Raw genomic sequence first — 109,964 nt, forward strand, 5'->3', positions numbered from 1 at the left:
TTTTTTCTGCCACATTTCGGCGACCATCCTGCCGTGTTCTGATCCCGTGTCGGGGGCGCGCCGGCGATCTGTGAACGCAAGACCTGAAACAGAAAGTGACAGATCAGATGGCCCTTCCGTTTTCCAACGCCCTTTTCAACCGCGACGATGAATTCGTCTTCGAGCCGCCGGATTCCGATCATCGCGGCCCCGCGCTTTTGCGCACCGATCTCTGGAGCGCGGCCAAGCCCGACAAGACCGATGGCGGGGGCGGCGGCGGCGGCAAGCCCGATTCCGGCGGTGGCGGCGGTGGCGGCGGCGGCAAGCCCGACAAGGGCGGCGGCGACACCACCCCCACCGATCCCGGCGTTCTGACCGAATACACCAGCGGCGGCGACGCGGCCACGACCTACAACGTCGAGATCATCTTCTCGGGCACCTGGACCACCGCCCTGCAGGACGCCTTTATCGCGTCGGCCGATTTCATCTCGGGGCTGATCCTGGGGGATGTCACCGACGTGATCGGCGGCGGCAGCCGGATCGACGACATCTCGATCGACGCCTCGCTGATCGACATCGACGGCAGCGGCGGCGTGCTGGGCCGCGCGGGTCCGACCGCTGTGCGCGGCGGCAGCTATCTGCCGGCCACCGCCATCATGGAGTTCGACGTCGCCGACGCCGAAACCTACGACGGCCGGGGGCTCTGGGACGACATCATCCTGCACGAGATGCTGCACTCGCTGGGGTTCGGCACCATGTGGAGCTATATGGGGCTGGCCACGGGCAGCGTCGCGGGCGGTGATCTGCGCTTTACCGGCGACCTCGCGAACGATTTCTATCGGACCGAATTCACCGACATCTACAATGCCGACGGCGGGCGCGACGCGGGTATCCCGATCGAAACCGACGGCGGCAGCGGCACCGCGGGCGGCCACTGGGACGAGCTGCTCTTCGTCGGCGAGATCATGACCGGCTACATCAACGGCTCCAACTACCTGTCGACCATGTCCGTCGCCGCGCTCGAGGACATGGGCTATGACACCGTGCTGGACGATCCGCGCGACGGCTCGGACCTCTCTGGCCCGATGCCCGACGATTCCTACTTTTTCGGCTAGGCCGTCCTTCCTATGCAGCCAGACGGCCGTTCCCTTAACCGGGAGCGGCCGTTTCGCGTTTCGCCCCGGATGACTGGTGGGATACCACCGTTGGAGACAGGGCGATCTTGGTGATAAGCTTCACCTATTACGTGTATTGCGGTTGGGGGCAAAGATGGCCGTCACGCGACGCATCTTGATTTTGAACGCCGCCGCCGGGGCGATTTTGCCCCTTACATTCCTGCGCGCGATGACGGATGGTTCGACCATGGCCGATTTCGAGTTTCAATTCACCGAAGGCTTTACCGGTCAGACCGTCACCCTTGTCGTCGATGCGGAACCGCGCGCCGAATTTCTGGCGCGTACCAAGCTGATGACCGGGCTCGCGAACATCATGCCCCTGTCATTGCCCGACGGAAAGGAGGTGACCCTTCGGGTCGCTGATGCCTCAAGGCCCGAGACCAAGCCCGTATCCGTGACCGTGACGGTCGACGCAACCACGCCATTCTACGTCATCGCCTGGCAGGACGGCGCGCTCGATGTGACATCGACCGCCCGGCGGCCGGGGTATCTCTGACGCAGTCGCCGGCCAGGCCGGCCGCGGATTTTAAAGACCAAACCTTTTCGAATCAGGAGACTTGTCATGGCGAGAACGCCCAAATCCGGCGTGTCCGGACCCCAAACCGAAGACCAGAACCCCGCAGCCACGCTGCCCGACGAAGAGCATCCCGACTATGTTCCGGGCCAGATGGAGGAGGGGGCCGATCCCTCGGGTTTCGATGCCAATCAGCTGACACCCGTGCCCGGCGGCCCGATCCCGGGCCCGATTCCGGGGCCCATACCCGGGCCGATCCCGCGCCCGTTTCCGCAGCCTGCGCCGGTGCCGCTCCCGCGGCCGCTGCCCGTGCCGTGGCCGCCGTTCCCGCGTTTCTGCGCGCCGGTCAGCGGGCGCTACAGCTATCAGCCGCGTCTGCGCCCGGTGCCTCTGCCGCAGCCTCAGCCGATTCCGCAGCCGATCCCGGTGCCGCAGCCCGGCCCCATCGTGCCGCGCCGTCCCACGATCCCGCCGCTGGTGCCCGGGCCTGTGCTGCCGATCAACCTGCTGAATATCACGGTACGCGTCGACGTGGACCGCTTCACGCCGCAGAACCGCATCTCGATCGAGCTGTCGCGGCTCTTCCCGCGCCAGACCGCGCATGTGATCGCCGAGGTCACCTCGGACCGGTGCATCGGCAGCAACAACCGCGAGGTGACCGCCAACATCGTCTATCGTGACGGCGATCCCGGTGCGATCCCTGGCACCACGGTGACCTTCCGCGCCCGTGCGGTGCGCAGCTTCCGCTATAACGAATATACGCTGGAGCTGTCGGGCGGCGGCACCACCCCGCGGACCTACGATCTGACGTTCCAGTCCACCCGGTTCGACAACGTCGAGTTCGAGGTCGACCGCGTGGCCAACGCCGGCACCATCGTGACGGCCTACGACACCGGTTCGCATCCCAACCGTCCCGCCAGCCTGCCGTCCGAGACGCTCTCGCTGGCGACGATCTATGAGCGCGCCGGGTTCGACGTGACCATGTCGCCCAACACCACGGTGATCCCCACCTCGGGGGCCAATGCCAACGGCACCTGGTCCGACACCGAGATGCACAACGCCATGGTCACCTACTGGTCGCGCTTCGCCGACCGGCCGCAATGGGCGATGTGGGTGCTCTATGCCGCGCGCCACGATCAGGGGCGGTCGCTGGGCGGCGTGATGTTCGACGACATCGGCGCGAACCACCGGCAGGGCACGGCGATCTTCACCGACAGCTTCATTCAGGACGCGCCTCCGGGCGATGCCAACGCGCAGGCCTGGCGCAACCGGATGCAGTTCTGGACGGCGGTGCACGAGATGGGCCACGGCTTCAACCTCGCGCATGCCTGGCAGAAGGCGCTGGGTGCGCCGCAGGCCCCCGGCGATCCCTGGATCCCGCTGGCCAACGAGCCCGAGTCGCGGTCGTTCATGAACTATCCGTTCCGCGTCGCGGGTGGCGAAAACACGTTCTTCAGCGACTTCCGCTTCCGGTTCTCGGATGACGAACTGGTGTTCATGCGCCATGCGCCGCGCCGCTTCGTGCAGATGGGCAATTCGGACTGGTTTGTGAACCACGGCTTCGAGGCCCCGAACGCGCTGATGCAGACCGGCAACTGGGCGCTGCAGATTCGGCCCAACCGCGGCACCAACGCCTATCGCTTCCTCGAACCGGTGACGATGGAGCTCAAGCTGACCAACACCGGCCCCCAGCCGGTGATGCAGGATCCCGACCTGCTGGAGGACGGCCGCCACGTGACGGTGTTCATCCAGCGCGAAGGCGGGCCGACCCGGCAGTGGCAGCCCATGATCACGCGCTGTCATGAGCCTCACGCCGAAAAGATCGACCCGGGCGAGTCGATGTACGGCGCGCATATGGTGTCCAACGCCACCAGCGGCTGGATGGTCGACGAGCCGGGCTTCTACAAGCTGCAGGCGGCCATCGACATGGGCGGCGAGATCGTGGTCAGCAACGTGCTGCGGCTTTACGTGGCGCCGCCCCAGAGCGGCGAAGAGGCAATGGTCGCGCCCGACTACTTCACCGAGGACGTGGCCCGCGTGCTGACCTTCGGCGGCGCGCCGACGCTGGACAAGGCCGAAGACACCCTGCGCCACATGGTCGAAGCGGTGCCCGGGCATCCGGCGGCGGCAATGGCCGAGCTTGCGCTGACGACGCCCGATCTGCGCGACTTCAAGGTGCTCGAGGCCGGGGCCGACCGCGCCAGCCTCGGGATCGCGACGCGCGACAAGAAGGTCAGCCAGGCGGCCAAGGCCCAAACCGAGGTGCTTCTCAAGGAACCGGCGACGGTGGCCGACACCATGGGGCACATCCCCTATTTCGGTCAGCTGCGCGCTCTGGCCGAGGCGCTCGAGGAGGCGGGCGCAGAGGATCAGGCCGTCGACGTGATGGAAAAATCCATCGAGGTGATGAAGCTGCGCGGCGTCCTGGGGTCGGTGATCGACAACGCCGAACGCCGCCTCAAGCGCCGCAAGTAAGGTTCGGATGAGCCCTTGGAACGGCCCGGTGCGGTGGCATCGGGCCGTTTTGTGTGGGAGCCTATGATGAGGAAGAGCCGCAACCAGTGCCTGCCCGTGGGATGGCGCTGTAACGTCCGGTCTGCGCGCTTTATCCCCACCCAGTCATTGCTCCGAACGAGCGGCGCGCTCACGTCACCAAAGCGCCAGCCCGCCGGGACGGGCAGGCGCTGGTCGCGGCGGCCTTCGGCCTTGATTCCGCGACTTGGGGCGCCGACCCTAGGGCGGCCCTGACTTCCTAAACTTGAAATTTCCCGCGCGCTCAGCGCACCACGATTTCATCTGCGCGGATCAGGCCCAGCACGTCGCGGACCTGCTGGTCGACCAGATCGAGATCGAGATACTCGTCCGACAGGCGGCGGGTGAGGTTTTCCATCCGCGCGACCTCGGCCTCGAGCGTGGCCAGTTCCTGCGCCAGTTCATGGCCTTCGAGCTGGATCTCGGCGCGGCGGAAGAGGCCGAAATCGCCCTGCACGGCGGCAAAGGCGAAATAGGCGCCAAGGCTGGTCGCCACGGCGAAGAAGACAAGGGCCCCAAGGGCCGGTCTGTTGCGACGAGTGGTCATGCTGCGCCTCTGTTCCGCGCCTCTTGCCCGGGCGCGTGACGGAATCATGACACAGTTGCGCGGGCCTGTGAATCCCTCACATTCACCCGATTCGCAAAAAAGCCGCGCGGGCTGGCCGGCGTGGCAAATCTGCAAAGGCTTCGGGGTTTTATCCCAGCGCCGCGACGCCGGGCAGGGTCTTGCCCTCCATCCATTCCAGAAAGGCGCCGCCGGCGGTCGAGATATAGGTAAAGGCCTCGGCCGCGTCTGCCTTGTTGAGCGCCGCCACCGTGTCGCCGCCGCCCGCCACCGACACCAGCTTGCCCGAGCGCGACAGGCCCGCCGCATAGGCCGCCGCCGCGTTGGTGGCCGCATCGAACGGCGCGATCTCGAAAGCGCCCAGCGGGCCGTTCCAGATCAGCGTCTTGGCGCGGTCGAAGGTCTGGCAGATATGCGCGACGCTGTCGGGCCCGGCGTCGAGGATCATCGCATCGGCGGGGCAGTCTTCGGCCTTGACGACCTTGCTGTCCGCCCCTTCCTTGAATTCCCAGGCCACAACGACGTCGCGCGGCAGCAGGATCTCGCAACCGCCTCTGGCGGCCTTCTCGGCGATGTCTTTCGCGGTGCCGGTCATGTCGTGTTCGCAAAGCGACTTGCCCACGTCGATCCCCTGCGCGGCAAGGAACGTGTTGGCCATTCCGCCGCCGATCACCAGGATGTCGACCTTTTCGACGAGGTTCGACAGCAATTCCAGCTTGGTCGACACCTTGGCCCCGCCCACCACGGCAACCACCGGCCGCTCGGGCGCGCCGAGCGCCTTTTCCAGCGCGCTGAGTTCCGCCTGCATCAACCGGCCCGCGCAGGAAGGGAGAAGATGCGCCAGCGCTTCGGTCGAGGCATGGGCGCGGTGCGCCGCCGAGAAAGCGTCGTTGCAATAGACATCGCCCAGGCGCGCCATTGCGGCGGCCAGTTCGGGGGCGTTCTTTTCCTCGCCCGCGTGAAAACGGGTGTTCTCGAGCAGCAGCACCTGGCCGGGCTGCAGGGCGTCCGCCGCCGCCTCGGCCGCGGGACCGATGCAATCGGCGGCAAAGACCACCGGCGCGCCCAGATGCTGCTCAAGCGCGGGGATCAGCGGCTGCAGGCTCATGTCGTCGACGCGCTGGCCCTTGGGGCGGCCGAAATGCGCCAGCAGCACGGGCTTGCCGCCCGCCGCCAGAATGTCGCGCACCGTGGGCGCGATGCGTTCGATCCGCGTGGCGTCGGTGACGCGGCCCGCCTCGACGGGCACATTGATGTCGACGCGCGTCAGCACGCGCTTGTCCTTGAGATCCATATCGTCGAGCGTCTTCCAGGCCATGGCGTCCTCCGTCGGTTGGGTTGCGCGTGGTTTCGCGCGTCACGGGCGCGGCGTCAATGCGGCTCTCTTGGCAATCGCGCGGGGCTTCGTTACCTAAAGCGCAAGACTTAACGCATGGGAGCGCCACATGGCCGATATCAAAGACCCCGAAAACACCATCCTGATGGAGCTGAAAGGCGGCACCGTCACCATCGAGCTTTTGCCCGACGTGGCCCCCAAACATGCCGAGCGCATGAAAGAGCTGGCCCGCGCGGGGGAATACGACAACGTCGCGTTCCACCGCGTGATCGACGGCTTCATGGCCCAGACCGGCGACGTGCAGCACGGCGACATGGAAGACGGCTTTGACCTGCGGAGAGCCGGGACCGGCGGATCCGATCTGCCCGACCTGCCGGCGGAGTTTTCCAAACTGCCGCACGATCGCGGAACTTTGGGGGCGGCGCGGTCGCAGAACCCCAACAGCGCCAATTCGCAGTTCTTCATCAACTTCAAGGACAACCACTTTCTCAACGGGCAGTACACGGTCTACGGCCGGGTGATCTCGGGGATGGAGCATGTGGACGCGATCACCCGCGGCGAGCCGCCCGCGACCCCCGACCGGATGATCAGCGTGAAGGTGGCGGCGGATGCGTAAGCTGGCTCTTGTCCTGTCGCTGATGGCGAGCCCGGCGCTGGCCACCGGCCTGCAGATCGAAATCGCGGGCGAGGGGGCCAATGGCACCGTCACCGTGGATCTCTTCGAGGATGTGGCGCCCAATCATGTGGCGCAGATCGCCGCGCTGGCCGCCGAGGGCGCCTATGACGGGGTGGTTTTCCACCGCGTGATCGACGGCTTCATGGCACAGACCGGCGACGTCGAGTTCGGCAAGTTGGGCGGCGACATGCGCATGGCCGGGCGGGGCGGGTCGGACCGGCCTGATCTGAAGGCGGAGTTTTCGGACATCAATTACGATCGCGGGGTCGTGGGCATGGCGCGCAGCCAGAGCCCGGACAGCGCCAATTCGCAGTTCTTCATCATGTTCGCGCCGGGCCCGTTCCTGAACGGGCAATACACCGTCGTGGGCGAGGTGACGGGTGGGATGGAGGTGGTCGACGCCATCAAGCGCGGCACCGGCCCCAACGGCGCGGTGATCGGCGCGCCGGACGTGATGCAATCGGTGACGGTGACCGACTGATCTTTTCGCCTTTTGGCGATCCTGCGGTGCGGCCCCTTTTGGGGGCCGCGCTTTTTTGTTGGGGATCGGCTGCGCAGAGCGCAGCCGATCCGTCGGGGGCGCTGCCCCCGCCGTGCCTGTGGCACGTCTCCCCCGGAGTATTTTTGCCAAGAAGAAGCATGGGTGTATCGCGCCAGGTCACAAGCGCGTGTGAGGGGTGGCGCGTGTCGGGGTGCCTGGAGCAAGCTGGTGGTGCGTGTATGGGGAGGTGCGGCGATGCGGATGCTGGCGGTATGGGTTGTGGTTCTGGCCGGCCTGGGGCAGGCGGTCTGGGCCAGCCCGGAATTCTGGCGGCACGAATGGCCGCGGACCGATTTCGAAACGACCAGCGTGGAGAATTGGGTCGAGATCCTGTCGGGCGGGCCGCCGAAGGACGGCATCCCGGCGCTCGACGATCCGGTGTTTCTGAGCGTGGCGGAGGAAGAGCGGATCGAAGGGACCGAGCCTGTGATCGCGGTCGAGATCGCGGGGGCAGAGCCGCGCGCCTATCCGTTGCGCTATCTGACGTGGCACGAGATCGTCAACGACAGCGTGGGCGGGGTGCCCGTGGCGGTCACGTTTTGCCCGCTGTGCAATTCGGCACTGACCTTCGACCGGCGTGTCGGGGGGCGGGTACTGAGTTTCGGCGTGTCGGGCAAGCTGCGCCATTCGGACATGGTGATGTACGACCGCGAGACCCAGAGCTGGTGGCAACAGGCGCTGGGGGAGGCCATCGTCGGCGAACTGACGGGGATGCGGCTCGATCAGGTGCCCAGCTGGATGGAGAGCTTCGCTGAATTTCGGGCGCGCAATCCACAAGGGCTGGTCATGGACGAGCCGGGGTATCCGCGCGATTACGGGCGCAATCCTTATGTGGGCTACGACAGTTCGAAACGGCCGTTTCTTTATTCTGGCGATCCGCCGCCCCATGGGGTGCCGGCGCTGATGCGCGTGGTGCGGGTTGGCGACCGGGCCTGGCCGATGGACCGGTTGGCGCGCGAGGGGGAGATCCGCGAGGCGGGTGTGACGATCAGCTGGCGGCCCGGGCAGGCCTCGGCGCTGGATACCGGGCGGATCGCGGAGGGGCGTGACGTGGGATCGGTGCGGGTGCGCGACGCGCAGGGGCGCGATGTGCCGCACGACGTCATGTTCGCCTTTGCCTTCCACGCGTTCTGGCCTCAAGGGAAGTGGATGCTGGGGCGGTAGGCCGTTTTCTTGCAAAGAAAACGATACGAAGTCTTGCGAAGACTTCGGTCCGGAATTTTCTGAAAATTCCGGCTCGGCCCCGTCCCGTGCACTCAGTCGGCCAAGCGCACCAGCGCATGGCGCTTCTTGCCGGCGCTTAGCTTGATCGGCGCGGCCAGCGCGCCCCGGTCGATCATCAGGCCTGCGTCGGTCAGCGGCGCATCGTCGATCTTTGCCCCATGTTCGGCGATCAGACGCTTGGCCTCCTTGCCGGATTTCGCCAGCCCCGCGCGCACGATCAGCTGCACCACGGAAATCCCGTCGCCGAGCTCTGCCGCGCCGATTTCCAGCGTCGGCAGATCGTCGCCCACGCCGCCCTTCTCGAACACCTCGCGCGCCGTCGCCGCGGCGGCCGCCGCGGCCTCCGCCCCGTGGCAGAGCGTGGTGACCTCATTGGCCAGAACGATCTTGGCCTCGTTGATCTCGGCCCCTTTCAGCGCGCCCAGCCGCTCGCACTCCTCCACCGGCAGCTCGGTGTAGAGCTTGAGGAACCGGCCAACATCCGCATCCGTGGTGTTGCGCCAGAACTGCCAGAACTCGTAGGGCGAACGCATGTCTGCGTTCAGCCACACCGCACCGTCCGCCGACTTGCCCATCTTTTTGCCGTCCGAGGTCGTCAGTAGCGGCGAGGTCAGGCCGTAAATCTCATGGTCGAGCACCCGGCGCGTCAGGTCGATCCCGTTGACGATATTGCCCCACTGGTCCGACCCGCCCATCTGCAAGAGACAGCCGTAACGCCGGTTCAGCTCGAGGAAGTCGTAGGCCTGCAGGATCATGTAGTTGAATTCCAGGAACGACAGCGACTGCTCGCGGTCGAGCCGCGATTTCACGCTCTCGAAGCTCAGCATCCGGTTGACGCTGAAATGCCTCCCGATGTCGCGCAGGAAATCCAGATAGTTCAGATCGTCCAGCCATTCGGCATTGTTCAGCATCAGCGCGGCATTTTGCGGCCCGACCGCTTCGCTGCTCGAGGGCATGGGCCCCTCATCATAGGCGATGTATTTGGCAAAGACCTGCTGAATCCCGGCGATATTGCCGTCGATCTCTTCCGGCGTCAGCAGCGGGCGCTCGTCGGCGCGAAAGCTCGGGTCGCCCACCTTGGTGGTGCCGCCGCCCATGAGCGTGATCGGCTTGCCGCCGGTCTTCTGCAGCCACCGCAGCATCATGATCTGGATGAGGCTGCCCACGTGCAGCGACTTGGCCGTGGCGTCGAAACCGATATAGCCCGGCACGACCCCCTTGCTCAGCGCCTCGTCGAGGCCCTGATAATCGGTGCAATCGGCCAGAAAGCCGCGCTCGATCATGACGCGCATGAAGTCCGATTTGGGATGGTAGGTCATGGGGCCACCTCGTATTACTGACGGCGGCAGCTATAAGACCGGGACGGGCGAAGTTGAAGGGCAAGTTGGGGCAAAAGCACAAGGCGCCGGTCTGGGCGCCTGTCTGGGCGCTGGGGGCGATGTCGGGCACATCGCTCGACGGGGTCGACGCGGCGATGGTGCTGACCGATGGGCGGACGATCGAGGCGTTCGGCGACAGCGCCTACCGCCCCTATACCGAGGACGAACGCGCTTCGCTGAAGGCGGTGCTGGGGCGCTGGCCCGACGACGATCTGGGGCGCGCGCCGCAGGTGTTGCATGACGCCCATGTCGAGGTGCTGTCGGGGCTCGAGGGCTCGGAGGTGATCGGCTTTCACGGCCAGACGCTGGCGCATGATCCGGGCGGGCGCGGCACCCACCAGATGGGCGACGGCGACGCCTTGGCCGAGGCGCTGGGTCGCGACGTGGTCTGGGATTTCCGCAGCGCCGATGTCGAGCTGGGCGGGCAGGGCGCGCCGCTGGCGCCGTTCTTTCACTTTGCCTGCGCAGGGTGGATCGGGGCCGAGGCGCCGCTGGCGTTCCTCAACCTGGGCGGCGTGGGCAACCTGACCTGGATCGATCCGCGCCGCGCGGCGCCCGAGGACGAGGGCGCGCTGTTGGCCTTCGACACCGGCCCCGCCAACGCGCCGATCAACGATCTGGTGGCCGAGCGCCGCGGTTGGTCCTTCGACCGCGACGGCGCTTTGGCCGCGGAGGGCACGGTGGTGGACGGCGCGCTCGAGCTTTTCCTGGATGAGGCCTATTTCCTGAAAATTCCGCCCAAGTCCCTGGACCGGAACGATTTCTCTCTTATGCTCGATCTGGTGCGCGAGCTTTCCGATGCCGATGCGGCCGCCACCATGACGGCCATGGCCGCGGCTGCCGTGATGCGCGGGATGGAGCATTGCCCGGCCCCGCCCGACCGGGTGCTGGTCACCGGCGGAGGGCGGCGCAACCCGGTGATGATGCAGATGCTGGCCGCCGGGCTCGACTGCCCGGTCGCGCCGGTCGAGGATGTGGGGCTCGACGGCGACATGCTCGAGGCGCAGGCTTTTGGCTATCTTGCCGTCCGGGTGCTGCGCGGTCTGCCGACCTCGGCCCCAGGCACCACGGGCGTTGCCGCGCCAGTGGGGGGCGGGCGGATCAGCCGGGTTTAAGAGCAGCTCCTCAAGCCCTTGCGGCCTTTCCTCGCGAGGACGCCCGCAAGGGCGGATGAGCGGCTCCGCCTGACCGGCCTCAGCCTTAGGTCTATCTTCATAATCGTTAATAAATCAATAGGTTAAACGTCATGCTTCCTGTCCCAATGTTTCGCGCGCGAAACACTGGGACAGCATTGGTGACCTATGTGATGATCTCGAATTTCACCACATCCACCATGCCGCGATCGGTGATCTTGAGCGCCGGAATCACCGGCAAGGCCAGAAAGGCCAACTGCAGGAACGGCTCTTCCAGCGTGACCCCCAACGATCTCGCCGCCGCGCGCAGCGCCTCCAGCCGGTCGCGCACGACCTCGAACGGCTCAAGGCTCATCAGCCCCGCCACCGGCAGCGCCAGCTCCGCCAGAACGCGGCCTCCCTCGGCCACGACGAACCCGCCTTCGATTTCGCCCAGCCGGTTCGCGGCGACCGCCATGTCGGCATAGTCCATGCCCACGCAGGCGATGTTGTGATGGTCGTGGCAGACGGTCGAGGCGATCGCCCCCTTGGTCATCCCGAACCCGCGCACGAAACCGCAGGCGATGTTGCCGTTCAGCCCGTGCCGCTCGACCACCGCGATCCGCGCCAGGTCGCGCGCGGGGTCAGGGGGCTTGTCGCCATCTGCGATGGCGATCCGTTCGTGCAGGTGATCGGTCAGGATCTGCCCTTCGCGGATGCCGATCACGTCGGTGTCCTCGCGGTTGGCGGTGGCGCGGAAGCTGGCCGCCGTCACCTTCGGCGCATGGACCGAATCGCGGCCCACAGGTTCCACCGATCCCCGCGCTGCAAAGGCTGCGTCGTTCACCCTAGTTCCGGCCGCGAACACCATCTGCGCGTCGCAAGCCTCGAGCGATCCCAGCGCCACGATATCCGCCCGCTTGCCCGGCGCGATCATGCCGCGATCCTTCAGCCCAAAGGCTTCCGCCGCCGACAGCGTCGCCGCGCGGTAGGCGGCGAGCGGCGGGGTGCCCAGCGAAATCAGCCGCCGGATCATGTAATCCAGATGCCCGTATTCGCCGATATCCAGCGGATTGCGGTCGTCGGTGCACAGGCACATATACGGCGCCGTGCGTTCGGTCAGCAGCGGTTGCAGCGCGTCCAGATCCTTTGAGACCGAGCCTTCGCGGATCAGAACCCGCATCCCCTTGCGCAGCTTCTCCAGCGCCTCTTCGGGGTTGGTCGCCTCGTGTTCGGTGCGAATGCCGGCGGCGATATAGCCGTTCAGATCCTTGCCCGACAGCAGCGGACAATGCCCGTCGATATGCCCGCCCTGAAACAGCTCCAGTTTGCGCAGAACATCAGGATCGCGATGTATCACACCGGGATAATTCATGAATTCCGCCAGGCCTATGCCCGAAGGATGACCCATAAGCCCGGCGATATCCTCGGCGCTCAGCTCGGCCCCGGCGGTCTCCATATGTGTCGACGGCACGCAAGAGGACAGCTGCACGCGGATGTCGATCAGCGTGTGTTCCGAGGCCTGCTGGAAATAGCGCACCCCGGCCGCTCCGATCACGTTGGCGATTTCATGCGGGTCGCAGATCGCTGTCGTCACCCCGCGCGGGGCGACGCAGCGGTCGAACTCGAACGGCGTGACCAGCGAGGATTCGATGTGCAGATGTGTGTCGATGAATCCGGGGACGAGGATTAAGCCAGAGACATCAACAACTTCCGTGCCATCGTAAACGTCGCAGATGCCGACGATAGTATCGCCGCAAATGGCGACGTCGCCCTCCAGCATCTCACCGGTGATCAGGTCGAAAATCCGCCCGCCGCGCAGCACCAGATCGGCCGGCGCGTCCCCCCGGCCTTGTGCGATGCGCGCCGACAGCTCTGCCATGTCAGCCGCCGGTATGGCTCATGTGACGTGAAACACGCCCGTCAACCGATTGACGGGAATAGTCAAAATCGTGTCCCTTGGGCTTCAGCGCGATGGCGGCGCGAATGGCTTCTTCCAGCGGTGCATCGGTGCCCGGATGGTTGCGCAAAGCGGCGCGCAGATCGGCGTTATCCTCTTGCCCGAGGCACATGAAGAGCTCGCCGGTGCAGGTCAGCCGCACCCGGTTGCAGCTTTCGCAGAAATTATGCGTGAGCGGCGTGATGAAGCCGATCTTCTGGCCCGTCTCCTCGATCCGCACATAGCGCGCGGGGCCGCCGGTGCGTTCGGGCAGGTCGGTCAGCGTATAGTTTTCGGCCAGCCGCGCCCGCAGATCCGACAGTTTCCAGTATTGCCCCAGCCGATCCTCATTGCCGATGTCGCCCATGGGCATGACCTCGATCCAGGTCAGGTCCATGTCGCGCTCGGCGCACCATTCGGTCATGCGGAACAGCTCGTCCTCGTTGAAACCCTTGAGCGCGACCGCGTTGATCTTGACCCGCAGCCCGGCGGCCTGCGCCGCGTCGATGCCGCGCAGCACCTGCGGCAGGCGGCCCCAGCGGGTGATGTCGGCGAATTTCTGCTCGTCCAGCGTGTCCATCGAGATGTTCACCCGCCGCACGCCCGCGCCATAAAGATCGCCCGCGAATTTCTCCAGCTGCGAACCGTTGGTCGTCAGCGTCAGCTCTTTCAGCGTGCCCGCATCAAGATGGCGCGTCATTGCGTTGAAAAAGCTCAGGATATTGCGCCTGACCAAAGGCTCGCCGCCGGTGATGCGCAGCTTTTCCACGCCCAGCCGAATAAAGGTCGAACACATCCGGTCGAGCTCTTCCAGCGTCAGAAGCTCTTTCTTCGGCAGAAAGGTCATGTTCTCGGACATGCAATACACGCAGCGGAAATCGCAGCGGTCCGTGACGGAGACACGCAGGTACGAGATCGGGCGCAGGAACGGGTCGATAAGCGGCTGGGTCATGAGAATGAACGTAATCTCGCGCGTGGGCGGTGGCAAGTGCGCGCGGGCCATTGCAGGGGCAAGACCAAGGTCTTAGGCTTTGGCCCATGCGCCTGCTGATCGCCCTTCTTCCCGCCCTTTTCCTTGCCGCCTGCGGCGAGGGGTTTCTGAAATCCATCTTGTCGCCGCCGACGGGGGCCGAAGGCCAGACCCGGCCCGAGGCGCGGCCCGACGGCATGGCCGCGCGTCGCCCGCCCGAGACCGCGCGCACCGTTGAGGAGTTCGACACCACCACCGCCGCCGAACGGGCCGAGGCGGCGGCCGTGCCGGTCCCCGCGGGCGAGCGCCGCCTAGGGGTGACCGTGGCCTCGCTGGGCGATGTGACGGCGCCGGGGTTCTGGCTTGAGACGCCTTTGGTGACCGAGCCGGCGAAGGGGCGAATCGTTTATCAGGGCAAGTCGGCGCAGGTCGATCTGATCCCGATCCAAGGGGCGACGACGGCGGGCAGCCGGATATCTCTGGCAGCGATGCGGCTGATCGGTGCGCCGCTGACGGATCTGCCGGAAATCGAGGTTTTCGCGGGCGGCTGACGGGTTCTTCGCAATTTCATGAAATTGCGAAGAAGGCTAGTCGCTTACCTCTTCAGATTCGCGCCGATGCCTGTCGGCCGCCCGTCGAGCGAGGTGGCGTTGCGTGTCTCCCAATAGGTCTCGATCCCCTTGGGGCCCTTGTCCTCTGTCCACTTACGCAGCGTGTCGCGTTCGCCCGCATAGTCGAAAAACGGGATCGAATAGCCGCAAGAGGTCTGCACCATCTCGACCTTCATGTCGTAGATCTGCCGCGCGCCCAGCGGGTCGCCAAACAGCGCCACCAGTTCCGACCAGTCGGGGCTGTCGCGGTGATGGGTCTGCGCGGTGCCGTAAAGCCGCAGGATCTCAGGGCGTTTCGTGAACGAGGCCCACATCAGCGTCATGCGCGGATCCTCGGCCAGGTGGCTGGCGGTCTCGTTGCCCGAGCCGGTCAGGTTCAGCCAGATCACCCGGTTCGGCCCCAGCACGCGCAGGCTGTCCATGCCCTTGGGTGAGACGTTGACGCGACCCGTGGGCGCGGCGGTGCCGGTGAAAAAGAGGTGCTGGTCCTCGATAAAGGTGCGATGCGCGTCCGAGATGCTGTCGAATTGCTTGCCCATCATTCCACCGTCACGGATTTTGCCAGGTTGCGCGGCTGGTCCACATCCGTGCCCTTGGCGACGGCGGTGTGGTAGGCCAGCAATTGCGCAGGCAGAGCGTAAAGGATCGGGGTCAGCAGGTCGTCGACCTCGGGCAGGATGATGGTCTGCCAGACCTCGCCGCCGGCCGCCGAGGCCCCCGCGGCGTCGGTGATCAGCAGCACTTTGCCGCCGCGGGCCATGACCTCTTGCATGTTCGACACGGTCTTGTCGAAGAGCGCGTCGCGGGGGGCCATGACGACCACCGGCACGGTCTTGTCGATCAGTGCGATGGGGCCGTGCTTGAGCTCTCCCGATGCATAAGCTTCGGCGTGTATATAGCTGATTTCCTTTAGTTTCAGCGCGCCTTCGAGCGCCAGGGGATACATCAGCCCGCGCCCCAGAAAGAGCACGTCGCGCGCCTCGGCGATGCGGCGGGCGGCCTTGCGGATGATCTTGTCGCGTTCCAGCGCCACGTTCAGCACACCCGGCAGCCCGCGCAACGCGCCAAGGGTCTGCGACAGCGCGGCGTCGCTCAGCCGCCCGCGTTCATGCGCGGCCTGCAAAGCCAGCAAAAGCAAGACGTTGAGCTGACATGTGAAGGCTTTGGTCGAGGCGACGCCGATCTCGACCCCGGCATGGATCGGCAGCGCGATGTCGCTTTCCCGCGCGATCGAGCTTTCGGGAACGTTGACCACAGACAAGATACGGTCGGCCTTGCCCTTGCAGTAGCGCAGCGCGGCGAGGGTGTCGGCGGTTTCGCCCGACTGGCTGACAAAAATCGCGGTGGTGCCGGGGGTGATGGGCGGCTCGCGGTAGCGGAATTCCGAGGCGACATCGACCTCGACGGGCAGCCCGGCGATTTGCTCGAACCAGTATTTCGCGGTCAGGCAGGCGTAACAGGCGGTGCCGCAGGCGACCATGGTCAGGCGCTCGGTTCCGGTGAAATCGAGCCCCTCGGGCAGCGCGATTCCGTCGCCGTCGAGATAGCTCGTCAACGCATCGGCCAGCACCGTGGGTTGTTCGGCAATTTCCTTTGCCATGAAGTGCTTATAGCCCGATTTGTCGATCCGCGCGGCGTCCATCCGGACGGTTTTGACGGGGCGCGAAACGGGGGTCCCGGTGGCATCCACGATCTCGGCCCCTGCGCGGGTGACGACGGCGCGGTCGCCCTCTTCGAGATAGGTGATGCGGTCGGTCAGCGGCGCCAGCGCGATGGCGTCCGAGCCCACGAACATCTCGCCGTCGCCATGCCCGATGGCCAGCGGCGAGCCCTTGCGCGCGGCGATCAGCAGATCCTCTTCGCCGTCGAAGAGAAAGACGAGGGCAAAGGCCCCCTCGAGCCGCGCGAGCGTCTTGTCGGCGGCCGCGACCGGCGAGAGGCCCTGCGCCATGTGATGCTGGATCAGAAGCGCCACGGTTTCGGTATCGGTTTCGGTGACGGGCGTCAGGCCAGAGGTCTCAACTTCGGCCCGCAACTCTTTGTAATTCTCGATGATTCCATTGTGCACCACGGCCACCGGACCAGCCTGATGCGGGTGCGCGTTGTTGGTGGTCGGCGCGCCGTGGGTGGCCCAGCGGGTGTGGCCGATGCCGGATTTGCCGGGCAGCGGGTCGTGCACCAGAAGATCGCTGAGATTGACCAGCTTGCCCACCGCGCGGCGGCGGTCGAGCCGGCCCTGGTTCACAGTGGCGATGCCCGCGCTGTCATAGCCGCGATATTCCAGCCGCTTGAGCGCCTCGACCAGGATGGGCGCGGCCTCGTGATTGCCCAGAACGCCAACGATTCCGCACATTTAGCGGCCCTCCTGCTGTTTTGCCTTCTTGGCGCGCAGAAACTGCATGAGCTTGCGCGCGCGGCCCGGTTTGTTGCTCTGCTGGACGCGGCCAATGGCCAGGTCGCCCTCGGGGACGTCCTGGGTGACGATGGTGCCGGTGGCGGTCATGGCGGCGTCGCCGACGCTGACCGGGGCCACAAGCATGGTGTTCGACCCGATGAAGACATCCGCGCCGATTGTGGTGCGGTGCTTCATCACGCCGTCGTAATTGCAGGTGATGGTGCCCGCGCCGATGTTGGTGCGGGAGCCCACCTCGGCGTCGCCGATATAGGTCAGGTGATTGACCTTGGCGCCCTCGTCGATGAGCGCGTTCTTGATTTCCACGAAATTGCCGATGTGCACGTCCTCGGCCAGCTCGGCCCCGGGGCGCAGGCGCGCGAAGGGGCCGACGGTGGCGCCGCGGCTGACATGGCAGCCCTCGAGATGGCTGAAGGCGCGGATGCGCGCGCCGGATTCGACGGTGACACCGGGGGCGAAGACGACGTTGGGCTCGATCTCGGCGTCGCGGCCGACGATGGTGTCCCAGGACAGATAGACCGTGTCTGGGGCGTGCAGGGTGACGCCCTCGGCCATCAGCGCGGCGCGGGCGTTCTGCTGGAAAAGCGCCTCGGCCCGGGCCAGTTCGGCGCGGGAATTGACGCCGAGCGTCTCGGCCTCGTCGCAGCGCACGGCGGTGGCGGTCAGCCCGCGCGCCTGGGCCAGCGCGACGATGTCGGTGAGGTAGTATTCGCCCGACGCATTGTCGTTGCCAACCGCGTCGATCAGACTGAATAGGGTTTGTGCATCCGCCGCCAGAACACCAGAATTACAGAGGGTTATGGCACGCTCCTCATCCGTGGCGTCCTTGTATTCGACGATCCTTTCCAACTGGTCGCCCGAGGTCACCAGCCGCCCATAGCGGCCCGGATCGGCGGCGTCAAAGCCCAGCACGACCACATCCGCGCGGGCACGCGCGATGGCCATTTCCTCAAGCGTGTCCTGCGTCAGGAAGGGCGTGTCGCCGTAAAGCACCAGCGCGTCGCCGTCGAAATCCGCCAGCGCGACGCGGGCCTGCGCGACCGCGTGGGCGGTGCCCAGCTGTTCGGTTTGCAGCACGACCTCGATCTCGTCGTCGTAATCGTGGGCGGCGGCGGTCACCGCCTCCGCGCCGTGACCGGCCACGACGACCACGCGTTCGGGGCCAAGCGTCTGTCCCGCGCGCACGGCGTGGATCAGCATGGGCGCGCCGGCGATGGGGTGCAGGACCTTGGGCAGGTCGGACTCCATCCGGGTGCCCTTGCCGGCGGCCAGGAGAATCAGGGCGATGCTCATCGGGTTTCTCTTTGTCTTTTGCCTCGGCCCGTTCTATCGCTCTGAGGCCGCCGTGCAAGGCGCGGCGTTTCACTTATGCTTTCGGGTTGTGACAGAGGGGCGGAATGCGCTGCGTGATATTCGATCTGGACGGGACGCTGGCGGACACCAGCGGCGATCTGATCGCTGCCGCGAATGCGTGTTTCCGCGACATGGGGCTGGGTGACGTGCTGGACCCGGCGACCGATGCCGCGACCGCGCTTAAGGGCGGGCGGGCGATGCTGACGCTGGGGCTGGAGCGCACGGGGCAATATTCCGCCGATACTGTGGACCGCTGGTATCGCCCGCTGCTTGAGGCTTACGGCGGCGCGATCGACGCGCACACAGTGATGTACCCCGGATCGGTCGAGGCGGTCGAGGCGCTGCGGCAGGGCGGCTATGCGGTGGGCGTGTGCACCAACAAGCCCGAGGCGCTGGCGCAAAAGCTGCTGGTGTCGCTGGGGGTGCGCGATCTTTTCGGGGCGCTGATCGGCGCGGATACGCTGCCGGTGCGCAAGCCCGACCCCGCGCCCTATCAGGCGGCGGTGACGCAATCGGGCGGGGTGGTCGGGACAAGCTGCCTGATCGGCGACACGGTAACCGACCGCAAGACGGCCCAAGCGGCCGGGGTGCCCTGCGTGCTGGTCGATTTCGGCCCCGGCGGGGCCGAAGTGGCGGCGCTGGAACCCGAGGCCGTCATCGGCCATTTCGACGAGCTGGGCGGCGTGGTGCGGCGGCTGATCGGGTGAGGGCTTCACCCGGCTTAGAGCCGCGATGGGCGCCTGCCCGTGGGGTGGCGCTGCTACCTCTGATCTAAGCGCTTTATCCCTGCCAAGTCATTGCTCCGAACGAGCGGCGTGCGCAGGTCAGCCAAAGCGCCAGCCCGCCGGGACGGGCAGGCGCTGGTCGCGGCGGCCTGCGGCCTTGACTCCGCGACTCTGGCGGCGGTGAACCTTGGCGTTAAACACTCACTCCCAGCAGATGCCCCGTGAGCGCGCGCAGCGGTGTGTCGGCAAGCGTCTCGACCGCGTCGAAGATGGCGGCGCTGCGGGGCTCTCCCAGAACCGGGGTGGCGAGGGCGCGGTATTTGGCGTGCAGATCCTGCGGCCGGGGCGGCGTGTCGGCAGACCAGCGCGGCTCGGTCCAGTCGCTGGTCACCTCGCGCCCGTCCGTCAGCGTCAGCGTCACGCGCGCCAGCCGCTTGCCCGGAAAGAGGGCGTTGGCCTCTGCGTCCTCGAACATCGAGGTCGCGGCGGAAAGGCGCAGGATCTCGGGGTCGTGCAGGGCCGCGCCGTCGATGTCTGCGGGCGTGATGTCGCCTCGCGCCAGCGCCACGGCGCAGGGGAATGAGGTGGAATATTGCGCCTCTTCGGTGGTGTCGGGGCGCGCGCTGGCCAGACGCGTGGCCTCGTGGAAGGTGTCGATGCGCAGGGCGGTGACGTCCTCAGGCCGCAGTTGGTGGCGGGCGCGCAGGGCCAGCACGGCCTCGACCGGGCCCTGGGCCCAGCGGCAGACGGGCCAGGGTTTGAAATACTGCTCGGCAATGCGCCAGTCGTGGCCCAGATCGGCCCAGAACTCGGGCGCTGCCTCGACCGTGATCGCGGGCGCACCGGTAAAGCCGCGCGCGGCCAGCTGCGCGGCCGACACCCCGGCCATCGCGCCCCAGCCCGAGCCGTCCTTGACCATGGTGGGATGGTCGATGCAGCGCATCATCTGGCTGCGCGGCCCGTGATATTCGGCGATGCCGAGCGCGTGGCGGGTCTGATCGGGCGAGAGGCCCATCAGCCGCGCGGCCCCGGCGGCGGCGGTCACCGCGCCCCAGCTGCCCGAGGTGTGGTAATCGGGGCAGGTGGCGTGCTGGGCGGTGGCCGCCCGCGCGCCGAATTCGTAGCCCATCGCGAGCGCGGTCAGGAACGCCTTGCCCGAGATGCCCCGCGCATGGCCGATCAGCAGAAGCGGCGGGATCAGCGGGCAACCGATATGGCCCTTGGCGGGGTTATAGCCGTCGTGGCCGTCGAGGCTGTCGATGGTCATGGCGGCGGCCAGCGCCGCGCCGGGCAGGCTGGCGCTGCGGGCGTCGAAAAGCATTGGCGTGTCGCCGGGCCAGTCCTCGGCGGCGTGGTCGTGGACAATGCCGCTGAGCCGGGTGCCAAGGCCCCCCGCCGCGACGCCCAGCAGGTCGAGCAGGCAGAGCCGCGTCTGGCGCTGCACCTGCGGTGGCAGGTCTTCCCATGTCAGGGCGTGGATGAAGGCGAGAGGATCGGTCATGCCATGAGCGTAAGTCGCCGTGGCAGGCCGGGACGGCCGGATCCCGACATGCGCCTGTCGCGAATGGCGATTGACGCCCGCGCGGGCGCGTCCCATCAAGGGCCTATGACAGAGACATTCACCGGAAGCTTCACCCAGCAGGAGCCGATCCCCGACGACGGCATCGCCGCCGCGCTTGAGGTGCTGCGCCATGGGCGGCTGCACCGCTACAACACCGCGCCCGGAGAGCTGAGCGAGACCGCGCTGCTGGAGCAGGAATTCGCCGCGCAGACCGGGGCGAAATACTGCCTTGCGGTGGCCTCGGGCGGCTATGCCATGGCGACGGCGCTGCGCGCTGTGGGCATCGGGCCGGGCGACAAGGTGCTGACCAATGCCTTCACGCTGGCCCCGGTGCCCGGGTCCATCGCCAGCGTTGGCGCGGTGCCGGTGTATGTTGGCGTGACCGAAGGGCTGACCATCGATCTGGACGATCTGGCGGCCAAGGCCGGGCAGGCGCGGGTGCTGCTGCTGAGCCACATGCGCGGGCATCTGTGCGACATGGAGCGGCTGATGGCGATCTGCGACGCCGCGGGCGTAACGGTGATCGAGGATTGCGCGCATACCATGGGGGCTGCGTGGAACGGCGTGCCCTCGGGACGGTTCGGGGCGGCGGGCTGCTATTCCTGCCAGACCTACAAGCATGTGAATTCCGGCGAAGGTGGCCTGCTGGTTACCGATGACGAAGAGCTGGCGGCGCGGGCGGTGATCCTGTCGGGGTCGTATATGCTTTATGAGCGGCACCTTGCCGCGCCGGGGCCGGAGGTGTTCGAACGGGTGAAATACGTCACCCCCAATATCTCGGGGCGGATGGACAATCTGCGCGCGGCGATCCTGCGGCCGCAGCTGCGTGCGCTGGATGCGCAGGTGGCGCGCTGGAACGAACGCTACGCGGCGCTGGAGGAAGGGCTGCGCAACTTGCCGGGCCTGACGGTGGTGGACCGGCCGCCCGAGGAGCGTTTCGTCGGCTCGTCGATTCAGTTCCTGCTTCTGGACTGGGCGGGCGAGACCGTGGCCGAGGTGGTGCGCCGCACGGCGGCGCGCGGGGTCGAGATGAAGTGGTTCGGCGCGGCCGAGCCCGTGGGCTTCACCTCGCGCTACGATTCGTGGCGCTATGCGCCGCACGCGTCCATGCCCGCCACCGACCGGATCCTCGCCGGGCTGGTCGACCTGCGCATCCCGCTGACTTTTTCGGTCGAGGATTGCCGGCTGATCGCGCGGATCATCCGCGACGAGGTCTCTGCGGTCTATGGTGGCGCGGCCTAGCGCGGGCCGCGCCCTGGATTTGTCTTTTGGTCGAACCGTTTACGCACCGCCGAGGGTTTGCTCCCGGCGGCGCGTCGTGTTGTGCGGGTCTTCGGTGGAGCTCCCGTCGCGGGGGCCGGGACTGTGGATCGCCAAGCTTGACCGGTGGGCGGCAAGGCTCTAGATTTGAACAAGTGTTCAATAAGGCGGCGGGGAGGCCCTGGAATGTTTAACGCGGTGATGCAGTTCGATCTGGGCGAGGACGTCAACGCGCTGCACGAGATGGTGCATCGCTGGGCGCAGGAGCGGGTCAAACCGATGGCGGCCGAGATCGACCGGAGCAACGACTTTCCGCCCGCGCTCTGGTCCGAGATGGGCGAGCTGGGTCTGCTGGGCATCACCGTGCCCGAGGCATACGGCGGCGCCGACATGGGATACCTCGCCCATGTGATCGCGGTGGAAGAGATCGCGCGGGCCAGCGCCTCGGTCTCGCTGTCTTACGGCGCGCATTCCAACCTCTGCGTCAACCAGATCAAGCTGAACGGCAACGACGCGCAGAAAGAGAAATACCTTCCGCCGCTGGTCACGGGCGAACACGTGGGCGCGCTGGCCATGTCCGAGGCGGGGGCCGGGTCGGATGTGGTGTCGATGAAACTGCGCGCGGAAAAGCGCAACGACCGTTTCGTGCTGAACGGCAACAAGTACTGGATCACCAACGGCCCGGACGCCGAGACTCTGGTGGTCTATGCCAAGACCGATCCCGAGGCCGGGTCGAAGGGGATCACCGCCTTTTTGATCGAGAGGTCGATGAAGGGCTTCTCGACCAGCCCGCATTTCGACAAGCTTGGGATGCGCGGATCGAACACCGGCGAGCTGATCTTCGACGATGTCGAAGTGCCGTTCGAGAACGTGCTAGGCGAGGAAGGCCGCGGCGTGGCCGTGCTGATGTCGGGGCTGGATTTCGAGCGTGTGGTGCTGGCGGGCATCGGCACCGGCATCATGGCGGCCTGTCTCGACGAGATCATGCCCTACCTCAGTGAACGCAAGCAATTCGGCAAGCCCATCGGCAGCTTCCAGCTGATGCAGGGCAAGATCGCCGACATGTATACCGCGATGAACTCGGCCCGTGCCTATATCTACGAGGTGGCCAAGGCCTGCGACCGGGGCGACGTGACCCGGCAGGACGCGGCGGCCTGTTGTCTTTACGCCTCGGAGGCCGCGATGACCCAGGCGCATCAGGCGGTGCAGGCCATGGGCGGCGCGGGCTTCCTGAACGACGCCCCGGTGGCGCGGCTCTTCCGCGACGCCAAGCTGATGGAGATCGGCGCGGGCACATCCGAGATCCGGCGGATGCTGGTGGGGCGCGAGATGATGGCGGCGATGGGGTGAGACGGTGGCGGCATGAGCGGGACCCGGCAACAGGGCGCGGGGCGGTGGATCTGGTTCGCGCCTGTGGCGCTGATCACGCTCTTGGGCGCGGTGCTGGCGTTCCGTCTGGGCTGGATCCGCGCGCATCTGACCGAGACCGACGTGATCGAGGCCTATGCCGCGCGCTACCTCGACAGGGCGGGCGCGGGGGCGCGCGCGTCGGATTGCGTCGCCTATCCGGCGCAGGGGCAGGGGCTGTGGCTGATCGTGGCCTGCACCGACCCGTCGGGCGCGGGCTGGCGCTATGGGGTCAACCGCTTCGGCGGGCTGAAGAGCGTGGTGGAGCCGGGGGCGGAGAAGACAGAGTGATGGAGGAAGCCCGATGACACGCCTTGCCGCCCTGATCATGGTGCTGGCTTTGCCCGCGATGGCCCAGGAGATGACCTTTAGCTTTACCGCGACCGAGGAGTGCCTCGCCTCGGAGGGCACGTTCGGGGAATGCGTCGGAGCGTCGGCGGATGCGTGTATGCAGAGCAACGCGGGCGGCTATACCACCGTCGGCATGGGCTATTGCTTGGAACAGGAATGGCAGGCCTGGGACGGCCTTTTGAACCTGCATTATGGCGAGGTGCGCGCGGCGGCCCGCGCGGTCGATGCCGAGATGCGCGAGCTGGGGTCGAGCGCGCCGTCGCAGGCCGATGCCCTGCGCGACATGCAGCGCGCCTGGATCGCCTTCCGCGACGCCAAGTGCGATTATGAACGCAGCCTCTGGGGCGGCGGCACCGGTGGCGGCCCCGCGACCCTGTCCTGCCTGATGCAAGAGACCGCGCGGCAGGCGCTGTATCTCGAGGCGCAGCGGAACTGATGTTGCGGCGGGCGGAGACATATGACGCGCTTCGCGAGGGCTTTGCCTGGGATCTGCCCGGGCGGCTGAACATGGCGCACCAGGTCTGCGACCGCTGGATGGTGTCCGACCCGGATCGGCTGGCGATCATCGACATGACCGGCGAGGCGCGGCGGGACGTGAGCTTTGGCGCGCTCTGGGCGCTGTCGCGGCGGGTGGAATCGGCGCTGGTGGCGCGCGGGGTGATGGCGGGCGACCGGGTGGGCGTGCTGCTGAGCCAGTCGCCGCTCTGCGCCGCGGCGCATATCGCGGCCTGGCGGCTGGGGGCGATATCGGTGCCGCTCTTTAAACTGTTCCGCGAGGACGCGCTGCGGTCGCGTCTGGGCGACAGCGGCGCGGGCGTGGTGGTGACCGATGACGAGGGCGTGGCGATGCTGGCGCCGTTCGGCGTCAAGGCGCTGACCGAGGCGGATCTGGAGGGGGACGGCTTTGCCTCGTCGGCCGGAACCGACACCGGGCCGGAGACGCCCGCCGTTTTGATCTACACCAGCGGCACGACCGGCACGCCCAAGGGCGCGTTGCACGGGCACCGGGTGTTGACCGGGCATCTGCCGGGCGTCGAGATGAGCCACGATTTCCTGGGCCAGCCGGGCGACGTGCTCTGGACGCCCGCCGACTGGGCCTGGATCGGCGGGCTCTTCGATGTGCTGATGCCGGGGCTGGCGCTGGGGGTGCCGGTGGTGGCAGCGCGGATGGCGCGGTTCGATGTGGCGGATTGCGTGAACTTGTGCCGTGAAGCCGCTGTGCGCAATGTGTTTTTCCCGCCCACTGCCCTGAGGATGCTGAAGGCGGCCGATGCCCGGATCGAGGGGCTGCGCAGCGTCGCCAGCGGAGGAGAGCCGCTGGGCGCGGAGATGCTGGCCTGGGGCCGCGAGGCATTCGGTGTGACGATCAACGAATTCTACGGCCAGACCGAGTGCAACATGGTGGCCTCGTCGAGCGGGGCCCTCTTCAGCCCGTTGCCGGGCTTTATCGGGAAAGCTGTGCCCGGCTTCGACGTGGCGGTGATCGACGAGGCGGGCAACGTGACCCAGGGCGAGGGCGATATCGCGGTGCGGCGGGGCGCGGCCTCGATGATGCTGGAATACTGGCGGCGGCCCGAGGCCACCGCCGAGAAGTTCCGTGGCGACTGGCTGGTGACCGGGGATCGCGGCGTGATCGAGGATGGCTTCATCCGGTTCGTGGGGCGCGAGGACGACGTGATCACCAGCGCGGGTTACCGCATCGGCCCGGCGGAGATCGAGGATTGCCTGTTGACGCATCCGGGTGTGGCCACGGTGGGCGTGGTGGGCAAGCCCGACAAGCTGCGCACCGAGATCGTCAAGGCCTATGTCGTCTGCAAGCCCGGTGTCGCGGTGACCGGGGCCGAGCTGCAGGACTGGGTCAAGGACCGGCTGGCAAGTTATTCGTACCCAAGGGAAATCGCCTTTCTGGACGCGCTGCCGATGACCGTCACCGGCAAGGTGATCCGCAAGGAGCTGAAGGCCCGCGCGGCGGCGGAGGCGGGGACATGAGCCGCGACGCGCCCACCGATCCCCGCACCCTGCCGCGCGACGCGGTGCGCCGCGCGCTTGATGCGCAGCGCGCCTATGAGAGGCGGCGGCAGACGCTGCTCGGGAAGGGCGCGGAGCGGCTGACCGAGCCAGTCGGCGGGCTCTTTGCACGCGCGGTGCCGCCGGCGCTGGTGCGCATGGGGCTGCGGGCGGCGGACCGGGCGGCGGGGCTGACGCTGCCGGCCGAGATCACGTCGCACGATATCAATGACCCGGATGCCTGCGAGGCCGCCGCGCGGCGGGTGCAGGCCTGGGCGGTGGGCACGAACGCCGCAACGGGCGGCGCGGCGGGCTGGTTCGGCGCGGCGGGCCTGACCGCCGACATTCCCGCCACCATCGCACTGGCCGCGCGCAACGTGCGCGCCACAGGCGCGGCCTGGGGCTTTGCCGCCGACAGCGAGGCGGAGCGGGCGTTTCGGCTGATGGTGCTCGAATTGGCCTCGACCCATGCCGAGAAGACCCGGCGCGAGACGCTGGGCGCGCTGGACGGCATGGCGCGGGTGCTGGAGACCCCGGCGGGCCGCATGATGGTCGACAAGGGCGGGGAATGGGTCACCGAAAAGGTGATCGAGCGGGTGCTGCGGCAGATGGGGGTGTCGCTGGGGTCGCGCAAGGCGGCGCAGGTGGTGCCGGTGATCGGCGGCGCAGTGGCCGCGGTGGTCAATGCCAGCTTTCAGACCGATGTCAGCCGGGCGGCGCGCTATTCCTATCGCCTGCGCTGGCTCATGAGCCGCAACCTGCTGCCCGCGCCCGAACCCGCGGCCACGACCGATACGGAGGCGGGGGCATGAAGGCGGCGATCCTTGCCCTCTTCGTTGCCGTACCGGCGCAGGCGCAGGCGCCGCTGCCGGAATTCGCCACCTGCCTCGATATCGAGAACGCGCGATTTGAACGCGCGCTCCGGCGCGACGTTGCGGCGGGCGTTGCGGCGTTCGAGGCGGGCGACGTGACGGGGGCGGAATATTGCGGCACCGTCGGCATCGTGCGCTGCGATCGCTCCGCCGCGCCATACGACTGCCAGCACGCGCTGGCGGCGGAGCAGGATGCGCTGGCCAACGCGGTGCGCGCGCTCTTGCCCGCGCCCGAGGGCGATCCACTTTACCAGGCGCTCTGGGCGCTGGCGCGGGACGTCTCGGCCGGGCCGGATTGCGCGGGTCAGAACGAGGCCTTTACCGCGTGGTGTGCCGCGCGCGAGGCCAACCGGCGGCTGATGTCGGTGGTGCTGGCGTGGCAGAGCGCGCGCTATTTGGGCCGGGTTCCGCCCGCGACCGAAGCGGGCTGGGCCGACGCGCCGCCGCCCCGCCGCCCCGTGGCCCGGCCTCTGGCCGGCAGAGATTGAAGAAGGACCGAGAAGCAAATGCGTCTGAAATCCGCTTACTTGCCCGGCAGCGACAGCGCCCGGGTCAACCGTGAGGCCCATCTGGAGGCGCTGCGCCAGATCGAGGAGGCCGCCGCCCTGGCCGCCGAAGGCGGCGGCGAGAGGGCGCGCGCGCGGCATGTGGGACGCGGCAAGATGCTCCCGCGTGAGAGGGTGGCGAACCTGCTCGACCCCGGTTCGCCGTTTCTGGAGGTGGGCGCCACGGCGGCGTACGGGATGTACGACGGTGCGGCACCCTGCGCGGGCGTGATCGCGGGCGTGGGGCTGGTCGGGGGCCGGCAGGTCATGGTGGTGTGCAACGACGCCACGGTTAAGGGCGGCACCTATTACCCGATGACCGTCAAGAAGCACCTGCGCGCCCAGGAGATCGCTGAGGAGAACCATCTGCCCTGCGTCTATCTGGTGGACAGCGGCGGGGCGAACCTGCCGAACCAGGACGAGGTTTTTCCCGATCGGGATCACTTTGGCCGGATTTTCTATAATCAGGCGCGGATGAGCGCCAAGGGGATCGCGCAGATCGCGGTGGTGATGGGGTCTTGTACCGCGGGCGGGGCCTATGTGCCGGCGATGTCGGATGTGACGATCATCGTGAAAGAGCAGGGCACGATCTTTCTGGCCGGGCCGCCTTTGGTGAAGGCGGCGACGGGCGAGGTGGTCACGGCCGAGGATCTGGGCGGCGGCGACGTGCACACGCGGCTGTCGGGCGTGGCCGATTACCTGGCCGAGGACGACGGCCACGCGCTGGCGCTGGCGCGGCGGGCGGTCGGATCGCTGGGGGGCGGTGCGCAGCAAGTGCGCACCCTACGGGGTCAGGCGCCGGAGCCGCCGGCCTATGACCCGGACGAGATCCTCGGCGTGGTGCCTGCCGATCTGCGCACGCCCTACGACATCCGCGAGGTGATCGCGCGGGTGGTGGATGGCTCGTATTTCGACGAGTTCAAGGCGCGGTTCGGCGAGACGCTGGTCTGCGGCTTCGCCCATATCGACGGGATGGCCTGCGGGATCGTGGCCAACAACGGCGTGCTTTTCAGCGAGGCCGCGCAGAAGGGCGCGCATTTCGTCGAGCTGTGTTCGCAGCGGCGCATTCCGCTGGTTTTCCTGCAGAACATCACCGGGTTCATGGTCGGCCGAAAGTACGAGAATGAGGGCATCGCCCGGCACGGGGCTAAGATGGTGACTGCGGTCGCGACGACCTCGGTGCCCAAGATCACCATGGTGGTGGGCGGCTCGTTCGGGGCCGGCAATTACGGTATGGCGGGGCGCGCGTATCAGCCGCGCTTCATGTGGTCCTGGCCGAATTCCCGGATCAGCGTCATGGGCGGCGCGCAGGCGGCAGGCGTGCTGGCCACGGTCCGGCGCGAGGCGATCGAGCGGCAGGGCGGCAGCTGGTCGGACGAGGAGGAGGCCGAATTCAAGCAGCCCACCATCGAGATGTTCGAACGCCAGTCGCATCCGCTTTATGCGTCGGCGCGGCTTTGGGACGACGGGGTGATCGACCCGCGCCGCGCGCGCGACGTGCTGGCGCTGAGCCTGCGCGCGGCGCTGAACGCGCCGATAGAGGAGACACGTTTCGGCGTGTTCCGGATGTGAGCGGTGTGACGGTGGCTGAGGCGCTGGCGCGCCATCCCGGGGCGGTGACGTTCAGCTTTGGCGACAGTGCGGCGCTCAACGCCGAGATCCTGGCGCTGGTGCGGGCCGGGGCCAAGACCGTGACCTGCGACGCGCAAGCGGCCTTTGCCGCGCGCGGCGAACCGCTGCCGGTGGCGGGCCGGGTGGACATCGCGCTGGACTGGGCGGGCGCGCCGCAGTTGGCGCTGCGCACCGAGGCCGTCGAGGTGATCGCATTTGACGCAATGACCGGGGACCGCATCGCGGCGCAGGGCGAATTCGCCGATCTGGCGGCGTGGCGGCGCGGCTATGAGGCCTATCTGCGGCGCTCGGGGCATTTCGCGCCCGATGCGCCCATGGTGGTCGAGACTTTCGCCGTGGTGGAGGATTTCGCATGTCCCGCGAGGTGACGCGCTTCAGCCGCCATGCGCGCCGGCATCCCAAGTGGGACATGGGCAGGCCGCCGGGCCGCCCGCGTCGGCCACGGCGCAGGCTGCCGCTGGGCCGCTGGGTGCTCTTTGGTGCGGTCGGTGCGCTGGCCGCGCTGCCGGTGAGCGACCGAGCGCTGGGCTGGGTCAAGCCGGGGTTGGATTGCCGCGTGGCGGGGATAGTCGACGGCGATACCGTGCGGGTGCGCTGTGACGACGGGACCACGGGCTCGGGCCGGGTGCTGGGCTATGACACGCCCGAACTGAGCGCGCGCTGCCCGCGCGAGGCCTGGGGCGCGTTCGTCGCGGGGATGCAGCTGCGCGGCATCCTGTGGCGCGCTGGGCGGATCGACATCCGGCGCGACGGAGAGGACCGCTATGGGCGGATGCTGATCGACCTGCGGGCGGATGGCCGGTCTGTCGCGGGGCGGATGATCGCGGGCGGCTGGGCGCGCTCGTATGACGGTGGAATGCGGCGGCCCTGGTGCAACGGCGCCTGGGGCACAGAGAACGGAGCGGGAAATGTTTGACACGATCCTGATCGCCAACCGGGGCGAGATCGCCTGCCGGGTGATGCGCACGGCGCAGGGCATGGGCCTGCGCTGTGTCGCGGTCTATTCCGAGGCGGATGCGGGTGCGGCGCATGTGCAGATGGCCGATGCGGCAGTCTGCGTGGGCGGGCCCGCGCCCCGCGACAGCTATCTGCGCGGCGATGCGATCATTGCCGCGGCGCTGGAGACGGGCGCGCAGGCGATCCATCCGGGCTATGGCTTTCTGTCGGAAAATCCCGATTTCGTCGAGGCGGTCGAGGCCGCCGGGCTGACCTTCATCGGGCCTTCGGCCGAGGCGATCCGGGCCATGGGGCTCAAGGACGCGGCCAAGCGGCTGATGCAGGAGGCGGGCGTGCCGGTGGTGCCGGGCTATCTGGGCGCGGACCAGGATCCGGGGCATCTGGAGGTCGAGGCCGCGCAGATCGGCTATCCGGTGCTGATCAAGGCGGTTGCGGGTGGCGGCGGCAAGGGGATGCGGCTGGTCGAGCGGCCCGAGGATTTCGTCGACGCGCTGGAGCGCGCCAAGGCCGAGGCGCGCACCGCCTTTGGCAACGACGCGGTGCTGATCGAGAAGTTCATCGAAAAGCCGCGCCATATCGAGGTGCAGGTCTTTGGCGACGGCCAAGCTGCGGTGCATCTTTTCGAACGGGATTGCTCGTTGCAGCGCCGTCACCAGAAGGTGATCGAGGAAGCCCCCGCGCCGGGCATGACTGAAGAGATGCGTCAGGCGATGGGCGACGCGGCGGTGCGCGCGGCCGAGGCCATCGGTTACAAGGGTGCGGGCACGGTGGAATTCATCGTCGACGGGTCGGAGGGGCTGCGGCCCGACGGCTTTTGGTTCATGGAGATGAACACCCGCCTGCAGGTCGAACATCCCGTGACCGAGGCGATCACCGGCGTCGATCTGGTGGAATGGCAGCTGCGCGTGGCCGCAGGCGAGGCGCTGCCGCTGTCGCAGGACGAATTGTCGATCGAGGGCCACGCCTTCGAGGCGCGGCTTTACGCCGAGGACGTGCCGGCGGGCTTTCTGCCCGCGACCGGGCGGCTGGCGCATCTGGCCTTCCCGGGCGGCGTGCGGGCCGACAGCGGGGTCAGGACCGGCGACGTGATCTCGCCTTTCTATGATCCGATGATCGCCAAGGTGGTGGTCCATGGCCCGACGCGCGACATCGCCCTGCGGCGGCTGTCGCAGGGGCTGGCGCAGACGCAGGTGGCCGGGACGGTGACGAACCTGGCCTTTCTGGGGGCCCTGGCGGGCCACGCGGGCTTTGCCGCCGGAGAGGTGGACACCGGGCTGATCGCGCGCGACCTCGACGCATTGGTCGCCGTGCCGGAACCCGATGCGCGGGTGATTGCCCAGGCGGCGCTGGCGGTGTCGGGCGTGGCGGAGGCGGCGGACCCGCTGACGGGCTTTGCGCTCTGGCAGCCGAGGGCGCATTGGATCAGGCTGCACCGGGGCGACGCCGACATTGCGGTGCGCCTGCGCGTCCACGGGCCCGACCGCGTGACGCTGGAAACCGGCGGGGCGACGGTGGAGGCGGCGCGTGTCGGTGGCCTCTGGCGGTTCGACGGTGCACCGGCGGCGGATGTACATGTGGCGCGGGGCCGGGTGACGGTGTTCGAGGGCTATGGCTTTGCCTTCGACGTCGCCGATCCGCTGGACCGCGCGTCGAGTGCGGCGGGCGACGGTAATCTGATCGAGGCGCCGATGCCGGGGCGCGTGGTGTCGGTGGCCGCGCGGGTGGGGGCCGTGGTCGCCAAGGGCGACCGGCTCTGCGTGCTCGAGGCGATGAAGATGGAACACACCCTGACCGCCGCCCGCGACGGCGTGGTGGCCGAGATCCTGGTGAGCGAGGGCGCGCAGGTCGAGGCGGGGGCGGCGCTGGTGCGGCTGGAAGAGGCATGAGCGGGGGCGCAGGAGCGAAGGAGACCGCCATGATCAGATTGCACCACGTGCCGTTTTCACGCTCGTTCCGGGTGTTGTGGCTGCTGGAGGAGATGGGGCTCGATTGCGAGATCGAGACCTACGACATACGCGACGGCAGCCTGCGCGACCGCGGCTTTCCCGGCCTGTCGCCCGCAGCAAGGGTGCCCGCGCTGGAGATCGACGGCATCGCGCTGCACGAATCTGGTGCCATCGTGGAATATCTCTGCGAAACCCGCCCCGAGGCCGGGCTGGGCCGGGCAGTGGGGCATCCCGAGAGGCCTGTGTTTCTGCAGTGGGTTCACTATGCCGAGACCATGGCGTCGCTGATTGAACAGCTGAACATGAACCACGTCTTTCTGCGCGATCCCAGCGAGGCCAGCCCGGTGGTGATCAAGCTCAACACCGCGCGGCTGAAAGGCACGCTGGCGGGAATGGAGGCGCGGCTGGGCGGGTCTGATTACCTGCTGGAGGGGGGCTTTTCCGGGGCGGACGCGATGATGGGGTTCAACCTTTTCGCGGCGCCCTATTACGTGCGGCTGGACCCGTTTCCGAAGCTGCGCGCCTACCGCGAAAAGATCGAGGCGCGGCCCGCGTTCCAGCGCGCCCGCGGCCGGGACGGAGAGCAGACTTTCTACGACCGCGACTTCTATCCGGTGCCGGAGGTCAAGGCATGATCCGGCTGCATCATTGCCCCGAGACGCGCTCGATGCGGACGCTGTGGCTGCTTTACGAGCTGGAGGTGGAGTTCGAGCTGGTGCTGCACGCCTTCGACAAGAGCCTGCGCGCGCCGGATTACCTGACGCTCTCGCCCGCGGGCCGGGTGCCCGCGCTGGAGATCGAGGGCGAGCGGATGTTCGAAAGCGGGGCCATTGCGGAATATCTCTGCGAGCGGTTTCCGCAGGCGGGGATGGGCCGCGCGCCCGGCGCGCCGGACCGCATGGCGTGGCTGACCTGGCTGCATTTCGCCGAGACCGTGAGCCAGCATGTGGCGGCGCTGACCCAGCAGCATATCGTGCTGCGCGAGGATCATATGCGGTCGGCCTACGTGATGAAGCTGGAGGCGGCGCGGCTGGGCAAATGCTATGACGCCATCGAGGCGCGGCTGTCGCCGCCGCTGGAGGCGCGGGATTACCTGCTGACCAGCGGCTTTTCGGCGGTGGATGTGGGCGTCGGGCAGGCGGTCCATCTGGGCCGGCATTTCGTTTCGTTGGAGAACCACCCAAAGCTGGCGGCCTGGTACGGCCGGATCACCGACCGCGACGCTTTTCGCCGCAGCCTGCCCGCGCCGGAGGAGCGGCTATATACGCGGGATTTCTATCCGCCGTGGCCGGTGTGATCTTGCGGAGCGACGGGCCTTCGGCCCGCCGCGCTGGATGTCTCGGCGCCCGGGGCGCCTCGGCGCGGGAGGGCGGGCGTGACGGGTTTGTGTTTCGGTGGACTTGTGGCGGGCGTTGAGCAGCCTCCGGCGGGGATATTTGGGGATCGGTGAAACGAGGGTGAGATGGGCGAAAGAGTCGAGATTTTCGAGGTGGGGCCGAGGGACGGGTTGCAGAACGAGGCGCGGCCTATTGCGGTGGCCGACAAGATCGCGCTGGTGGATTGTCTGAGCCGCGCGGGGTTCCGGCGGATCGAATGCGCGTCTTTCGTCAGCCCCAAATGGGTGCCGCAGATGGCGTCTTCGGCAGAGGTGCTGGCCGGCATCCGGCGTGCGCCGGGGGTGTCCTATGCGGCGCTGACGCCGAATATGCGCGGGCTCGAGGATGCGCTGGCGGCGGGGGCGGACGAGGTGGCGGTTTTCGGGTCGGCCTCGGAGGGGTTTTCGAAGGCCAATATAAACGCCAGCATCGCCGAGAGCCTCGAGCGGTTCCGCCCCGTGGCCGAGCGCGCGAGAGAGTTGGGGCTGCCGGTGCGGGGCTATGTGTCCTGCGTGGTGGAATGCCCGTACGATGGACCGGTGGCGCCCGGGGCCGTGGCGCGGGTGGCGGAGGCGCTGCGCGACATGGGGTGCTATGAGATCAGCCTGGGCGACACCATCGGGCGGGGTACGCCCGAGGCGGTGGATGCGATGTTGACGGCGGTGCTGGACGGTCTGCCTGCGGAGCGGCTGGCGGGGCATTTCCACGACACCGGGGGGCGGGCGCTGGATAATGTCGAGGTGGCGCTGGGGCGCGGTCTGAGGGTCTTTGACGCTGCCGTGGGCGGGCTGGGCGGCTGTCCCTATGCGCCGGGGGCTGCGGGCAATGTCGCGACCGAGGCGGTGGCGGAAAGGCTGGAGGCGCTGGGGTTTGAGACCGGGCTGGACCGGGCGGTGCTGGCGGAGGCCGCGGCGCTGGCGCGCAAGCTGCGTCCGGCGGTGTGACAGGAGGATGGGCATGGACGATTTGATCAGGGTGACGCGGGACGGGCGCGGGGTCGCAACGCTGTGGCTGGCGCGAAGCGCCAAGCACAATGCGCTGTCGGCGGAGATGATGACGCAGCTGGAGGCGCGGGCGCGTGATCTGGCAGAGGACAGTTCGGTGCGGGTGGTGGTGCTGGCCGCCGAGGGGCCCACATTTTGCGCCGGGGGCGATCTGGCCTGGATGCGGGCGCAGATGGGCATGGACCCGGCCACACGGCGGGCGGAATCGGCGCGCATCGCTACCGCGCTGGGCGCGCTCGCCGATCTGCCGCAGCCGCTGATCGGGCGGTTGCAGGGCAATGCCTTTGGCGGCGGGGTGGGGCTTGCGTCGGTCTGCGATGTGGCCATTGGCGTCGACGACCTGAAGATGGGGCTGACCGAGACCAAGCTGGGCCTGATCCCGGCCAATATCGGCCCTTACGTGGTGGCGCGGATGGGGGTCGCGCGGGCGCGGCAGGTCTTTATGAACGCGCGCATCTTCGGCGCGGAGGAGGCGGTCGCGCTGGGGCTCTTGACCCGTGCCGTGCCGGCAGAGACGCTGGACGCGGCGGTCGAGGCCGAGGTCGCGCCGTATCTCGCCTGTGCGCCCGGCGCGGTGGCCGCCGCCAAGGCTCTGCTGCGCCAGCTTGGCGGTGGGGTCGGGCAGGCGCAGGTCGACCTGGCCATCGACGCGCTGGCCGAGCGCTGGGAAAGCGACGAGGCCGCCGAGGGAATCGCGGCCTTCTTCGACAAGCGCAAGCCGGGCTGGGCCTGAGGCGTTGAAATCCTGACCTGGCCGTGTAGCCTTGCCTTCGGTGTCGAGGATACGCGTTGATGTTGGACAGTTTCTTTTTGTTGCTCGCCGATCTGGTTCTGGCGATGTCGGAATCCTTGCGCATGGCGGCGACGGATCCGTGGTTCGAGGTGATCTGGAAACCCGCCGCCGCGATTTTTGCACTTTTGCTGACCGCCCTTGCGGCCATGCGGCAGCTCTGGCGGTTGGTCTTTCGCATCGACAGCAAGGTGCGCGAGGACATGCGCGCCGCCCAGAGGGCCTGCGCGGAGGCGCAAAGGACGCTCAAGGAAACCGAGGCGCGGGTGGACGCGCTGCGGCTGTACGACCCAAAAGTGTTCCTGCGCGACGTGCGCAAGGCGGCAGAGGAAGGCGTGATCGGCAAACCGGCGGCGCTGGGGGAGACCTATGTGCAGCCGCTCGCCCCGGCGCTGGCCCGGGCCTATACCGACATAGCGCGCGAGGCGCTGATCGCCGCCCCGGACCGCGCCGCGCTGGAGGCCGCGCGGCGGCTGGCGCGTGGGGCCTTCGCCGCCCATCCGCAGGCGCCCGATGTCGGCGACGTGCTGGAGGCCATCGACGAGGCCGCCGCGAGCCTCTCGGCCGAAGGGCTGAGCGCCGAGGAACGCGAGGCCTGGGCGCTGTCCCGGCAGGGCGGCAATCCGGTGGCCATGGTTAAGATCGGGCAGGCGCTACTGGAGAAAGGCCGCTACCGGGTGGCGCAAATCCTGCTGGAACGGGGATGGACCCTGCTGCGGCAAACGCCGGGGCCGGAGGCTGCCAATACTCTCTGGGCCAAGCACGCATTTGCAGCATGTCTCGGGCGCGAGGGAAAACATGCGCGTGCCATGTCGCTGTTCACTGAGGTGTGGGAGGTGATGCGCCGTCCGGAGGTTCTGGGGCCGGAGCATTCGGGTACGCTGAACACAGCGGTGCATATGGCGTTTCAGCGTGGGTTGGCGGGGCAGGCCGAAGCGGCGGTGGCTGCGTTCGAAGAGGTCTGGGCCGCGGAACGGACGGAGGCGGTGTTTGGGCCTGATCACCCGAGGCACCTTTACCGCCGCTATCAACTCGCGCGGTTGAAGGACCTGGCGGGCGACTTGACCGGGGCGGAGGAGCTGCTGGACGGGCTGCGCGACGCGATGCTGGCGCGGTTCGCGCCGACGCATCAATGGATCCGGGAACTGGACGGTTGGACCGCTGGGCGGACCGGCGCGCCGTCCGCGCCTGTCTGATGGGCAGCGCCCCGCGACGCATCGGCGCGGGGGGCGGCGGGCGGATGGCGGGCGGCATCGGTAGAAACCTGAAAACACTTGCGAAACCGCAGGGGGTGGCGCGATGTTAGCGCCCACATTCAATGCCGCGAATTCCCCGGGATCTGTTGACCCTCCGGGCGGGCGGCGATAAGTCAGCGGTATGCCATTGCGCACGGGGCCTGCCCCTCGCGCCGATTGAAGGAGCCGCCTCTTGGAAGAGATGCTCAGGGAATACCTGCCGATCCTCGTCTTTCTGGCCATTGCCATCGGGCTTGGCCTTGTCCTGATCCTCGCCGCCGTGATCATCGCGGTGCGCAATCCCGACCCCGAGAAGGTCAGCGCCTATGAATGCGGGTTCAACGCCTTCGACGATGCGCGGATGAAGTTCGACGTGCGGTTCTACCTCGTGTCGATCCTCTTCATCATCTTCGACCTCGAGATCGCGTTCCTGTTCCCCTGGGCGGTCGGGTTCCAGGACATCAGCATGGTCGGTTTCTGGTCGATGATGGTGTTCCTGGCGGTGCTGACCATCGGCTTTGCCTATGAATGGAAGAAGGGGGCGCTGGAATGGGAGTGATGGCCGGAGCCAACACCGCGGGCGCCGACCGCGAGGTCGCGACCCAAGATCTGAACCGCGAGCTGCAGGACAAGGGGTTCCTGCTGACCTCGACCGAGGACATCATCAACTGGGCGCGCACCGGGTCGCTGCACTGGATGACCTTCGGCCTGGCCTGCTGCGCGGTCGAGATGATGCACACCTCGATGCCGCGCTACGATCTGGAGCGTTTCGGCACCGCGCCGCGCGCCAGCCCGCGCCAGTCCGACCTGATGATCGTGGCGGGTACGCTGACCAACAAGATGGCCCCGGCGCTGCGCAAGGTCTACGACCAGATGCCCGAGCCGCGCTACGTGATCTCGATGGGGTCCTGCGCCAATGGCGGGGGCTATTACCACTATAGCTACAGCGTCGTGCGCGGCTGCGACCGGATCGTGCCGGTCGACGTCTACGTGCCGGGCTGCCCGCCGACCGCCGAGGCGCTGCTGTACGGCATCATGGCGCTGCAGAAGAAAATCCGCCGGACAGGGACGATCGTGCGATGACCGAAGCGCTGAAGGAACTGGGCACCCATATCGAGCTGAAGCGCCCCGATTGCGTGATCGGCTGGGACGTGACCCATGGCGAGCTGAACGTCGATGTGGCCCCTGCCAATATCAAGGGCTTCGTCGAGTTTCTGAAAACCGACGCCACCTGCCGGTTCACGTCGCTGGTGGACATCACCGGGGTCGATTATCCCGAGCGGTCCAAGCGGTTCGACGTGGTCTATCACTTTCTGTCGATGTACCAGAACCACCGCATCCGCCTGCGGGTTTCGATCCGCGAAGAGGATATGGTGCCCTCGATCACCGACGTGCACCCCTCCGCCAACTGGTTCGAGCGCGAAGTGTTCGACATGTTCGGCATCCTCTTTTCGGGCCACCCGGACCTGCGGCGCATCCTGACCGACTATGGCTTCCGCGGATATCCGCTGCGCAAGGATTTCCCGACCACGGGCTATACCGAGGTGCGCTATGACGACGAGCAAAAGCGCGTGGTCTACGAACCGGTGAGCCTGGTGCAGGAATACCGCCAGTTCGATTTCATGTCGCCCTGGGAGGGCGCGGAATACGTGCTGCCCGGGGATGAGAAGGAAGCGGCGAAATGATGGGCGGCTTCGGATTCGGCGGTGGCGGGCTGCTGTGGTTGCTGATCGTCGGCGCGCTGATCGTGGTGCCGTTCTGGCGGCTGCTGCCGCGCTTCGGCATCCCGAACTGGGTGGCGCTCTTTACGATCTTCCCGCTGGTGGCGCTGATCCTGCTCTGGGTGATGGCGTTCAAGGAACAGATTGACGGAGGCAAGTCGTGATGGACGGCTCCAAAGGTTTTGACGACGCCCTGACGGGCGAACAGAAGATCCGCAACTTCAACATCAACTTCGGCCCGCAGCACCCCGCGGCGCATGGGGTTTTGCGGCTGGTGTTGGAGCTGGACGGCGAGATCGTGGAACGCTGCGATCCGCATATCGGCCTGCTGCACCGTGGCACCGAAAAGCTGATGGAAAGCCGGACCTACCTGCAGAACCTGCCCTATTTCGACCGGCTCGATTACGTGGCGCCGATGAACCAGGAACATGCCTGGTGCCTGGCCATCGAAAAGCTGACGGGTGTCGAGGTGCCGCGCCGGGCCTCGCTGATCCGGGTGCTCTATTCCGAAATCGGCCGCATTCTGAACCACCTCTTGAATGTCACCACGCAGGCCATGGACGTGGGCGCGTTGACGCCGCCGCTCTGGGGCTTTGAAGAGCGTGAAAAGCTTATGGTGTTCTACGAGCGCGCCTGCGGGGCGCGGCTCCACGCCGCGTATTTCCGCCCCGGCGGGGTGCATCAGGATCTGCCGCCCGACCTGATCGACGACATCGACCAGTGGGCCGACGAATTCCCCAGGGTGATCGCGGACATCGACGGGCTTTTGACCGAGAACCGCATCTTCAAGCAGCGCAACGCCGATATCGGCGTGGTGACCGAAGAGGACATCCAGAACTGGGGCTTCTCGGGCGTCATGGTGCGTGGCAGCGGTCTGGCCTGGGACCTGCGGCGCGCGCAGCCCTACGAATGCTACGACGAGTTCGACTTTCAGATCCCCGTGGGCAAGAACGGCGATTGCTACGACCGCTATCTGGTGCGCATGGAAGAGATGCGCCAGAGCCTGAAGATCATCAAGCAAGCCATTGAAAAGCTTCGCAACGAGCCGGGTGACGTTCTGGCGCGCGGCAAGCTGACGCCGCCCACGCGGTCCGAGATGAAGACCTCGATGGAGGCGCTCATCCACCACTTCAAGCTTTACACCGAGGGCTTCCACGTGCCCGAGGGCGAGGTCTATGCCGCCGTCGAGGCCCCCAAGGGCGAGTTCGGCGTCTACCTCGTGGCCGATGGCACCAACAAACCCTATCGCGCCAAGCTGCGCGCGCCGGGGTTCCTGCACCTGCAAGCGATGGATTACTTGGCCAGCGGCCACCAGCTCGCCGACGTGGCGGCGATCATCGGCACCATGGATGTTGTTTTTGGAGAGATTGACCGATGATCCGATTGGTTCTTGCCGGCGCAGCGCTGGCCTCGCTGGCGGCCTGCGCCATGCGGCCCGAGGGCACCAGCGCCGAGGATGCGGCAGCCTTTGACGTCGCGGTCGCCTCGATCGGCTGCGATCTGCGCACCGAGAGCGATTACCTGCCGGTGGAGCTTCAGACCGGGCTCAGCCGCGAACAGGTGCAGGGTCTGGCGCAGTACCGGGCCGAGCTGGGCCAGATGGCCGAATTCGAAAGCGGCGGTTACCGGTTGCTCACCGGCGCCTGCGAACCCAAGGCAGAGACGCCGGCAGAGGCCTGAGCGCCGCCCCAACCCGAAACGCACGGAAAGACCTGAGACATGCTTCGTCGTCTTCACCCCGAACAGCCCGACAGCTTTGCCTTTACGCCCGCCAACCAGGCCTGGGCCGAGGCGCAGATCAGCAAATACCCCGAAGGCCGTCAGGCCAGCGCGATCATCCCGCTGCTGTGGCGCGCGCAAGAGCAAGAGGGCTGGCTGACCCGCCCCGCCATCGAACACGTGGCCGAAATGCTGGATATGGCCTATATCCGGGCGCTGGAAGTGGCCTCGTTTTACTTCATGTTCCAGCTGCAACCGGTTGGCAGCATTGCGCATATCCAGATTTGCGGCACCACCTCCTGCATGATCTGCGGGGCCGAGGATCTGGTCGCGGTCTGCAAGGACAAGATCGCGCCGCGGGCGCATGAGGTGTCGGCGGACGGCAAGTTCAGCTGGGAAGAGGTCGAGTGCCTGGGGTCCTGCGCCAATGCGCCGATGGCGCAGATCGGCAAGGATTATTACGAGGATCTGACCGCCGACAAACTGCGCGACCTGCTCGACGCGCTGGCGCGCGGCGAGGTGCCGACGCCGGGCCCGCAGAACGGCCGCTTCGCCTCGGAACCCAAGTCCGGCATCACCAGCCTGACCGATTATGTGAACGCGCAGATCAAGCTGAACGCCAGCGCCGCGCTGGCCACCGACATCGGCGATACGGTCAAGCGGATCGACGGCACCGAGGTGCCGCTGAACACGCCTTGGCTGGGCAAGACCGATGCGCCGGCCAAGTCCAAGACCGCACCGGCAGAGACCGAAGAGACGACCGGCACCCAGCCCGAAGCGCTGGCCGCGCCGCGCGAGGGCGGGGCGGACGATCTCAAGCAGATCAGCGGGATCGGGCCCAAGCTGGAAAAGCTCTGCAACAGCCTGGGCTTTTATCATTTCGACCAGATCGCGAACTGGACCCCCGAAGAGGTGGCCTGGGTCGACCAGAACCTCAAGGGCTTCAAGGGCCGGGTGACCCGCGACGATTGGGTGTCTCAGGCCAAAGTACTGGCCTCGGGAGGCGAGACGGACTTTGCTGCTCGTGTTAAGAAGGGTAGTGTCTACGATAATTGACACGGCTGACACGGACAGGGAGGTTCAAGATGAACGACGGCAAGGACGGAATGAGCTGCGGATTGGGCTGTTGGGCCCTGGCGGCGGGCGTTGGTCTGGTGGCCTTCCTCATGCTCTTGGTGCTGGGCGATCAGGGCTGGATCGCCTCGATCTTCCTCAGCGGCGTCGCCTTTGTCGTATTGGGCCTGCTGTTCAGCCGCATCTTCTGCTCGGACCTGCCGAAACCCGGCGAGGTGAAGCCGGGCGAGGATCGCGGGTTGCGCGCGGTGCCGCCTTCTGCGGATGATGCGGCCCCCGCACCGGCCAGCGCCGCACCGGCCCCGGCGGCCGCAGGCGCACCGGCCGAGGCGTCGGCGGTCAAGCCCTCGACACCGCTGCCGGGCGAGGCGGACCTGGCGTCGCGCAAGGGCGAATGGACATACGGCGGCGATGCGCCTGCCGCGGCCGAAGGCGAGGGCGCCAAGCCCGAGGCGCTGAGCGCCCCGCGCGACGGCGGCGCCGACGATCTGAAAAAGATCAAGGGCATCGGACCCAAGCTGGAACAGGTCTGCAACAGCCTCGGCTTTTATCATTTCGACCAGATCGCGAACTGGACCGCCGACGAGGTGGCCTGGGTCGACCAGAACCTCGAAGGGTTCAAGGGCCGCGTGACCCGCGACGATTGGGTCGCGCAGGCCAAGACGCTGGCGTCGGGCGGAGAGACGGATTTCTCGAAGCGCGTCGACGACGGCGACGTTTACTGAAAGGACAGCGGGCGGCGCATGGCGGACAGGAACGACACCACTCGGGCCGGGCGCATCACCGCGCTTGTCATCGCCGGTGTCGGTCTGTTCTGGATCGCCGCCACCGCTCTCGGCTCGGCGCTGGAGTGGAGCCAGCGCACCCGCGCGCTCTTCGATCTGGCCGCGCTGGCCGGGTTCGGCTGGGCGATCTGGATGATTTACGGCATCTGGCGGCAGCGCCGGAACGACAGGGACGGATAGCGTCATGCTGAACCAAGAGAACCGCGGTTTCACAGGCCGCGACGGGTGCGGGGTTCTGCGCATGGTGGATCGGAAGGGCCGTTCCCAGACGGCGGCGAGCGCATGAGCGTGCTGCGCAACGGGCTGATCCTGGGGCTTGCGGCGCTGACCCTGACAGCTTGCGGCAGGGACCGCGCCAACAACGTCGTCTTCGACGGGGTCTATTATCGCGGCGCTGCCAAGGGCGACCGTGACGACCGGATGAATTTCGTGGCCACGGTCCGCCCGGTGTCCAGCGGCCTGGACGGCGCGCGCGCCGCGGCGCTCTACGAGGGCACCAAGTATTGCATCACCTATATCGGGCGCAGCGATATCGACTGGGCCATCGGCCCAGAAACCGACGCGGATGCGCTGCCCATCGAGGGCGACACGCTGACCTATCGCGGCCGCTGCACCGAGTGATCCCGGCGGAGGATCGCCTGAAATCAACGGCTTGCCCTTCGGCTATTGCATAACAGCGGCCCGCGCTCCCATCTGTGACGAAAGTTTGCGAAAGGAGCGAGACATGCGAGCCATTCCGGGAATCGCGCTGGCGCTTGTGCTGGCGTCCGGGGCGCTGGCCAAGGTGCCCCTGCGCGACGTGGCCGAGATCGACAACAGCCTAATGGCCGTGGCCATCGCCGATGAAATCCGCAAGACCTGCGACGGCATCAGCGCGCGGATGTTCCGCGCGTTGGGCGTGCTCAACGCGCTCAAGAACCATGCCCGCGATCTGGGCTATACCGACGACGAGATCGAGGCCTATGTGACCTCGAAGGCCGAAAAGGCGCGGATGCGCGACAAGGCCACCGCCTATCTGGCCGAGCGCGGCGTCGTGGCCGACGACAAGTCGCAGCTTTGCGCCTTCGGCCGCGAGGAAATCGCCCGCGGCGGGCCGATCGGCGACTTGCTGCGCTGACCGGTGACCCGTGTCCGGCGCGGCGATTCTCGGGGCTGGGGGCAGGGGCGGTGAGCCGTTTGCGCTAACGCCCGAACGGCGGGCTTGCGCGATCACACAATGCACTTTCCATGCCCCGCGTCGATTTTTCCTAGCTTTGAATGGCCTGCGCGTCTTTCATCACAGAGAGTGTCGCGTTAGACAGCATGTCGACGGGGTGCCTGCGTCGCGGTTGCGGGGCGGCTGCGCCTCAGGGAACAGCAGCAAAGGGTCCGGGCATGTCCGACTTGCGCAAAATCATCATCGACGGGCAGGAAATGGAAGTGGACGGTGCGATGACGCTGATCCAGGCCTGCGAAACGGCCGGGATCGAGATTCCGCGCTTTTGCTATCACGAACGTCTGTCGATCGCCGGCAATTGCCGGATGTGCCTTGTCGAGGTGGTGGGCGGCCCGCCCAAGCCCGCGGCAAGCTGTGCCATGCAGGTGCGCGACCTGCGCCCCGGCCCCGAGGGTCAGCCGCCGGTGGTCAAGACCAACTCGCCCATGGTCAAGAAGGCCCGCGAAGGGGTGATGGAGTTTCTGCTGATCAACCACCCGCTGGATTGCCCGATCTGCGATCAGGGCGGCGAATGCGACCTTCAGGACCAGGCGATGGCCTATGGCGTCGACTTCAGCCGCTTCCGCGAGCCCAAGCGCGCGGTGGACGATCTGGACCTCGGCCCGCTGGTCGAGACACATATGACGCGCTGCATCTCCTGCACCCGCTGCGTGCGCTTCACCTCCGAGGTGGCCGGGATCACCCAGATGGGCCAGACCGGGCGCGGCGAGGATGCAGAGATCACCTCGTATCTGGGCGAGACGCTCGATTCGAACCTGCAGGGCAACATCATCGACCTCTGCCCGGTGGGCGCGCTGGTGTCCAAGCCCTATGCCTTCACCGCCCGGCCGTGGGAGCTGACCAAGACCGAATCTATCGACGTGATGGATGCGCTGGGGTCGTCGATTCGCGTCGACACCAAGGGGCGCGAAGTGATGCGCTTCCTGCCGCGCAACCATGACGGCGTGAACGAGGAATGGATCTCGGACAAGACCCGCTTTGTCTGGGACGGGCTGCGCCGCCAGCGGCTGGACCGGCCCTACGTGCGCGAGAACGGCAAGCTGCGGCCCGCGTCATGGCCCGAGGCGCTGAAAAAGGCCGCCGAGGCCCTGCAAGGGGCCGAGAAGGTGGCCGGCCTTGTGGGCGATCTCGCCCCGGTCGAGGCGGCCTTTGCGCTCAAGCAGTTGATCGAGGGGCAGGGTGGCGTCGTGGAATGCCGCACCGACGGGGCGAAACTGCCCTCGGGCAACCGCTCGGCCTATGTCGGCACCGCCTGCATCGAGGACATCGACGACGCCAAAGCGATCATGATCATCGGCTCGAACCCGCGCAACGAGGCGCCGGTGCTGAACGCGCGCATCCGCAAGGCCTGGACCCGCGGCGCGTCTGTCGGCGTGATCGGTGAAAAGGTCGATCTGACCTATGATTACGATCATTTGGGCGACGGGCCCGCCGTGATCTCGGGTCTGCTGGGCCGCGATCATTCCGGTGTGCAGGACAAGCCCTCGATCGTCATCGTCGGGCAGGGCGCGCTGGTGCGCGAGGACGGCGCGGCCGTTCTGGCCGCTGCCATGGCGCTGGCTGAAAGCACGAAATCCAAGCTTCTGGTGCTGCACACCGCCGCCGCCCTTGTGGGCGCGATGGATGCGGGTGCGACCAACCCCGACGGCATGAACGCCGTGCAGGGGGCCGATGTGATCTACAACCTCGGCGCGGATGAGATCGACATCGCCGAAGGCGCTTTCGTGATCTACCAGGGCAGCCACGGCGACCGCGGCGCGCATCGCGCCGACGTCATCCTGCCCGCCGCCGCCTACACCGAGGAACAGGGCCTTTTCGTCAACACCGAGGGCCGTCCGCAGCTGGCGCTGCGTGCCGGTTTCGCGCCGGGCGAGGCCAAGGAGAACTGGGCGATCCTGCGCGCGCTCTCGGCCGAACTTGGCGCGGTCCAGCCCTGGAACAGCCTGGCGCAGCTGCGTCAGGCGCTGGTGGCCGAGGTGCCGCATCTGGCCGGTATCGACACGGTGCCCGAGAACGACTGGCAGCCTCTCGAGGCGGGGCAGATGAGCGAAGCGCCCTTCGTCAACGTGATCGGGGATTTCTATCTGACCAACCCGATCGCCCGGGCGAGCGCGCTGATGGCCGAGTTGAGCGCCAACGCCAAGGCCCGCAACGAGACCAAGATCGCCGCAGAGTAAGGGCGGATGCGGGCCATGTTGCCGATACTCAGCCTTGCCGCTCTGACCGCCTGTGAGGCGGCCGAAGAGGACGCGCTGCCGTTCACGCCGGTCTACGATGGCGTCGAGACGCGGCTGCTGGATGGCGATCTGGTGGAGTTCCGGGTGCGCATGCGCGGCGCGCGCACCGGAGAGGACGTGGCGGATTACGCGGAATGCGCCGCGGCGCAATACGCGCTGATCCGGGGGTACGGGTTTGCGCGGCATTTGCGCACAAATGTATACGAAGAGGGTGGCCTCTGGCGGGCAGATGCGGTTTACACCATCTCAGCCGGGCTGCCGCGCGGGCTCAAGACGATCGACGCCGAAGTTGTCGCTCTGAACTGCTCCGAGACCGGGATACCGATGGTATGAGGACCTGATGGCTGATTTTCTAAGCACGCCCCTGGGCACATTGGCGATTGTCGCGGCGCAATGCCTGCTGGTGCTGGGCTTTGTCATGGTGTCGCTGCTGTTTCTCGTTTACGGCGACCGCAAGATCTGGGCCGCCGTTCAGATGCGCCGCGGGCCCAACGTGGTCGGCGTCTACGGCCTGTTGCAGACGGTGGCCGACGCGCTGAAATACGTTGTGAAAGAGGTCGTGGTGCCCGCGGGCGCCGACAAGCCGGTGTTCATGCTGGCGCCGATGACCTCGTTCGTGCTGGCGATGATCGCCTGGGCGGTGATCCCGTTCAACGACACCTGGGTGTTGTCGGATATCAACGTGGCGATCCTTTATGTCTTCGCGGTCTCCTCTCTCGAGGTCTACGGCGTGATCATGGGCGGCTGGGCGTCGAACTCGAAATACCCGTTCCTGGGAAGCTTGCGCTCTGCGGCGCAGATGATTTCCTATGAGGTCAGCATCGGGTTGATCATCATCGGGGTGATCATCTCGACGGGTTCGATGAATTTCGGCGACATCGTGCGGGCGCAGGACGGCGGCTTCGGGCTCTTCAGCTGGTACTGGCTGCCGCATCTGCCGATGGTGTTCCTCTTCTTCATCTCGGCGCTGGCCGAGACCAACCGCCCGCCCTTCGACCTGCCCGAGGCGGAATCCGAACTGGTGGCGGGCTACCAGGTGGAATATTCCTCGACGCCCTTCCTGCTCTTCATGGCGGGCGAATATATCGCCATCTTCCTGATGTGCGCGCTGACCTCGCTGCTGTTCTTCGGCGGCTGGCTGTCGCCGATCCCGGGCCTGCCGGACGGGGCGCTGTGGATGGTGGCCAAGATGGCGTTCTTCTTTTTCATCTTCGCGATGGTCAAGGCGATCACCCCGCGTTACCGCTACGACCAGCTGATGCGGCTGGGCTGGAAAGTGTTCCTGCCGTTCAGCCTGGTCTGGGTGGTCTTCGTATCCTTTGCCGCGAAATTCGACTGGTTCTGGGGCAGCTATGCCCGTTGGGCCACGGGAGGCTGACAGATGGCGAATATCGACTACGGACGTGCCGCGAAATACTTTTTGCTGGCGGACTTCTTTCAGGGCTTCAAGCTGGGGCTGAAGTATTTCTTCGCCCCCAAGGCCACGCTGAACTACCCGCATGAAAAAGGGCCGCTGAGCCCGCGGTTCCGCGGCGAACACGCGCTGCGCCGCTATCCCAACGGCGAGGAACGCTGCATCGCCTGCAAGCTCTGCGAGGCGATCTGCCCGGCGCAGGCGATCACCATCGACGCCGAGCCCCGCGACGACGGCAGCCGCCGGACCACGCGCTACGACATCGACATGACCAAGTGCATCTATTGCGGCTTCTGCCAGGAGGCCTGCCCGGTCGATGCCATCGTCGAAGGCCCGAATTTCGAATTCTCCGCCGAGACCCGCGAGGAGCTTTACTACGACAAGGCCAAGCTTTTGGAGAACGGCGAGCGCTGGGAAGCCGAGATCGCCCGCAACCTCGAACTGGACGCACCCTACCGATGACCTGGAGCGGACAAAAATCTTGCAAGATTTTTGCCAAGGATTTTTCAAAAATCCTTGGCCCGGGGAGGGCGTGATGTCTGATCCCAAGACCCCGTTCGAGCTGATGATGGCACAGGCGCAGGAGATGGCGAAGGCGTTCAATCCGGCGCTGTCGTCCTTCGACCCAAAGGGTTTCGAGAAGATGTGGCCGACCATGCCCAAAGACGCCATGGAAATGTGGTTCGGCAAGGGCATCAGCAAGGACGGTCTGGACGCCAAGACGCGGCTTTTGCTGACGCTGGCGGGGCTGACCATGCAGGGCGCACAGGCCGACACCCAGGTGCGCATGACCGTCCGCCACGCGATGGAGGCCGGCGCCACCAAGGACGAGATCGCCGAGACCATCGCGCAGATGTCGATGTTCGCCGGCCTTCCGGCCATGACGCGCGCGATGGAGATGGCGCGCGAGGTCATGGAAGACGAAAAGGATGAGGATACATGAGCGTCTTTGCCTTCTACCTGTTCGCCATGAGCACGATCGCCGGCGGGCTTTTCACGGTGATCAGCCGCAACCCCGTGCATTCGGTGCTCTGGCTGATCCTGGCCTTTCTGTCGTCGGCGGGGCTCTTCGTGCTGCTGGGGGCGGAATTCGTGGCGATGCTTCTGGTCATCGTCTACGTGGGCGCCGTGGCGGTGCTTTTTCTCTTCGTTGTGATGATGCTGGACGTGGATTTCGCCGAGCTGAAGGCGGAGATGGCGCGCTACATGCCGCTGGCGCTGCTGATCGGTCTGGTGATCCTGATGCAATTGGCCATCGCCTTCGGCGCCTGGCAAAGCTCGGACCTGGCAGCGGGTCAGCTGGCGCAGCCGGTGCCGGCGGACCGGCACAACACCGAGGCGCTGGGGCTGATACTATATGACCAGTACTTCCTGCTGTTCCAGCTGGCGGGGCTGATCCTGCTGGTGGCGATGATCGGCGCGATCGTGCTGACGCTGCGCCACCGGGAGGACATCAAGCGCCAGAACGTGGTCGCGCAGATGATGCGCGATCCGGCCAAGGCGATGGAACTGAAAGACATAAAGCCCGGGCAAGGGTTGTGAGCGGCGACACGATTTCTTGCAAAGAAATCGATCCGGAATTTTCGGAAAATTCCGGTTCCGCGCGGAAAGAACGGAATGGGACAGATGATCGGAATTGAACACTATCTGACGGTCGCGGCGACGCTGTTCGTCATCGGTATCTTCGGGCTCTTTCTGAACCGGAAGAACGTGATCATCCTGCTGATGAGCATCGAGTTGATGCTGCTTGCGGTGAACATCAACCTCGTGGCCTTCTCCAGTTTCCTCGGCGATCTCGTGGGTCAGGTCTTCACGCTCTTCGTGCTGACCGTGGCCGCTGCGGAGGCCGCCATCGGGCTTGCGATCCTCGTCTGCTTCTTCCGTAACCGCGGCACCATCGCCGTGGAAGACGTCAACGTGATGAAAGGCTGACCCGATGGAGACGCTCATTCTCTTCGCCCCCCTGGTCGGGGCCATCATCGCGGGTTTCGGCTGGCGTCTGATCGGCGAGCGCGGGGCCATGTGGGTCTCGACCGGCCTGCTCTTCGTCGCGTGCTTCTTCAGCTGGATCGTATTCCTCGGTCATGACGGCGTGACCGAAAGCATCCAGATCCTGCGCTGGATCGAGAGCGGCACGCTCAGCACCGACTGGGCCATCCGGCTCGACCGGCTGACGGCGATCATGCTGATCGTGGTGACGACCGTTTCGGCGCTCGTGCATCTTTACAGCTTCGGCTACATGGATCACGACCCGCAGTGGCGGGAGGGCGAGGTCTATAAACCGCGTTTCTTCGCGTATCTGTCGTTCTTCACCTTCGCCATGCTGATGCTGGTGACCTCGGACAACCTCGTCCAGATGTTCTTCGGCTGGGAGGGCGTGGGCGTCGCCTCTTACCTCTTGATCGGTTTTTACTACCGCAAGCCTTCGGCCAATGCAGCGGCGATCAAGGCCTTCGTGGTCAACCGGGTGGGCGATTTCGGCTTTGCGCTGGGGATCTTCGGGCTCTTCTTCCTGGTCGACAGCATCCGCCTCGACGACGTCTTTGCCGCCGCGCCGACGCTGGCCGAGACCCAGCTGACCTTTCTCTGGAGCGAGTGGAACGCGGCGAACCTGATCGCCTTCCTGCTCTTTATCGGGGCGATGGGCAAATCGGCGCAGCTTTTCCTGCACACCTGGCTGCCGGACGCAATGGAAGGTCCGACCCCGGTGTCGGCGCTGATCCACGCGGCCACGATGGTGACCGCCGGGGTTTTCCTGGTCTGCCGCATGTCGCCGCTGATGGAATTCGCGCCCGAGGCGATGGCCTTCGTCACCTTCCTGGGCGCCACCACCGCCTTCTTCGCGGCCACGGTGGGGCTGGTGCAGAACGACATAAAGCGCGTCATCGCCTATTCGACCTGTTCGCAGCTGGGCTATATGTTCGTGGCCGCCGGTGTGGGCGTCTACAGCGTGGCGATGTTCCACCTCTTCACCCATGCGTTCTTCAAGGCGATGCTGTTCCTCGGCGCCGGCTCGGTCATCCATGCCATGCATCACGAGCAGGACATGCGGAACTACGGCGGTCTGCGCAAGAAGATCCCCTATACCTTCTGGGCGATGATGATCGGCACGCTGGCCATCACCGGCGTCGGCATTCCGCTGACCGGGTGGATCGGCTTTGCCGGCTTTGCCTCCAAGGATGCCGTGATCGAGAGCGCCTTTGCCGCTACGAACGGGGGCTATGCCTTCTGGATGCTGGTCATCGCGGCGCTCTTCACCAGCTTTTACAGCTGGCGGCTGATGTTCCTGACCTTCTACGGCAAGTCGCGCGGCGACAAGCACACGCATGAACATGCGCATGAAAGCCCGATGGTCATGCTGATCCCGCTGGGCGTCCTTGCCGTCGGCGCGGTCTTTGCCGGCGCGATCTGGTACGGCAGCTTCTTTGGCAAGACCAACGAGGTGGTCAAATTCTTCGGCGGCGCATACACCGAGCCGGCCGAAGAGCTCAAAGAAGCGGTGGCCGAGCGCAGCCCCAAAGCGTCTGAGCTGCATTACGTCATGGAAAGCACACCGGGCGAGGCGGCGATCTATATTGCGCCTGAAAACACAATCCTGCACGAGGCGCATTACGTGCCCACCTGGGTCAAGCTGTCGCCCTTCGTGGCGATGCTGATCGGGCTGGGGGTGGCTTACCTATTCTACATCGTGAACCCGGCACTGCCCAAGCGGCTGGCCGAGGCGCAGCGCCCGCTGTACCTCTTCCTGCTGAACAAGTGGTACTTTGACGAGATCTACGATTTCGTCTTCGTCAAGCCCGCAAGGGCGCTTGGCCGCCTGCTGTGGAAGCGCGGCGATGGCGCGGTGATCGACGGGTCGATCAACGGCGTGGCGATGGGGATCATCCCCTTCTTCACCCGCCTCGCGGGCCGGGCGCAGTCGGGCTACATCTTCACCTATGCCTTCGCGATGGTCATCGGCATTGCCGTTCTGATCACCTGGATGACGCTCACCGGAGGGGCGGAGTAATGGATAACCTTCTTTCCATTGTGACCTTCCTGCCGGCGCTGGCGGCGCTGATCCTGGCGCTGTTCCTGCGCGGCGGGGACGAGGCCGCGGACCGCAACGCCAAGTGGCTGGCGCTGATCGCCACCTCGGCGACCTTCGTGATTTCGCTCTTCATCATCGCGCAGTTCGACCCGGCCAACCCGGGCTTTCAGATGGTGGAACAGGCCGGATGGCTGCTGGGGCTGGAATACAAGATGGGCGTGGACGGGATCAGCGTGCTGTTCGTCATGCTGACCACCTTCATGATGCCGCTGGTGATCGCCGCCTCGTGGGAGGTCACGGTGCGGGTCAAGGAATACATGATCGCCTTCCTGCTGCTCGAGACGCTGATGCTGGGCGTGTTCATGGCGCTCGATCTGGTGCTCTTCTACCTCTTCTTCGAGGCGGGGCTTATTCCGATGTTCCTGATCATCGGCATCTGGGGCGGCAAGAACCGCATCTACGCGAGCTTCAAGTTCTTCCTCTACACCTTCCTCGGCTCGGTGCTGATGCTGGTGGCGATGGTGGGCATGTTCGCGGATGCGGGCACGACCGACATTCCCACACTGATGAAGCATGAATTCGCCTCGGAAAGCTTCTCGATCCTCGGGATCCACATCGTCGGCGGTCTGCAGACGCTGATGTTCCTGGCGTTCTTCGCCAGCTTCGCGGTCAAGATGCCGATGTGGCCGGTGCACACCTGGCTGCCGGACGCGCATGTGCAGGCGCCGACCGCGGGGTCGGTGGTGCTGGCGGCGATCCTGCTGAAGATGGGGGGCTATGGCTTCCTGCGGTTCAGCCTGCCGATGTTCCCGGTGGGGTCGGACGTGCTGGCGCCGCTGGTCTTCTGGATGTCGGCCATCGCCATCGTCTACACTTCGCTGGTGGCGCTGGTGCAGGAGGACATGAAAAAGCTCATCGCCTATTCGTCCGTGGCCCACATGGGTTACGTGACCATGGGCATCTTTGCCGCCAACCAGCAGGGCATCGACGGTGCGATCTTCCAGATGATCAGCCACGGCTTCATCTCGGGCGCGCTGTTCCTCTGCGTCGGCGTGATCTACGACCGGATGCACACGCGCGAGATCGACGCCTATGGGGGCCTTGTGAACCGGATGCCGGCCTATGCGCTGATCTTCATGCTCTTCACCATGGCCAACGTCGGCCTGCCGGGCACGTCCGGGTTCATCGGCGAGTTTCTGACGCTGATGGGGATTTTCCAGGTCAACACCTGGGTCGCGGCGGTGGCCACCTCGGGGGTGATCCTGTCGGCGGCTTATGCGCTCTGGCTTTACCGCCGGGTCGTGATGGGCGACCTGATCAAGGAGAGCCTGAAGACCATCAAGGACATGACCACCCGCGAAAAGGCGATCTTTGCGCCGCTGGTGGCGGCCACGATCTTCTTCGGGGTCTATCCCGCGCCCATTCTCGACACCATCGGGCCGAGCGTGGAGGCGCTGATTTCCAACTACGACACGGCGCTTGCGCAGGCCGAGGCCGCGACGCAATTCGCGTCGAACGAATAAGGGGCGGAGCACATGATCTCGGCTGATCTGAACATCATCCTTCCCGAAATCCTGCTGGCCGGCTACGCCATGCTGGCGCTGATCGGGGCGGTCTATACCGGCAAGGACAAGCTGGCACCGGCGCTGGTCTGGGGAACCGCGGCCATCTTCGTGGCGATTGCGATCGGGATCGGCATGACCGGCGCGGGCACAAACGTGGCGTTCGGCGGCATGTTCGTCGACGATGCCTTTGCGCGCTTTGCCAAGGTGACGATCCTGCTCAGCGCCGCGGCGGTGCTGGTCATGTCCGAAGGCTATATGGAGCGGCGCGGCATCCTGCGGTTCGAATATCCGTTGCTGGTGGCGCTGGCTGCCGTGGGCATGATGATGATGGTCAGCGCGGGCGACCTCATGGCGCTTTACATGGGGCTCGAGCTGCAATCGCTGGCGCTTTACGTCGTGGCCGCACTGCGCCGCGACAGTGTGAAATCGACCGAGGCGGGGCTGAAGTATTTCGTGCTGGGCGCGCTGTCGTCGGGCATCCTGCTTTATGGCGCGTCGCTGACCTATGGCTATGCGGGCACGACGCTGTTCTCGGGCATCGTCGAGACCGCGACGGGCGGGCATCTGAGCGTCGGGCTGCTGTTCGGACTGGTGCTGCTGGCCTCGGGTCTGGCGTTCAAGGTGTCGGCGGTGCCGTTCCACATGTGGACGCCGGACGTCTACGAGGGCTCGCCCACGCCGGTGACGGCGTTTTTCGCGACGGCCCCCAAGGTGGCGGCGATGGCGCTTTTCGCGCGGCTGATGCATGACGCCTTCGGCAATGCCACGGCCGAATGGGGGCAGGTGATCGCGCTGATGTCGGTGTTGTCGATGTTCCTGGGGGCGATCGCGGCGATCGGGCAGACCGATATCAAGCGGCTGATGGCCTATTCCTCGATCGCGCATATGGGCTATGCGCTGATGGGGCTGGCGGCGGGCACGGCGCTGGGGGTGCAGGCGCTGCTGATCTACATGGCGATCTACGTGACGATGAACGTGGGCATCTTCGCCTTTATCCTGTCGATGGAGCGCGACGGCCAGCCGGTGACGGATATCAGCAGCCTTGGCATGTATTCCAAACGTGAGCCCGGCAAGGCGCTGGCGATGTTGATCCTGCTTTTCAGCCTGGCGGGCGTGCCGCCTCTGGTGGGCTTCTTCGGCAAGTTTTACGTGCTGCGCGCGGCCTATGAGGCGGGGTTTGCATGGCTGGCGGTCGCGGGTGTGATCGCGTCGGTCATTGGCGCGTTCTACTACCTGCGGATCGTCTTCTACATGTATTTCGGAGAGGACCGCGAGGATGCCCTGGACGGCGGCAAGTCGCCGGTGCTCTGGGGCTTCCTGATGGCCTCGGCGGTGATCATGGTGGTGGGGGTGATCAACCTCTTCGGCATCGAAACCGCGGCGCAGGCGGCGGCCCTGACGCTTGTTCAATAAGGCCTCGGGTGATCTGAATGAGACGCGCCCGAGGGCGCGTCTCCGGTTTGAGCGCCTGCGGCGCGGGTGGGGGGCGCTGCCCCCGCGGCCCGTGGCCGCCCCCCCGGGATATTTTGGGATCAGTGAAGACGAGGCGCCGGGCCGGTGACATGGCCCGAGGGATACGGGCGGCGCATTCTGGCCGAGGTCGACAGCACCATGGCGGAGGCGGCGCGGCTTGCGCCGTCTTTGGCCGGGCCGGAGTGGATCATGGCGCGGGGGCAGACGGCGGCGCGCGGGCGGCGCGGGCGGCACTGGGTCATGCCCGAGGGCAATTTGGCGGCGACGCTGGTGATGCGGGTGAGCGAACCGCCTGCCATTGTGGCGCTGAGGTCGTTTGTGGCGTCGCTTGCGCTTTTCGATGCGGTGGCGGCGGTGACGGGCCAGGCCGGGGGGCTGGCGCTGAAGTGGCCCAACGACGTATTGCTGAACGGCGGCAAGCTGGCGGGCATCCTGCTGGAAAGCTCGGGCGCGAATCTGGCCATCGGGATCGGCGTGAACCTGGCTTTCGCCCCCGGGGCCGAGGAGGTTGAGCCCGGGGCGGTGCGGCCGGTGTCCCTGATGTCGGAGACCGGGGTGCGTGTAACACCGGAGGAATTCCTGGAGTACCTGGCCGCGGCCTATGCCGGGCGCGAGGCGCAGTTCACGACCTTCGGCTTCGGACCCATCCGTACCGCCTGGCTGGACCGCGCGGCGCGGCTGGGCCAGCCCGTGGTCGCGCGCACCGGGCGGGCCGAGACCCGCGGAACCTTCGAGACGGTGGACGATACCGGGCAACTTGTCCTAAAGACGCCCAAGGGCCGGGTCCGCATTCCCGCCGCCGACGTCTATTTATGAAAGGGGCCGATCATGCTTCTGGCCATCGATTGCGGCAATACCAACACCGTGTTCTCGATCTGGGACGGCACGGCGTTTCTTGCAACCTTCCGCGCCTCGACCGAGCATCAGCGCACGGCGGACCAGTATTACGTCTGGCTGGCCACGCTGATGGGGGCGCGCGGTGTGCCGATGGAGATTGACGAGGTCATCATCGCCTCGTCCGTGCCGCGGGTGGTGTTCAACCTTCGGGTGCTCTGCGACCGCTATTTCGACACGCGCCCGCTGGTTGTGGGCAAGCCGGAATGCCGGCTTCCCGCGGCGCCGCGGGTGGATCCGGGCGTCACGCCGGGACCGGACCGTCTCGCCAACGCGGCGGGCGCCTTCGACCGGCACGGCGGCGATCTCGTCGTGGTCGATTTCGGCACGGCCACGAATTTCGACGTGGTGGACAGCGATGGCGCCTATGTCGGCGGCCCGATCGCGCCGGGGGTCAATCTCTCGCTCGAGGCGCTGCACCTCGGCGCTGCGGCGCTGCCTCATGTGGACATCACGCGGCCCGAGAAAGTGATCGGCACCAACACGGTGGCCTGTATCCAGTCGGGCGTGTTCTGGGGCTATTCGGGTCTGATCGAGGGGCTGGTGCGCCGCATCCGCGAAGAATACGGCCGGCCGATGAAGGTGATCGGGACCGGAGGGCTTGCGCCCCTGTTTTCGCAGGGCGATCTGACGTTCGACAGTGTCGAGGACGACTTGACGATGCACGGTCTGACGGTCATTCACAAGTACAATACACAAGGGTTAACCCATGAGCAGTGAACGCATCATCTACCTGCCGCTCGGCGGGGCCGGTGAGATCGGAATGAACGCCTATGTCTATGGATACGGCGCACCGGACAAGGAACGGCTGATCCTAGTGGATCTGGGCGTCACCTTTCCGGATATGGACGGCACGCCCGGTGTCGATCTGATCCTGCCGGACATCACCTGGCTGCGCGAACGGCGCGACCGGCTGGAGGCGATATTCATCACCCATGCGCATGAGGACCATGTCGGCGCGATCGGGCATTTCTGGGAGCAGCTGGGCGCGCCCATTCATGCCCGCGCCTTCACCGCCAATATCGCCCGGCGCAAGATGGAAGAGCATGCCCATTCGCCCGAGACCGTGCGCACGGCGTCTGCCTGGCCCGCGCAGGTCGAGGCGGGGCCGTTCAAGGTGGGGTTCCTGCCGATCTCGCATTCGATCCCGGAAAGTTCGGCGCTGGTGATCGACACGCCTGAGGGGCGGGTGATCCATTCGGGCGACTTCAAGCTCGACAAGACGCCGCTGGTGGGCGAGCCTTGGGACCCCGAGCTTTGGGCCGAGGTGTCGAAAGACGGGGTCAAGGCGCTGATCTGCGATTCCACCAACGTGTTTTCCCCCGCGCCGGGCCGGTCCGAGGCCAGCATCGGCCCCGAGATCGAGGCGCTGGTGTCTGAGGCTAAGGGCATGGTCGTGGCCACGACCTTCGCCAGCAACGTGGCGCGGGTCAAGACGCTGGCCGAGGCGGGCGACCGGGCGGGGCGGTCGGTCTGCCTTTTGGGGCGGGCGATGCGGCGGATGATCGAGGCATCGGTCGAGACCGGCGTGCTGAAAGGCTTTCCCAAGGTGATCGGGCCGGAGGACGCCACGCAAATCCCGCGCGAGAACGTGATGCTGATCGTCACCGGCAGCCAGGGCGAGCGGCGCGCGGCCAGCGCGCAGCTGGCGCGGGGCAAGTACAACGGGATCACGCTGAAGGAGGGCGATCTGTTCCTCTTTTCGTCCAAGACCATCCCGGGCAACGAAAAAGGCGTGATCCGGATCATGAACCAGTTCTCGGAAATGGGGGTGGATGTGGTCGACGACGCGGGCGGGCGCTATCACGTCTCGGGCCACGCCAACCGCCCGGACCTGGAGACGCTGCAGGATGTGGTCAAGCCGCAGGTCGTGGTGCCGATGCATGGCGAACACCGGCATCTGCGCGAGCATGTGAAGCTGGCGCAGTCGCGTGGGCGCACCGGGGTTCTGGCGGTCAACGGAATGATGATCGACCTTTCCGGCAACAGCCCCACGGTGGCGGAATATGTCGAGACCGGTCGCACCTATGTCGACGGGACAGTGCAGATCGGGGCGCTCGACGGGGTCGTGCGCGACCGGATCCGCATGGCGCTGAACGGTCATGTGATCGTGACGGTGATCCTTGACGAGGACGACGAGCCGCTGGGCGAGCCCTGGTGCGATCTGATGGGTCTGCCCGAGATGGGGCGCAGCCATGCGCCGCTGATCGAGGTGCTGGAGGAGGACCTGTCGCAATTCCTGGGCCGCGCCGGCGACAAGACCCTGGCGGATGACGACAAGCTGGAAGAAGGGCTGAAACGCGTGGCCCGCCAGACCGCGCAGGCCGAAATCGGCAAGAAGCCCGAGGTGACGGTGGTGGTCAGCCGGCTTTCCTGATTGCCTGTCGGGAGGCGCCGGCCCGCGCCGGCGCTGCGCTGCTCATAGGTCCTGAGGACGCGCGCGAATGAACCGGTCGTTGTGGCGGGCCGTGTTCCGGATTGGCGGCCCGCGGCGCCGGGGTTACCCGGCGCGGCGTTCGTCGAAGCTTAGCGCGATGAATTCCGGCATGTGATCGCCCAGCCCCACGACCTTGTTGTCCGAGCCGCGCCCGCCGGAGCGGTCGCGCCGCTCGCGGCGGGGTTTTTCCTCGCGCGCGGGCTCTGCTGCGGCCGTTTCGGTTTGGGGCTTTTCGGTCTCGGGCTTTTCGGTGGGTTTTTCGGACCTGCTGCGCGAGCGGCTGCGCGAGGGCCTCTTTTCCTCTGCCGCCGGTTCTGCCTTGGGCTCTGGCGCGGCGGCGGAGGCGGGGGCGGAATTCAGCGGGTTGTCGAGACGCGGGATCTCTTTCTGGACCAGCTTCTCGATATCGTCGAGGTTCCTTTCGTCGCGCGGCACGCAGATCATAAGCGCCTTGCCTTCGCGCCCGGCGCGGCCGGTGCGGCCGATGCGGTGCACGTAATCCTCGGCATGGCTGGGCACGTCGAAATTGAAGACATGGCTCACCGCCGGCACGTCGAGCCCGCGCGCAGCCACGTCCGAGGCCACCAGGAACCGCAGCTCGCCCGCGCGGAAGCCATCGAGCGTACGGGTGCGCTGGCTCTGGTCCAGATCGCCGTGGATGGGGGCCGCGTCATAGCCGTATTTCTTGAGCGATTTCGCGACGATATCCACATCCACCTTGCGGTTGCAGAAGATGATCGCGTTGGTGCATTTGTCGCCCTCGGCGTCGATCAGCATCCGCAGCAACTTGCGCTTCTCGCTGGCCTCGCGGTCGCGGCGCGAGCTTTTGAAAAGCACCACGCCCTGTTCGATCGTCTCGGAGGCTGTGGCCTGGCGGGCCACCTCGATCCGGGCGGGGTTCGACAGGAAGGTGTTGGTGATGCGCTCGATTTCGGGCGCCATGGTGGCCGAGAAAAAGAGCGTCTGGCGGGTGAAGGGCGTGAGGCTGAAGATGCGCTCGATGTCCGGAATAAAGCCCATGTCGAGCATCCGGTCGGCCTCGTCCACCACCATGATCTGCACGCCGGTCAGCAGAAGCTTGCCGCGCTCGAAATGATCCAGCAGGCGGCCCGGAGTGGCGATCAGCACGTCGACGCCCTTGTCGATCAGCTGGTCCTGTTCCTTGAAGCTGACGCCGCCGATCAGCAGCGCCTTGGTCAGCTTGACGTGTTTGGCGTAGGTGTCGAAGTTTTCGGCCACCTGCGCGGCCAGTTCCCGCGTCGGGCAGAGCACCAGGCTGCGCGGCATCCGCGCCCGGGCGCGGCCGCGCGCCAGCATGGTGATCATCGGCAGCGTGAAGCTGGCGGTCTTGCCGGTGCCGGTCTGGGCGATGCCCAGCACGTCGCGGCCTTCGAGTGCGGGCGGGATGGCGCCGGCCTGGATCGGCGTGGGCGTCTCGTAGCCGGCTTCTTCTACGGCCTTCAAAACCTTTGGATTGAGGTTCAACTCAGAAAATTTGGTCATGTGTATCCGATGTTTACGGACACGTCTGGCCCGCACGTCTGATCAGAGGTCAGGCCCGTATGGCCCTGCGATATGTCGCATTTTGTAACCTCGTGCGCGCTTTTAACGGATAACCGGGGAAAAGGTCAATCGAATGCGGCCCTTGGCAGCTGTCGCAGGGCGATTTGCGGCGGAATTGTCCGATCCAGCGGCGGCGGCGTGCGGATTCAGGCGAAATCGGGGAAGTGCCGGGCGCGGTTTTCGGCCAGCGCCATACGGTGGCGGCGCAAAAGCCCGTGATCCTCGAGTCGGGTGCAGAGGCCCGCGCTGGCGGTGCAGACCTCGTCGTAGAAGGCGCGCAGAGCGTCCTCGCCGCCCGAGGCCTCGATCGCGCCGAAAAGGTCGTGCAGGTTCAGCGCGCCGTCGCGCCTGACCTGGGGGTTGAGCTCGGCCCGGTAGGAGCCGTGGGTCAGCCGAAAGCGGTAGACCTGGCGGAAATGATCCCAGTCGGCGGCGTGGAAATGCCCCAGCTCGGTGTCGGTCAGCGCCGCCTCGCCGGGGTTTTGCACGCCGTCCAGGATCACGTTGTGGATGCGGATCTGCAGGCCCTTGAGCCCGGTGCGGAAGAAGAGCTTGCCCGCCACATGGCTGAGAAACCCGCCCGACAGATGCTGCCCCCAGGTGGGAAAGCAGGCCTCGGCCGCGGTCTGCCGGGCGCGCTGGTCGAGCGGGAAGGCCTTGAAGGCGGTCTCGCCCGGGGCGGCGCCATCGCCGGGGGCCAGCGCCTCGACCGGGCGGACGCGGGCGCAGAGCGCGGTATTGGGCAATTCGGCCAGCTGGTCGGCGAGGGGCCTGTCGGGCAGCAGGAATTCGTCAACGTCGATATGGGCCAGCCAGTCGCATTCGGCGCGGCGGTTGGCGGCGTGGCGGGCGTTGACGGTCTGGCGGACCTGGTGTTTGTCCGGGCGGCCGTTGCGCTTGGCCCAATAGGCGGCGTCGGTGACGGTGACGCGGATCCTGGGGTGTCGGCGGAGCCTCTCTTCCGCCCCTTGCGGGTCGTCATCGAGATAAAGATAGAGCCGGTGTGCGCCCTGCGACAGGTGCCAGGCGGCGAAGTCGAGGATTGCCGGAAGCGGCGCCTTGACGGTGGCGACCACGCCCCAGCGTGTCATGGCAGGGTGCCGAAGATCCGGCGCACCGCGGCGTCGGGATCGAAGCGGTGGGTCAGAAGCATGCCGTGGCGCGCAAGCCGGTCGCGCAGCGCGGGCGTGTCGGCGCAAACCTCGTCGAAGAAGGTGCGCAGGCCGGCCTCGCCGTCTTCTTCCTCGAGGAAGGCCAGAAGCTCGGCCAGGCCCATTTCCTCGCGGTCCTCGCGCGGGCGGTAGGACCCGGCCTCGCGGCGAAAGCGGTAGTGGCGGATGAAATGGTCCCAGCTGGGGGCGTGGAAATGTGTGAGCCAGGCGTCGGAGATCTGGCTGCGGTTGGTGGCGTCCTGGCCCTGGTATTTCAGCGTGTGGATGCCCAGCCGGGTGTCGGGGATGCCGGGGCGGGCGAAGACCTTGCCGGTGGTGTGGCTGAGAAAGCCGCCGTAGAGATGCAGCCCGAAGGTGGGATAGACATCCTGCAGGGTCGCCCGTGGTACGCCGGCGGCCTTGTGGGTCAGCTTGAAGTGCTGCGGCAGGCCGTCGTCCGTGGCCAGCGCCTCGGCCGGGTGCAGGCGCGCGAGGGCGGTATCGTCAGGCAGGTCGAAGAGGATGTCCGCCAGCGGGCGGTCGGCCAGCAGGAATTCGTCGGCGTCGATATGGCCCAACCAGTGCAGCGCGCCGCCCGTGTCGCGCAGGGCGCGGGTGGCGTTGTGGGCTTGGCGCAGCTGGTGGGCGTCGGGGCGCGGCTTGCCGATGCCGGTCCACCAGTCGCCGGTGCATTCGGTGACCCGCAGGGCGGGATGGCGGCGCAGGAAGGCGGCGGTGTCCGGGTCGGGATCGTCGAGGTAGAGATGCAGCGTCGCCGCGCCCAGCGACAGATGATGCGCGGCGAAGTGGGCGATCTGCGGCAGCGGGGCCTTGACGGTGCTCACCAGGCCCCAGCGCAGATCCTGGGCCGTTTCGGGCAGGGCCTGGGCGGGGACGGGGGCAGCGTTGGCGGGTTTGCGCGGTTTCGGCCTTGCCCCGGCGGACTGGCGGCGCGCCTTGCGCTGGCGCATGGTGGCGAGCCGGCGAAAGAGCGTGTTGGGATCGTGGATCAGCGCCTCGATCAGGTGGTGCGCCAGCGGGCGGATGACCGTATCGCCCGCGGCTTCGGTCCAGAGCCGGCCCAGCATGTTGACGTCGAGCCCGCCATCGGCGAGGGCATAGGCATCCATCTGCAGGGGCAGGCTGGCCCGGGCCTTGTTGTCGAGGCTGAAGGGGCGGTCGGGTGAGAGGCCGGAATAGAGCCGCTCGGTCTCGTAGAGCTTCATGGTGCCGAATAGAACGTTGAGCGCGAGACCCGTGGCGCGCTGCGCCGGGGTGGCGCCGTGCTCGCCGAAGGTGGTCACCGAAGAGACCAGCCAGCGCGCGTCAAGCTCGTGCAGAAGATGCTGGGCCTCCTCGGCCCAGATGCGCCGGAAGAGCGGCGCGGCATGCGGCGGCGCCTCGCGCTTGCGCAGATGGGCGATCAGCAGGGCGTTCAGGAAGGCCAGTTCGGACATGCCCGCGAATTCGCGCCGCAGCGCGTGTCGCTTGCGGTGACAGGAGGAGCGGTAGGGCGGGCCGGGGTCGTCCTCGGGGTCGGCGACGACCTTGTCGCGCAGCGCCGCAAGGTCGGTGTCGGGCCCGGGCAGGCCTTCGCCCGGGGCGTGGGTCAGCGGATCGCGCCGCGCCTCCATCTGCGCGAGGATCGCCTTGATGCCGCCTTTGTAGGTGGGGGTGCTGCTCATGGCGGCAGACTGCCCCGAAGGTCCCCGGCGCGCAACGGGTTTGATCCGAAGGAGCGCCTGCGGCGCGCTTGGTATCTCGTCCCCCGCCTTTGGCAGGGGCCTCGGGGCCATTGTCGGGCGTGACGCGGTGACGGGATGGCGGTGCGCAACGCCGTAGGGTGCGCGCTTTGCGCGCACCGCGCCTCAGACCGTCATTGTTTTGGGCGCCTTGCGGTTTCAGGGCTTTTTGTGGGTGGCCGAGGGTTGGGTTCGAGTATTTTTGCCAAGAAGAAGGGGACGGTCAGACCATCATTTCCTTGGTCGCGCTCAGGGTCACGTCCGGATAGTCGCGCTGCACGCGATCGATGTCCCATTGCAGGCGCGTGAGGTAGACGATGTCGCCGTCGTTGTCGTGGGCGATGTGCTGCTTGTTGGCGGCGGTGAATTTTTCGACCGCTGCCTTGGGCCCGTGCACCCAGCGGGCAGAGGTGAATTGCGATGCCTCGAAGCGCACCGGCAGGCCGTATTCCAGCTCGATCCGGCTGCCCAGCACCTCGAATTGCAGCTGGCCCACCACGCCCACGATGAAGCCCGAGCCGATGTCGGGTTTGAAGACCTTGGCGGCCCCTTCCTCGGCGAATTGCATCAGCGCCTTTTCCAGATGCTTGGCCTTGAGCGGATCGCCCGCGCGCACGCCTTGCAGCAGTTCGGGCGCGAAGCTGGGGATGCCGGTGACGCGCAAAGCCTCGCCTTCGGTCAGCGTGTCGCCGATGCGCAGCTGGCCGTGGTTGGGGATGCCGATGATGTCGCCGGCCCAGGCCTCTTCGGCCAGTTCCCGGTCGGAGGCCAGGAAAAGCACCGGGTTGGTGATCGCCATGGGCTTTTTCGTGCGCACATGGGTCAGCTTCATGCCTCGGTTGAAATGCCCCGAGGCCAGCCGCACGAAGGCGACCCGGTCGCGGTGCTTGGGGTCCATGTTGGCCTGCACCTTGAAGACGAAGCCCGTGACCTTGGTTTCCTCGGGCGCGATGTTGCGGGGCTCGGCCGATTGCACCTGCGGTTCCGGGCCATAGGTGCTGATGCCCTCCATCAACTCCTTGACGCCGAAGCTGTTGATGGCCGAGCCGAACCAGATCGGGGTCATGTGCCCTTCGAGCACCGATTTGGGGTCGAGTGCGGGCAGCAGTTCACGCGCCATCTCGACCTCTTCGCGCAGTTTTTCCAGCGCCTTGGCGGGGACGTGTTCGGCCAGTTTCGGATCGTCGAGCCCGTCGATCTGCACCGTTTCGGCGACGCGGTTGCGGTCGGCGCGGTCCATCAGTTCGAGCCGGTCGCGAAGCAAATCGTAACAGCCGATGAAATCGCGCCCCATGCCGATGGGCCAGCTGGCGGGTGTCACGTCGATGGCCAGGTTTTCCTGGATCTCGTCGATGATCTCGAAGGTGTCGCGCGCCTCGCGGTCCATCTTGTTGCAGAAGGTCAGGATCGGCAGGTCGCGCAGGCGGCAGACCTCGAAGAGCTTGCGGGTCTGGGATTCCACGCCCTTCGCGCCGTCGATCACCATCACCGCCGAATCCACCGCCGTCAGTGTGCGGTAGGTGTCTTCGGAGAAATCGCTGTGGCCGGGGGTGTCGACCAGGTTGAAGCGGTATTTGGCGTAATCGAACGACATGGCCGAGGCCGAGACCGAGATGCCGCGGTCCTTCTCCATCTGCATGAAATCGGACCGCGTGCGCCGCGCCTCGCCCTTGGCGCGCACCTGTCCGGCCATCTGGATCGCCCCGCCGTAAAGCAGGAACTTTTCCGTAAGCGTCGTCTTACCGGCGTCGGGGTGCGAGATGATTGCAAAGGTGCGCCGCCGGGCGATCTCGGCGGGCAGGTCGGGGCGGTTTGTGGAAGCGTCGTGCATGTGGCGGCGTATAGGGGGTCGGGGGTATCCTTGGCAAGCGGCGTGAAACCGCGCTTGCGCGACTCGGGAGGTGGGCGTAGAGTGAGAACATAATGTGAACATTAGGGGGGGGTACCATGACCCTGAATGAGATCGCCAAGGAACTGGTCGCCGGGTGCCGCGAGGGCCGGACGATGGAAAACCTGGACAGGCTTTACGCCGAGAATGCGGTGTCGGTGGAGGCTGCGGACCAGGGCATGGGGCGTGAGACCGCGGGCCTCGAAGGCATCCGCGGCAAGCATGCCTGGTGGGACGCCAACATGGAGATGACCGGCGGCAGTATCAGCGATCCGATGCTGCACGGCGACGACCGGTTCGCCGTGATCTTCGAGGCGCAGGGCCGCGAGAGGGCCTCTGGTAACAGTTTCGACATGAAGGAGGTCGCGGTCTACCACGTCGCGGACGGCAGGATCGTGCGGGAGGAATTCTTTTACGCCACGTAGCGCGCGGCGGAGAACCCCGGCCCGCGACTGGGGTGCCTCTGAAACGAGGCACTCCATGGCCGGAAATTGGATCAAGGACAAGGACACCTACGAGGCGCTGCGCGAATAAGGCGCCTCCAAGGAAAAGGCCGCGCGCATCGCCAATGCGCAGGCCAGCTACGACCAGAACCCCTTGGAAAAAGGTGGCAAGGCGCCGCGCTGCGAGGACTGGACCAAGGACGACCTTTTCGACCGTGCCAAGGAACTCGACATCGCGGGCCGGTCCGACATGACCGAGGACGACTTGATCGCGGCGCTGCGCGACGGCCAGGTCGCCTCAGCCCATCGACGACCGGCGCAAGAGGTCGGCGATGTCGGGACGGGCGAGCAGCGCCTCGGGTGCGTCGAATTCCGACTGGGACGAGGCGCGGTGCCCGGGGATGAGGCTTGCGAGCTTTTCCTCGACCTCATGGGGCAGGGCGGCGCGGGTGCGGGTGTCCACCAGCATGGATTCCGCGGCGATCCCCGCGGCATAGATGATCTGGTGGTGGTCGAAGAGCATCTGGAAATAATCGACGAACCCGCCCACCTGGCGATAGACCGACGCGCCGTTGACCAGATGGCGCGCCTTGACCAGAAGCTCTGAGCGGCCCGCGCCCAGATGATCCTTGCGCTGGTAGATGAAGAGCCGGTGATCGGGGCTGACCACCAGATCTGTGTCGTTGTTGAGCGTGCCCTTGGTGATCACGATCGGGGCAAAGGCGCCCACAGCGCGCGTCGTGGTGTGGCCGATCCAGCGGATTTCCTGCGGGCCGTCGTCGCGGGTCAGCACGCGGTCGCCCACGGCCAGGTCCTCGACCTTGCGCTGCGCGCCCGAGGCCATGGTGATCAGCGTGCCGCGGGTGAAGGACACGCAGGCGATCTGGGCGAATTTCTGCAGGGCGTTGTCGGGGTTCACGCCGACCAGCACGTAATCGGTCTTGGCCGCCATCGGCGCCAGCGGCAGCACAAAGACCTCGGCCGCATGACCCTCGGTATCGGTTTCGACCAGGATCAGCGCCTCGGTGGTCTGGCCGTTGCCCGACATCAGCGTCACACAGCAATCTAGGTGCAGGTCGGCCCCGGGCGTGCCGATCTCGCTGTCTTCGGCGATGCGGAAGGGCGAGGCGCTGGTGGTCACCAGGCTCAGCCGCGCGGGATCGGCCACCGGTGACAGGTGGTAGATGTCATCTAACGTGAGCTCTTCGGCAAAGCTCATCCCGTCGCCCAGGTTGGCGCCGTTGATCACACGCAGATGCGCCGACCGGAAGACGGTGACGCTTTGGGAGGGGCGCTGGCTGCTGTCCACTTGGGTCTGTGTCCGGTGTTGCTGAAAGGCGGCGCGGGGCTGGGCCAAGATTGTCGGGTGCAAGGCATTGTATGGAATGCGAATGTGTCATCAAATGGCCGCGTCCCCGGCGATTTGCGGGAAAAATGACAGGAGAGGGATAAGATGGATCTGGGAATACGTGGCAAACGGGCGCTGGTCTGCGCCTCATCCAAGGGTCTGGGGCGCGGCTGCGCCGAGGCGCTGGCCGAGGCGGGCGTCGATCTGGTGATCAACGCGCGCAGCCCCGGCCCGCTTGAGGAGACCGCGAAGGCGCTGCGCGATCGCTATCAGGTGCAGGTCACGGCGGTGGCCGCCGACATCACGTCGGACGCGGGCCGCGCCGAGGTGCTGGCGGCGGCAGGCACGCTCGACATCCTGGTGACCAACGCCGGCGGGCCGCCGCCGGGGCTGTGGTCGGACTGGGGACGCGAGGATTTCATCGCGGCGCTCGACGCCAACATGCTGACGCCCATCGCGCTGATGACGGCGGTCATGCCCGGCATGGCCGAACGCGGCTGGGGGCGGGTGGTCAACATCACCTCGCAATCGGTCAAGGCGCCGATCCCGCAGCTGGGCCTGTCGAACGCCGCGCGCACGGGGCTTACGGGCTATGTCGCGGGCACCGCGCGGCAGGTCGCGCCCATGGGCGTGATCGTCAACAACCTGCTGCCGGGGATCCACGCCACCGACCGCGCCGATGCACTCGACGGCGGGGTGGCCAAGGCCGAGGGCATCCCGATCGAAGAGGCGCGCGCGCGCCGCGCCGCCGCGATCCCCGCGCGGCGCTACGGCACGGCTGCCGAATTCGGCGCGATGTGCGCCTATCTGTGTTCGCAGAACGCGGGCTTCATCGTCGGGCAGAACATCCTGCTCGATGGCGGCGCCACCAACGCCACGCTCTAGGCGATGGCGCGCGGGCCCGACGGGCAGGGCGGCGGCGCGGGCGCGTCGCTGGCCGATCAGCTGTTCAACGCCGGAACGCTCGCCGATCTGGCGGGCGAGTTCGCCGTGTTGCCCGGCTTTGACGCCGAACGCTTTCACGCCGAGGCGGTCGCGGGGCTGGCCGGGCGCGGGCTGCTCGAGCGGCTGGACTGGATCGCGGATTGCGCCGAAGCGCAGCTGCCCGCGCGCTTTCCCGCCATGGCCGAGGCGCTCGAGGCGGCGCTGCCGCCGCCGCTCGACCCCGGGCTGACGGACGATGATTTCGGGCGCTTCATCCATGCGGTGCCGGGGATCCTCGCGGTGCGCCACGGGCTGGAGGATCACCGCGAGCGGGCGCTCGATCTGATTTATGCGGCGACCCAGCGATTCTCGATGGAGTTCTACATCCGCCCGTTCCTGAACCGTTGGCCGGACCAGACGCTGGCGCGGCTCGACCTCTGGGCGGAGGACGGCAATTACCATGTCCGCCGGCTGGTGAGCGAGGGAACACGGCCGCGTTTGCCCTGGGCGCGCAACATCGCGCTCGACCCGCTGGTGCCGCTGCGGTTTCTTGACCGGCTGCATGGCGATCCCACCCGCTATGTCACAAGATCGGTGGCCAACCATCTGAACGACATATCGAAAATCGCGCCCGGGGTGGTGGTGGACCGGCTACGCGACTGGCAGTCCGTCGGCGCGCAGGAGCCGCGCGAGATGGGCTGGATCACCCGCCACGCCCTGCGCACCGCAATCAAGCGCGGCGCGCCGGAGGCGCTGGCGCTTTTGGGGTACGAACGGGGCGTGGCGACGGCCCGGCTCGAGGTGCTGACGCCCGAGGTGGCGATCGGCGGCACGCTGCGATTCCGGGTGACGCTGACGGCGGCGCGGGACGCGCCGGTGCTGGTGGATTACCGGATGATCTTTGCCCGCCCCGGCGGCAGACGCGCCGAGAAGGTGTTCAAGCTGAAAGCGGGCAAGGTCCGGGCCGGGCAGCCGCTGGTGCTGGAAAAGGCGCATCGGCTCAAAGGCGATGCGACAACCTTCACGCTGCATCCCGGCGCGCATGGGATTGTGGTGCAGGTCAATGGCGAGGATCTGGCCGAGGCGCAGTTCGACCTGCGGTGAGCGGTGCGCGGGGACCGCGCACCCTACGCGGATGCGCCGATTCGAACCCGAACGCCGTAGGGTGCGCGGTCCCCGCGCACCGCGCCGCGGTCAGCTCGGCTCCCACCGCGCCTCGAGCGCGTCGAGGGCGGCGATCCGCTCTTCCGTCTTGGGATGGGACAAAAGCCAGGCCGGCACAGCGCCCGCCCGCGCCTGGGTCAGCTCTTCAAGCTTGCGGAAAAGCGATTTCTGCGGTTCCACGCCGATCCCGGCCTTGGTCAGCAGCGCCGCCGCATAGGCGTCCGCCTCGTATTCGTCCGACCGCGACATCCGCGCCGCCAAGAGCGTCGTCACAGCATTCGCCACCCAAGGCCCGATGCCCGGCAAAAACCGCGACAGCACCATCGCCAGTGTCATCCGCAACGCGTTCTGCCCGGAAAAGTCGATCATCCGCCGCTTGGAATGCCCCAGCGCCACATGCCCCAGTTCATGCGCGATCACGCTGGCCAGCTCTTCGGCCGAGACCTCGCCTTGCTGGTACTTGCGGTAAAACCCCCGGGTGATGAAAATCCGCCCGTCCGGTGCGGCCAGCCCGTTGACCGGGTCGATCTCGTAGATGTTCACGCGGATGCGCGGCAGGTCGAGCGACGCCGCCATCCGGTCGGTCAGCCGCTTGAGCCGCGGATCGGCCAGTTCGGTCGAGCGCTGATCGAGCTCGCGCGCGGTGCGCCAGGCGGAAAAGCGATACATCGCCAGACCGTAAATCAGCGCCAGAAGGATCGGGGTGAGTTTCAGCATGTCCTGAATATGGGGCGTCTGGAATAACTGTCCAAGGGGCAATCGCGGCATTGCGCGACAAGAAAGTTTTTCTTACACTTTGCTCAGTAATTTTTTGCCATGGAGATTGAGATGGACGATTTTTCCGCAGACAGCTCGACAACCGGAACCGTAACCGTTGGCGGCAGCGCCACCGGAACGATTGAAGAGGCGTACGATCGCGACTGGTTCGCCGTCTCATTGGAGACCGGGTTCGCCTACAGCATCGAACTCAGCGGTGCGGACGGCGGTGGCGGCACGCTGCCGGATCCCTATCTGGAATTGTACGATCCCGACGGCATCTTTGTGGCGTGGAGCGACGATTTTGCCAATCTCGACTCGCGTCTGGTCTATTCGCCCCCCACGGCTGGCACATATTTCATCGACGCCGCAGAATACGGTGACGGGACCGGCACCTATACCGTGAGCGTCGAGAACCTGGGGGCCGACCTGCCCGCGAGCATCTTGACCACGGCGACCCTGCCGCTGGACACACCGGTGACGGGCAGTTTTTTCCAAGGCTATGACAGCGACTGGTTCGAAGTCTCGCTGGAAGCAGGGCAGGTGTACCTTTTGTCCGTCGAAAGCCTGAGCGATGAGGTGCTCGAAGGGTACTTCGATCTTTACGACGAAAATGGCGCCTACGCTTACGCCAGCGGCTATTACTACACCGATGGTAACGGGGTGATGGGATTCACGGTGGGGGCCGACGGCACCTACTATGTTGAAATCGCAAACGATTTCTATTTTGCATTCGACGACGATTCCCCGAATGTCGGCGCATATGAATTGCTCTTGACCGAAGGCGGACCCGATATTCCGTTCGGCCCCGACAGCGACGTGGAATTGCCTCTGGATACACCGGTCTCTTCGGACTTTTACGCCGAGGGCGATTCCGACGGGTTCGCGGTCACCCTCGAGGCCGGAGAGGTTTATGCGCTGACGGTAGAGGCTGACGCCGATCAGACCATCGACCTCGACCTCGAAATGTACGACGAGAACGGTAATTTCACCGACTTCTGGGGGTATCTGTACGGCGACGGAACGGCGACGGATTACCTGCAAGTCGACGAAGATGGGACCTATTTCATAAATCTTTACAACTACTTCGGTAGCTATGATTACACCGTGACCCTGACCGAGGTCGAATTGCCGCCCGATGTGGGCGACACCACAGACACCGCCGGCACCCTGACCTTCGACGAGCCGGTTCTGGGGCGCTTCGAATTCGACAACGACGACGATTGGTACGCCGTCGCGCTCGAGGAAGGCGTGTCCTACCAGGCGACCGCCACGCAAGAGGGCACCGGCTATTGGGGCCCGTCCTGGAACGAACCGTCCTTGCGCGTGCTGGATGCGTCCGGCGCGGTGGTCGAGGGTACGAGCAGCGGCTTCGAGGAGGTCCGCACCGATGTCTTCACCGCGCCCTCCACGGGCACCTATTACGTGTCGGTCGCGGTCGGAAACGTCTCGAACTGGGCAGATGATTTCGACCCGGATTACGCGCTGTCGATCCAGTCCGGCACACCGGTCAACGAAACCGGAACCGAGGGTGACGACACGCTGATCGGCGGCCTGGCGCCGGATACGCTGGATGGCGCGGGCGGCAACGACGCGATCCAGGCGGGCGACGGCGACGACACCGTTCTGGGCGGCACGGGCGACGACAACATCTCCGCCTCCGGAGGCGACGATTACGTCGATGCGGGCGCGGGCGGCGACCTGGTCGGCGGCGGCGCGGGCCACGACACGATTCTCGCGGGAAGCGGCGCTGACGAGGTGGTGGCCGGGCAGGGCAACGACCTGCTGATCGGCGCGGATGGCGTCGATTCGCTCTGGGGCGGCGCGGGGCGCGACCTGATCCTCGGCGGGGCCGATGGCGATTTCATCGGCGCGGGCCAAGGGCGTGACGCGATCTATGCCGGGCTTGGCAACGACGAGGTCGGCGGCGGGAACAACGCCGATCTGCTCGTTCTCGGCGCGGGTGACGACACCGGCTATGGCGGCCGGGGCAGCGACACGATCTCGGGCGGGACCGGCGACGACCTGATCAAGGGCGGCTCGGGCGACGACCTGATCGAGGGCGGCTCGGGCGACGACACGATGACCGGCGGCTATGGCGAGGATACCTTCCTCTTTGCAGAGCTTGTCGAGGGCGAGGTGGATGTCATCACCGATTATCAGGGCGGGGAGGATCCCGACGATTACTATTATTACTACGCGCCCGCGACCGACCTGATCGTATTCGACCTGGAGGGCGACGGCGAGGATATCGACCCGCTGGCCGCCTTCGACAGCCTGTCCATCGCCGATGGCGAAACCGGGGCCGAAGTGGTGATCGGCGGGCACACGATAATCCTGGAAGGGGTCGCCGCCGCCGACCTGTCGCTTGGCGATTTCCTCTTCGTCTGAGCAAGGGTCGGGGTCGATACCTTCACGACCGAAACCCAGACCGTCGATGTCCCGCGCATGGCGGTCTGGGAAACCCCGTTCGGTTCCGGGTCACGATTAAGGCCCGTCAGCCTGATGCGGTGACCCACGCCGTCGCAGACGGCAGACGCTGCCTAAGGGCGGGGGGCATTCTCAGAGGTTTCCCGGAGAACGCGCCGCATTCCGGGCAAGACCGCGACCCTCGTCTCGGGGCGTGCAGGTTCGTCTGACCGGGCGCTCTGTGTTCAGGTCAGCGCCTTCATGCCCCGCGTCAGCCCCTCCAGCGTCATCGGCACCATGCGCTCTTCAAAGATCTCCTGGATCATGCCGATGCTCTGGGTGTATTGCCAATGCCGCTCGGGCAGCGGGTTGATCCACAGATGATCGGGCCACTGGTCGCGCGCGCGCTGCAGCCAGACCTGCCCGGCCTCGGCGTTCCAATGCTCGTTGGCGCCCCCTGGATAGGCGATCTCGTAAGGCGACATCGACGCATCCCCAACAAAGATGCACTTGTAATCAGACCCGTAGGTGCGCAGCACCTCCATCGTCGGGGTCTGCTGATCGTAGCGGCGGCGGTTGTCGCGCCAGACGCCTTCGTAAAGGCAATTGTGGAAATAGTAATATTCCAGATGCTTGAATTCGGCCCGCGCCGCCGAGAACAGCTCTTCGACCACCTTGATATGCGGATCCATGCTGCCGCCCACGTCGAGAAACAGCAGCACCTTCACCGCATTGTGCCGCTCGGGCCGCATCTTGACGTCGAGATAGCCATGCTCGGCCGTCGCGCGGATCGTGCCGTCGAGGTCAAGCTCATCCTCCGCCCCCTCGCGCGCCCAGTTGCGCAGCCGTTTCAGCGCCACCTTGATGTTGCGCGTGCCCAGCTCGACGCTGTCGTCGAGATTGCGGAACTCGCGCTTGTCCCAGACCTTGACCGCGCGCTGGTGGCGGCTTTCGTCCTGCCCGATGCGCACGCCCTCGGGGTTGTAGCCATAGGCGCCGAAAGGCGAGGTCCCCGCCGTCCCGATCCACTTCGAGCCGCCCTGATGCCGTCCCTGCTGTTCCTTCAGCCGCTCTTTCAGCGTCTCCATCAGCTTGTCGAACCCGCCAAGCGCCTCGATCTCGGCCTGTTCCTCGGGGCTCAGATGCTTTTCGGCCATCTTTTTCAGCCAGTCCGCGGGCAGGTTCACCGCCTCCAGCACCTGGTCGAGCTGGATATGCTCCAGCCCTTTGAAGGTCTCGGCAAAGGCGCGGTCGAACCGGTCGATATGCCGCTCGTCCTTCACCATCGCCGCGCGGGCGAGGTAATAAAACCCCTCCACATCATAGGTCGCCAACCCCGCCCCCATCCCTTCGAGAAAGGTAAGGTATTCCCGCAGGCTGACCGGCACCGAGGCTTTGCGCAGATTATCGAAGAAGGGCACGAACATGGGTCAGGTGTAGCGCGTATCGTTGGGGAGCTTAAGGGGGTTTGTGCGGTCCTTGCCGCGGCTCTTTTCGCGGTGCCGGATGTGCCCCGGGGCCGACGCCCCAAGCCAATCGGCGATGGGCGGAATGGGCCGGACGTCGCGATCGTCATGGCGATTGCGACTGGGCGGGAGGGCGGGCTCTGCGCGCACCACGAAGGTCGCATCTGCGGGATTTCGCTGCCGTTGAGGGTTCTGGAGCGAGCGTCTGCTTCCGGTTGTCGAACGCTTCGAAAAATTGTTAGACCGCCCTGAGACTAAAGATAGGTGTTAAAATGTTTAGGAACACTTGGCAAAAAGGCATGATTTCGTTGGCGCGATCAAAACGCGCCAAACATTTCATGCAGACCTCACGCGCAACTTCATTTTTGCGAGGCAAATATGTTGCCGGCGAAAGCGAAGCCCAAGGCGTAGAGCGCGCCCTCACTTTGCTCCAGGACTGCGGTATTCGAAGCTCATTGTTTTACATGGGTGAGTATGTCGATACGCTCGATCTGGTTGCGCAGAATGTCGAAAACAAGGTCAAGGTCGCCGAAGCGCTCCGAGACCACGCGCTTGATATTCATATATCCGTCGATCCCACGCAGATTGGCCATCATATCGACCCTGCACTCGTTGAAGATCGTGCTTACCGGATTGCCCGGACAATCAAGGACGCTATCGGCAACAAAACCGATGGCGTGAATTGCCTTATGTTCGATATGGAAGACGCTTCGCTCAACGATCCGACCATCGCCATTCACAACAAGCTCCAGAATGAGGGGTTTCCCGTTGCCTTGACGCTGCAAGCCTACCTTTACCGCACGGAGGCCGATCTTGCGGCGCAAATCGCGCGGGGGAGCCGGGTGCGACTGGTTAAGGGCGCGTTTGCTGCGGGGTCCGAGCTTGCGTTTCAGAGCACCAACGAAATCAAGGATAACTCCCGCAAGCTGATAGCTATGATGCTGTCCCAAGAGGCAAGAGAGGCCGGGTTCTACCCCATTATCGCAACCCATGATACGCGCCTGCATGACTTTGCGATCGCGCAAGCGCGGCGCAATGGCTGGAAGCCCGGATCTTACGAGTTTGAGATGCTTCTCGGGGTTCGTGAAGATGTCGCCAAGCGCCTTTCCGAAAACGGGGAGCGTGTGCGTCTGTATGTTCCATTCGGCCGAGACTGGTGGCCGCACGCCGCGCGTAGATTGGGTGAAAATCCAGCCAATGCCGTACTCTTGGCGCGATCTCTGGCGAGTTAGCCAGCGCAAGAAAGCTGTGCTTCGTACTTCGCGCGGCATTCGTCATTCTGGGCTCGTGGCAGTCGTTCGCGGACGCGGGCACTGACAGTCGTTTTGGGCCGTAATAGAACGACCGACACCCACCCGCCTACAACACCGCCCTGTCGATGAAAATCTTGGCGATCAGGCCCAAGAGGGCTTAGCCCGTGGCGTATTGGGCGATGTGGGCGCGGCTGCCTTTGCGGCGTTTGGCGGTCGTGTCGTCGAGGAGGGCGGCGATTGGGGGTGCCTGCCGGCGGACGGGTTTCGCCGCCGAACGACGGCGGCTGGATTGAGATGTCCGACACCCCCCGAACGCCGCTGCTCGGACCGTGCCGTTCGCGCCTGCGGCAATGAAAAGGGCGGGCCGATCCGATGGCGTGCTCACGACACCGGCTGAGGGTCCGCCATCCCGCCCTACAGCACCGCCTTGTCGATGACGATCGTGACGATCAGGCCCAAAAGGGCAAAGGCGATGCCGTAGCCCGTGGCGTATTGGGCGATGTCGGCGGTGCTGCCTTTGCGGCGTTTGGCGGTCATGCCGCCGATGACGGCGCCGAGAAGGGCGGCGGCGATTACGATCATAGGGACCCAAGTCTCCGTTTCAGCGGGTTCAGCGAGGCGATCTCGCGCAGCTTGGCGCGCACCGCCCATTCCGGGCCGAAGCCGTAGCGCGCCCAGCCCAGAGAGTCCATCCGCACCTGCCGGCCTTCGCTGACCTGGCCGGTCAGCTCCAGCGCCTCGGCGCGCAGCAACATCAGCGTCGCTAGCAGCGCGGCGTTCTCGTGCTTGGCTGCGGTGTCCACATGGGCGGCCAGCATCCGCAGGGCGGCCTCGCCCCGGTTGGCGGCGATGGCATAGGCGGCCAGCTGCGCGGCCACATAGGCGCGGTGCAGCGCGGTCTGTGGGCCGCTGCCGAAATAGCGCTGCGCGAGGATGAACTGGTCCTGCGCGCCCTCGGGATCGCCGGCCTGCAAGAGCCGCCCCATGGCGTAATGAGAGAACCCCCGGCGGTGATCGGTCCAACCCTGGGTCGTGGCCAGGCGCAGCGCCTCGGCGGCGGCGCGCCGGCGTTCGGCGGGCTTGGCGCCGGGGCCGAGCGCGGTCTGCACCGCGTCGATCCAGGCGCGCGGGGTCCGCGACAGGCGCTGCGCGGGCCTGTCCTGTCCGTCCGGGTTGATCCGCGCGAGGATGCCGGGCAGGCGGTCGGCGACCTCGGCCCGGGTCATGCCGTTGCGCAGCGCCGGGTCGTAATAGGCGCGCAGGATCAGCATGTCGAAGCCGGTCAGCACCGTATGCACATTGTCGTCGTTAAAGACACTGTCGGCGAGCCGGTAAAGGTCGTTCAGAGGCCCCAGCGCCTGCGCCAGCTCCTCGTGCAGGCAGTCGCGCACCTCTTGCGGGCTGGCGTCGCCAGGCAGGAAGATCGCCACCCGCTCGCGCGATTGCAGCCGCGACCAGTTCACCCGCGTGCTGCGCCGCGCCTTGCGGTATTCCGACAAGGAACTGACGTTGGGCACGACGAAACAGGCGGCCTGCGGCAGATCGCGGCGGATCTCGGCGCGGGGGATGGCGGCGATGGTGACATTGGCCTCGGGCCTGGCGGTCAGGCCGATGTTGATCCCGGCCTCGTTGCGCAGCCGGTGCAGCAGCCGGTCTAGATCGGCGGGCAGGGTGGCGGGCGGGCTGCCCGTCACGCGCACCGAAATCGGCCCCTCGAAGCGGGTCAGCCAACCCAGCTGGCGCCCCGATTCCAGCGAGAACGCCAGGTCGAGAAAGTCGCGCGCGATATCGGCGTTCGAGGCCACCGGGGCCTCTGGGCGCGGCACGGCGAAGGTCTTGACCGGCGGCAGGCTGCTCTGGGCCACGATCGACGCGGCGCGGGTGGGGGTGTCGTCGCTGGCGATGGGCGTGCAGGCGCTCAGCACCAGGCACAGCGGAAGAAACACACGGCGCATGGCTCAGCCCCTCTGATACTTGATGAAGGGCGTCAGAGCGCCGATGCGGTCGTAAAGCCTGCGGGCGGTTTCGTTGAAATCCTGCGTCAGCCAGTAGACCGTGGGCGCGCCGTGGCGGTCGGCCTCGGCATAGACCGCCTCGATCAGCTTGCGCCCGACCCCCAGCCCCCGGACCTCGGGCGCGGCGTAGAGATCCTGCAGATAGCAGACCTCTTCGATCTTCCAGGCATGACGGTGGAAAAGGTAATGCGTCAGCCCCACAAGCGCCCCGCCGCTTTCGGCCACCAGCGCGTTGAAGTCGCGCGGATCGTCGCCCAGCAGACGGTCGAACGTGCTGTCATAGACCTCGTCCGGCACCGTGGTTTCGTAAAAGGCCAGATAGGCCTTCCACAATTCGCGCCATGCCTCTTTATCTTCGGCACGCAACGCGCGCACGGTTACATCGGGTTGGGACACTGATCAAGCCTGCCTGCTCGTTTCGGACGGTCCAGTCATCCGTGATTTTTCTGGCCTCCGTGCGGACAGTATAGGGCAAAAGCGAGAAGTCTGGGTATGGGGCGCAGCACCCCCCGCCGATTTTTCCCACGGCCCCTGCGGCGTTACGGATAATCACACGAAATCAGCAGGTTGGATCGTGCAGAAACGCAACAACCGGGGCACCTGGCGGGCGCCGCCGATTTGTGCCGCACCGCAAACAATGGCGGATTTGCGGCGCGATCGTTGCGATTGGAGCGTGAAATATGCAGGGTGTGGTGACGTGATCGGACGCGTCGCACGGTGTATGGTGTCGCGTTCGCTAGGAATTGGTGCCATATCGTATGATCAGAAATCGCGGGGTGCGGGTATTCGTCGATACGACCGAGACCGCCGAGTTGGACATCGCTCTTTTCCGCGTCCCTCCCGACATCGTCGAAGCAATTGCCCGGAACCTTTCAGACCTTCCTGTTTCGCCGCGCGACCGCCACGCCGGCAACGTGCGTATCAGAGAGCTGTCGGGCTTCGACGTCGCATTCGTTCTGACGCGCGACAATGCCTCTCTTGTGGTGACCATTGCGGTGCTTCGTCCTCCCGACCCGGATGACCCGCTGGAAGAGAATTTGAAAAGGTTGGGCTTGCTGGATATGATAAGGGGTGCGTCCGGGATGTGATCCCGGATAAGGAGCGTCGGGCATGGACCTCGAAGAGTACATATCAATCGGCAAGGACGCGCAGCTCAGGCGTGCACTGACGCAACTGGCGGCGATTGCGCAGACGTCCGATGGCGTCATGGGCGAACCCACGCCATCGCACGACAAGCGCTCCGAAGCGCCAGACTCGGTCGCGGTCGTCGATCCCGAAAGCCGGCGTGACGACCTCTTCATTGACCCAGATGCAAGGTCACTTGTTACTCGGGTTCCCGAAGACCTCGATTTAGGTGACATCGCTCAGAGGTCTGATGTAGATATCGAAATCGTCACGCGGGTGATTTCGGTTCTGGTCAAACCCTAGCGACCCTGCCGCCGCGCCATGAAGGCCAGACGTTCGAAGAGATGCACGTCCTGCTCGTTCTTGAGCAGCGCGCCGTGCAGCTTGGGCAGGGCGTTGGCCCCGTCGCGTTTCAGATCCTCGGGGCTCAGATCCTCGGCCAGCAGCAGTTTCAGCCAGTCCAGCACCTCGGAGGTCGAGGGCTTTTTCTTCAGCCCCGGCTGCTCGCGCAGCTCGTAGAACTGGGTCAGCGCCGTGGTCAGCAGCTGTTCCTTGATGCCGGGGTGATGCACCTCGACAATGCGGCGCAGCGTGTCGGCATCGGGAAAGCGGATGTAGTGGAAAAAGCACCGCCGCAGGAAGGCGTCGGGCAGCTCTTTCTCGTTGTTCGAGGTGATGATGACGATGGGGCGATGGCGCGCGCGGATCGTTTCGCCGGTCTCGTAGACGTGAAACTCCATCCGGTCGAGTTCCTGCAGCAGGTCGTTGGGGAACTCGATATCGGCCTTGTCGACCTCGTCGATCAGCAGCACGACCTTTCCGTCCGCCTCGAAAGCCTGCCACAACTTTCCCTTGCGGATGTAGTTGCGCACGTCGTTGACCCGCTCATCGCCCAGCTGGCTGTCGCGCAGGCGGCTGACCGCGTCGTATTCGTAAAGCCCCTGCTGCGCGCGGGTGGTGGATTTCACGTTCCATTCGATCATCGGCAGGTCCAGACTGGCGGCCACCTGGCGCGCCAGCTCGGTCTTTCCGGTGCCCGGTTCGCCCTTGACCAAAAGCGGCCGTTCCAGCGTGACGGCTGCGTTCACGGCCATGGTCAGGTCTTCCGTTGCGACATAGCTGTCGGTGCCTTCGAATCTCATATCGTCCATTCCCGTCCTTTTGCGCGTCGGCAAAGGTTTTCCTGTCGCGGCAAAGGGCTAGGTGATGTTGCCGAAGCCGCGAAAAGGCCATGAAAGGCCCGTATTGTGTAGTGACAACCCATAGGGGTTCGGTTAAGTCCTGCGCTCAGGGGTGCCAGATATCTAAGGGAAATGCCATGGGGGATATCGGCGTGAACAAGGGAACCGAAATGAAAGCTGAATCCTTTCTTCCGGACAATTACAGTCCAGCCGAAGACGAACCGTTCATGAACGAGCGTCAGCTCGAATATTTCCGCCGCAAACTGCTCGACTGGAGGAGCGAACTGCTCGCCGACAGCCGCGACACCATCGAAGGCCTGCAAGAGGCCACCCGCAATATCCCCGACGTCACCGACCGCGCGAGCGAGGAAACCGACCGCGCGCTGGAACTGCGGACCCGCGACCGTCAGCGCAAGCTCGTGGCCAAGATCGACGCCGCCCTGCGCCGCATCGACGAGGGCGAGTATGGCTATTGCGAACGGACCGGCGAACCCATCAGCCTCAAGCGTCTGGACGCGCGCCCCATCGCCACCATGACGCTCGAGGCGCAGGAACGCCACGAGCGCCGCGAAAAGGTCCACCGCGACGATTGATCCGGTGGCCGAAGGTCTCTTTGAACGCTGCGCCGGGGCCATCGCCCCGGCGTTTTCATGTCTGAAAGGCGGATGAATATGCACGGTCAGCGGGTGCTGGTGGTCGGCGGCGGGATTGGCGGGCTTACGGCGGCGCTGGCGCTGCGCCAGCGCGGTGCCGAGGTCACGGTGCTGGAACAGGCCGAGGCATTACGCGAGGTGGGCGCGGGGCTCCAGATCAGCCCGAACGGCCTGCGCGTGATCGAGGCACTTGGGTTGGCGGGCACCCTGCGCGCCGGGTCGGTCCAGGGCCGCGCCGTCAGCCTGCGCGATTACCGTCGCGGGGCCGAGGTGCTGCGGCTCGACTTGAACCGCCTGCCGCCGGATCAGGCCTATCTCTTCGTCCACCGCGCCGATCTGATCGCGCTTCTGGCCGATGCGGTGCGCGACGCGGGCGTCGAGGTCCGCCTCTCGCAAAGGGTCGTGCGGGTCGGGCAGGAGGGCCGCGTCGTGCTCGACACTGACGAGTCGCTCACCGCCGATCTGGTGATCGGCGCCGACGGTCTGCATTCCGCCGCCCGCATCGCGCTCAACGGCGGCGACAGCCCGTTCTTCACAGGGCAGGTGGCCTGGCGGGCGATCGTGCCCAACGTGACAGGTCATCCGCCGGAGGCGCGGGTGCATATGGGGCCGGGGCGGCATCTGGTCAGCTATCCCTTGCGCGACGGCGGCGCGGTCAACCTGGTGGCGGTCGAAGAGCGCGAGGGCTGGGTCGCCGAAGGCTGGGCGCATCGCGACCACCCGGACAACCTGCGCGCGGCCTTCGCGGGCTTTGGCGGCGACGTGCCCGCGCTGCTGGCTCAGGTGCACGATCCCGGGCTCTGGGGCCTCTTCCGGCATCCGGTGGCGCGGGTCTGGCAGGGCGGGCGGCTGGCGCTTCTGGGCGACGCCGCGCATCCGACGCTGCCCTTTCTGGCGCAGGGCGCCAACATGGCGCTGGAAGACGCCTGGGCGCTTGCCGCCTGTCTGGACGCCGACGGGATCGAGGCCGGCCTGCCGCGCTATCAGGCGCTGCGCCGCGACCGCGTGGCGCGGGTGATCGCGGTGGCCAATGGCAACGCCTGGAAATACCACCTGCGCAACCCGCTGGTGCGCGGCGCGGCGCATCTGGGGCTGGGGGTTCTGGGCCGTGTCGCCCCGGGGCGGATGCTGGGGCAATTCGATTGGCTCTATGGCTATGACGTCACCCGCGCGGTGCGTTAACCTGATCTTGAGGACGCCGCGCCCGACCTTCGCAGGGGGCGACAACGCGCGGCTTTGTGCTAGACACTGAGGGCGCAGGGGGAGGACACCACATGGACCGTTTCGACGAGATACCGGAAACCGCGCTGGCCTGGCACCGCGCGGGCAAGGGCGCCGTTCTGGCCACCGTGACCCAGACCTGGGGCAGCGCGCCGCGCCGCGTCGGGTCGCAGCTGGCGATCTCGGGCGAGGCGGCGATCGAGGGCTCGGTGTCGGGCGGCTGCGTCGAGGGCGCGGTGATCGTCGAGGCGCTGGAGGCGCTGGAGGACGGCAAGCCGCGCGAGCTGGAATTCGGCGTCAGCGACGACGACGCCTTTGCCGTGGGCCTGGCCTGCGGCGGAACGATCCGGGTGCTGGTGGAACCGGTCGGCGGCGCGCTGACCGAAGACCTGCTGGCCGAGCTGGTGGCCGCGCGCGCCGAACGGCGGCCCGTGGCCTATGTGGCCGACCTTGCCACCGGCGCGCGGCACCTGGCCTTTGACGGGTATGAGACGCGCTTTCGCATGGATCGCTCGGGGTTCGAGGAGGACAGCCGCACCTTCGTTGCGATCCACAACCCGCCGCTGCGCCTGATCGTCGTCGGTGCGGTGCACATCGCCCAGGCGCTGGTGCCCATGGCGCGGATCGCCGGTTACGATCCGGTGCTGGTCGACCCGCGCGAAACCTTCGGGTCCGAGACGCGCTTTCCCGGCGAACGCATCCTCAACGACTGGCCGGACGAGGCGGTGACGCAGCTTGGGCTGGACGGGCGCACGGCGCTTGTGCTGCTGACCCACGACCCCAAGCTCGACGACCCCGCCATCGAGGCCGCGCTGCGCTCGGGCGTGTTCTACATCGGTGCGCTGGGATCGACGCGCACCCATGCCAAACGGGTAGAGCGGCTGGCGCAGGCGGGCTTCACCGCCGAAGAGATCGCGCAGATCCATGGGCCCGTGGGGCTCGACATCGGGGCGGCGGGGCCGGCCGAGATCGCAGTGGCGATCCTGGCCGAGATGACCCGCGTGCTGAGGAAGGGCGCGTGAAATTCGGGCCGGTGCCGCTGGGTCAGGCGGTGGGCGCGGTGCTGGCGCATTCGGTGGCGCTCCCCGACGGAAGGCTGCGCAAAGGCAAGGTGCTGTCGCCGGCGGACATCGCCCCGCTGGAGGCCGCGGGTCTGACCGAGATCACCGTTGCCCGGCTGGAGCCCGGAGACGTTTCCGAAGACGCCGCCGCAGACCGGCTCGCCCGCGCGCTGGTCCCCGACTCGGGGGCGGCGCATCTGCGGCTGGGAAAGGCCGCGACGGGGCGGGTGAACCTGCACGGTCTGGTGCCGGGCGTGCTGGAGGTCGACGCCGAAAAAATCAACGCGGTCAATGCGGTGCATCCGATGATCACGGTGGCGACGCTGCCCGAATGGCAGCGCATGGCGCCCCGCGCCATGGCCGCGACTGTGAAGATTATTTCCTATGCCGTGCCCGAGGCGGCGGTGCAGGCGGCCTGCGACGCGGCGCCGGGCGCGCTGCGGGTGCGGCCGGTAGAGGTGGGATCGGCGCAGCTGATCCAGACGGTGGTGGACGACGACAGCGGCGACAAGGGCCAGCGCGCGATTCGCGCGCGGCTCGACCGGCTGGGGGTGGCGATGGGGCCGAAATGCGTCGTGGCGCACAGGATAGACGATCTGGCGGAGGCGATCGGCGGGTCCGAGGCTGAGGCGATCCTGATTCTGACCGGCTCGGCGACGTCGGACCTGCACGATGTCGCGCCGGAAGCCTTGCGCCGCGCGGGCGGAAGGGTGGCGCATTTCGGCATGCCGGTGGACCCCGGCAATCTGCTCTTTTTCGGCGATCTGCGGGGGCGTCCGGTGATCGGTCTGCCGGGCTGCGCGCGGTCGCCGGCGCTCAACGGTGCGGATTGGGTGATGGAGCGGATTTTCTGCGGTGTCCCGGTCACGCCCGGGGACATCATGGGGATGGGTGTTGGCGGTCTGCTGAAGGAGCCGCCGTCGCGGCCGCGGCCACGGGAGAAAGGTCAATGACGCTGACCATATGTTTCGCGCGCGAAACATTGGGACAGGAAGATTGACGTTTAACTTATTGATTTGTTTACGGTTATTAAGGGGGAATTAAGGCAGCGCTCGGTCCGCCCGCTGGGCGTCCTCGCTTGGTTGGTGCGCTTGCTCGGTCCGCCCGTTGGGCGTCCTCGCGGGCCAAAGAAAAGGGCGCCGCGGTGGGCGCCCTGTCGTGTCGTCGATGTCGCGCGGTTACTTGACCGGCCCGATCATCATCACCATCTGGCGGCCTTCCATCTTGGGGAAGTTTTCCACCTTGCCGATTTCCTTGGTATCCTCGGCCACGCGTTCGAGCAATTCGCGCCCCAGGTTCTGGTGCGCCATCTCGCGGCCGCGGAAGCGCAGGGTGATCTTTACCTTGTCGCCGTTTTCCAGGAACTTGAACACGTTGCGCATCTTGACCTCGTAGTCGTGCGTGTCGGTGCCGGGGCGGAACTTGACCTCTTTGACCTCGATGGTCTTCTGCTTTTTGCGGGCCTCGGATTCGCGCTTTTGCTGTTCGTATTTGAACTTGCCGTAATCCATGATCTTGCAGACCGGCGGCGTGGCGTTGGGCGAAATCTCGACAAGGTCGAGCCCGGCTTCCTCGGCCATTTCGAGGGCGCGGGCGGGGCTGACGACGCCTACATTCTCGCCCTCGGCGCCGATCAGGCGTATTTCGGGGGCGCGGATACGGTCGTTGACGCGGGGTCCGGTGTCGCGCGTCGGCGGCGCGTTGTGAGGTCTGCGGGCTATGGTTTTGTTCCTTGCATGGTTGGACGTTCGAGGCCGCACGGTAAACTTTGGCCGACCTCGATTCAAGCGGCAAATCGGTGCAAACGCGTGCTTTTCCTGCCGCTTTCCCAGCGTGGGGCAGCGCCGAGGAGCCGGCGAGGCCGGCGAGGAGGTGCTGCCCCGAGCGTGGAGGGCGCGTCAGTCGAGGAAGGCTTTTTCCACCACGTAATGCTTGGGGTCGGAATTGGCGCCTTCCTGCAGCCCGTAGCCTTCGAGCATCTCCTTGATTTCGAGGTTGAAGGCGAGGTTGCCGCAGACCATGGCGCGGTCCGTGTCCGCCTTCAGCGGCGGCACGCCGAGATCGGCAAAGACAGTGCCGTCGCGCATCAGGTCGGTGATGCGGCCCATCTTGGGGCTCTCTTCGCGGGTGGTGGTGGGATAATAGCGCAGCTTGGCCAGGTTCTCGGCCCCGATGAGCTCGGCCAGCATGTCGTCGCTGCGGATCGTCTCGATCAGTTCGGCGCCATAGGCCAGCTCGCCCACCTCGCGGCAGGTGTGGGTCAGGATGAGCTCGTCATAATCGAGATAGGTCTGCGGGTCGCGCAGGAGCGACGCGAAAGGCGCGATGCCGGTGCCGGTGGCGAAGAGCCAGAGCCTGTGGCCCGGCAGCAAAGCGTCATGCACCAGCGTGCCCACGGGCTTGGGCCGCAGGATGATCTGGTCGCCGGGCTGGATATGCTGCAGCCGGCTGGTGAGTGGGCCGTCCTGCACCTTGATCGAGTAGAATTCCAGCTCGTCGTCCCAGGAGGGCGAGGCGATGGAATAGGCGCGCAGGAGCGGCTTCTGTTTGCCGGTTTTGGGGTCGGGATCGCCCATCAGACCGATCATCACAAACTCGCCCGAGCGGAAGCGCAGCGAGGCGGGCCGGGTGACCCGGAACGAGAACAGCCGGTCGGTCCAGTGCTGCACGGAGGTCACGGTCTGCGCGTCGGGCAGCACCATCTTTTTCGGGGTCGCCGCGGCGGCGGTGGATTGGGTCACGGGGGTCAACTCTGTCATGTCTCACTGCCGGTGGATGTCACCGGTTCCTTAGGTCTAGCTTCGATCCGGGTCAGAAGGAAGGGCGCGGGGCAATTGGCTGCCGCGCCCTGTTGCCACTGTTGCGCGGGGGTCGTCAGCCGCGCAGGCGCGCCTGATAGTCGTGCGCCTGCCAGTCGGCGCGGAATTCCCATTGCGCTTGCGGTTGGCGGGCGGCGAGGTCGTCGGGGATCTCGACCTCGTCGAAACCTGCGCGGCGGGCCATGGCGTATTGATCGGCCAGCACATGACCCGCGGCGCGCAGCCGCCCGCGGTAGCCGCGCAGGCGCAGGAGCCGCGCCAGCGTGAAGCCGCGCCCGTCGGCGCTGGAGGGAAAGGCGATGCGGATCAGCGCGGCGTCGGTCGCGCCGTCGAGCGCGTCGGGATCGGTGTCGGAGGCCAGATCGAGGATCGGGCCGCGCCAGTCGTCGGGCGCAAAGCCGGTGTCGGTGACGAGAATGCTCATGGGGTCTGTCCTTGTCTGACGAGGCGGCCGTCCACGAAATGGATGCCGCATTCTTCCTTGTCCTGCCCGCGCCAGCGGCCTGACCGGGGATCCTCGCCCGGGGCGACGGGGGCGGTGCAGGGGGCGCAGCCGATGGAAGGATAGCCGCGCGCCACCAGCGGGTGCCGGGGCAGGCGGTTTTCCTCCATGTAGTCGCGCACATCGCTGGCGGCCCAATGGGCCAGCGGGTTGATCTTGATGAGGCCCGTCGCGTCGTCGGCTTCGAAGAAGTCGAGGGCTGCGCGGCTGCCGGACTGGTAGCGTTTGCGGCCGGTGATCCAGCCGTCGTATCCGTGCAGGGCGCGTGCCAGAGGTTCCGTCTTGCGCAGGGCGCAGCAGGCGTCGGGGTCGGTCTTGTGCAGGCTATTGCGCGGGTCCCGAACGGCGGCGTCGGGGGCGGTGACGATCCGCAGGTTGGTCAGGTGCAGGCGTTCGGCGAGCTCTTGCTGGTAGACCAGCGTTTCGGTGAAGAGCATTTCGGTGTCGATGAAGATCACCGGGACGTCGCGGTCGACCATCGAAGCGAGGTGCAAAAGCGCCACCGACTCCGCGCCGAAGCTCGACACCAGGGCGATGCGGCCCAGGCCCGGCGCCTTGAGCGCAGCGCGCAGCACGTCGGTCGCGCCGTGATGGCGCAGCCGCGCGTTCAGCGCGGCCGCGCGGGCGCGCAGGTCGGCGGTGCTCGGTCCGCCCTTGCGGGCGTCCTCGCGGCTGTCGGGCGCGTCACGCAGCATCGCGGGCGTCCCGTGCCGCAGGGTAGAGTGCGGCCTTGAACGGGGCCATGCCGGTGCGGCGGAAGGTGTCGATGAAGCTTTCGCTGCGGTCGCGGCGGATGCCGAGATAGGTCTCGACGACGGTCTCGACCGCGCCGACGATCCTGTCGGCAGGAAAGCCCGGGCCGGTGCGCTGGCCCAGCGCCGCACGTTCGGTGTGATCGCCGCCCAGGGTGATCTGGTAATTCTCGACCCCGGCGCGGTCGAGACCCAGGATCCCGATGTGGCCGACGTGGTGATGCCCGCAAGCGTTGATGCAGCCCGAGATCTTGATCTTGAGATCGCCGATGTCGTGTTCGTTCTGAAGCTCTTCGAAGCGGGTGGCGATTTCCTGAGCGATGGGGATAGAGCGGGCGGTGGCCAGAGCGCAGTAATCCATGCCGGGGCAGGCGATGATGTCGCTGATCTTGCCAATATTGGCGGTGCCGAGGCCATGGGCCTTGAGGATGGCGTGGACCTCGGGCAGGTCGTTCTTGTGCACATGCGGCAGCACGACGTTCTGTTCGTGGCTGATGCGCAGCTCGTCATGACCGAAGCGTTCGGCCAGGTCCGCCAGAACGCGCATCTGGTCGGAGGTGGCGTCGCCGGGCGTGGCCCCGTGCGCCTTGAGGCTGATCTGCGCAATGGCGTAGCCGGGGGCACGGTGCGCGGTGAGATTGCTGTCGGCCCAGGCGCGGAACACCGGATCGGCGGCATAGGCGCTCTCGAACCCGGCGGTGGGCGCGGATTTGAAGGCGGGCGGGGCGAATTGCGCCTCGATCCCGGCCAGCATCTGCTGGTCGACCCCGGTGAAGGCGGGGCGCAGTTCGGCGAAGCGCGCCTCGACGCGGGCGCGGATATCCTCGAGCCCGTGCTCGTGCACGGTGATCTTGATGCGCGCCTTGTACTTGTTGTCGCGCCGGCCCAGCAGGTTCCAGACGCTGACGATGGCCTCGAGATAGGGCAGAAGGTCGGCGCGCGGCAGGAAGTCGCGGATCACCTTGCCGATCATCGGCGTGCGGCCGAGGCCGCCGCCTACGATGACCTCGAAACCGTCATGGCCGTTCTGCCGCACCATCCGCAGGCCGATATCGTGCGCGCGGGTGACGGCGCGGTCGTTGGGGCTTCCGGTGACCGCGATCTTGAACTTGCGCGGCAGGAACTGGAATTCGGGGTGGTCGGTGGACCATTGCCGGATCAGTTCGGCCACGGGGCGGGGGTCGGCGATTTCATCCGCGGCGGCGCCGGCGAAGTGATCGGCGGTGACGTTGCGGATGGTGTTGCCGGAGGTCTGGATGGCGTGCATCTGCACCTCGGCCAAGGCGTCGAGCATGTCGGGCACGTCGCCGAGGGTCGGCCAGTTGAACTGGATGTTCTGGCGCGTGGTGAAATGGCCGTAGCCCTTGTCCCAGCGGTCGGCGATATAGGCCAGCTGGCGCATCTGGGCGCCGTTGAGCGTGCCGTAAGGGATGGCCACGCGCAGCATATAAGCGTGGAGCTGCAGATAGAGGCCGTTCATCAGGCGTAGCGGCTTGAATTCGTCCTCGGTCAGCGACCCGTCGATTCGGCGGGCCACCTGCTGGCGGAATTGGGCGTTACGCTCTGCCACGAAAGCGGCGTCGAAATCGGTGTAGCGGTACATCTCGTCTGTCCTCTGGCTGTGGCCGGGGGGCGTTTTCTTGCAAAGAAAACGGGCAAAAATCTTTCAAAGATTTTTGGCGGCCTCGTTGGCCTGTTTGCCGTGAAAGTGGTTGGAGGGGCCCTTACGGCGGAAATCCTCGCGGAAATGCGCGGGCTCGGGCCCGCGCGGGCCGGGCCGGACGTCGGCCAGGTAGACGCCCACCGCCTCGGCGGTGCGGCGCGCAGCGTCGAGCAGGCGCAGCTGGGCGTGGGCCTCGTCGCTCAGCACCTCGGCACAGGCCAGATCGCGGGTCCAGCTGTCGTCTTCGGCGAGATAGATCACGTCGCCTTCGATCAGGGCGTTGGCGGTCACGACCTTGGGGGTGAAGATCTGGGGCATCAGGCGCGCTCCTCTGTCTGCAGATTGTCGATGGCGGATCGGGCCTGGCGCGGGGCGAGGCCGAAAAGAACGATCGCGGGGCCGGAGAGCTGCGCCGCGCCGAGATCGGCGGGCAGGCTGGCCAGCGTGGCCGCCAATACGCGCTCATCTGGGCGCGAGGCGTTCTCGACCACCGTGACCGGCGTGGAAGGGTCGGCGCCATGCATCATCAGCCGCCCCTGGATGAACCGGGCCGCCTTCTTGCCCATGTAGATCGCCGCCACCGCGCCGGGCCGGGCGAGCCCGCGCCAGTCGTGATCGGCGAAACCTTCCATGTCGTGGCCGGTCAGCAGCCGCAGATCGGCGTTGCGGCCGCGTTTGGTCAGGCTCTGGCCGATCCCGGCGACCGCGGCGGAGGCCGAGGTGATGCCGGGCACGATGTGCCAGCCGATCCCGGCCTCCGACACCGCCTCGAGCTCTTCGTCGAGCCGGCCGAAGACCGTAGCGTCACCGGATTTCAGCCGCACGACCTGAGCGCCCGCCCGGGCATGTTCGACGATCAGCGCGTTGATGTCGGCCTGCTGCATCGAAGGGCCGAAGCCTTCCTTGCCAGCGTCGATCAGAACCGCCTCGCGCCGGGCCAGCTCGAGGATCGCCGGAGAGATCAGCCGGTCGTGGATCACCACGTCCGCCGTATCGAGCGCGCGGCGGGCCTTGAGGGTCAGCAACTCCGGATCGCCGGGGCCCGCGCCGACAAAGGCCACGTGGCCCGGGCGCGCGGCGGCGTCGAGATGGCGCGAGAGCAGATCGTCGAGGGTTTCGCGGGCTTCTTCCTCGCTCCGCGCCAGTGCGCGGGGGCCCTCGTTGAAATAGAACTCCGACCAGAAGGCACGCCGCGCCCGGCCCATCGGCAGCGCCTCGGCCACCTTACGGAAGGCCTGTCCGATGCGGGCGAGACGGCCGAGCGTTGCGGGCAGCCGCGCCTCGATATCGCCCTTGATGGCGCGGGCCAGCACCGGGGCCGCGCCTTCGGTGCCGATGGCGACGGTCACCGGATCGCGGTCGACCATGGCGGGCGTGATGAACTGGCTGTCGGTCAGGTTGTCGACGATATTGGCCAGCGCGCCGTCGGCCCGGGCCAGCGCGGCGGTGCGGGCATCCTCGACCGGATCCTCATCGGCGGCGTAGAAGAGCACTGCGCAGGTGGCGTCGCCGGGCTCCATCCGACGACGCTGTAGGGTGAGCCGCCCTTGCGCGTGCCAGGCCTCGATCTCGGGCGCGGGGTCGGGGGCGAAGACGGTGACATGCGCCTCGGTCTTGAGCAGCAGCCGCAGCTTGGCCAGCGCCGCGCCGCCGCCGCCCGAGAGCACCACCCGGCGCCCGGCCAGCGCCACGAAGATCGGAAAATGTTTCATATCGCGGCCCTCTCACACGCATTTCTTGTTTTTAAATTAGAATATTGTTCTGTAATTTATCCAGATGTCTGGAAAAACAAGAACGTATGTTCTAAGTGATCTCACGAAGCAGGCATTTGTTTCACTGCCGCCAAGATCGAAGGACAGCCGATGCGCATCGACGAGACCGACCGAAAAATCCTTTCCGAGCTGCAACGCGACGCCAGCCAGTCGCTGGACGAAATCGCCAAATCCGTGGGGTCCTCGAAGACGCCGGTATGGAATCGCATCCGCAAGCTGCGCGAGGCCGGGGTGATCGGCGCGCAGACCGTGCTGCTGGACGCCGAGGCGCTGGGGTTCGAGGCCTGCTTCTTCGTGCTGATCCGCACCTCCGAGCACGAGGCCGAGTGGCAGGCGCGGTTCCTCAAGGCTCTCAAGGCCCGGCCCGAGGTGCAGGAGGCGCACCGGCTGGCGGGGGATATCGACTATATCCTCAAGGTCCGGGTGAAAAACGCGCGCGCCTACGACGCCTTCTATCAGGCGCTGATCTCGGAGGTGAAAGTGCACAATGTCACAGCACTTTTGTCGATGGAAGAGATCAAGGCCACCACCGCCTTGCCCCTCTGACCGGGCGGTCAAAAGGAGCGCTACCGCGCGCTTTCATTCCGCAAAAGTCGGAGTGACGCGTCATGCAGGCCATGGCCCTGGCGGCATCTGCGGGATTGCCTCCGGCGGGGATATTTGAGGATCGATGAAGACGGGGGCGCGGCTCATGCTTTCACTGATCCCCAAATATCCCGGGGGGGTTGGGGGCTGGCCCCCCATCCGGCCTTGGGGGAGGCGCCGCCGGCCGATTAGTGCTCAGCGGTCGATGCAGAGCGCCTCCAGCCCATGGAAGTGGTAGCTGTTGGCGTGTTGTGGCAGATCGGCCAGCCGCATTCCCGGCAGGCGCGCGAAGAGGATGGGCAGGGCGATCTGCAATTCCAGCCGGGCGAGCGGCGCGCCGACGCAGAAATGCAGCCCGCCGCCGAAGCTGACGTGATTTGGCCTGGCGCGTTGCGGGTCGAATCTGTCCGGGGCGCCGAAGACCGCCCCGTCGCGGTTGGCTGAGGCCAGCAGCAGCGCCACCCGGTCGCCGCGCCGGAAGCGGTTGCCGAAAAGCTCGACCTCCTCATAGGCGTAGCGGGTGAACATGTGCAGCGGCGGGTCGAAGCGCAGGACTTCCTCGGTCACGGCCTCGGCGCTGTCTTCGGTGACCGTAAGGCCGCGTTCCAGCAGCGCCTTGAGCCCGTTGCCGAGCGTGTGCACCGTCGCCTCGTGGCCGGCGTTGAGCAGCAGGATGCAGGTGGTGATGAGCTCTTCGGTAGACAGCCGGTCGCCGTCTTCCGACGCGGCGATGAGATGGGTGATCAGGTCGTCGCGTGGCGCGCCGCGGCGGCGGTCGATGTAATCGGTCAGGAAGGCGGCGAAGTCGCCGGCGGCGCGGGCGGCGGCGTCCTCGACCGCGCGGTCGCGGCGGGCCTGGTACATCGCCACCATGGCGTTGGACCAGGCCAAAAGCTGCGGGGCCATGTTGCGGGGCACGCCGAGCAGGTCGGCGATCACGATCACCGGCAGTTGCTGGCAGAAGGCGGGCAACAGATCGACGGGGCCCTCGGGCAGATCGTCGATCAGCCGGTGGCAGAGCGTGGCGATCTCGGGCCCCAGGGCGGCGATTCGGCGCGAGGTGAAGGCGCGCAGCACAAGGCCGCGCAGGCGGGTGTGGCGGGGCGGTTGGAGCTCGAGCATGGAATGCGCCTCGATCCGGTAGAAGGGCGCGAGGTGGGCGGGGATGTCCGGGGCAAGCTCGGCCGGAACCTCGCGGCCGAAGCGGCGGTCGCGCAGGAGCGCGTGCACCGCGCGGTGCGTGGCGGCGCAGGGCATGGCGTAATCCTCCCACCAGACCAGATCGCCCCCGGCGCGCAGGGTGTCGTAGAACGGGTAGGGGTTCTGGACGAAGGCGGGGTCGGTCGGGGATTGGCGGACATGCTGCATGACGCGAAGCTGACGCTTGGCGCTGGCCTTGGCAAGGCGGCTGTTGCTATGCAGGGGACATGAGATCAAAACTGGGGATCGCGGCCATCTATCTGGCTGCCGTTGCGGGGCTGACGGCGGCGGTCTGGGGCTATGGCTACGGCCAGGCGCTGGATCAGGCGGCGGCGCGCGGCAGGGCCGACCTTGCGCTGGCCGCCGACCGGCTGGTGACCCAGTTGCAGCGTTACCGGGAGACGGCGGTGCTGATGTCGGATCATCCGGTTCTGTCGGCGCTGCACGGTGGCGCCCCGCGCGCAGCGGCGGATGCGCTGCTGCTCGAGACCGCCGACAAGACCGCAGCCCTGACCGCCTATTACGCCGACCCCGGCGGGCGGGTGCTGGCCTCGGCGCACGGGATCGCGCCCGAGGGGCTGGCGGAGGCCGGCTATTTCCGCCGCGCACTGCAAGGCGCGCTTGGGGCCGAGCACGGGTCGAGCGCGGGGTTTTCGCGCCGGGCCTATTCCTTTGCGGCGCCGTCCTTTGGCCCCGACGGCACGGTGCTTGGCGTGCTGGTGGTGGTGGTGGATATCGACAACCTGGAGCAGGATTGGCGGGGCTCGTGGCCGGCGGTCTATTTCACCGACCGCAGCGGACAGGTCTTCGTGACGAACCGCTCGGAGATGTTGTTCTGGCGCCGTGTGCCCGGCGGGATGGAGACCGCGGGCGGCTTGATCGGCGTCGACCGGCAGGACGTGGGCGGGCACGAGATCTGGCATCAGGCGCTGAGCGCCTACGTGCCGCAAGCGGCGCTGCATCTGGAGCGCGACCTGCCGGTGATCGGCATGCTGGGCGAGGTGCTGGTCGATGTGGCCCCGGCGCGGCGGCTGGCGGGGCTGCAGGCGGCGGCGATGGCGGCGCTTTGTCTGTTCTTCGGGGCGCTCTTGTGGCTGGCCACGGAACGGCGGCGGGCGCTGAGCGCGGCCAATGCGGTGCTCGAGGACAGGGTGCAGCAGCGCACGCGGGCGCTGGAGAGTTCGAACGCAGCGCTCAGGCGCGAGGTGACCGAGCGGCAGGAGGCCGAGGCGGCGCTGAAGCGCGCCCAGGCCGAGCTGGTGCAGGCGGGCAAGCTGAGTGCGCTGGGGCAGATGTCGGCGGGGATCAGCCACGAGCTGAACCAGCCGCTGATGGCGATCCAGCAATATGCCGAGAACGGCGCGCAGTTTCTGGCGCGGGGGCAGGCCGACAGAGCCGAGGGAAACCTGACGCGGATCGCCAAGATGGCGGCGCGCATGGCGCGGATCATTCGCAGCCTGCGCGCCTTTGCCCGCCAGGAGGCGCAGCCGATGGGGCGGGTCGATCTGGGCGCGGTGATCGGCCAGGCGATCGAGCTGACCGAGGCGCGGCTGGCGGCGGACGGCATCCGGCTCGACTGGGTCCCGCCGGACCGGCCGGTGCTGGCCTATGGCGGCGAGGTGCGGCTGGCGCAGGTTCTGACCAACCTCATCACCAATGCCGCCGATGCGATGGCCGAGAGCCCCGAGAAATGCATCCGCATCGCGGTGGAGGACGGCGCGCGGCTGGCGGTGACGGTGCGCGACACCGGGCCGGGGATCACCGAGCCCGAGAAGATCTTCGATCCGTTCTATTCCACCAAGAGTGTGGGCAGTTCCGAGGGCATGGGGCTGGGGCTGTCGATTTCCTACGGGCTGGTGCAAAGCTTTGGCGGCGCGATCCGGGGGGCCAATTGCGCGGACGGCGGGGCGGTGTTCACGGTCGAGCTCGATCCCTGGCGCGAGGAGGCGGCGGCATGACGTGCGCCGCTCGCGCCAGGGCGCATCGCCCCGCCCGCCATCCCGTGGAGGTTTGCGCATGAGCGATCCGATTCTGTTGGTCGACGACGATGCCGCGGTGCGCGAGGCGCTGGTGCAGACGCTGGAGCTGGCCGATCTGTCGCCGATCGCGGCGGGGTCGTTCGTCGAGGCCAAGGACCGGATCACGCCCGAGTTCGAGGGTGTCATCGTGTCCGACATCCGGATGCCGGGGCGCGACGGGTTCCACCTGCTGACCTATGCGCGAGAGCGGGACGCCGATCTGCCGGTCATTCTGCTGACCGGCGAGGGCGACATTCCCATGGCGGTGCGCGCGATGGGCGAGGGGGCGTTCGATTTCCTGGAAAAGCCCTGCGCGGCCGAGGATCTGCTGGCGGTGATCCGGCGGGCGCTGAAAACACGGCGGCTGGTGATGGAGAACCGCCGCCTCAAGGCGCAGCTGGAGACAGGCGATCCGGCGGCGCGGATGCTGTTCGGCGATTCGGCCCGCGCCGAGGCCTTGCGCGCACAGGTGCGCGCGGCGGCGCAGGCGGGCACGGATGTGCTGGTCAGCGGCGCGCCCGGCAGCGGCATTTCCAAGGTGGCCGAGGTGGTGCATCTGAGCTCGGCCCGCGCCAAGCGGCCGTTTGTCAAGCGCGCGGCCGCGGGGCTGGAGCGCGCGGCGCTGACGCAGGTCTGGGCCGAGGCCGAGGGCGGCACGGTCTTTCTGGACGAGATCGCCAGCCTGCCGACCGACAGCCAGCTGGCGCTGGCCGACGCGCTGGACAGTGGCGGCGCGCGGCTGATCGCGGGCAGCACGCGGGATCTGAGCCGCGCGGTCGAGACCGGCGCGCTGATGGCCGAGCTATTCTACCGGCTGGACGTGATGCGCGTGCATGTCCCGGCGCTGGCGGAGCGGCCCGAGGATATCCCCATACTCTTTCGCCATTACGTCGCGCAGGCTGCCGAGCAGGCGGGCCTGCCCGCGCCCGAGGTGGGCGAGGAGGTGATCGCCGACATCGTGGCGCGCGACTGGCCGGGCAATGCGCGGGCGCTGATGAGCCATGCCATGCGCTTTGTGCTGGGCGTGGCCGACAGTGCGGCGGGTACGCCGGGCCTGGGGCTCAACGAGCGTCTGGCGCAGGTGGAACGGTCGCTTCTGGCCGAGGCGCTGCGCGGCGCCGGAGGGCAGGCCAGTGCCGCCGCCGAGGCGCTGCGGCTGCCGCGCAAGACCTTCTATGACAAGCTGGCGAAATACGGGCTGAAGCCCGAGCAGTTCCGTTAAGGCGCGGGGCGGATTCGCGTTTGTGCAGAGTGCCCGGAATTTGTGCGGAAATCCGCACAAGCGGAAATCCGCGCTGTGCGGAATCTCGCACAGATTGCGGCCGGACGCCGTCAATCCGCATGAGGGACCGCTTGCAAGTGTTTGATATAAAATAACCTTCCAAATTGGTGGCGCTACCATTTCACGAAGGCTTGATGGCGCGGCGGCGGTGCCGTTCCCTACGCCGCAGCGGTGCGTTCCCGGGAGGGGGGCGCCCGTCCGAATGAACAACGTTCCGGGAGGACACCCATGAAGAAGTTTCTGATGAGCGCCGTTGCGGCGGCTGCGCTGATGACCGGCGGCAGCGCCGCGATGGCGGCCTGCGACGATGGCGAGATCGTCATCAAGTTCAGCCACGTGACCAACACCGACCGTCACCCCAAGGGCATCGCGGCGACGCTGCTTATGACCCGCGTCAACGAAGAGATGAACGGCAAGGCTTGCATGGAGGTCTTCCCCAACTCGACGCTTTATAACGACGATCAGGTGCTGGAAGCGATGCTGCAGGGCGACGTCCAGCTGGCCGCGCCCTCGCTGTCGAAGTTCGAGCAGTTCACCAAGCAGTTCCGCATCTTCGACCTGCCCTTCATGTTCAAGAACATCGAGGCGGTGGATGCGTTCCAAAGCAGCGAGACCGGTCAGGCGATGAAGGAATCGATGACCCGCCGCGGCCTGCTGGGCCTGGCGTTCTGGCACAACGGCATGAAGCAGATGTCGGCCAACGTGCCGCTCAACGCGCCGACCGACGCCGACGGGCTGAAGTTCCGAGTGCAGAACTCGGACGTGCTCAAGGCGCAGATGGCCGCGCTTGGCGGCTCGCCCCAGCCGATGGCCTTTTCGGAAGTGTACGGCGCGCTGCAGACCGGCGTCGTGGACGGGCAGGAGAACACCTGGTCCAACATCTACGGCCAGAAGTTCTTTGAGGTGCAGGACGGCATCACCGAGACCAACCACGGCGTGATCGACTATCTGCTGGTCACCGGCACCGACTGGTGGGACGGGCTGGACGCCGATGTGCGCGACCAGCTGGCGACGATCATCGAAGAGGTGACGACGGCGCGGAACTCTGAATCCTTCAAGGTGAACCAGGAAGCCAAGCAGGCGATCATCGAGGCCGGCGGCACCGTGCGCGAGCTCTCGCCCGAGCAGCGCATGGCATGGGTCGACGCGATGAAGCCGGTCTGGGAGCAGTTCAAGGAAGACGTCGGTCAGGAGAACATCGACGCCGCCCAGGCGATCAACGCCGGGCTCTGATCCCAGAGTCGTGAAAATGGCCCGGTCCCCGTGCGGGGGCCGGGCCGTATCGCCTGCCGCAAACGGCGGGAATTTCCGTAAAACGGGAGGGGGACATGTCGGGTCATTACCGGGCAGAGACTGTCTTGGGCCAGTTCGTCAACGAACTGGAAGAGACGTTCATCGCCATCATCCTCGGGCTGATGACGATCATCACCTTCATCAACGTGGTGCTGCGCTACGGCTTCAACACCGGCCTGATCTGGGGGCTGGAGATGACGTCGTTCCTGTTCGCCTGGCTGGTGCTCTTCGGGGTCAGCTATGCGGTCAAGGTGACGGCGCATCTGGGCGTGGACGCGGTGATCAACGTGGTGCCGCCCAATGTGCGGCGGGTGCTGGTGCTGACGTCGGTTGCTGTCTGCGTGGCCTATGCGGCGCTCTTGATGAAAGGCGCGTGGGATTACTGGGCGAATTTCGCCAACCTGCCGCAGACCACCGGGCGCTGGTTCCCCACCGGGCTGGAAGAGATGAAGCGCACCTCTTATCGCGGCTGGTACGAGGTGGTCGACATTCCGTTCCCCGAGTGGCTGCGCTGGATCCAGCCGATCATGAACGAGGGCGAGGATTACGAGAAAATACCCCGCTTCATCCCCTATGCCATGCTGCCTTTCGGCGTCGCGCTGCTGCTTTTCCGCTTCATCCAGGCCGGTGTGCGCATCTGGCGGGGCCAGGCCGACAGCCTGATCGTCAGCCATGAGGCCGAAGACGCCGTCGACGACGTCGCACATATGAACCGCGGGGACTGATCCATGGAAGTCGCAATTCTTTTCGGAATGGTGATCGGCCTGATGCTGATCGGCGTACCCATCGCGGTGTCGCTCGGGTTTTCGTCGACCATCTTCCTGCTGGTGCTGAGCGACACGTCGCTGGGCTCTATCGCGCAGAGCTTTTTTCAGGCGATGGCGGGGCATTACACGCTTCTGGCGATCCCGTTCTTCATCCTGGCCTCGTCGTTCATGTCGACAGGCGGGGTGGCGCGGCGGATCATCCGCTTTTCCATCGCCATCGTGGGGCATTTCCCCGGCGGTCTGGCCATCGCGGGCGTCTTCGCCTGTATGCTCTTTGCGGCCCTTTCGGGCTCGTCCCCGGCCACGGTGGTCGCGATCGGCTCGATCGTGATCGCGGGCATGCGGCAGGTGGGCTATTCCAAGGACTTCGCCGCAGGCGTGATCGCCAACGCGGGCACGCTCGGCATCCTGATCCCGCCCTCCATCGTAATGGTGGTCTACGCCAGCGCCACCGACGTGTCGGTCGGGCGGATGTTCCTGGCGGGCGTCATCCCGGGCCTGCTGGCGGGCACGATGCTGATGCTGACCATCTACATCATCGCCAAGATCCGCGACCTGCCCAAGGGCGAGTGGAAAGGCTGGGGCGAGGTGTTCGAGGCCGGCCGCGAGGCGGGCTGGGGGCTCTTCCTGATCGTGATCATCCTGGGCGGCATCTACGGCGGCATCTTCACCCCGACCGAGGCCGCGGCGGTGGCGGCGGTCTACGCCTTCTTCATCGCCTCCTTCGTCTATCGCGACATGGGGCCGCTGGCGGGCAAGGACGGCGCGCCGAACCTGCCGCTGGTGCGCAAACCCATCGCGCTGATCACGGCGTTCTTCCACAAGGACACCAAGGACACGGTCTTCGAGGCGGGCAAGCTGACGGTCACGCTGATGTTCATCATCGCCAACGCGCTGATCCTCAAACACGTGCTGACCGACGAGCAGATCCCCCAGAGCATCGCCGCGGCGATGCTGGACGCGGGCTTCGGCCCGGTGGTTTTCCTGATCATCGTCAACGTGATCCTGCTGATCGGCGGCCAGTTCATGGAGCCCTCGGGCCTCATCGTGATTGTGGCGCCGCTGGTCTTTCCCATCGCTATCGAGCTGGGGATCGACCCCATTCACCTCGGCATCATCATGGTGGTGAACATGGAGATCGGGATGATCACGCCGCCGGTGGGCCTGAACCTCTTCGTCACGTCCGGCGTGGCCGGCATGCCGATGATGCGCGTCGTGCGCGCGGCTCTGCCGTTCCTGGCGGTGCTCTTCGTCTTCCTGATCATGGTGACCTACATCCCCTGGCTCAGCACATGGCTGCCGACAACCTTCATGGGGCCCGAGATCATCACCAGATAGACGTGATCCAAAGGAGCGCTTCCGCGCGCTCTTATTCCGCAAAAGCAAAGGCGACGCTCCGAACCGGGCGTCGCCTCTTTCGTCACGGGATACTCCCCAAAAACCGGGCGCTCCCGCCCCCTTTCACTGATCCCGAAATATCCCGGGGAGTGTGAGGGGCTGGCCCCTCACTCCTGCCGGCTCAGCCCGCGCTGGCGTTCAAGGCCTCGACGATCGGCCCGAAATCCGCGGCCTTGAGGCTCGCGCCGCCCACCAGCGCGCCATCGACATTGGAGACCGCAAAGATCTCGGCCGCGTTGCTCGCCTTGACGCTGCCGCCATAGAGCAGCCGGATCGCTCCGGCGGTATCCGCGCCAAAGCGTTCTACAAGATCGGCGCGGATGAAATCGTGCACCTCGGCGATCTGTTCCACCGTGGGCACCTTGCCGGTGCCGATGGCCCAGACCGGCTCGTAGGCGATCACCAGCGTCTCGCCCGTCGCTCCGTCCGGCACCGACCCGGCCAGTTGCCCCGCGATGACCGCCAGCGTCTCGCCCGCCTCGCGCTCGGCCAGCGTCTCGCCGATGCAGAGCACGGCGACCAGCCCCGCCGCCCAGGCGGCGGTCGTCTTGGCGGCGACGTCGGCGTCGCTCTCGTGGTGGTCGGCGCGGCGTTCGGAATGGCCGGTGATCACATGGCTTGCGCCTGCGTCGCGCAGCATCAGCGCCGAGATGTCGCCGGTATGCGCGCCGCTGGCGGCGGCGTGGCAATCCTGCCCGCCGATGGCCACGCCAGCACAGTTCCTTGCCGCGGCCGCGACGAGGGTCGCGGGCGGGCAGATCAGCACCTCGGCGGCGCCGCCTGTCACGGCGCCGAGCGCCTCGATCTCGGCCAGCGCCTCGGTCGTTCCGTTCATCTTCCAGTTTCCGGCGGCCAGTTTGCGTCGCATGTTCGCTCCCATTTTCCAGTTTCGCGCATCATCGCGGGTGGGCGCGGGGCGTCAAGGGTGCTTGCGCGCGCGCGCGTGTCGTGGGATGGCAAGGCCGCTGACAGGAGGGCAGGACATGATCCCCAGGCTGGACGCCGCCAAGATCGAGGCACGTGACCCCGACACGCTCGCCGCTTTGCGCGAAGGAGCCGAGGGGGTGGGCTTTCTCACCGTTCACAACACCGGTCTCAGCCCGGCGCGGATGCGCTTCGTGCTGGCCGCCTACCGCGCGTTCTTCGACCGGCCCGAGGCGGAAAAGGCGCAGGTCGACATGGCGCGCACCGGGGCCAATCGCGGCTGGGGCGCGGGCGGGTCCGAACAGGTCGATCCCGAGGCGAACCCCGATTACAAGCAGGTCTTCGACTGCGGCTATGAATGGCCCGAGGGCGACCAGTCGGTCTATGCGCCCAACCTCTGGCCCGCGCGCCCCGCGGGCTTTCGCGAGGTGGTCGAGGCCTATTACGCCGACGCGATGGAGGTGTCGCGGCTGATCCTGCGCGGCATCGCCGAGGCGATCGGCCAGGACCGCGCCTATTTCGACGACAAATTCGACCGGCCCATGGCGCTCTTGCGCGGCAATTACTATCCGGCGCGCCCCGACTGGGCGGGGGCAAGGGATTTTGGCATCGCCACCCATACGGATTACGGCTGCCTGACGCTGCTGGCCAGCGACGGCGTGCCGGGGCTGGAGGTGCGCAGGCGCGGCGGCGGCTGGATCCCGGTCACGGCGGGGCCCGGCGATTTCGTGATCAATTTCGGCGAGATGCTCGAGATGTGGACGGCGGGCCGCGTGCGGGCCACGCCGCACCGGGTGAAGGGCACGGCCGAGGAACGCATCTCGATCCCGCTGTTCTTCAACCCGCGTTACGACACCAATGTCGCGCCGTTGGGGTCGGGCGAGGTGATCCTCGCGGGCGAACATCTGTCAAAGCGCTATGCCGAGACCTACGTGCACCTGCAAAACGGCTGATGGCGTCAGCCCTCGGCCGCGCGCTCTGCCTCAAGCTCGGAGACATCCTTGAACTTGATCGATTCGCCGCAGCCGCAGGCGTCGGCGACGTTGGGATTGTTGAACCGGAAGCCCGCTTCCAGCAGCGACACCTCATAGTCGATCTCGGTGCCGAAGAGGAACATCTGTGCCATGGGCGCGATCATCACCCGCGCGCCGTCCTGTTCCACGACCTCGTCGTTGGGGTCGGGCGTATCGACATATTCCATGGTGTATTCCATGCCCGCGCAGCCGCCTTTCTTGACGCCGATGCGCAGGCCGTGACGGCCGTCACGGTCCATCAGCCTGGTGATCTGTGCGATAGCGGCGGGGGTCAGCGTGACCGCCTGTTTGCCGGGAATGCCGAACATCGTGGTCTCCTTTGACGTCAATCTAGGGCTTTGCGCCCTGTCCTACAAGCGGTCGCGCGGGATTGCCTGCCACGGTCACGCCCGGCGCCACGTCGCGCGTCACCACCGCGCCTGCGCCGATCACCGCGTCGTCGCCGACGGTGACGCCCGGCAGGATCAGCGCGCCGCCGCCGATCCAGACGTTGCGGCCGATGGTGATCGGCCGCCCGAATTCCAGCCCTGCGTCCCGGGTCGCGCCGTCGCGTGGGTGGTCGGCGGTCAGGATCTGCGCGTAGGGGCCGATTTGGGTCATGTCGCCGACGCGAATCTCGCAGACATCCAGCAGCACGCAGCCGTAATTCAGGAACACGTCGCGCCCCAGATGGATGTTATAACCGTAGTCCACGTAGACCGGCGCGCGCAGCGCGCAGCTCTCGCCACGGCTGCCCAGCAGCGCATCCAGCAGGCCCGCGCGGGCCTCGTCGCCAAAGACGGTCGCGTTGTAGTCGCGCATCAGCGCCTGCGCGCGCTTGCGGTCGGCCACCAGCTCGGGATCGCCGGCGCGATAAAGCTCGCCCGCGATCATCTTGTGCTTTTCGCTGGCCATGACGGCTTACATGAACCCCAGTTCCAGCCGCGCCTCGTCGGACATCATGTCCATGCCCCAGGGCGGCTCGAAGACCATTTCGACGTCGACCTGCTTGACGCCCGGCAGTGGCTCGATCGCCTCAGCCACCCAGCCGGGCATCTCGCCGGCCACGGGGCAGCCCGGCGCGGTCAGCGTCATGATCACGTGCACGGCGTTTTCGCCGTCGATCTCGATCGTGTAGATCAACCCGAGATCGTAGATATTGACCGGTATTTCAGGGTCATAGACGCTGCGGCACGCCTCGACCACCTGATCGTAGAGCGGGTGATCGGTGCTGGAGGGCGCAATCAGCGGCGCACCTTCGAGCGGAGGGCTGGCATCGTTCATGGAAGCGTCCTTCGGTTCATTCCTGACCAAACATATAGGAAATAGAGGCGGGGGCGTAAAGGGCGCTGGACGCCGCGTCGCCCCGACATATCTGCGATGGCATGACAAACGGCAAAGAGAGGACGGAAGGGCATCTTGCGCGCCTTTGGGCGCTGGTGCAGGGCGCGCTGCGGCCGCCTTCGGGCGGGCGGCGGATCGCGCTTGCGCTGGCGGCTGGGGCGCTGTGCCACGCGGTCTTTGCGCTGGCGGTGATCGCGATGATCTGGGCGATGTTTCATGGCATGTCGCGCAGCCTGGGCGCGCTGTCCTGGCCCTGGGCTGTCCTGGGCAACGCGGCCTTGCTGGTGCAGTTTCCTTTGCTGCATTCGGTGCTGCTGAACGGGCGGGGCGCGCGGATCGTGGCGGGGCTGGTGCCGGGGCCCTATGGCGGCGTGCTGGCGACGACGAGCTTTGCGACGCTGGCCTCTGTGCAGCTGGCGGCGCTGTTTCTGCTGTGGACGCCGTCCGGGATCGTGTGGTGGCGCGCGGAAGGCGGGCTTTTCTTTTTGATCTCAACGGTCTACGCGGCGTCCTGGATGTTGCTGATCAAGGCCAGCTGGGATGCGGGGGCCGAGGTGCAATCGGGCGCGCTTGGCTGGATGTCGCTGATGGCGGACCGCCGCCCGCGCTTTCCGGACATGCCCGAGACGGGGCTTTTCCGGGTGATCCGGCAGCCGATCTACCTGGCCTTCGCGCTGACGCTCTGGACCGTGCCGGTCTGGACGCCGGACCAGCTGGCGCTGGCTTTGGTGCTGACGGGATATTGCCTGGCCGCGCCGGTGCTGAAAGAGCGCAGGTTTGTGCGACGCTACGGGACGAGGTTTGAAACTTACAGAAAAACAGTGCCTTACATGGTGCCGTTCAGGGGGAAAGATGGCTGAGGTCAGACGCAACAATCTGGAGATTTACGACGATGTGGCGGCCGATTGGTGGTCGGACCGCATCCGCTGGGTGCGCACACTGAAAAATCTGGTGCCGGGGCGGTTGCGGTGGATGGACCGGCGCATCGACTGGGCGGGAAAGCGGGTGCTGGACCTGGGCTGCGCGGGCGGCTTCATGGCCGAGGCTTTGGCCGCGCGCGGGGCGCAGGTGACGGGCATCGACCCGGCGGCGGACGCCATCGCCGCCGCCCGTGCCCATGCCGCGCAGGGCGGGCTGAAGATTGCCTACGACGTCGGGGTCGGGGAGGAATTGCCATACGATAACAGCAGCTTCGACGCCGTTGTTTGCGTGGATGTGCTGGAACATGTGCGCGATCTGGATCAGGTGATGGCCGAGGTCGCGCGGGTTCTGAAACCCGGCGGCCAGTTCCTTTTCGACACGATCAACCGCAATCCGCTGGCGCGTTTGGCGACGATCACCGTGGCCGAGGATATTCTGCGGCTCTTGCCCCGGGGCACGCACGATCCGGCAATGTTCATCAAACCCGCCGAGCTGCGCGCGGCGATGGAGGGGGCCGGCCTGGCGCCGGGGCGGTTCACCGGGCTGGGGCCGCGGGGGGTGAACCGGCGGCTCGATCTGACCTTCGGCCCGCTGCCGCTGACGGCGGTGCTTTACATGGGCGAGGCGGTAAAGCCGGCGTGACGGCAGGTCCCGGGTCAGGCCCGGGACCGGGTCACGCCCCGGTTCTGCGTTTGCGCACAGGGGCCGGGCGCACCTTGGCCTCGACATGGTCGTACAGCAGGCCTGCGATGTTCTTTTTCGTCGCGGTTTCAATGCCTTCCAGACCGGGGCTCGAGTTCACCTCGAGCACCTTGGGCCCTGCGTCAGAACGCAGCAGATCGACGCCCGCGAGATCGAGCTTGAAGGCCTTGGCGGCCTTGGCGGCGGTTTCGCGTTCCTCTTTCGAGATGCGCACGACCTTGGCCGATCCGCCGCGGTGCAGGTTCGAGCGGAAATCGCCCTCGGCCCCGGTGCGTTTCATCGCCGCCACGACCTTGCCGCCGACGACGAGGCAGCGGATGTCCTCGCCCGCGGCCTCCTTGACGAAATCCTGCACCAGGAAATTGGCCTTGAGCCCGCGGAAGGCGTCGATGACCGAACTTGCGGCCTTTTTCGTCTCGGCCAGCACGACGCCCTTGCCTTGGGTCGATTCCAGCAGTTTCACGATCAGCGGCGCGGTGCCCACCAGCCGCATCAGGCTGTCGGTGTCCTTGGGCGAGGCGGCGAAAGCGGTGTTGGGCATGCCGATCTTTGCCCGCGCCATGATTTGATGCGCCATGAGCTTGTCGCGGCTGGCGCTGATCCCGTCGCTGCCGTTGACGCAGAAGGTGCCGATGGTTTCGAACTGCCTGATCACGGCGGTTCCGTAGGAGGTGACCGACGCGCCGATGCGCGGGATCACCGCATCGTAGCGGGGCAGGCGCTTGCCGTCGTAATGCACCTCGGGGGCCATGTGGTTGATCGCCATATAGCAGCGCGTGGTGTCGATCACCTCGACCGCGTGACCGCGCTTTTCGCCCTCTTCGACCAGGCGGCGGGTGGAATAATTGTCCTCGCGGCTGAGCACGGCGATGCGCAGGGCGCGGTTGGGCGCGTCGCGCCGCACGCGGGCGCTGGAATAGGCGTCATAGCTTAGTTCCGGCTGGCAGAAGCGGTCGGTGGCGACGATGGTGATGTGGTCCTTGAGCGCCTCGCGCCCCAGCAGCATCCGGCTGGCCATGGTCGCGCGGTTGGTCAGCGTCAGCTCGATCCGCCAGCTTTCCTCGCCCACCCGCAGGGTCGAGGCGATCACGTAACGGGTTTCGGATTCGCCGTTCGACGAGGTGACCGTGCGGCGGTCGACGATGCGCGCCGAGCAGGCGATCGCCAGATCGTCGCGGCCGGGCACCGGGTGCACCATGAACCGCACCTTTGGTGCCGAGGCGGGGCCGAAGGTTTCGATGTCGCTGGCGTGCAGCGCCGAGGTGCGCGCGCCGGTGTCCACCTTGGCGCGCAGCGCGGGCAGGCCGAGATCGGGCAGGGCGACCCATTCCTCCCATCCGAAACGCAAAAGGTCCGGGGTCGGGTCGATGGGATCGGTCATGTCGTCTCCTCGCGTTGTGTGCGCCTGTTAAGCACATATCCGCGCGCGAGGTGCAACCGGATCGGGTCAGCCGTCGTTGATGTCGCGGTCGAAGAGCTTGCGCGCGCCGCGGCCGCCGCGCAGCGTCAGGCGGAGGATCACCCAGGCGGCCAGCGACAGCCCGGCAAAGAGCGCCACCAGCGCCGAGGCGCCGATCTGCAGGGGCAGCACCAGCAGCAAGAGGCCCACGCAGGCCGCGCCGATGGCGAAGCCGAGGAAAAGGAAGACCGGCACCATCAGCTCGATCACGCCAAAGACCAGCGCGGCGGCCAGCCAGACCCACCAGACCGACAGCCAGGCCATCAGCCGCGCCCCTTGAGCATCTTGAACGCGTCGCCGAAGGCCTCGAGCGCGTTGGCGGGCACCAGGATCGTCTGGCTGCCGTTGCTGGCGCCAAGGGTGTTCAGCGTCTCGACCTGCTTCAGGGCGATGTTGTACTGCACCGCCTCGACCCCGTTTTCGGCGATGGCCACGGCGACGACGCGGGTGGCGTAGGCCTCGGCGTCGGCGGTGACGCGGCGGGCCTTGGCGGCCTGTTCGGCGGCGTAAAGGTCGGCATCCGCGGCCAGCTCGACCGAGCGTTTGCGCCCCTCGGCCTCGGTCACCGTGGCGCGGCGGGCGCGTTCTGCGTTGAGCTGCTGAAGCATCGCCGCGCGCGTGGCCTGATCGAGGTTGACGTCCAGCAGTTCTGCCCGGGTGACCTCGATCCCCCAGTCGTCGACCACTGCAAAGACGCTTTGCTTGATCGTCTCGGTCAGCGAGGCGCGGTTGGACTGAACCTGATCCAGCTCCATCTTGCCGATCTCGGAGCGCACGATCCCCGCCACGGTGGTCGAGATCGCGGCGTCCACGTCGCGGATGCGGTAGACGGTCTTTTCTGGCTCGATAATACGGTAAAAGACCGAGGTCTCGACCTGCACCAGCACGTTGTCGAGCGTGATGGCGTCCTGCCCCAGCGTCGGCAATTGCCGTTCCAGGATCGAGATGCGATGCGCCAGCCGGTCGAGGAACGGCACGATCAGGTTGATGCCGGGCCCCAACACCGAATGCAGCCGACCGAAGCGTTCGATCACGAATTTCTCGGATTGCGGCACGATCCGCACCGCCTTGAAGGCGGTGACGATCAGCAGGATGGCAAGCAGCAGATACAGCAGGTTCTGGGCCAGGAAATCCTGGTTTTGGATCAGAAAGTCTTCCACGCGGGGACACTCCGGAACTGGGATACAAGGACGGTCTAGTTTGTAGGCAATGGCGCGGCGATTGCAACGCGCCATTGCCGCGCGTATGAGCGGGCGCGGGCAGAGAGGCGGCTGATATGGCACAGACAGGATTTCGCAGACTGGCGCAGGATGGCGCGGCGCGCACGGGGGTGATCGACACGCCGCGCGGGCAGATCCGCACGCCTGCCTTCATGCCTGTGGGCACCGCCGCGACCGTCAAGGCGATGCTGCCCGAAAGCGTGGCCGCCACGGGCGCGGACATCCTGCTGGGCAACACCTACCACCTGATGCTGCGCCCCACGGCGGAACGCATCGACCGGCTGGGCGGGCTGCACAGGTTCATGAACTGGGACAAGCCGATCCTGACGGATTCCGGCGGATTTCAGGTCATGAGCCTGTCGGGCCTGCGCAAGCTGACCGAAAAGGGCGTGACCTTCAAATCCCATATCGACGGGTCCAAGCACGAATTGACGCCCGAACGCTCGATGGAGATCCAGCGCCTCTTGGGCAGCGACATCGTGATGTGTTTCGACGAATGCCCGGCGTTGCCTGCCGACCGCAAGCGCCTGACCGAGAGCATGCGCCTGTCGATGCGGTGGGCGGAGCGGTCGCGCGAGGCGTTCGGCGACCGGCCCGGGCATATGCTCTTTGGCATCCAGCAGGGCGGGCTCGAGGAAGACCTGCGCGCCGAAAGTGCCGAGGCGCTGACGCGCATCGGGTTCGACGGCTACGCGGTCGGCGGGCTCGCGGTGGGCGAGGGGCAGGAGGCGATGTTCGGCTGTCTCGATTTCGCGCCCGCGCAGCTGCCCGAGGACAAGCCGCGTTACCTCATGGGTGTGGGCAAGCCCGACGACATCGTCGGCGCGGTCAAGCGCGGCATCGACATGATGGATTGCGTACTGCCCTCGCGGTCGGGCCGCACCGGGCAGGCCTGGACGCGGCGCGGGCAGGTCAACCTCAAGAACGCCCGCCATGCGGACGATCCGCGCCCGCTGGACGAAAACTGCACCTGTCCGGCCTGCCGTAGCTACAGCCGGGCCTATCTGCACCACGTCTACCGCGCGCAAGAGATGATCTCGGGGATGCTGCTGACCTGGCACAACCTGCATTACTATCAGCAGATCATGCAGGAGATGCGCGCGGCCATCGCCGAGGGCCGTTTCGCCGCATGGGAGGCCGCGTTCCACGCGCAGCGCGCCGAGGGGGATATCGAGCCTTTGTGACCGCGCCTTAGGCGGGTTCCAACGCGGCCGGCGCGGGGCGCGGCAGCGCCTGCAAGAGCGCGCCGAGATGGGCGCGCGCCGCCGCACCCTGCCAGCCGTCGGGGAAGGCCGCGTCGGGCAAGAGCGGCAGTTTCAGCGCGATCCGTCGCCAGCCGTGCACCATCAGCACCCGTAGAACCGCCTGTTGCGCGGGGTCGGTGATCTTTGGCAGCTCTGTGCGCAGACGTTCCAGCGCGGCGGTCAGCCGTGCGGCCTCGGCCACCAGCGCGGGATCGGCGACGCGGGCGCGCATCCAGCCGGGCAGCGCCTCGGGCGCGACCTGCTGCACCATGCTGCCCGGGGGCCCGTCAATGGCGGTGGAGAGCGCCAGGTTGGGCGCGATGGCGACCACATCGGCGCGCGGTTCTGCTGCGGTTTCGGTCACCCACAGATAGAGCGGCCCGGCCGGGGCGGGGCCGTAGATGCGCGGGCTGGCGGCGCGGGCCTGCGCACGGCCCCAGTCGGTCAGGCCGTAATGGCTCTGCCGGCCGTCGCGGCGGCTTTCGATCCAGCCTTCCTTGCGCAGCCGGTGCAGCGCCACGCGCTGCGCCTCGTCGCGCAGCCCCATCGGTGCGCAGAGCCGCGCCAAGGCGCGGCCCGACAGCGTCTGCCCCGGGGCCTGCGCCAGATCGCCGAAGATCGTCACGATCACGGACCAGACCCGCAAGGTCTGGCCTTCGGTCAGCGCAGAGACGCTGCGCTCGAAGGCGGTGGCGGTCATGCGCCGGTCGCGTTCATGGTCAACAGCTCGTATTCCGCCACGATGTCGCCGTCCTGGTTGAAGAGCGTCACATGCCAGCGCACCTCGCCATACTCGGCATTGCGCGGGGTCTTTTGCTTGACGGTCAGCCGGACGTGGATCGCGTCGCCCGCCTGCACCGGTTTCATGAAGCGCAGATTGTCGAGCCCGGTGTTGGCCAGGACCGGCCCTTCGTCCGGGTCCACAAAGAGCCCGGCGGCAAAGCTGAGCAGCAGATAGCCATGCGCCACCCGGCCCGGAAAGAACGGGTTCCGCCGGGCGGCGTCGTCGTCCATATGGGCATAGAAGGTGTCGCCGGTGAAGCGGGCGAAATGCTCGATATCCTCGAGCGTTACGGTGCGCGGCGGGGTGACCAGCGTCTCGCCGATCTGCAACGCGCCGAAGGTGCGGCGGAAAGGATGCGCGTCTTGGCTGACCTCAGCCGCGCCGGGCAGCCATTGGCCGGTGATCCGGGCGATCATGTCGGGGCTGCCCTGCACGGCGGTGCGCTGCATGTAATGCAGCACGCCGCGCACGCCGCCCAGTTCCTCGCCGCCGCCAGCGCGGCCCGGGCCGCCGTGGACCATATGGGGCAGGGGCGAGCCGTGCCCGGTGCTGGCGGCCATGCTGTGGCGGTCGTTAATGTAGATCCGCCCGTGATGGGCTGCGGCGCCCAGGGTAACGTCGCGGGCCACCTCGGGATCATGGGTGATCAGCGAGGCCACCAGACTGCCGCCGCCGCGCGCGGCCAAGGCGATGGCGTGGTCGGTGTCGCGGTAGCCCATGATGGTCGAGACCGGGCCGAAGGCCTCGGTCCGGTGCGGGTGATCGGCGCGGTCGGGATCGGCGCAATGATAAAGCATCGGCGGCAGGAAAGCGCCCTGCTGTGCGCGCGCGCCGGTTATGGCGAAGGCCTCGGGGTTGCCGAAGACGCGCGTGGCTTCCTGCCCGATGAGGCTCGCCTTTTCCAGCACGTCGGCGCGCTGCGCGCGCGACACCAGCGCGCCCATGCGCACCGAAGGGTCGCGGGGGTCGCCGACGGTGATTTCTTGCAGCCGCGACGACAGCCCTGCGATCACCGCGTCGACCTGGGCGTCCGGCACGAGGATGCGGCGGATTGCGGTGCATTTCTGCCCCGCCTTGGCGGTCATCTCGCGGCGGACTTCCTTTAGGAAAAGGTCGAATTCCGGCGTGCCGGGCGCGGCGTCGGGCCCGAGGATCGAGGCGTTGAGGCTGTCCTGTTCGGCGACGAAGCGCGTGGCGTTGTCCGCCAGCGCAGGCGTGGCGCGCAGCATCCGCGCGGTGGCGGCGGAGCCGGTGAAGCTGACCACGTCCTGCCCGCCCACGCGATCCAGCAGATCGCCCAGCCCGCCGCTGATCAGCTGCAGCGCACCCTCGGGCAAGAACCCGCTTTGCAGCATCAGCCGCACGGCGGCCTCGGTCACGTAACAGGTGGCGGTGGCCGGTTTGACGATGCAGGGCATCCCCGCCAGCAGCGCGGGGGCGAGTTTCTCGAGCATCCCCCAGACGGGGAAGTTGAAGGCGTTGATATGCACCGCCACGCCTTGCAGCGGCGTGCAGATGTGCCGGCCCACGAAGCTGCCGTCGCGCGAAAGCTGCTCGAGCCCGCCGTCGAGGTAGACCGTGCTGTCGGGCATCTCGCGCCGGCCCTTCGAGGCGATCACCAGCATGGTGCCGATGCCGCCGTCGATGTCGATCTTGTGGTCGGCCAGCGTCGCCCCGGTGGCGTAGCTCAAATCGTAGAGCGCGTTCTTGTGTTCGGACAGGTGCAGCGCGAGCGCCTTGAGCATCCGGGCGCGCTCGTGAAACGTCATGGCGCGCAGGGCGGCGCCGCCCCGGGTGCGGGCATGCTCCAGCATCCCGGCGGTGTCGAGCGTTGACTGTCCCGCGCGCGCCATCACCGCGCCGGTGACCGCGTCCTCGATGGGCCGGGCGCTGTCGTCGGGCGCGATCCACTGCCCGCAGACAAAGCTTTGCACGTCCAGCAGGCTCATTGGTCGTAATCCACCACGATGCGGTCGGTCAGCGGGAAGGACTGGCAGGACAAAGCGTAGCCGCTGGCGACCTCGTCATCCTCGAGCGCGTGGTTGGCGGCCATCTCGACCCGGCCTTCGATCACCTTGCAGCGGCAGGTCGAACAGACCCCGGCGCGGCACGAATGAGGCACGTCGATATCCTGCGCCAGAGCGGCCTCGAGCACGGTCTGGTCGCGCCGCATGGCAAAGCTGCGCGCGGTGCCGTCGAGGATGACCCGCGCCCGGGTTTCGGCCTGCTCTTCGGCGGCGCTCAGGGTCTTTTGCGGCAGCCGCCCGGGCTGCGCGGATTTGAAGAGCTCGTATTTGATCCGGTCGTCGCTCAGCCCGTGGGCGCGCAGGGCCTCGGCGATGGCCAGCATCATCGGTTCGGGCCCGCAGATGAAGGCGGTGTCGATGGCGTCGATGTCGATCCAGTGCCGGAAGAGGGCCGCGCATTTCTCGGCGTCAATGCGGCCGGTGAAAAGGTCGATCTCCTGCGTGTCGGTCTCGAGGATGTGCAGGACGCTCAGCCGGTCCATGTAGCGGTTTTTCAGATCCTCCAGCTCGTCGCGAAACATGATCGTGTTCACGGCGCGGTTGGCGTAGACCAGCGTGAAGCGGCTGGCGGGTTCGCGCGCCAGCGTGCTCTTGATCAGCGACAGCACCGGGGTGATCCCTGAGCCGCCCGCGAAGGCCAGGTAATGGCGATGCGCCGAGGGGTCGAGCGGGGTGTGAAATCGTCCGGCGGGCTCCATCGCGTCGATGGTCAGACCCGGCTTGAGATTGTCGTTGGCCCAGTTGGAAAACGCGCCCCCCGCGACCCGCTTTATGCCCACCTGCAGCACCCCGTCGTCGAGCCCCGCGCAGATCGAGTACGACCGGCGCAGCTCGACCCCGTCGATTGTCGTGCGCAGGGTCAGGTACTGGCCGGGGATGAAGCTGAAATCGCCGCTCGCCTCGGGTTTCAGCGTGACCACCACCGCGTCGCGGATGGTGGGGCGGACCTCGGTCACGGTGAGGGGGTGAAAGCCGGTCATGCGGGGCCTCAGATGCATTTGAAATAGTCGAAGGGTTCCAGGCAGTCCTTGCAGCGCCATTGCGCCTTGCAGGGGGTCGAGCCGAACTGGCTGATCCGTTCCACATGGGCGCTGCCGCAGAGCGGGCAGGCGTCGGGGCCGCCGGCGGCGCGCGGCGGTGCGATGCCATAGCGGCGCAGCTTGTCGCGCGCGGCGTCGGTCAGCCAGTCGGTGGTCCAGGGCGGCGAGAGCCGGGTGGTGATCCGGACCCGGGTCAGCCCGCGGTCGCGCAGGGCGGTCTCGATGTCCATTGCGATGACCGAAGTGGCGGGGCAGCCGGAATAGGTCGGGGTGACGGCGATGTCGAGCGTGTCACCCTGCCATGTCACCTCGCGCACAATGCCCAGATCGGTGACCGAGATCACGGGGATCTCCGGGTCCGGCACCTCGGCCAGCCAGCGCCAGATGGTGCCGGTGTCGGGCCTGGGCGCGGCACTGTCCGGGGCTTGCCCCGGGACTGCCGAGGCGCGGGTCACCACGTCGCCCACGGATAGGCCCGCTGGAGCCATTGCATCTGCGTCAACAGGTGGCCCAGATGTTCGGAATGGCGCCGGCCCGTGCGACCGCCAGCCTGAGCGTAGCGGCTTTCGGGACGGGTGAGCGTCGCCTCGGCCAAGAGCGCGCCCAGCCGCGCGTCGTACCCCGCCTGCAGCGACGACGGCAGGGGGGCGACGCCCTCGGCGGCCAGGGCGCGGTCGGTGTCGTCGTCCTGGAACATCTCGCCGGTGTTGGGCATCAGCCGGTCCAGCGCGGCCTGCATCCGCGCGCGGCTTTCTTCGGTGCCGTCGCCCAGCCGGATCACCAGGTCGGCCGAGCGTTCGGCGTGATAGGTCACCTCCTTGACCGCCTTGGCGGCGATCTCGGCGATGCGGGGGTTGGTGGATGCGGTCAGCGCCGTCAGCATGTCCTTGTGCCACAGATCGAAGAGGCACTGGCGCAGGATCGTCTGGCCGAAATCGCCGTTGGGCTGTTCGACCAGCAGCAGGTTGCGAAAGTCCCAGACGTCGCGCAGCATCGCCAGATCGTCGGCGCTGCGGCCCTTGGCTTCGACCTCGCCCGCCAGACCCAGCCACATCTGGGTCTGCCCGATCATATCAAGCGCGGTGTTGGCCAGCGCGATGTCTTCCTCCAGCACCGGCGCATGGCCGCACCATTCGCTGACCCGGTGGCCCAGCACCAGCGTGTTGTCGCCCATCCGGCAGAGAAACTCGAAGAGCGGGTCCATCACATCGCGCCCACGTCGTCGGGAATGTCGAAGAAAGTGGGGTGGCGGTAGACCTTCGATTCCGAGGGCTCGTAGAGCGGCCCCTTGTCAGAGGGAGACGACGCGGTGATGTGGCG

At 66.7% G+C, this 109,964-nt stretch carries 111 protein-coding genes and 1 pseudogene (1 of these 112 only partly in view); 71 read left to right on the plus strand and 41 right to left on the minus strand.

Annotated features, from left to right (window positions below; translation table 11 throughout):
* Window positions 1–107: 107 nt before the first annotated feature.
* From RXV88_RS04440 to RXV88_RS04450, 3 genes are all read left to right on the plus strand, one after another.
* Entirely contained in the window at window positions 108–1,094 is a 987-nt protein-coding gene (locus tag RXV88_RS04440) for a leishmanolysin-related zinc metalloendopeptidase (protein ID WP_316290897.1), read from the plus strand.
* Between the two features lie 205 nt (window positions 1,095–1,299).
* Entirely contained in the window at window positions 1,300–1,650 is a 351-nt protein-coding gene (locus RXV88_RS04445) for a hypothetical protein (protein ID WP_316290898.1), read from the plus strand.
* 66 nt (window positions 1,651–1,716) lie between these two features.
* Window positions 1,717–4,143, plus strand: a complete 2,427-nt coding sequence (locus tag RXV88_RS04450) for a hypothetical protein (RefSeq protein ID WP_316290899.1) — start codon at window positions 1,717–1,719, stop codon at window positions 4,141–4,143.
* A gap of 301 nt (window positions 4,144–4,444) precedes the next feature.
* Here the strand turns inward: RXV88_RS04450 and RXV88_RS04455 are convergent, their stop codons facing one another.
* On the minus strand, window positions 4,445–4,747 hold the full coding sequence (locus tag RXV88_RS04455; protein ID WP_316290900.1) for an FtsB family cell division protein: 303 nt from the start codon (window positions 4,745–4,747) through the stop codon (window positions 4,445–4,447).
* Window positions 4,748–4,895: 148 nt separating this feature from the next.
* Entirely contained in the window at window positions 4,896–6,083 is a 1,188-nt protein-coding gene (locus RXV88_RS04460) for a phosphoglycerate kinase (RefSeq protein ID WP_316290901.1), read from the minus strand.
* A gap of 127 nt (window positions 6,084–6,210) precedes the next feature.
* Here RXV88_RS04460 and RXV88_RS04465 point away from each other — a divergent pair, with 127 nt between their 5' ends.
* The 3 genes from RXV88_RS04465 (at window position 6,211) to RXV88_RS04475 (ending at window position 8,482) form a co-directional block, all read left to right on the plus strand.
* Window positions 6,211–6,717, plus strand: a complete 507-nt coding sequence (locus RXV88_RS04465; protein WP_316290902.1) for a peptidylprolyl isomerase — start codon at window positions 6,211–6,213, stop codon at window positions 6,715–6,717.
* Entirely contained in the window at window positions 6,710–7,258 is a 549-nt protein-coding gene (locus tag RXV88_RS04470) for a peptidylprolyl isomerase (RefSeq protein WP_316290903.1), read from the plus strand. The genes RXV88_RS04465 and RXV88_RS04470 overlap by 8 nt, the downstream gene beginning before the upstream one ends.
* A gap of 255 nt (window positions 7,259–7,513) precedes the next feature.
* Window positions 7,514–8,482, plus strand: a complete 969-nt coding sequence (locus RXV88_RS04475) for a DUF3179 domain-containing protein (RefSeq protein ID WP_316290904.1) — start codon at window positions 7,514–7,516, stop codon at window positions 8,480–8,482.
* 92 nt (window positions 8,483–8,574) lie between these two features.
* Here the strand turns inward: RXV88_RS04475 and tyrS are convergent, their stop codons facing one another.
* Window positions 8,575–9,861, minus strand: coding sequence for a tyrosine--tRNA ligase (gene tyrS / locus RXV88_RS04480; RefSeq protein WP_316290905.1), 1,287 nt, complete (start codon window positions 9,859–9,861; stop codon window positions 8,575–8,577).
* 119 nt (window positions 9,862–9,980) lie between these two features.
* Between tyrS and RXV88_RS04485 the strand changes: the two genes are divergently transcribed.
* Window positions 9,981–11,036 (plus strand): anhydro-N-acetylmuramic acid kinase, encoded by a 1,056-nt coding sequence (locus RXV88_RS04485; protein WP_410468800.1) that lies wholly within the window; start codon window positions 9,981–9,983, stop codon window positions 11,034–11,036.
* 184 nt (window positions 11,037–11,220) lie between these two features.
* Here RXV88_RS04485 and ade read toward each other — a convergent pair whose 3' ends face one another.
* Together ade and moaA are read right to left on the minus strand one after the other, a co-directional pair.
* Window positions 11,221–12,915 carry an adenine deaminase gene (gene ade / locus RXV88_RS04490; protein ID WP_316290907.1) on the minus strand — a complete coding sequence of 565 codons (1,695 nt, stop codon included), beginning with the start codon at window positions 12,913–12,915 and terminating at the stop codon, window positions 11,221–11,223.
* A 1-nt stretch (window position 12,916) separates the two neighbouring features.
* Entirely contained in the window at window positions 12,917–13,924 is a 1,008-nt protein-coding gene (gene moaA / locus RXV88_RS04495) for a GTP 3',8-cyclase MoaA (RefSeq protein WP_316290908.1), read from the minus strand.
* Between the two features lie 86 nt (window positions 13,925–14,010).
* Between moaA and RXV88_RS04500 the strand changes: the two genes are divergently transcribed.
* Window positions 14,011–14,493 carry a hypothetical protein gene (locus RXV88_RS04500; protein WP_316290909.1) on the plus strand — a complete coding sequence of 161 codons (483 nt, stop codon included), beginning with the start codon at window positions 14,011–14,013 and terminating at the stop codon, window positions 14,491–14,493.
* 44 nt (window positions 14,494–14,537) lie between these two features.
* On the opposite strand, the gene RXV88_RS04505 is transcribed toward RXV88_RS04500, so the two are convergent.
* Genes RXV88_RS04505 through glmU form a run of 3 tightly spaced genes read right to left on the minus strand, consistent with a single transcriptional unit; the run spans window position 14,538 to window position 18,259 of the window.
* Complete coding sequence (locus RXV88_RS04505) at window positions 14,538–15,092, minus strand: pyridoxamine 5'-phosphate oxidase family protein (RefSeq protein ID WP_410468801.1); 555 nt, start codon at window positions 15,090–15,092, stop codon at window positions 14,538–14,540.
* Window positions 15,092–16,906 (minus strand): glutamine--fructose-6-phosphate transaminase (isomerizing), encoded by a 1,815-nt coding sequence (gene glmS / locus RXV88_RS04510; protein ID WP_316290911.1) that lies wholly within the window; start codon window positions 16,904–16,906, stop codon window positions 15,092–15,094. The genes RXV88_RS04505 and glmS overlap by 1 nt, the downstream gene beginning before the upstream one ends.
* Window positions 16,907–18,259: a bifunctional UDP-N-acetylglucosamine diphosphorylase/glucosamine-1-phosphate N-acetyltransferase GlmU gene (glmU, locus tag RXV88_RS04515; RefSeq protein ID WP_316290912.1), complete on the minus strand. Its 1,353-nt coding sequence runs from the start codon at window positions 18,257–18,259 to the stop codon at window positions 16,907–16,909.
* Between the two features lie 104 nt (window positions 18,260–18,363).
* On the opposite strand from glmU, the gene RXV88_RS04520 reads away from it, so the two are divergent.
* A complete protein-coding gene (locus RXV88_RS04520; protein WP_316290913.1) occupies window positions 18,364–19,026 on the plus strand; it encodes an HAD-IA family hydrolase in 663 nt (220 codons plus the stop codon).
* A gap of 211 nt (window positions 19,027–19,237) precedes the next feature.
* On the opposite strand, the gene RXV88_RS04525 is transcribed toward RXV88_RS04520, so the two are convergent.
* Window positions 19,238–20,545: an MmgE/PrpD family protein gene (locus RXV88_RS04525; RefSeq protein ID WP_316290914.1), complete on the minus strand. Its 1,308-nt coding sequence runs from the start codon at window positions 20,543–20,545 to the stop codon at window positions 19,238–19,240.
* Between the two features lie 105 nt (window positions 20,546–20,650).
* Between RXV88_RS04525 and RXV88_RS04530 the strand changes: the two genes are divergently transcribed.
* The 40 genes from RXV88_RS04530 (at window position 20,651) to RXV88_RS04725 (ending at window position 56,492) form a co-directional block, all read left to right on the plus strand.
* The gene (locus tag RXV88_RS04530; protein ID WP_316290915.1) at window positions 20,651–21,847 is read left to right on the plus strand and encodes a DegT/DnrJ/EryC1/StrS family aminotransferase; all 1,197 of its coding nucleotides are present in this window, start codon (window positions 20,651–20,653) and stop codon (window positions 21,845–21,847) included.
* Window positions 21,848–22,051: 204 nt separating this feature from the next.
* The gene (locus RXV88_RS04535) at window positions 22,052–23,215 is read left to right on the plus strand and encodes an isovaleryl-CoA dehydrogenase (RefSeq protein WP_316290916.1); all 1,164 of its coding nucleotides are present in this window, start codon (window positions 22,052–22,054) and stop codon (window positions 23,213–23,215) included.
* Between the two features lie 12 nt (window positions 23,216–23,227).
* Window positions 23,228–23,563, plus strand: coding sequence for a hypothetical protein (locus RXV88_RS04540; protein WP_316290917.1), 336 nt, complete (start codon window positions 23,228–23,230; stop codon window positions 23,561–23,563).
* A 13-nt stretch (window positions 23,564–23,576) separates the two neighbouring features.
* Window positions 23,577–24,059 (plus strand): lysozyme inhibitor LprI family protein, encoded by a 483-nt coding sequence (locus RXV88_RS04545; protein WP_316290918.1) that lies wholly within the window; start codon window positions 23,577–23,579, stop codon window positions 24,057–24,059.
* Window positions 24,059–25,612, plus strand: coding sequence for an AMP-binding protein (locus RXV88_RS04550; protein WP_316290919.1), 1,554 nt, complete (start codon window positions 24,059–24,061; stop codon window positions 25,610–25,612). Before RXV88_RS04545 ends, RXV88_RS04550 begins: the two co-directional genes overlap by 1 nt.
* The gene (locus RXV88_RS04555) at window positions 25,609–26,442 is read left to right on the plus strand and encodes an EcsC family protein (RefSeq protein WP_316290920.1); all 834 of its coding nucleotides are present in this window, start codon (window positions 25,609–25,611) and stop codon (window positions 26,440–26,442) included. Before RXV88_RS04550 ends, RXV88_RS04555 begins: the two co-directional genes overlap by 4 nt.
* On the plus strand, window positions 26,439–26,990 hold the full coding sequence (locus RXV88_RS04560; RefSeq protein ID WP_316290921.1) for a hypothetical protein: 552 nt from the start codon (window positions 26,439–26,441) through the stop codon (window positions 26,988–26,990). Before RXV88_RS04555 ends, RXV88_RS04560 begins: the two co-directional genes overlap by 4 nt.
* Before the next feature lie 18 nt (window positions 26,991–27,008).
* Window positions 27,009–28,619 (plus strand): carboxyl transferase domain-containing protein, encoded by a 1,611-nt coding sequence (locus RXV88_RS04565; RefSeq protein ID WP_316290922.1) that lies wholly within the window; start codon window positions 27,009–27,011, stop codon window positions 28,617–28,619.
* Entirely contained in the window at window positions 28,616–29,047 is a 432-nt protein-coding gene (locus tag RXV88_RS04570; RefSeq protein ID WP_316290923.1) for an ASCH domain-containing protein, read from the plus strand. Before RXV88_RS04565 ends, RXV88_RS04570 begins: the two co-directional genes overlap by 4 nt.
* Complete coding sequence (locus RXV88_RS04575; RefSeq protein WP_316290924.1) at window positions 29,032–29,595, plus strand: thermonuclease family protein; 564 nt, start codon at window positions 29,032–29,034, stop codon at window positions 29,593–29,595. Before RXV88_RS04570 ends, RXV88_RS04575 begins: the two co-directional genes overlap by 16 nt.
* Window positions 29,588–31,522 (plus strand): acetyl/propionyl/methylcrotonyl-CoA carboxylase subunit alpha, encoded by a 1,935-nt coding sequence (locus tag RXV88_RS04580; protein ID WP_316290925.1) that lies wholly within the window; start codon window positions 29,588–29,590, stop codon window positions 31,520–31,522. Before RXV88_RS04575 ends, RXV88_RS04580 begins: the two co-directional genes overlap by 8 nt.
* 29 nt (window positions 31,523–31,551) lie before the next feature.
* The gene (locus RXV88_RS04585; RefSeq protein ID WP_316290926.1) at window positions 31,552–32,217 is read left to right on the plus strand and encodes a glutathione S-transferase family protein; all 666 of its coding nucleotides are present in this window, start codon (window positions 31,552–31,554) and stop codon (window positions 32,215–32,217) included.
* Complete coding sequence (locus RXV88_RS04590; RefSeq protein ID WP_316290927.1) at window positions 32,214–32,879, plus strand: glutathione S-transferase family protein; 666 nt, start codon at window positions 32,214–32,216, stop codon at window positions 32,877–32,879. The genes RXV88_RS04585 and RXV88_RS04590 overlap by 4 nt, the downstream gene beginning before the upstream one ends.
* Before the next feature lie 165 nt (window positions 32,880–33,044).
* Complete coding sequence (locus RXV88_RS04595) at window positions 33,045–33,902, plus strand: hydroxymethylglutaryl-CoA lyase (protein WP_316290928.1); 858 nt, start codon at window positions 33,045–33,047, stop codon at window positions 33,900–33,902.
* 13 nt (window positions 33,903–33,915) lie between these two features.
* Window positions 33,916–34,695: a crotonase/enoyl-CoA hydratase family protein gene (locus tag RXV88_RS04600; RefSeq protein ID WP_316290929.1), complete on the plus strand. Its 780-nt coding sequence runs from the start codon at window positions 33,916–33,918 to the stop codon at window positions 34,693–34,695.
* 59 nt (window positions 34,696–34,754) lie between these two features.
* The gene (locus RXV88_RS04605) at window positions 34,755–35,948 is read left to right on the plus strand and encodes a tetratricopeptide repeat protein (protein ID WP_316290930.1); all 1,194 of its coding nucleotides are present in this window, start codon (window positions 34,755–34,757) and stop codon (window positions 35,946–35,948) included.
* Between the two features lie 232 nt (window positions 35,949–36,180).
* Window positions 36,181–36,546 (plus strand): NADH-quinone oxidoreductase subunit A, encoded by a 366-nt coding sequence (locus RXV88_RS04610; protein WP_316290931.1) that lies wholly within the window; start codon window positions 36,181–36,183, stop codon window positions 36,544–36,546.
* The gene (locus tag RXV88_RS04615; protein ID WP_316290932.1) at window positions 36,537–37,070 is read left to right on the plus strand and encodes an NADH-quinone oxidoreductase subunit B family protein; all 534 of its coding nucleotides are present in this window, start codon (window positions 36,537–36,539) and stop codon (window positions 37,068–37,070) included. Before RXV88_RS04610 ends, RXV88_RS04615 begins: the two co-directional genes overlap by 10 nt.
* Complete coding sequence (locus RXV88_RS04620) at window positions 37,067–37,672, plus strand: NADH-quinone oxidoreductase subunit C (protein ID WP_316290933.1); 606 nt, start codon at window positions 37,067–37,069, stop codon at window positions 37,670–37,672. Before RXV88_RS04615 ends, RXV88_RS04620 begins: the two co-directional genes overlap by 4 nt.
* Window positions 37,669–37,872 carry a hypothetical protein gene (locus tag RXV88_RS04625; RefSeq protein WP_316290934.1) on the plus strand — a complete coding sequence of 68 codons (204 nt, stop codon included), beginning with the start codon at window positions 37,669–37,671 and terminating at the stop codon, window positions 37,870–37,872. The genes RXV88_RS04620 and RXV88_RS04625 overlap by 4 nt, the downstream gene beginning before the upstream one ends.
* Complete coding sequence (locus tag RXV88_RS04630; protein WP_316290935.1) at window positions 37,872–39,086, plus strand: NADH-quinone oxidoreductase subunit D; 1,215 nt, start codon at window positions 37,872–37,874, stop codon at window positions 39,084–39,086. Before RXV88_RS04625 ends, RXV88_RS04630 begins: the two co-directional genes overlap by 1 nt.
* Window positions 39,083–39,388 (plus strand): hypothetical protein, encoded by a 306-nt coding sequence (locus tag RXV88_RS04635; protein ID WP_316290936.1) that lies wholly within the window; start codon window positions 39,083–39,085, stop codon window positions 39,386–39,388. The genes RXV88_RS04630 and RXV88_RS04635 overlap by 4 nt, the downstream gene beginning before the upstream one ends.
* A 39-nt stretch (window positions 39,389–39,427) precedes the next feature.
* On the plus strand, window positions 39,428–40,483 hold the full coding sequence (gene nuoE / locus RXV88_RS04640; RefSeq protein ID WP_316290937.1) for an NADH-quinone oxidoreductase subunit NuoE: 1,056 nt from the start codon (window positions 39,428–39,430) through the stop codon (window positions 40,481–40,483).
* A 29-nt stretch (window positions 40,484–40,512) separates the two neighbouring features.
* Complete coding sequence (locus tag RXV88_RS04645) at window positions 40,513–41,226, plus strand: endonuclease (protein ID WP_316290938.1); 714 nt, start codon at window positions 40,513–40,515, stop codon at window positions 41,224–41,226.
* A gap of 18 nt (window positions 41,227–41,244) precedes the next feature.
* Entirely contained in the window at window positions 41,245–41,466 is a 222-nt protein-coding gene (locus tag RXV88_RS04650; RefSeq protein WP_316290939.1) for a DUF5337 domain-containing protein, read from the plus strand.
* A 102-nt stretch (window positions 41,467–41,568) separates the two neighbouring features.
* Complete coding sequence (locus RXV88_RS04655) at window positions 41,569–41,907, plus strand: hypothetical protein (protein ID WP_316290940.1); 339 nt, start codon at window positions 41,569–41,571, stop codon at window positions 41,905–41,907.
* Between the two features lie 103 nt (window positions 41,908–42,010).
* Entirely contained in the window at window positions 42,011–42,403 is a 393-nt protein-coding gene (locus RXV88_RS04660; protein WP_316290941.1) for a DUF5333 domain-containing protein, read from the plus strand.
* A gap of 257 nt (window positions 42,404–42,660) precedes the next feature.
* Complete coding sequence (gene nuoG / locus RXV88_RS04665; RefSeq protein WP_316290942.1) at window positions 42,661–44,679, plus strand: NADH-quinone oxidoreductase subunit NuoG; 2,019 nt, start codon at window positions 42,661–42,663, stop codon at window positions 44,677–44,679.
* Window positions 44,680–44,694: 15 nt separating this feature from the next.
* Complete coding sequence (locus tag RXV88_RS04670) at window positions 44,695–45,072, plus strand: hypothetical protein (protein ID WP_316290943.1); 378 nt, start codon at window positions 44,695–44,697, stop codon at window positions 45,070–45,072.
* Window positions 45,073–45,079: 7 nt separating this feature from the next.
* Entirely contained in the window at window positions 45,080–46,117 is a 1,038-nt protein-coding gene (nuoH, locus tag RXV88_RS04675) for an NADH-quinone oxidoreductase subunit NuoH (RefSeq protein ID WP_316290944.1), read from the plus strand.
* 3 nt (window positions 46,118–46,120) lie between these two features.
* The gene (gene nuoI, locus RXV88_RS04680) at window positions 46,121–46,615 is read left to right on the plus strand and encodes an NADH-quinone oxidoreductase subunit NuoI (RefSeq protein ID WP_316290945.1); all 495 of its coding nucleotides are present in this window, start codon (window positions 46,121–46,123) and stop codon (window positions 46,613–46,615) included.
* A 73-nt stretch (window positions 46,616–46,688) separates the two neighbouring features.
* Complete coding sequence (locus RXV88_RS04685; RefSeq protein ID WP_316290946.1) at window positions 46,689–47,096, plus strand: carboxymuconolactone decarboxylase family protein; 408 nt, start codon at window positions 46,689–46,691, stop codon at window positions 47,094–47,096.
* Window positions 47,093–47,695, plus strand: a complete 603-nt coding sequence (locus tag RXV88_RS04690) for an NADH-quinone oxidoreductase subunit J (RefSeq protein ID WP_316290947.1) — start codon at window positions 47,093–47,095, stop codon at window positions 47,693–47,695. Before RXV88_RS04685 ends, RXV88_RS04690 begins: the two co-directional genes overlap by 4 nt.
* An 84-nt stretch (window positions 47,696–47,779) precedes the next feature.
* On the plus strand, window positions 47,780–48,085 hold the full coding sequence (gene nuoK, locus RXV88_RS04695) for an NADH-quinone oxidoreductase subunit NuoK (RefSeq protein ID WP_316290948.1): 306 nt from the start codon (window positions 47,780–47,782) through the stop codon (window positions 48,083–48,085).
* A gap of 4 nt (window positions 48,086–48,089) precedes the next feature.
* Window positions 48,090–50,162 (plus strand): NADH-quinone oxidoreductase subunit L, encoded by a 2,073-nt coding sequence (gene nuoL, locus RXV88_RS04700; protein WP_316290949.1) that lies wholly within the window; start codon window positions 48,090–48,092, stop codon window positions 50,160–50,162.
* Window positions 50,162–51,706 (plus strand): NADH-quinone oxidoreductase subunit M, encoded by a 1,545-nt coding sequence (locus RXV88_RS04705; protein WP_316290950.1) that lies wholly within the window; start codon window positions 50,162–50,164, stop codon window positions 51,704–51,706. Before nuoL ends, RXV88_RS04705 begins: the two co-directional genes overlap by 1 nt.
* Before the next feature lie 12 nt (window positions 51,707–51,718).
* Window positions 51,719–53,161 (plus strand): NADH-quinone oxidoreductase subunit NuoN, encoded by a 1,443-nt coding sequence (gene nuoN / locus RXV88_RS04710; RefSeq protein ID WP_316290951.1) that lies wholly within the window; start codon window positions 51,719–51,721, stop codon window positions 53,159–53,161.
* Window positions 53,162–53,305: 144 nt separating this feature from the next.
* A complete protein-coding gene (locus RXV88_RS04715) occupies window positions 53,306–54,037 on the plus strand; it encodes a biotin--[acetyl-CoA-carboxylase] ligase (RefSeq protein WP_316290952.1) in 732 nt (243 codons plus the stop codon).
* 12 nt (window positions 54,038–54,049) lie between these two features.
* The gene (locus RXV88_RS04720; RefSeq protein WP_316290953.1) at window positions 54,050–54,835 is read left to right on the plus strand and encodes a type III pantothenate kinase; all 786 of its coding nucleotides are present in this window, start codon (window positions 54,050–54,052) and stop codon (window positions 54,833–54,835) included.
* Window positions 54,825–56,492 carry a ribonuclease J gene (locus tag RXV88_RS04725; RefSeq protein WP_316290954.1) on the plus strand — a complete coding sequence of 556 codons (1,668 nt, stop codon included), beginning with the start codon at window positions 54,825–54,827 and terminating at the stop codon, window positions 56,490–56,492. The genes RXV88_RS04720 and RXV88_RS04725 overlap by 11 nt, the downstream gene beginning before the upstream one ends.
* Before the next feature lie 123 nt (window positions 56,493–56,615).
* On the opposite strand, the gene RXV88_RS04730 is transcribed toward RXV88_RS04725, so the two are convergent.
* From RXV88_RS04730 to RXV88_RS04745, 4 genes are all read right to left on the minus strand, one after another.
* Complete coding sequence (locus RXV88_RS04730) at window positions 56,616–58,055, minus strand: DEAD/DEAH box helicase (protein ID WP_316290955.1); 1,440 nt, start codon at window positions 58,053–58,055, stop codon at window positions 56,616–56,618.
* 206 nt (window positions 58,056–58,261) lie between these two features.
* A complete protein-coding gene (locus tag RXV88_RS04735) occupies window positions 58,262–59,206 on the minus strand; it encodes a glycosyltransferase family 2 protein (RefSeq protein WP_316290956.1) in 945 nt (314 codons plus the stop codon).
* Window positions 59,203–60,951 carry a glycosyltransferase family 2 protein gene (locus RXV88_RS04740; RefSeq protein ID WP_316290957.1) on the minus strand — a complete coding sequence of 583 codons (1,749 nt, stop codon included), beginning with the start codon at window positions 60,949–60,951 and terminating at the stop codon, window positions 59,203–59,205. The genes RXV88_RS04735 and RXV88_RS04740 overlap by 4 nt, the downstream gene beginning before the upstream one ends.
* Window positions 60,952–61,231: 280 nt before the next feature.
* On the minus strand, window positions 61,232–62,839 hold the full coding sequence (locus tag RXV88_RS04745) for a peptide chain release factor 3 (protein ID WP_316290958.1): 1,608 nt from the start codon (window positions 62,837–62,839) through the stop codon (window positions 61,232–61,234).
* A 116-nt stretch (window positions 62,840–62,955) separates the two neighbouring features.
* On the opposite strand from RXV88_RS04745, the gene RXV88_RS04750 reads away from it, so the two are divergent.
* Window positions 62,956–63,321, plus strand: coding sequence for a nuclear transport factor 2 family protein (locus RXV88_RS04750; RefSeq protein WP_316290959.1), 366 nt, complete (start codon window positions 62,956–62,958; stop codon window positions 63,319–63,321).
* 55 nt (window positions 63,322–63,376) lie between these two features.
* A pseudogene (locus tag RXV88_RS04755) lies at window positions 63,377–63,625 on the plus strand (Rho termination factor); the annotation flags it as partial.
* Between the two features lie 12 nt (window positions 63,626–63,637).
* On the opposite strand, the gene RXV88_RS04760 reads toward RXV88_RS04755, so the two are convergent.
* Entirely contained in the window at window positions 63,638–64,648 is a 1,011-nt protein-coding gene (locus RXV88_RS04760; RefSeq protein ID WP_316291050.1) for a Hint domain-containing protein, read from the minus strand.
* A gap of 144 nt (window positions 64,649–64,792) precedes the next feature.
* Between RXV88_RS04760 and RXV88_RS04765 the strand changes: the two genes are divergently transcribed.
* Window positions 64,793–65,572 carry an SDR family oxidoreductase gene (locus tag RXV88_RS04765; protein ID WP_316290960.1) on the plus strand — a complete coding sequence of 260 codons (780 nt, stop codon included), beginning with the start codon at window positions 64,793–64,795 and terminating at the stop codon, window positions 65,570–65,572.
* Between the two features lie 3 nt (window positions 65,573–65,575).
* Window positions 65,576–66,715, plus strand: coding sequence for a hypothetical protein (locus RXV88_RS04770; protein ID WP_316290961.1), 1,140 nt, complete (start codon window positions 65,576–65,578; stop codon window positions 66,713–66,715).
* Between the two features lie 90 nt (window positions 66,716–66,805).
* Here the strand turns inward: RXV88_RS04770 and RXV88_RS04775 are convergent, their stop codons facing one another.
* Window positions 66,806–67,492, minus strand: coding sequence for a M48 family metalloprotease (locus tag RXV88_RS04775; protein WP_316290962.1), 687 nt, complete (start codon window positions 67,490–67,492; stop codon window positions 66,806–66,808).
* 111 nt (window positions 67,493–67,603) lie between these two features.
* On the opposite strand from RXV88_RS04775, the gene RXV88_RS04780 reads away from it, so the two are divergent.
* Window positions 67,604–69,922 carry a calcium-binding protein gene (locus tag RXV88_RS04780; RefSeq protein WP_316290963.1) on the plus strand — a complete coding sequence of 773 codons (2,319 nt, stop codon included), beginning with the start codon at window positions 67,604–67,606 and terminating at the stop codon, window positions 69,920–69,922.
* A 263-nt stretch (window positions 69,923–70,185) separates the two neighbouring features.
* Here RXV88_RS04780 and RXV88_RS04785 read toward each other — a convergent pair whose 3' ends face one another.
* Entirely contained in the window at window positions 70,186–71,367 is a 1,182-nt protein-coding gene (locus RXV88_RS04785) for a VWA domain-containing protein (RefSeq protein ID WP_316290964.1), read from the minus strand.
* Between the two features lie 377 nt (window positions 71,368–71,744).
* On the opposite strand from RXV88_RS04785, the gene RXV88_RS04790 reads away from it, so the two are divergent.
* Window positions 71,745–72,638 (plus strand): proline dehydrogenase family protein, encoded by an 894-nt coding sequence (locus RXV88_RS04790; protein ID WP_316290965.1) that lies wholly within the window; start codon window positions 71,745–71,747, stop codon window positions 72,636–72,638.
* 435 nt (window positions 72,639–73,073) lie between these two features.
* On the opposite strand, the gene RXV88_RS04795 is transcribed toward RXV88_RS04790, so the two are convergent.
* From RXV88_RS04795 to RXV88_RS04805, 3 genes are read right to left on the minus strand one after another with little or no spacing between them, the layout of a single operon-like run.
* Window positions 73,074–73,241: an apolipoprotein acyltransferase gene (locus RXV88_RS04795; protein WP_316290966.1), complete on the minus strand. Its 168-nt coding sequence runs from the start codon at window positions 73,239–73,241 to the stop codon at window positions 73,074–73,076.
* Window positions 73,238–74,614: a DUF2927 domain-containing protein gene (locus RXV88_RS04800; RefSeq protein ID WP_316290967.1), complete on the minus strand. Its 1,377-nt coding sequence runs from the start codon at window positions 74,612–74,614 to the stop codon at window positions 73,238–73,240. The genes RXV88_RS04795 and RXV88_RS04800 overlap by 4 nt, the downstream gene beginning before the upstream one ends.
* 3 nt (window positions 74,615–74,617) lie before the next feature.
* Window positions 74,618–75,070 carry a GNAT family N-acetyltransferase gene (locus RXV88_RS04805; protein WP_316290968.1) on the minus strand — a complete coding sequence of 151 codons (453 nt, stop codon included), beginning with the start codon at window positions 75,068–75,070 and terminating at the stop codon, window positions 74,618–74,620.
* 362 nt (window positions 75,071–75,432) lie between these two features.
* Here RXV88_RS04805 and RXV88_RS04810 point away from each other — a divergent pair, with 362 nt between their 5' ends.
* Together RXV88_RS04810 and RXV88_RS04815 are read left to right on the plus strand one after the other, a co-directional pair.
* On the plus strand, window positions 75,433–75,762 hold the full coding sequence (locus RXV88_RS04810; protein WP_316290969.1) for a hypothetical protein: 330 nt from the start codon (window positions 75,433–75,435) through the stop codon (window positions 75,760–75,762).
* Between the two features lie 22 nt (window positions 75,763–75,784).
* The gene (locus RXV88_RS04815; RefSeq protein ID WP_316290970.1) at window positions 75,785–76,102 is read left to right on the plus strand and encodes a hypothetical protein; all 318 of its coding nucleotides are present in this window, start codon (window positions 75,785–75,787) and stop codon (window positions 76,100–76,102) included.
* Here RXV88_RS04815 and RXV88_RS04820 read toward each other — a convergent pair.
* Window positions 76,099–76,941, minus strand: a complete 843-nt coding sequence (locus RXV88_RS04820; protein ID WP_316291051.1) for a MoxR family ATPase — start codon at window positions 76,939–76,941, stop codon at window positions 76,099–76,101. The genes RXV88_RS04815 and RXV88_RS04820 overlap by 4 nt on opposite strands.
* A gap of 209 nt (window positions 76,942–77,150) precedes the next feature.
* Here RXV88_RS04820 and dksA point away from each other — a divergent pair, with 209 nt between their 5' ends.
* From dksA to RXV88_RS04840, 4 genes are all read left to right on the plus strand, one after another.
* Window positions 77,151–77,573, plus strand: coding sequence for an RNA polymerase-binding protein DksA (gene dksA / locus RXV88_RS04825; RefSeq protein ID WP_316290971.1), 423 nt, complete (start codon window positions 77,151–77,153; stop codon window positions 77,571–77,573).
* Window positions 77,574–77,645: 72 nt separating this feature from the next.
* On the plus strand, window positions 77,646–78,815 hold the full coding sequence (locus tag RXV88_RS04830; RefSeq protein WP_316290972.1) for an FAD-dependent monooxygenase: 1,170 nt from the start codon (window positions 77,646–77,648) through the stop codon (window positions 78,813–78,815).
* Between the two features lie 92 nt (window positions 78,816–78,907).
* Window positions 78,908–79,876 (plus strand): XdhC family protein, encoded by a 969-nt coding sequence (locus RXV88_RS04835; RefSeq protein WP_316290973.1) that lies wholly within the window; start codon window positions 78,908–78,910, stop codon window positions 79,874–79,876.
* Window positions 79,873–80,868 (plus strand): molybdopterin-binding protein, encoded by a 996-nt coding sequence (locus tag RXV88_RS04840; protein ID WP_316290974.1) that lies wholly within the window; start codon window positions 79,873–79,875, stop codon window positions 80,866–80,868. Before RXV88_RS04835 ends, RXV88_RS04840 begins: the two co-directional genes overlap by 4 nt.
* 225 nt (window positions 80,869–81,093) lie before the next feature.
* Here RXV88_RS04840 and infC read toward each other — a convergent pair whose 3' ends face one another.
* The 7 genes from infC to cysG all read right to left on the minus strand — a co-directional run bounded on the left by infC (window position 81,094) and on the right by cysG (window position 87,363).
* A complete protein-coding gene (gene infC / locus RXV88_RS04845) occupies window positions 81,094–81,636 on the minus strand; it encodes a translation initiation factor IF-3 (protein WP_410468802.1) in 543 nt (180 codons plus the stop codon).
* Between the two features lie 177 nt (window positions 81,637–81,813).
* Window positions 81,814–82,674: a ferredoxin--NADP reductase gene (locus tag RXV88_RS04850; protein ID WP_316290976.1), complete on the minus strand. Its 861-nt coding sequence runs from the start codon at window positions 82,672–82,674 to the stop codon at window positions 81,814–81,816.
* Window positions 82,675–82,789: 115 nt separating this feature from the next.
* The gene (locus tag RXV88_RS04855) at window positions 82,790–83,158 is read right to left on the minus strand and encodes a DUF934 domain-containing protein (protein ID WP_316290977.1); all 369 of its coding nucleotides are present in this window, start codon (window positions 83,156–83,158) and stop codon (window positions 82,790–82,792) included.
* On the minus strand, window positions 83,155–83,931 hold the full coding sequence (locus RXV88_RS04860; protein WP_316290978.1) for a phosphoadenylyl-sulfate reductase: 777 nt from the start codon (window positions 83,929–83,931) through the stop codon (window positions 83,155–83,157). Before RXV88_RS04860 ends, RXV88_RS04855 begins: the two co-directional genes overlap by 4 nt.
* On the minus strand, window positions 83,921–85,591 hold the full coding sequence (locus RXV88_RS04865) for a nitrite/sulfite reductase (protein ID WP_316290979.1): 1,671 nt from the start codon (window positions 85,589–85,591) through the stop codon (window positions 83,921–83,923). Before RXV88_RS04865 ends, RXV88_RS04860 begins: the two co-directional genes overlap by 11 nt.
* Before the next feature lie 63 nt (window positions 85,592–85,654).
* Entirely contained in the window at window positions 85,655–85,969 is a 315-nt protein-coding gene (locus RXV88_RS04870; RefSeq protein WP_316290980.1) for a DUF2849 domain-containing protein, read from the minus strand.
* Window positions 85,969–87,363, minus strand: a complete 1,395-nt coding sequence (cysG, locus tag RXV88_RS04875; protein WP_316290981.1) for a siroheme synthase CysG — start codon at window positions 87,361–87,363, stop codon at window positions 85,969–85,971. Before cysG ends, RXV88_RS04870 begins: the two co-directional genes overlap by 1 nt.
* 150 nt (window positions 87,364–87,513) lie before the next feature.
* Here cysG and RXV88_RS04880 point away from each other — a divergent pair, with 150 nt between their 5' ends.
* Window positions 87,514–87,969, plus strand: coding sequence for an Lrp/AsnC family transcriptional regulator (locus tag RXV88_RS04880; protein WP_316290982.1), 456 nt, complete (start codon window positions 87,514–87,516; stop codon window positions 87,967–87,969).
* A gap of 234 nt (window positions 87,970–88,203) precedes the next feature.
* Here RXV88_RS04880 and RXV88_RS04885 read toward each other — a convergent pair whose 3' ends face one another.
* Window positions 88,204–89,376 (minus strand): cytochrome P450, encoded by a 1,173-nt coding sequence (locus RXV88_RS04885; protein WP_316290983.1) that lies wholly within the window; start codon window positions 89,374–89,376, stop codon window positions 88,204–88,206.
* 59 nt (window positions 89,377–89,435) lie between these two features.
* Here RXV88_RS04885 and RXV88_RS04890 point away from each other — a divergent pair, with 59 nt between their 5' ends.
* From RXV88_RS04890 to RXV88_RS04910, 5 genes are all read left to right on the plus strand, one after another.
* Entirely contained in the window at window positions 89,436–91,166 is a 1,731-nt protein-coding gene (locus tag RXV88_RS04890) for a sensor histidine kinase (RefSeq protein ID WP_316290984.1), read from the plus strand.
* Between the two features lie 58 nt (window positions 91,167–91,224).
* Window positions 91,225–92,448 carry a sigma-54 dependent transcriptional regulator gene (locus RXV88_RS04895; RefSeq protein ID WP_316290985.1) on the plus strand — a complete coding sequence of 408 codons (1,224 nt, stop codon included), beginning with the start codon at window positions 91,225–91,227 and terminating at the stop codon, window positions 92,446–92,448.
* Window positions 92,449–92,736: 288 nt separating this feature from the next.
* The gene (locus RXV88_RS04900) at window positions 92,737–93,741 is read left to right on the plus strand and encodes a DctP family TRAP transporter solute-binding subunit (protein WP_316290986.1); all 1,005 of its coding nucleotides are present in this window, start codon (window positions 92,737–92,739) and stop codon (window positions 93,739–93,741) included.
* Window positions 93,742–93,836: 95 nt separating this feature from the next.
* Window positions 93,837–94,526, plus strand: coding sequence for a TRAP transporter small permease (locus RXV88_RS04905; protein WP_316290987.1), 690 nt, complete (start codon window positions 93,837–93,839; stop codon window positions 94,524–94,526).
* Between the two features lie 3 nt (window positions 94,527–94,529).
* A complete protein-coding gene (locus RXV88_RS04910; RefSeq protein WP_316290988.1) occupies window positions 94,530–95,906 on the plus strand; it encodes a TRAP transporter large permease in 1,377 nt (458 codons plus the stop codon).
* Between the two features lie 181 nt (window positions 95,907–96,087).
* Here the strand turns inward: RXV88_RS04910 and tpiA are convergent, their stop codons facing one another.
* Window positions 96,088–96,834 carry a triose-phosphate isomerase gene (gene tpiA / locus RXV88_RS04915; protein WP_316290989.1) on the minus strand — a complete coding sequence of 249 codons (747 nt, stop codon included), beginning with the start codon at window positions 96,832–96,834 and terminating at the stop codon, window positions 96,088–96,090.
* A gap of 115 nt (window positions 96,835–96,949) precedes the next feature.
* Here tpiA and RXV88_RS04920 point away from each other — a divergent pair, with 115 nt between their 5' ends.
* A complete protein-coding gene (locus RXV88_RS04920; RefSeq protein WP_316290990.1) occupies window positions 96,950–97,843 on the plus strand; it encodes an isopenicillin N synthase family dioxygenase in 894 nt (297 codons plus the stop codon).
* 5 nt (window positions 97,844–97,848) lie between these two features.
* Here the strand turns inward: RXV88_RS04920 and RXV88_RS04925 are convergent, their stop codons facing one another.
* Genes RXV88_RS04925 through RXV88_RS04935 form a run of 3 tightly spaced genes read right to left on the minus strand, consistent with a single transcriptional unit; the run spans window position 97,849 to window position 99,187 of the window.
* Window positions 97,849–98,232: an iron-sulfur cluster assembly accessory protein gene (locus tag RXV88_RS04925; RefSeq protein WP_316290991.1), complete on the minus strand. Its 384-nt coding sequence runs from the start codon at window positions 98,230–98,232 to the stop codon at window positions 97,849–97,851.
* A gap of 22 nt (window positions 98,233–98,254) precedes the next feature.
* Window positions 98,255–98,818: a sugar O-acetyltransferase gene (locus RXV88_RS04930; RefSeq protein WP_316290992.1), complete on the minus strand. Its 564-nt coding sequence runs from the start codon at window positions 98,816–98,818 to the stop codon at window positions 98,255–98,257.
* Window positions 98,819–98,824: 6 nt separating this feature from the next.
* The gene (locus tag RXV88_RS04935; RefSeq protein WP_316290993.1) at window positions 98,825–99,187 is read right to left on the minus strand and encodes an SUF system Fe-S cluster assembly protein; all 363 of its coding nucleotides are present in this window, start codon (window positions 99,185–99,187) and stop codon (window positions 98,825–98,827) included.
* Window positions 99,188–99,288: 101 nt separating this feature from the next.
* Between RXV88_RS04935 and RXV88_RS04940 the strand changes: the two genes are divergently transcribed.
* Together RXV88_RS04940 and ubiG are read left to right on the plus strand one after the other, a co-directional pair.
* Window positions 99,289–100,107 (plus strand): isoprenylcysteine carboxylmethyltransferase family protein, encoded by an 819-nt coding sequence (locus RXV88_RS04940; protein ID WP_316290994.1) that lies wholly within the window; start codon window positions 99,289–99,291, stop codon window positions 100,105–100,107.
* Window positions 100,100–100,810: a bifunctional 2-polyprenyl-6-hydroxyphenol methylase/3-demethylubiquinol 3-O-methyltransferase UbiG gene (gene ubiG / locus RXV88_RS04945; RefSeq protein ID WP_316290995.1), complete on the plus strand. Its 711-nt coding sequence runs from the start codon at window positions 100,100–100,102 to the stop codon at window positions 100,808–100,810. Before RXV88_RS04940 ends, ubiG begins: the two co-directional genes overlap by 8 nt.
* Window positions 100,811–100,841: 31 nt before the next feature.
* Here the strand turns inward: ubiG and rimK are convergent, their stop codons facing one another.
* The 3 genes from rimK to RXV88_RS04960 form a co-directional block, all read right to left on the minus strand.
* A complete protein-coding gene (gene rimK / locus RXV88_RS04950; protein ID WP_316290996.1) occupies window positions 100,842–102,251 on the minus strand; it encodes a 30S ribosomal protein S6--L-glutamate ligase in 1,410 nt (469 codons plus the stop codon).
* Window positions 102,252–102,317: 66 nt separating this feature from the next.
* Complete coding sequence (locus RXV88_RS04955) at window positions 102,318–102,593, minus strand: hypothetical protein (protein ID WP_316290997.1); 276 nt, start codon at window positions 102,591–102,593, stop codon at window positions 102,318–102,320.
* Entirely contained in the window at window positions 102,593–103,489 is an 897-nt protein-coding gene (locus tag RXV88_RS04960) for an SPFH domain-containing protein (RefSeq protein ID WP_316290998.1), read from the minus strand. The genes RXV88_RS04955 and RXV88_RS04960 overlap by 1 nt, the downstream gene beginning before the upstream one ends.
* A 116-nt stretch (window positions 103,490–103,605) precedes the next feature.
* Between RXV88_RS04960 and tgt the strand changes: the two genes are divergently transcribed.
* Complete coding sequence (gene tgt / locus RXV88_RS04965) at window positions 103,606–104,733, plus strand: tRNA guanosine(34) transglycosylase Tgt (RefSeq protein WP_316290999.1); 1,128 nt, start codon at window positions 103,606–103,608, stop codon at window positions 104,731–104,733.
* Between the two features lie 7 nt (window positions 104,734–104,740).
* Here the strand turns inward: tgt and RXV88_RS04970 are convergent, their stop codons facing one another.
* The 6 genes in view from RXV88_RS04970 to paaB are tightly spaced (at most 8 nt apart) and all read right to left on the minus strand, a layout consistent with a single transcriptional unit that may run on beyond the window.
* Complete coding sequence (locus RXV88_RS04970) at window positions 104,741–105,493, minus strand: PaaX family transcriptional regulator C-terminal domain-containing protein (RefSeq protein ID WP_316291000.1); 753 nt, start codon at window positions 105,491–105,493, stop codon at window positions 104,741–104,743.
* The gene (gene paaZ / locus RXV88_RS04975; protein ID WP_316291001.1) at window positions 105,490–107,526 is read right to left on the minus strand and encodes a phenylacetic acid degradation bifunctional protein PaaZ; all 2,037 of its coding nucleotides are present in this window, start codon (window positions 107,524–107,526) and stop codon (window positions 105,490–105,492) included. The genes RXV88_RS04970 and paaZ overlap by 4 nt, the downstream gene beginning before the upstream one ends.
* Window positions 107,523–108,584: a 1,2-phenylacetyl-CoA epoxidase subunit PaaE gene (gene paaE / locus RXV88_RS04980; RefSeq protein ID WP_316291002.1), complete on the minus strand. Its 1,062-nt coding sequence runs from the start codon at window positions 108,582–108,584 to the stop codon at window positions 107,523–107,525. The genes paaZ and paaE overlap by 4 nt, the downstream gene beginning before the upstream one ends.
* An 8-nt stretch (window positions 108,585–108,592) precedes the next feature.
* Complete coding sequence (paaD, locus tag RXV88_RS04985) at window positions 108,593–109,111, minus strand: 1,2-phenylacetyl-CoA epoxidase subunit PaaD (protein WP_410468798.1); 519 nt, start codon at window positions 109,109–109,111, stop codon at window positions 108,593–108,595.
* A complete protein-coding gene (paaC, locus tag RXV88_RS04990; RefSeq protein ID WP_316291003.1) occupies window positions 109,096–109,848 on the minus strand; it encodes a 1,2-phenylacetyl-CoA epoxidase subunit PaaC in 753 nt (250 codons plus the stop codon). The genes paaD and paaC overlap by 16 nt, the downstream gene beginning before the upstream one ends.
* Window positions 109,848–109,964, minus strand: the 3' end of a protein-coding gene (gene paaB, locus RXV88_RS04995; RefSeq protein WP_316291004.1) for a 1,2-phenylacetyl-CoA epoxidase subunit PaaB. It continues 168 nt past the right edge of the window; only the last 117 of its 285 coding nucleotides appear in the window; its start codon lies off the right edge, out of view — the gene reads right to left on this strand; its stop codon occupies window positions 109,848–109,850. The genes paaC and paaB overlap by 1 nt, the downstream gene beginning before the upstream one ends.

It is taken from the genome of Aestuariicoccus sp. MJ-SS9 (assembly GCF_032586235.1).
Classification (GTDB): Bacteria; Pseudomonadota; Alphaproteobacteria; order Rhodobacterales; family Rhodobacteraceae; genus Aestuariicoccus.

Bases quoted from the DNA above. Each gene is read 5' to 3' on its own strand.
- RXV88_RS04745 (WP_316290958.1), bottom strand. From the start codon at position 62,839: ATGCACGACGCTTCCACAAACCGCCCCGACCTGCCCGCCGAGATCGCC.
- RXV88_RS04775 (WP_316290962.1), bottom strand. From the start codon at position 67,492: ATGCTGAAACTCACCCCGATCCTTCTGGCGCTGATTTACGGTCTGGCG.
- RXV88_RS04550 (WP_316290919.1), top strand. From the start codon at position 24,059: ATGTTGCGGCGGGCGGAGACATATGACGCGCTTCGCGAGGGCTTTGCC.
- RXV88_RS04850 (WP_316290976.1), bottom strand. From the start codon at position 82,674: ATGACAGAGTTGACCCCCGTGACCCAATCCACCGCCGCCGCGGCGACC.
- RXV88_RS04650 (WP_316290939.1), top strand. From the start codon at position 41,245: ATGGCGGACAGGAACGACACCACTCGGGCCGGGCGCATCACCGCGCTT.
- glmU (WP_316290912.1), bottom strand. From the start codon at position 18,259: ATGAGCATCGCCCTGATTCTCCTGGCCGCCGGCAAGGGCACCCGGATG.
- RXV88_RS04770 (WP_316290961.1), top strand. From the start codon at position 65,576: ATGGCGCGCGGGCCCGACGGGCAGGGCGGCGGCGCGGGCGCGTCGCTG.
- RXV88_RS04705 (WP_316290950.1), top strand. From the start codon at position 50,162: ATGGATAACCTTCTTTCCATTGTGACCTTCCTGCCGGCGCTGGCGGCG.
- nuoH (WP_316290944.1), top strand. From the start codon at position 45,080: ATGGCTGATTTTCTAAGCACGCCCCTGGGCACATTGGCGATTGTCGCG.
- RXV88_RS04670 (WP_316290943.1), top strand. From the start codon at position 44,695: ATGTTGCCGATACTCAGCCTTGCCGCTCTGACCGCCTGTGAGGCGGCC.
- RXV88_RS04880 (WP_316290982.1), top strand. From the start codon at position 87,514: ATGCGCATCGACGAGACCGACCGAAAAATCCTTTCCGAGCTGCAACGC.
- RXV88_RS04690 (WP_316290947.1), top strand. From the start codon at position 47,093: ATGAGCGTCTTTGCCTTCTACCTGTTCGCCATGAGCACGATCGCCGGC.
- RXV88_RS04815 (WP_316290970.1), top strand. From the start codon at position 75,785: ATGGACCTCGAAGAGTACATATCAATCGGCAAGGACGCGCAGCTCAGG.
- nuoI (WP_316290945.1), top strand. From the start codon at position 46,121: ATGGCGAATATCGACTACGGACGTGCCGCGAAATACTTTTTGCTGGCG.
- RXV88_RS04940 (WP_316290994.1), top strand. From the start codon at position 99,289: ATGACAAACGGCAAAGAGAGGACGGAAGGGCATCTTGCGCGCCTTTGG.
- RXV88_RS04440 (WP_316290897.1), top strand. From the start codon at position 108: ATGGCCCTTCCGTTTTCCAACGCCCTTTTCAACCGCGACGATGAATTC.
- rimK (WP_316290996.1), bottom strand. From the start codon at position 102,251: ATGACCGATCCCATCGACCCGACCCCGGACCTTTTGCGTTTCGGATGG.
- RXV88_RS04785 (WP_316290964.1), bottom strand. From the start codon at position 71,367: ATGTTCGTGCCCTTCTTCGATAATCTGCGCAAAGCCTCGGTGCCGGTC.
- RXV88_RS04545 (WP_316290918.1), top strand. From the start codon at position 23,577: ATGACACGCCTTGCCGCCCTGATCATGGTGCTGGCTTTGCCCGCGATG.
- RXV88_RS04620 (WP_316290933.1), top strand. From the start codon at position 37,067: ATGACCGAAGCGCTGAAGGAACTGGGCACCCATATCGAGCTGAAGCGC.
- RXV88_RS04905 (WP_316290987.1), top strand. From the start codon at position 93,837: ATGTCGGGTCATTACCGGGCAGAGACTGTCTTGGGCCAGTTCGTCAAC.
- RXV88_RS04930 (WP_316290992.1), bottom strand. From the start codon at position 98,818: ATGGCCAGCGAAAAGCACAAGATGATCGCGGGCGAGCTTTATCGCGCC.
- RXV88_RS04935 (WP_316290993.1), bottom strand. From the start codon at position 99,187: ATGAACGATGCCAGCCCTCCGCTCGAAGGTGCGCCGCTGATTGCGCCC.
- RXV88_RS04810 (WP_316290969.1), top strand. From the start codon at position 75,433: ATGATCAGAAATCGCGGGGTGCGGGTATTCGTCGATACGACCGAGACC.
- RXV88_RS04625 (WP_316290934.1), top strand. From the start codon at position 37,669: ATGATGGGCGGCTTCGGATTCGGCGGTGGCGGGCTGCTGTGGTTGCTG.
- RXV88_RS04750 (WP_316290959.1), top strand. From the start codon at position 62,956: ATGACCCTGAATGAGATCGCCAAGGAACTGGTCGCCGGGTGCCGCGAG.
- RXV88_RS04685 (WP_316290946.1), top strand. From the start codon at position 46,689: ATGTCTGATCCCAAGACCCCGTTCGAGCTGATGATGGCACAGGCGCAG.
- paaC (WP_316291003.1), bottom strand. From the start codon at position 109,848: ATGGACCCGCTCTTCGAGTTTCTCTGCCGGATGGGCGACAACACGCTG.
- tgt (WP_316290999.1), top strand. From the start codon at position 103,606: ATGGCACAGACAGGATTTCGCAGACTGGCGCAGGATGGCGCGGCGCGC.
- RXV88_RS04910 (WP_316290988.1), top strand. From the start codon at position 94,530: ATGGAAGTCGCAATTCTTTTCGGAATGGTGATCGGCCTGATGCTGATC.
- nuoG (WP_316290942.1), top strand. From the start codon at position 42,661: ATGTCCGACTTGCGCAAAATCATCATCGACGGGCAGGAAATGGAAGTG.
- RXV88_RS04605 (WP_316290930.1), top strand. From the start codon at position 34,755: ATGTTGGACAGTTTCTTTTTGTTGCTCGCCGATCTGGTTCTGGCGATG.
- RXV88_RS04525 (WP_316290914.1), bottom strand. From the start codon at position 20,545: ATGACCGATCCTCTCGCCTTCATCCACGCCCTGACATGGGAAGACCTG.
- RXV88_RS04780 (WP_316290963.1), top strand. From the start codon at position 67,604: ATGGACGATTTTTCCGCAGACAGCTCGACAACCGGAACCGTAACCGTT.
- ubiG (WP_316290995.1), top strand. From the start codon at position 100,100: ATGGCTGAGGTCAGACGCAACAATCTGGAGATTTACGACGATGTGGCG.
- RXV88_RS04865 (WP_316290979.1), bottom strand. From the start codon at position 85,591: ATGTACCGCTACACCGATTTCGACGCCGCTTTCGTGGCAGAGCGTAAC.
- RXV88_RS04450 (WP_316290899.1), top strand. From the start codon at position 1,717: ATGGCGAGAACGCCCAAATCCGGCGTGTCCGGACCCCAAACCGAAGAC.
- RXV88_RS04655 (WP_316290940.1), top strand. From the start codon at position 41,569: ATGAGCGTGCTGCGCAACGGGCTGATCCTGGGGCTTGCGGCGCTGACC.
- RXV88_RS04790 (WP_316290965.1), top strand. From the start codon at position 71,745: ATGCAGACCTCACGCGCAACTTCATTTTTGCGAGGCAAATATGTTGCC.
- RXV88_RS04530 (WP_316290915.1), top strand. From the start codon at position 20,651: ATGACAGAGACATTCACCGGAAGCTTCACCCAGCAGGAGCCGATCCCC.
- cysG (WP_316290981.1), bottom strand. From the start codon at position 87,363: ATGAAACATTTTCCGATCTTCGTGGCGCTGGCCGGGCGCCGGGTGGTG.
- RXV88_RS04615 (WP_316290932.1), top strand. From the start codon at position 36,537: ATGGGAGTGATGGCCGGAGCCAACACCGCGGGCGCCGACCGCGAGGTC.
- RXV88_RS04460 (WP_316290901.1), bottom strand. From the start codon at position 6,083: ATGGCCTGGAAGACGCTCGACGATATGGATCTCAAGGACAAGCGCGTG.
- RXV88_RS04585 (WP_316290926.1), top strand. From the start codon at position 31,552: ATGATCAGATTGCACCACGTGCCGTTTTCACGCTCGTTCCGGGTGTTG.
- paaE (WP_316291002.1), bottom strand. From the start codon at position 108,584: ATGACCGGCTTTCACCCCCTCACCGTGACCGAGGTCCGCCCCACCATC.
- nuoK (WP_316290948.1), top strand. From the start codon at position 47,780: ATGATCGGAATTGAACACTATCTGACGGTCGCGGCGACGCTGTTCGTC.
- RXV88_RS04860 (WP_316290978.1), bottom strand. From the start codon at position 83,931: ATGCTGCGTGACGCGCCCGACAGCCGCGAGGACGCCCGCAAGGGCGGA.
- RXV88_RS04890 (WP_316290984.1), top strand. From the start codon at position 89,436: ATGAGATCAAAACTGGGGATCGCGGCCATCTATCTGGCTGCCGTTGCG.
- RXV88_RS04870 (WP_316290980.1), bottom strand. From the start codon at position 85,969: ATGCCCCAGATCTTCACCCCCAAGGTCGTGACCGCCAACGCCCTGATC.
- RXV88_RS04730 (WP_316290955.1), bottom strand. From the start codon at position 58,055: ATGACCAAATTTTCTGAGTTGAACCTCAATCCAAAGGTTTTGAAGGCC.
- RXV88_RS04900 (WP_316290986.1), top strand. From the start codon at position 92,737: ATGAAGAAGTTTCTGATGAGCGCCGTTGCGGCGGCTGCGCTGATGACC.
- RXV88_RS04735 (WP_316290956.1), bottom strand. From the start codon at position 59,206: ATGACACGCTGGGGCGTGGTCGCCACCGTCAAGGCGCCGCTTCCGGCA.
- RXV88_RS04795 (WP_316290966.1), bottom strand. From the start codon at position 73,241: ATGATCGTAATCGCCGCCGCCCTTCTCGGCGCCGTCATCGGCGGCATG.
- nuoN (WP_316290951.1), top strand. From the start codon at position 51,719: ATGATCTCGGCTGATCTGAACATCATCCTTCCCGAAATCCTGCTGGCC.
- RXV88_RS04920 (WP_316290990.1), top strand. From the start codon at position 96,950: ATGATCCCCAGGCTGGACGCCGCCAAGATCGAGGCACGTGACCCCGAC.
- RXV88_RS04955 (WP_316290997.1), bottom strand. From the start codon at position 102,593: ATGGCCTGGCTGTCGGTCTGGTGGGTCTGGCTGGCCGCCGCGCTGGTC.
- RXV88_RS04820 (WP_316291051.1), bottom strand. From the start codon at position 76,941: ATGAGATTCGAAGGCACCGACAGCTATGTCGCAACGGAAGACCTGACC.
- RXV88_RS04835 (WP_316290973.1), top strand. From the start codon at position 78,908: ATGGACCGTTTCGACGAGATACCGGAAACCGCGCTGGCCTGGCACCGC.
- RXV88_RS04465 (WP_316290902.1), top strand. From the start codon at position 6,211: ATGGCCGATATCAAAGACCCCGAAAACACCATCCTGATGGAGCTGAAA.
- glmS (WP_316290911.1), bottom strand. From the start codon at position 16,906: ATGTGCGGAATCGTTGGCGTTCTGGGCAATCACGAGGCCGCGCCCATC.
- RXV88_RS04855 (WP_316290977.1), bottom strand. From the start codon at position 83,158: ATGAGCATTCTCGTCACCGACACCGGCTTTGCGCCCGACGACTGGCGC.
- RXV88_RS04970 (WP_316291000.1), bottom strand. From the start codon at position 105,493: ATGACCGCCACCGCCTTCGAGCGCAGCGTCTCTGCGCTGACCGAAGGC.
- RXV88_RS04660 (WP_316290941.1), top strand. From the start codon at position 42,011: ATGCGAGCCATTCCGGGAATCGCGCTGGCGCTTGTGCTGGCGTCCGGG.
- RXV88_RS04635 (WP_316290936.1), top strand. From the start codon at position 39,083: ATGATCCGATTGGTTCTTGCCGGCGCAGCGCTGGCCTCGCTGGCGGCC.
- RXV88_RS04765 (WP_316290960.1), top strand. From the start codon at position 64,793: ATGGATCTGGGAATACGTGGCAAACGGGCGCTGGTCTGCGCCTCATCC.
- RXV88_RS04595 (WP_316290928.1), top strand. From the start codon at position 33,045: ATGGGCGAAAGAGTCGAGATTTTCGAGGTGGGGCCGAGGGACGGGTTG.
- RXV88_RS04470 (WP_316290903.1), top strand. From the start codon at position 6,710: ATGCGTAAGCTGGCTCTTGTCCTGTCGCTGATGGCGAGCCCGGCGCTG.
- RXV88_RS04560 (WP_316290921.1), top strand. From the start codon at position 26,439: ATGAAGGCGGCGATCCTTGCCCTCTTCGTTGCCGTACCGGCGCAGGCG.
- RXV88_RS04645 (WP_316290938.1), top strand. From the start codon at position 40,513: ATGAACGACGGCAAGGACGGAATGAGCTGCGGATTGGGCTGTTGGGCC.
- RXV88_RS04455 (WP_316290900.1), bottom strand. From the start codon at position 4,747: ATGACCACTCGTCGCAACAGACCGGCCCTTGGGGCCCTTGTCTTCTTC.
- RXV88_RS04540 (WP_316290917.1), top strand. From the start codon at position 23,228: ATGAGCGGGACCCGGCAACAGGGCGCGGGGCGGTGGATCTGGTTCGCG.
- RXV88_RS04565 (WP_316290922.1), top strand. From the start codon at position 27,009: ATGCGTCTGAAATCCGCTTACTTGCCCGGCAGCGACAGCGCCCGGGTC.
- RXV88_RS04535 (WP_316290916.1), top strand. From the start codon at position 22,052: ATGTTTAACGCGGTGATGCAGTTCGATCTGGGCGAGGACGTCAACGCG.
- dksA (WP_316290971.1), top strand. From the start codon at position 77,151: ATGAAAGCTGAATCCTTTCTTCCGGACAATTACAGTCCAGCCGAAGAC.
- RXV88_RS04725 (WP_316290954.1), top strand. From the start codon at position 54,825: ATGAGCAGTGAACGCATCATCTACCTGCCGCTCGGCGGGGCCGGTGAG.
- ade (WP_316290907.1), bottom strand. From the start codon at position 12,915: ATGGCAGAGCTGTCGGCGCGCATCGCACAAGGCCGGGGGGACGCGCCG.
- RXV88_RS04475 (WP_316290904.1), top strand. From the start codon at position 7,514: ATGCGGATGCTGGCGGTATGGGTTGTGGTTCTGGCCGGCCTGGGGCAG.
- RXV88_RS04520 (WP_316290913.1), top strand. From the start codon at position 18,364: ATGCGCTGCGTGATATTCGATCTGGACGGGACGCTGGCGGACACCAGC.
- RXV88_RS04895 (WP_316290985.1), top strand. From the start codon at position 91,225: ATGAGCGATCCGATTCTGTTGGTCGACGACGATGCCGCGGTGCGCGAG.
- RXV88_RS04800 (WP_316290967.1), bottom strand. From the start codon at position 74,614: ATGCGCCGTGTGTTTCTTCCGCTGTGCCTGGTGCTGAGCGCCTGCACG.
- RXV88_RS04505 (WP_410468801.1), bottom strand. From the start codon at position 15,092: ATGGGCAAGCAATTCGACAGCATCTCGGACGCGCATCGCACCTTTATC.
- moaA (WP_316290908.1), bottom strand. From the start codon at position 13,924: ATGACCCAGCCGCTTATCGACCCGTTCCTGCGCCCGATCTCGTACCTG.
- RXV88_RS04925 (WP_316290991.1), bottom strand. From the start codon at position 98,232: ATGTTCGGCATTCCCGGCAAACAGGCGGTCACGCTGACCCCCGCCGCT.
- RXV88_RS04885 (WP_316290983.1), bottom strand. From the start codon at position 89,376: ATGCAGCATGTCCGCCAATCCCCGACCGACCCCGCCTTCGTCCAGAAC.
- RXV88_RS04555 (WP_316290920.1), top strand. From the start codon at position 25,609: ATGAGCCGCGACGCGCCCACCGATCCCCGCACCCTGCCGCGCGACGCG.
- RXV88_RS04720 (WP_316290953.1), top strand. From the start codon at position 54,050: ATGCTTCTGGCCATCGATTGCGGCAATACCAACACCGTGTTCTCGATC.
- RXV88_RS04740 (WP_316290957.1), bottom strand. From the start codon at position 60,951: ATGAGCAGCACCCCCACCTACAAAGGCGGCATCAAGGCGATCCTCGCG.
- RXV88_RS04485 (WP_410468800.1), top strand. From the start codon at position 9,981: ATGTCGGGCACATCGCTCGACGGGGTCGACGCGGCGATGGTGCTGACC.
- RXV88_RS04500 (WP_316290909.1), top strand. From the start codon at position 14,011: ATGCGCCTGCTGATCGCCCTTCTTCCCGCCCTTTTCCTTGCCGCCTGC.
- RXV88_RS04630 (WP_316290935.1), top strand. From the start codon at position 37,872: ATGGACGGCTCCAAAGGTTTTGACGACGCCCTGACGGGCGAACAGAAG.
- paaZ (WP_316291001.1), bottom strand. From the start codon at position 107,526: ATGAGCCTGCTGGACGTGCAAAGCTTTGTCTGCGGGCAGTGGATCGCG.
- tyrS (WP_316290905.1), bottom strand. From the start codon at position 9,861: ATGACCTACCATCCCAAATCGGACTTCATGCGCGTCATGATCGAGCGC.
- tpiA (WP_316290989.1), bottom strand. From the start codon at position 96,834: ATGCGACGCAAACTGGCCGCCGGAAACTGGAAGATGAACGGAACGACC.
- RXV88_RS04600 (WP_316290929.1), top strand. From the start codon at position 33,916: ATGGACGATTTGATCAGGGTGACGCGGGACGGGCGCGGGGTCGCAACG.
- RXV88_RS04575 (WP_316290924.1), top strand. From the start codon at position 29,032: ATGTCCCGCGAGGTGACGCGCTTCAGCCGCCATGCGCGCCGGCATCCC.
- nuoE (WP_316290937.1), top strand. From the start codon at position 39,428: ATGCTTCGTCGTCTTCACCCCGAACAGCCCGACAGCTTTGCCTTTACG.
- RXV88_RS04830 (WP_316290972.1), top strand. From the start codon at position 77,646: ATGAATATGCACGGTCAGCGGGTGCTGGTGGTCGGCGGCGGGATTGGC.
- RXV88_RS04580 (WP_316290925.1), top strand. From the start codon at position 29,588: ATGTTTGACACGATCCTGATCGCCAACCGGGGCGAGATCGCCTGCCGG.
- nuoL (WP_316290949.1), top strand. From the start codon at position 48,090: ATGGAGACGCTCATTCTCTTCGCCCCCCTGGTCGGGGCCATCATCGCG.
- RXV88_RS04590 (WP_316290927.1), top strand. From the start codon at position 32,214: ATGATCCGGCTGCATCATTGCCCCGAGACGCGCTCGATGCGGACGCTG.